Source organism: Streptomyces sp. NRRL F-525 (genome assembly GCF_000716605.1).
Classification (GTDB): Bacteria; Actinomycetota; Actinomycetes; order Streptomycetales; family Streptomycetaceae; genus Streptomyces.
In genome coordinates, this window is sequence record NZ_JNXE01000043.1 from 1 (window position 1) to 101,610 (window position 101,610).

Here is a 101,610-nt window from a genome sequence, read left to right on the forward strand (position 1 = left end):
CCCCAAGACCCCGCCCCGCACCGACAGCCCCCCGGCGCTGAAAACCCGCCCCGCACAGACAGCCCTCGGCACTGAAAACCCGCCCCGCACTAAGAACCGCCCCCGCGCCGAAAACCGCCATAGAGCACAAGCCCCCGCACCAAACACCCCACCCCCACCGTCGACAACACCGCCCGCACCACGTTCCACCCCACCCACGCGTCCTCGAACCGCTCCCGCGCAACAGCCACATCCGCGGTGTCCGCCAGGCCGTCATTCAGCGGGATGTTGAAGCCAACCGTCACCAGAAACGCCAACGCGTACGCCACCAGCCCCGCCCACACCCACCCCCGATACGACCTCCCGCGCGCCTGCCATCCAGCCACCCCCGCCAGCACCAACGCCCCCATGAAGCTCAGGAAGAACACCGGGTTCTGGATCACGTCGTTGATGTTCCGCATCACCTCGACGAACACCCGGTCATCGCTGCGCGCCAACGCCGGCATGATCGCGCAGGCGAACACGTAGAAGACCCCGGCGATCAACCCCATCGCGACGGTGGCCGCACCCAGTACCCAACCCGTGCCGCTCGTGCCCTGTTTCTCTGTCATGCCCTCCAGTCAACGGACAGGGCACCCCCACCGGACATCGCCGAGACGCGCGACCGCATACGCGACCGTCCACGCCGATGTCCACGCGCGTCCCGCACGAGGGGTTACGGCCACGCGAGCGGGCAGGCACTGTAGAGAGAACGGTTTCCCGCGCCCCCCACCTCTCCTCTCCTCCCCCCGCTCCTCCCTCCCTCACTGGCAGCCCACCGACTCCCGACGACCGACACGACCGACGACCGGGGTAATCCCAAGGCGGTGACAGGCACATGGCACTCGGTTCGACCATGGCCCCGTACGAGCTGCGTTTCGACGCCGGGCGGATCTGTCTGGATCTCCTCGCGACCACGCATCCCGACGAACGGCTCGACGCGCCGGAGCCGCTCCGCGCGTGGATCGTCCGCTCCGGGCTCGTCCCCGCGGCCACCCCGCTCGCGCACATCGACGCCTCCTGGCTTGTCGGGTTTCGTGAACTGCGGGGGCAGATCGGGCAGTTGGTGCGCAGCGGTAGCAGGTTGTCGAACGACACCCGGCCCTACGACCTCGCCCTCGCCCGCGTGAACGACCTCGCCCGCGCCGCGACCCCCGCACCCCGCGCCGTACGCGATGAAGAGGGCGCGCTGGTGCGGCAGTTGGACGGGCGGCCGGGGTGCGGTGCGTTGCTCTCGGTCATCGCGCGGGATGTCGTAGAACTGCTCACCGATCCCGTCGCCCGGGCCTCGCTCAGGGAGTGTGAAGGGGACAACTGCCCGATCGTTTATCTGGATTCGTCCCGGGGGCGGCGGAGGCGCTGGTGCTCCAGTGAGGTGTGCGGGAACCGGGAGAGAGTGGCTCGGCATCGGCGGCGCGCGGCGCTCGCGCGAGCCTGAGAATCCCTTATGCGGCTTCTGTGGAGTGACGGGACGTCAATTGTCGAAGTGATTTCGACAACAGTGCGTTTCACTCCGGCGCGGCCCGGGCAGCTCGCGTGATCTTGCTCGTGTGGTGGAAATGTAAAGATCGTACGGTGGGAATGTGCACTCATGTCCCGCTCGTCACGTCACTCCGAAGAAAACTGTCGCCTCACGTTGAACACTCGCCCACCCGCTCGCGTACCTCTCCATGAGCGACCGACTGGGGGAACCCCCGGACACCGGAGGTGGGCGTGCGCAAGGATTCCGTCGTGGCCAATGAACACGCACCGAGGGCCCGACATCGCATGTCCCAGTCCTCGGAACCTGATGAGGAGCTGATGCGTGCCCTGTACCGAGAGCACGCCGGACCCTTGCTCGCCTATGTGTTGCGGCTCGTCGCCGGGGACCGGCAGCGTGCCGAGGACGTGGTGCAGGAGACGCTCATCCGGGCCTGGAAGAACGCCGGCCAGCTCAACCGGGCGACCGGATCGGTACGACCCTGGCTTGTGACGGTGGCACGGCGCATCGTCATCGACGGTCACCGCAGCCGGCAGGCCCGGCCGCAGGAGGTGGACCCGTCGCCGCTGGAGGTCATCCCCGCGGAGGACGAGATCGACAAGGCGTTGTGGCTGATGACACTGTCGGACGCACTGGACGACCTGACCCCGGCCCACCGGGAGGTGCTCGTCGAGACGTACTTCAAGGGGCGTACCGTCAATGAGGCGGCCGAGACGCTTGGCATCCCCAGTGGCACGGTGCGCTCAAGGGTGTTCTACGCCCTTCGATCGATGAAGCTTGCTCTGGAGGAGCGGGGGGTGACGGCATGAGCATTTACGGGGGATACGGAACGGGTAGTCCTGGTTCCATGCAGGGATCTCAGGGCTCGAACGAACACGAGACCGTCGGCGCCTACGCCCTCGGGATTCTCGATGACGCCGAAGCAACCGCTTTCGAGGCCCATCTCGCCACCTGCGAATGGTGCGCCCAGCAGCTCGACGAGCTGGCCGGGATGGAACCGATGCTGGCGGCGCTCGCGGATCTGCCGGGCACCGGCACCCCGGCGATCGCCGAGTCCCTGGCCGCGAAACCCAGTCCACGGCTGGTGGAGCGACTGGTCGACGACGTCGGCGAACGGCGGGCCCTGAAGCGCCGGCGCAGCTTCTACATGATCGCCGCCGCGGCGGCCCTGATCATCGCCGGACCGCTGGCCGTCATCGCGGCCAACGGCGGCAACGACTCGGGCGGCAACAACAACGTGGCCGTGTCCCCCGCCAAGACCACCTTCGACACTTTGTCCGACAAGGTCACGGCGACGGACAAGACCACCAAGGTCACCGCGACCGTGGCGATGTCCAAGAAGGACTGGGGCACCCTCGGGGTCGTGGAGCTCAAGAACGTCAAGGGCCCGCTGAAGTGCTCCCTGATCGCCGTCGGCAAGAACGGCGAGCGCGAGACCATGAGCTCCTGGTCGGTCCCGGCCTGGGGTTACGGCATCGCGAACGCCACCAAGACGGAGGCCAAGAACCCGCTCTACGCCCAGGGCGGCGCGGCCTTCACGCCGAACGAGATCGACCACTTCGAGGTCATGACCTTCGACGGCAAGAAGCTCGTGGCAGTGGACGCGTAAGCACCTGTACAACCGACCGGTTGTGGTGTGTGGGGCCCGGAACGCGGAAGGCGCGCGTGCCGGGCCCCGCGTTTTTGTCAAGATCCACCGGGCAGGCCCCTCACTACCGAGGCCTTTTTTCGCGTACGGTTGACGGCTGCCCAGCACGTCAGAAGGGGGCCCGGTGGCCGCACAGGCTCAACAGGAGACCGCGCTCGACACGGTGTCCGACAAATCCGCCCAGGATTCGCTACGGGACCGGGAGATCAGCGTCGAACAGGCACACCTGGACCGGGTGTACCTGCGGCTCGAAGAGAAGATCCACGAGGCCGAGTTCCTCATGAACGACGCGGCCAAGCGCGGCCAGGTCGGCACGCCCGGCGCGCTCGCCGAACGGGACGCGCAGGTGTTCCGCGCCGGTATCCACCTCAACCGGCTCAACAACGAGTTCGAGGACTTTCTCTTCGGGCGGATCGACCTCCTGCTCGGGAAGGACGGCAAGAAGGGGCCCGACGGCGCCTACACCGCCGTAGAACCGGCTGAAGGTGCTGTCCGGGACGACAGCACCGCCGACATCGCCGAGACGCTGCACATCGGGCGGATCGGGGTCCTGGATTCCGAGTACGCGCCGCTCGTCATCGACTGGCGGGCGCCCGCCGCCGCGCCCTTCTACCGGTCGACGCCGGTCGACCCGGGGCGGGTCGTACGGCGCCGGGTCATCCGGTCCAAGGGGCGTCGGGTCCTCGGGGTCGAAGACGACCTGATGCGGCCCGAGTTGAGCGCTTTCCTCGACGGCGAGCAGCTGGCCGTCATCGGCGACGGCGCCCTGATGGCCGCGCTCGGCCAGGCCCGCAGCCACACCATGCGCGACATCGTGGCCTCCATCCAGGCCGAGCAGGACCTGGTGATCCGCGCCCCCGCCGCCTCGGTGACGTACGTCGAGGGCGGCCCGGGGACCGGCAAGACCGCCGTCGCCCTGCACCGCGCCGCCTACCTGCTCTACCAGGACCGGCGCCGGTACGCGGGCGGCATCCTCATCGTCTCGCCGACCCCGCTGCTCGTCGCGTACACCGAGGGCGTCCTGCCGTCCCTCGGCGAGGAGGGCCAGGTCGCGATCCGGGCGATCGGTTCGCTCGTCGACGGCGCCGAGGCCACCCTGTACGACTCCCCGGCCGTGGCCCGCGCGAAGGGCTCGTACCGCATGCTGCGTGTGCTGCGGAAGGCCGCGCGCGGCGCCCTGGAGCTGAACGATTCGCCGACCCGGCTCAGAGTGGTGGCGTTCGGCCGCCGGCTCGAACTGGAGGCCGCCGACCTGGAGCGCGTCCGGCAGAGCGCGCTCAGCGGCACGGCCCCGGTCAACATGCTGCGGCCGCGCGCCCGCAAGCTGCTCCTGGACGCCCTGTGGGAGCGCTCCGGTTCGGCGGGACGGCACACGGACCCCGAACTCGCCGCCGAACTGCGCTCGTCCTTCGACGAGGACATCGCGAGCGAGGACGACTTCATCGCGTTCCTCGACGCCTGGTGGCCCGAACTCACCCCGCGCTCAGTGCTGGAGTCCATGTCCGACGAGCGCAAGCTCGGCCGCTGGGCCCGGCGCATCCTCAACCCCGGCGAGGTCCGCCGGGTCGCCCGCGCCCTGAAGCGGGACGGCCTCTCCGTCCACGACGTCGCCGTCCTCGACGAACTCCAGGCGATCCTCGGCACCCCGGCCCGCCCCCGCAAGCGGCGCGACCTGGACCCGCTGGACCAGCTCACCGGTCTGGAGGAGCTGATGCCGACCCGCGAGGAGTCGCAGCGCGAACGGGCCGAGCGGCTCGCCCAGGAGCGCACCGAGTACGCGCACGTCATCGTCGACGAGGCCCAGGACCTCACCCCGATGCAGTGGCGCATGGTCGGCCGCCGCGGCCGGCACGCCACCTGGACGGTCGTAGGAGACCCGGCCCAGTCCTCCTGGTCCGACCCCGACGAGGCCGCCGAGGCCCGCGACGAGGCCCTCGGCTCCCGCCCCCGCCGCCGCTTCACCCTCACCGTCAACTACCGCAACCCCGCCGAGATCGCGGAACTGGCGGCGAAGGTCCTGGCCCTCGCGATGCCCGGCTCCGAGTCCCCGTCGGCGGTCCGTTCGACGGGCGTCAAGCCGCGTTTCGTGGCTACGAACAATCAGCACAGTGCCGTCGTACGGAACTCGCTGTCGGAGTCCGTCCGCGCGGAGGCCGCCCGACTGCTCGACCGGGTCGACGGCACGGTCGGCGTGGTCGTCGCCATGAACCGCCGTGAGGAGGCCCGCCGTTGGCTCACCGGCCTCGGGGACCGGGTCGTCGCGCTCGGCAGCCTGGAGGCCAAGGGCCTGGAGTACGACGCGACCGTCGTCGTATCGCCCGCCGAGATCGCCGACGAGTCGCCCGCCGGACTGCGGGTCCTCTACGTCGCCCTCACCCGCGCGACCCAGCAGCTGACGGTCGTCTCGGCCGAGCGGGACGAGCCGGACGCGAACGGGGTGCCGGATCTGCTCCGCGACTGAGGGGGCTGATCGAGGGCCGATCGAGAGGTGCTTTCGATGAACTCTCGGGATGGGAATGGTCTTACGGGATCTGTTTGTTAGCCTGGATGTGACACCGGCCCGATCCAAGCCCCCGGGCCCAACCTTCGTCGCTTAGAGCGACCACTTGCCGCGAGGCGAGCATGGCGGGTCGGTGTCATTGCTTGTCAGAGAGATCCCCGTCACGGGAAAAGTGACGGGGACCTCTTTTTCTTGCGAACAAAACGTTCGCAATAGGGGGTGGCTAACGCCTACCGGGCAGTAGGTGCGACGATCGGAACGCGTACTCAGCTCAACGGTGAAAGCAGAGGAAGTCGGCCATGGCTACGGCGCCCAGCGTCTCCTACTCGATCACGGTCCGTCTGGAGGTGCCCGCCAGCGGAACGGCGGTATCCCAGATCACCACGGCCGTGGAGTCCCACGGAGGCTCGGTGACCGGCCTCGACGTGACCGCCTCCGGCCACGAGAAGCTCCGGATCGACGTCACCATCGCGGCGTCCTCGACGGCCCACGCCGACGAGATCGTCCAGCAGCTGCGCGGCATCGAGGGTGTCACCCTGGGCAAGGTCTCGGACCGTACGTTCCTCATGCACCTCGGCGGCAAGATCGAGATGCAGTCCAAGCACCCGATCCGCAACCGTGACGACCTCTCCATGATCTACACCCCGGGTGTCGCCCGCGTGTGCATGGCGATCGCGGAGAACCCCGAGGACGCGCGCCGCCTCACCATCAAGCGCAACTCCGTCGCGGTCGTCACCGACGGCTCCGCCGTGCTGGGCCTCGGCAACATCGGCCCCAAGGCCGCGCTGCCGGTCATGGAGGGCAAGGCGGCCCTCTTCAAGCGGTTCGCCGGCATCGACGCCTGGCCGCTGTGCCTGGACACCCAGGACACCGACGAGATCGTCGCGATCGTCAAGGCGATCGCCCCGGGCTTCGCCGGCATCAACCTGGAGGACATCTCCGCGCCGCGCTGCTTCGAGATCGAGGCCCGGCTGCGCGAGGCCCTCGACATCCCCGTCTTCCACGACGACCAGCACGGCACCGCGATCGTCGTCCTCGCCGCGCTGACGAACGCGCTGCGGGTGGCCGGCAAGGGCATCGGTGACATCCGGGTCGTCATGTCCGGCGCGGGCGCGGCCGGTACGGCCATCCTGAAGCTGCTGCTCGCCGCGGGCGTAAAGAACGCTGTCGTCGCCGACATCCACGGTGTCGTGCACGCCGGCCGCGAGGACCTGGTCGACGCCAAGCCGGACTCGCCGCTGCGCTGGATCGCCGACAACACCAACCCGGACGGCCTCACGGGCACCCTGAAGGAGGCCGTGCGCGGCGCCGACGTCTTCGTCGGTGTCTCCGCCCCGAACGTCCTCGACGGCGACGACGTGGCCGCGATGGCCGAGGGCGCGATCGTGTTCGCGCTCGCGAACCCGGACCCCGAGGTCGACCCGACGATCGCCCGTCAGACGGCGGCCGTTGTGGCCACGGGGCGCTCGGACTTCCCGAACCAGATCAACAACGTGCTGGTCTTCCCGGGTGTCTTCCGCGGTCTGCTGGACGCGCAGTCCCGCACCGTCAACACGGAGATGATGCTCGCCGCGGCGACCGCACTCGCGAACGTGGTGACCGAGGACGAGCTGAACGCGAACTACATCATCCCCAGCGTCTTCAACGACAAGGTCGCCGGAGCGGTCGCGGGCGCGGTGCGTGACGCGGCGAAGGCGGCGGGAGTCGTGGTGGCCTCGACGGCGCCCTCCGCGTCGTAGAACCCCTCGAACGGCGGGTGTGCGGTGGCTGTGAGGATCGCCACGGCCGCCGACACACCGGCGCGTCGCGGAACCCGGGGCCTTCGGCGGCCGTTTATCGTGGCGGCCAGGTTTCGGGCCTTCCAGGCCCGGCCCTCGCTGCCGGGAGCCGACGGAGCGTCACCACGCAGAGGGCGTGGCGCTCTTCGTGTGACTCCCACGGGTGTTCTCGCGACTCCTACGGGTGCCGGATTGGCTTTCCCGCCGCAGGTAGGGGCAGGATGCGTCTTCGGGCGCGAGGGTCTGGACGACGGACCCGGGTCCGGGGACTCACCGAGGACCCTGGCAGCATCGGCTTCACCGTGCCCGATATGCGGCTCCGCCGCGTGGCACGCCTCAAACGGCAAGAAGAACACGGGAGTAACAACATGAACCGCAGTGAGCTGGTGGCCGCGCTGGCCGACCGTGCCGAGGTGACCCGCAAGGACGCCGACGCCGTTCTGGCCGCGTTCGCCGAGACCGTCGGCGAGATCGTCTCCAAGGGCGACGAGAAGGTCACCATCCCCGGCTTCCTGACCTTCGAGCGCACCCACCGTGCCGCTCGCACCGCGCGCAACCCGCAGACCGGCGACCCGATCAACATCCCCGCCGGTTACAGCGTCAAGGTGTCCGCGGGCTCGAAGCTCAAGGAAGCCGCCAAGGGCAAGTAAGCCTTCGCGTACGCGACGGGATTGCGTACGAGGCTCGAGTAACGCGAATGGGGCGGCCACCCGGTCAGGGTGGCCGCCCCATCGTCGTACAACCGACTGGTTACCCGAGCGCCTTGCCCGGCAGCTCCACCTTCGCGCCCAGCTCGACGAGCTTCTCCATGAAGTTCTCGTAGCCGCGGTTGATGAGGTCGATGCCGTGGACGCGGGACGTGCCCTGGGCCGCCAGGGCGGCGATGAGGTACGAGAAGCCGCCGCGGAGGTCGGGGATGACCAGGTCGGCGCCCTGGAGGCGGGTCGGGCCCGAGACGACCGCCGAGTGCAGGAAGTTGCGCTGGCCGAAGCGGCAGTGCGAGCCGCCGAGGCACTCGCGGTAGAGCTGGATGTGCGCGCCCATCTGGTTGAGCGCGGAGGTGAACCCCAGCCGGGACTCGTAGACCGTCTCGTGCACGATGGAGAGGCCCGTCGCCTGCGTGAGGGCGACGACCAGCGGCTGCTGCCAGTCCGTCTGGAAGCCGGGGTGCACGTCCGTCTCGAGCGCGATGGACTTCAACTGGCCGCCGGGGTGCCAGAAGCGGATGCCCTCGTCGTCGATCGCGAAGGCACCGCCCACCTTCCGGTAGGTGTTGAGGAACGTCATCATCGAGCGCTGCTGCGCGCCCTTGACGTAGATGTTGCCCTCGGTCGCCAGCGCTGCGGACGCCCAGGACGCGGCCTCCAGGCGGTCCGGGAGGGCCGCGTGGGTGTAGCCGCCGAGCGAGTCCACACCGGTGATGCGGATCGTGCGGTCGGTGTCCATGGCGATGATCGCGCCCATCTTCTGCAGTACGCAGATGAGGTCCTCGATCTCCGGCTCCACGGCCGCGTTGGCGAGTTCGGTGACGCCCTCCGCCAACACCGCCGTCAGCAGCACCTGTTCGGTCGCGCCGACCGACGGGTACGGGAGCTGGATCTTCGTGCCGCGCAGCCGCTGCGGGGCCTCCAGGTACTGGCCGTCCGCCCGCTTCTCGATCTTCGCGCCGAACTGCCGCAGCACCTCGAAGTGGAAGTCGATCGGCCGGCCGCCGATGTCACAGCCGCCGAGCCCCGGGATGAACGCGTGCCCGAGCCGGTGCAGCAGCGGACCGCAGAACAGGATCGGGATGCGCGAAGAACCCGCGTGGGCATCGATGTCGGCGACGTTGGCGCTCTCGACGTGCGACGGATCGAGCACCAGCTCGCCCGGCTCCTCACCCGGACGGACCGTCACCCCGTGCAGTTGCAGCAGGCCGCGTACGACACGAACGTCACGGATGTCCGGAACGTTGCGCAGTCGACTTGGCTCACTGCCCAGCAGGGCGGCGACCATGGCCTTGGGTACGAGGTTCTTCGCACCGCGGACACGGATCTCGCCCTCGAGCGGGGTTCCGCCGTGGACAAGCAGTACGTCGTCTGAGCCGTTGACGGTCATGAATCTCGCGTTCCGTGGAGTTGGGCAGGGGCCGAAGACGTAAGCGTAATGGCCGCCCACCCCCCTCCTGAAAGCCCAAGGAGTACCCAGCTACGTCATAGCTGTGTCACAACACGAACCGTTCCCAATCGGGCACATGGGGTCACGGGACGGGGGTGTGCGCGGAGGACGCTTCGGTGCGCCCTGAGCTGCACGCACTCTGGTACCCGCATTGCCTCCCCCATCACGCGGAAGATGCGGGATCATGTCAGGCATGACCGAGGTGTCCTCGCTCACAGGGCGGTTGCTCGTGGCAACACCCGCCCTGGCGGACCCGAACTTCGACCGCGCGGTGGTGCTCCTCCTCGACCACGACGAGGAGGGCTCCCTCGGTGTCGTCCTCAACCGCCCGACCCCCGTGGACGTCGGCGACATCCTGGAGGGCTGGGCGGAGCTCGCCGGCGAGCCGGGCGTCGTCTTCCAGGGCGGCCCGGTCCAGCTCGACTCGGCCCTCGGCGTCGCGGTCATCCCGGGCGGCGCGGCCGGCGAGCGCGCCCCGCTCGGCTGGCGGCGCGTGCACGGCGCGATCGGACTCGTCGACCTGGAGGCCCCGCCGGAGCTGCTGGCCTCGGCGCTCGGCTCGCTGCGGATCTTCGCCGGGTACGCCGGCTGGGGGCCCGGGCAGCTGGAGAACGAGCTGGTGGAGGGTGCCTGGTACGTCGTCGAGTCGGAGCCCGGTGACGTGTCCTCGCCGTCCCCGGAGAGACTCTGGCGCGAGGTGCTGCGCCGCCAGCGCAGTGAGCTGGCGATGGTGGCGACGTACCCGGACGACCCGTCCCTGAACTGATCCCCGAACTGAGCGACCCTTCGCGGAACTGATGCCGGTGGGCTTCAGTACCCTTGGCACTATGAGCACTCTTGAGCCCGAGCGCGGGACTGGTACGGGGACCCTCGTAGAGCCGACGCCCCAGGTGTCGCACGGCGACGGGGACCATGAGCGCTTCGCCCATTACGTCCAGAAGGACAAGATCATGGCGAGCGCCCTCGACGGCACTCCCGTGGTGGCGTTGTGCGGGAAGGTCTGGGTGCCGGGCCGCGACCCGAAGAAGTACCCGGTGTGTCCCATGTGCAAGGAGATCTACGAGTCCATGGGCTCGGGCGGGGACGGCGACAAGGGCAAGGGCGGCGGCGACAAGTAGCCGCTCTGCCGGTCCGACTTTCTGAGGCTCTCGGTTTCTGAGGCCCTCGGGGCGCGCTTCGGCGTGCCCTGGGGGCCTTTTGCGTGTTTCGACGACTTTTCGGTCGGCTTTCGCGTGTCACGAAGTGGTTGAGACCTCTTGTGGCCGCGTTCATCTACTCCTTAATCTCCGTGGTGTTGTGCAGAGCGAAACGCTCATTGCATATGTTGCAACGCACGCCCGGAATCCCGGAGGAACGCTCCATGAAGCTCGCCCCCCGATTCGCCGTACTCCTGGCGGCCGCCGCTGTCGTCGCCGGCTGCGCGCCCCAGACCTCCGACAACTCGTCCTCGGACAAGGACGACCAGAGCGGCACCCTGCGGGTGTGGCTCTTCCAGGAGGTCGGCAACGACCCGAAGGCGAAGGTCGTCGACTCCGTGGTCGCCGCCTTCGAGAAGGCCCACAAGGGCACCAAGGTCGACGTGGAGTACATCCCGATCGACACCCGCGCCCAGCGCGTGAAGGCCGCCTTCAACGACCCGAAGTCCGCGCCGGACGTCATGGAGTACGGCAACACCGACACGGCCGGCTACGTCCACGACGGCGGACTCCTCGACGTCACCAAGGACTTCGGCGCGTGGAGCGAGGCCAAGGACACCGACCCGACCGCGAAGCAGTCCGTCACGGTCGACGGCAGGATGTACGGCTCCCCGTTCTACGTCGGCGTCCGCGCCCTGTACTACCGCACCGACGTCTTCAAGGACCTGGGCCTCCAACCTCCCAAGTCCATGGCCGAGTTGGCCGCCACCGCCCGGAAGATCCACAAGGCGAAGTCCGATCTCTACGGCCTTGTCGTCGGCGGTGCGTACACGTACGGCGCGATGCCGTTCGTGTGGGCCAACGGGGGTGAACTCGCCACGGCCAAGGGGGGATCGGGGGGTTCTTACACCTCCGCGATCGACAGCGCCGCCGCGCAGAAGGGCATCAAGGCGTACACCTCGCTGTTCAGCAGCGACAACTGTCCCGCCGCCAAGTGCGCGGTGATGGGCGGCAATGACACGATCACGGCGTTCGCGGCGGGCAAGGCCGGGATGGCCATCGGGGGCGACTTCAGCCACACGGCTGTGGAAGCGGGCAAGGTCAAGGGCAAGTACGCGGTGGTTCCGCTGCCGGGTGTCGCGTCCGGGTCTGTTGCCCCTGCGTTCGCCGGCGGCAACAACATCGGTGTCCTGAAGAGCACTTCGCACCGGACGCTCGCGGTGGACCTGATGGAGCAGCTCACCTCGAAGGCGACGCAGGCGTCCATGTTCGACGCGATGGGGTTCCTGCCTACGTTCACCGACGTGCGGGACGCGGCTGCGGCGAAGGTGCCGTTCGAGAAACCGTTCGTTCAGACGTTGGCCGCGGGGACGAAGTTCGTGCCCGCGTCGCCTGGGTGGTCGGAGATCGACTCGTCGTTGGTATTGCCGACGATGCTGCAGGAGGTCATCAGCGGGAAGAAGAGTGTGGCTGCGGCTTCTGGGGACGCGGCGAAGAAGATGAACGCGGCCTTTAGTTCCGCGGGTTGAGCGGATGACGCCTAATAGCTCGGTTGTTGTGGAGCGTTCGCGGGTGCTGCGCCGTCGTGGCTTGTCGCGCCCACGCGGCGGTAGCCGCAAATCAAACACAGCCCCGCGCCCCCAGGGGGGTTGGGGTGTGCCCTGGTTGTATCTGGCCCCGGCTCTCGTTGTCCTTGGGGGGTTGCTGGTCTACCCCATCTATCAGCTTGGGTTGATCTCGTTCTTCCAGTACACGCAGGCTCAGGTCAGTGGTGGGGAGCCGACGACCTTTGAGGGGTTCGGGAACTACTCCGCGCTCTTCTCGGACAGTCAGTTCTGGCAAGTGCTGGTGGCCACCGTGTTGTTCGCGGGGGCGTGTGTGGTGTCGACGCTGGCTGTTGGGTGTGCGCTCGCCGTACTGCTCACCCGGGTGCGGGCCTTGCCTCGGTTGGTGTTGATGCTGGCCGCGTTGGGGGCCTGGGCCACGCCGGCCGTCACTGGGTCGACCGTGTGGTTGCTGCTCTTCGACCCTGACTTCGGGCCGGTGAACCGGATTCTCGGGCTCGGGGATCACTCCTGGACGTACGGGCGGTTGAGCGCGTTCTTCCTTGTGCTGCTCGAAGTGGTGTGGTGCTCCTTTCCGTTCGTGATGGTGACCGTCTACGCCGGGATCCGTGCCGTGCCTTCCGAGGTGCTGGAGGCCGCCGCTCTGGACGGGGCCTCGCAGTGGCGGATCTGGCGGTCGATCCTGACGCCGATGCTGCGGCCGATCCTGACCGTCGTCACCATTCAGTCCGTCATCTGGGACTTCAAGGTCTTCACCCAGATCTACGTCATGACCAACGGCGGCGGTATCGCGGGGCAGAACCTCGTGCTGAACGTGTACGCCTATCAACAGGCGTTCGCGTCCTCGAAGTACAGCCTCGGCTCGGCGATCGGTGTCGTCATGCTGCTGATGCTGCTCGCCGTCACGCTGGTCTATCTGCGGCTGCTGCGCAGGCAGGGGGAGGAACTGTGAGTCTGCTTAGCGGTCTTGGCGGCTTTGTACGACGACCCCGGCGGCCCTGGCGGCTCGCTGCCGAGGCCTCGGCGCTGCTGATCGCGGTCGTCGTCGCCTTCCCCCTCTATTGGATGGTGCTCAGCGCCTTCAAACCGGCCGGGGAGATCGAGTCGAGCGAGCCCCGGCCGTGGACGCTGGCGCCCTCTCTGGACTCGTTCCGGCGGGTGTTCGGGCAGCAGGAATTCGGCCGTTACTTCGTCAACAGCCTTGTCGTGGCGTGCTCGGTGGTCATCGTCTCGGCGTTGATCGCCTTTCTCGCCGCGACGGCGGTGACGCGATTCCGGTTCCGCTTCCGGACCACCCTCCTGATCATGTTCCTGGTGGCCCAGATGGTGCCCGTGGAAGCGCTGACGATCCCCCTGTTCTTCACCATGCGGGGGCTCGGGCTGCTGAACACGCTGGGGTCGCTGATCCTGCCTCAGATCGCGTTCTCGCTGCCGTTCGCGATCTGGATGCTGCGGGGGTTCGTGAAAGCCGTACCGGACGCGCTGGAGGAGGCCGCGTACATCGACGGGGCGAGCCGGACGCGATTCCTGTGGCAGATCCTTTTCCCGCTCGTCTTCCCGGGGTTGGTGGCCACGAGCGTGTTTTCCTTCATCTCGGCCTGGAACGACTTCCTCTTCGCCAAGTCCTTCATCATCAGCGACACTTCCCAGTCGACCCTGCCGATGGCCCTCCTCGTCTTCTACAAGCCGGACGATCCTGACTGGGGCGGGGTCATGGCGGCCTCCACGGTGATGACGATTCCGGTGCTGGTGTTCTTCGTACTCGTACAGCGACGTCTGGTCTCGGGGCTGGGCGGAGCGGTTAAGGACTGACGTGACCGATCTGATTCCGCTGCCCCGGTACACCCATACCTACCGGGGTCACTTCGAACTCGGCCCCGATACACGCCTGGTGGCGGGCGAGGGCGCCGGCGCGAGCGAGCGGTGGCTGCGCGGCGTGCTCGGGGCGGCCACCGGCTTTCCGCTGGCCCCGGGGGACTCGCCCGAGAACGCCATCCAGCTGTACATCCACCCCATGGTGACCAAGGACCTCGGCCCGGAGGGCTACCGCCTGATGGTCCTGTCCCACACCGTGCACGTGGTCGGCGGCGGCCCCGCGGGCCTCTTCTGGGGCGCCCAGACGCTACGTCAACTGCTGGGCCCGGACGCCTTTCGGCGTGCCCCGCTGCCCGGCCGGGAATGGCGGCTGCCCCTGACCCACGTCCAGGACTCCCCCCGTTTCCCCTGGCGCGGCCTCATGCTCGACGTCGCCCGGCACTTCATGCCCAAGGAGGGCGTCCTGCGCTACCTGGATCTCATGGCGGCGCACAAACTCAACGTCTTCCACTTCCACTTGACGGACGACCAGGGCTGGCGCGTACAGATCAAGCGGTACCCGAAGCTGACCGAGATCGGCTCCTGGCGGGCGCGCACGAAATTCGGCCACCGTGCCTCACCGCTCTGGGACGACAAGCCCCACGGCGGCTACTACACCCAGGACGACATCCGGGAGATCGTCGCCTACGCCGCCGAGCGGCATATCGCCGTGGTCCCGGAAATCGACGTACCGGGACACTCGCAGGCCGCCATCGCCGCGTATCCGGAACTCGGCAACACCGACGTCATCGACACCAACTCCCTCTCCGTCTGGGACAACTGGGGGATCAACCCCAACGTACTGGCCCCCACTGACAACACCCTGCGGTTCTACGAGGGGGTGTTCGAGGAACTCCTGGAGCTGTTCCCCTCGGAGTTCATTCACGTCGGCGGCGACGAATGCCTCAAGGACCAGTGGAAGCAGTCGGCGACCGCGCAGGCGCGCATCGCGGAACTCGGGCTCGCGGACGAGGACGAGTTGCAGTCGTGGTTCATCGGACACTTCGACAAGTGGCTCTCCGTGCGCGGGAGAAGGCTCGTCGGGTGGGACGAGATCCTGGAGGGCGGGCTCGCGGAGGGGGCGGTCGTGTCGTCCTGGCGCGGGTACGAGGGCGGGATCACCGCCGCCCGCGCGGGGCACGACGTGGTCATGTGCCCTGAACAGCACGTGTACTTGGACTGGCGGCAGGCCCCCGGAGAGGACGAGCCGGTGCCGATCGCCCACGTGCGCACCCTGGAGGACGTCTACCGCTTCGAGCCGGTTCCGGAGCAGCTCAGCGAGGCCGAGGCCCGTCATGTGCTGGGCACGCAGGCCAACGTGTGGACCGAGGTGATGGAGGATCACGCACGCGTGGACTACCAGACGTTCCCCCGGCTCGCGGCCTTCGCCGAGGTCGCCTGGAGTGCTCTCCCGGCGCCCGCGGAACGGGACTTCGCCGACTTCGAGCGCCGGATGACCGCCCACTACGCGCGACTCGACGCCCTGGGGGTCGCCTACCGTCCGCCCACGGGACCACTGCCGTGGCAGCGACGCCCCGGAGTGCTCGGCCGACCCAAGGACGGCCCGCCCCCGAACGCGTAGAACCCGTAAGGGAGAAAGCCCCCAGGAGTCACCGTTGAGTGGCAATCCGCGCGTACCGGTGATGCCGTACGAAAACGGACCATCTCCCTGATGAGACGGGCGAATGCCTCCTAGCGGACCCCCGCGCTCGGGTCTTGCGAAGATGTGCCAGAGTTGCCACGTCCGCCCTGTCAGCACGTACCGTACGGCAGCAACAGGTGGGACCAGGTGGGGCAGCGGGAAGGGGCAGCCGGTTTGACCACGCACGCACCGCAGGCGGGGCAGTCCGTCACGCTGCCCACAACGCTGGACGAGGCCGTGGCGGCGCTCACGGCCCTGCCCACCGCCGTCCCGGTGGCCGGTGGCACCGACCTCATGGCGGCCGTCAACTCGGGCCAGCTGAGGCCCAGCGCGCTGGTCGGTCTCGGCCGGATCAGCGAGATCCGCGGCTGGCAGTACCAGGACGGGCACGCGCTGCTCGGCGCGGGCCTCACGCACGCCCGCATGGGCCGCCCCGACTTCGCCGCGCTCATCCCGGCGCTCGCCGCCTCCGCGCGTGCCGCGGGCCCGCCGCAGATCCGCAACGCGGGCACCCTGGGCGGCAACATCGCCTCGGCCGCGCCCACCGGTGACGCGCTGCCCGTACTGGCCGCCCTTGAGGCCACGCTGATCATCGCGGGCCAGGACGGAGCCCGCCGGGAGATCCCGGTGTCGCACCTGTTGGCCGGTGTGGAGATGCTGCGCGGCGGCGAACTCATCGGCTTCGTGCGCGTGCCGCTGCTGCACGCCCCGCAGGTCTTCCTGAAGGCCACCGGCAGGACAGGACCCGGGCGCTCGGTCGCGTCCGTCGCGGTCGTCCTCGACCCCGCCAGGCGCGGGGTCAGGTGCGCCGTCGGAGCCATAGCGCCGATGCCGCTCAGACCGCTGGACGCCGAGCAGTGGGTGGCCCGGCTGATCGACTGGGACAACAGCCGCACGATCGTCCCCGAGGCGCTCGCCGCCTTCGGGGAGTACGTCGCCGCGGCCTGCATCCCCGACCCGGTACCGGCCGAGGACGGCTCCGTGGAACAGCTTCCGCCCGCGGTACTGCACCTGCGGCGCACCGTCGCCGCACTGGCCCGACGAGCACTCGGGAGGGCGCTGTCGTGACCGACGACCAGCACGGAGAGGGCACCCCTCAGGGCGGCGGACGCTGGGACCCGCTGCCCCAGGGCGACTACGACGACGGCGCCACGGCCTTCGTGAAACTCCCCGAAGGCGGCATCGACGCCCTCTTGGCCGCCCCGGGCCACGGCTATGTGCCGCCGCCCATAGAGGCCGCCCCGGACGCCGACCCGTCGTCGACCGGGTCCTGGGCGGTGCCCGCCGAGGGCGTCCAGTGGCCCGACCCGAACGCCGTACCGCACCAGGGCACGGCCGGCGGGGACCAGTTCTCGTACCGCCCCGGGTCCACCGGCCAGTGGACCTTCCAGGACACCAACGCGCCGGACGCGGGCGCCGCTCCCGGCCGCGACGTGACCGGGGAGTGGTCGATCCCCGTCGCCGGGGGTGATCTCCCGGACGAATCGGGCGAGTTCACCACCTCGGCCCTGGTCGAGCAGTGGGGCGGCACCCCGCCCGCGACCCTGCCCGGCGGCGCGCCCGCGCCTTGGGCGACGGACGGCGCGGGCCAGAACTGGGCGCAGCAGGCGGCGGACACCGGAGTGGTGGAGCGGCCCGGCGAGCGCACCGACGGACGCGGCCTGGAGCACCCGGCCGACCGGTCCGGCACGCACCCGACCGGCGAGGTGTCGGCGCAGGCCGCCACCCGCCCGCCCGCCGAGGCGACCCGGCAGCCGTACGGCGAGCCCGGCGACCCGTACGCGCACACCCGTTCCGAAGCCCCCGGCGACCCCTACGGCGACGCGCGCGCCGACCGCCACGACGACACCGCCGCCGAACTCGCCGTGGACGACGCACAGTCGGCTCATGGGAGCGAGGGTGCGGGCGACGACGGCGAAGGGGCCGCGGACGGCGCTGAGAGGCCCGCTGAGGCGTCCGCGGCGGTCGACGCGGCCGAGGGTGCCGACGACGCTCCGGAGGCCGCTGAGGCGCCCGTGACGGCCGTCGAAGCCGACGTGCCGGACGAGGCCGCCGAACCGGCCCCGAAGATCCCCGGCGAGGAACACCCGCTCGCCTCCTACGTGTTGCGCGTCAACGGCGCCGACCGGCCCGTCACCGACGCCTGGATCGGCGAGTCGCTGCTCTACGTGCTGCGCGAGCGCCTCGGCCTCGCCGGCGCCAAGGACGGCTGCTCGCAGGGCGAGTGCGGGGCCTGCAACGTCCAGGTCGACGGACGGCTCGTCGCCTCCTGCCTGGTGCCCGCGGTGACCGCCGCCGGCTCCGAGGTCCGTACGGTCGAGGGTCTCGCCGTCGAGGGGCAGCCCTCGGACGTGCAGCGGGCGCTCGCCAAGTGCGGTGCCGTGCAGTGCGGTTTCTGCGTGCCCGGCATGGCGATGACCGTGCACGACCTCCTGGAGGGCAACCCCGCGCCCACCGAACTGGAGGCGCGCCAGGCCCTGTGCGGCAACCTGTGCCGCTGCTCCGGCTACCGGGGTGTCCTGGACGCCGTACAGGAAGTCGTCGCCGAACGCGAGGCGCACGCCGCTGCCGCCGAACCTGAGTCGGACGGCGACGAGGCGCGTATTCCCCACCAGGCGGGACCCGGGGGCGGTGGCGTCCACCAGTCGGCGTTCGAGTCCCCGCGCACGCAGGACCAGGTGTACGGCCAGGACGGAGGTCAGGCGTGAGCAACGAAGCCGCCACCGCGACCACGGAGGCCGCGCCCGCCCCGGAACTGCCGGGCCACGGCCTGGGCGCCTCGCTCCCGGCCGCCGACGCCCGCGCGAAGACCGAGGGCACGTTCCCGTACGCGGCCGACCTGTGGGCCGAGGGCCTGCTCTGGGCGGCCGTACTGCGCTCGCCGCACCCGCACGCGCGCATCGTGTCCGTCGACACGTCCCACGCGCGGGACATGCCCGGCGTCCGGGCCGTCATCACCCACGAGGACGTGCCGGGCCGGGACCGCTACGGCCGGGGCACCGCCGACCGCCCGGTGTTCGCCTCCGAGGTCGTACGCCACCACGGGGAGCCCATCGCCGCCGTCGCCGCCGACCACCCCGACACCGCGCGGATGGCCGCCGCGGCCATCATGGTCGAGTACGAGGTACTCGACCCGGTGACCGACCCCGAGCAGGCCTTCGAGGCCGAGCCGCTGCACCCCGACGGCAACCTGATCCGGCACATCCCGCTGCGCCACGGCGACCCGGACGCCACCGCCGACATCGTGGTCGAGGGCCTGTACCGCATCGGCCGCCAGGACCCCGCCCCCATCGGCGCCGAGGCCGGTCTCGCCGTGCCCCGCCCCGACGGCGGCGTCGAGCTGTACATCGCCTCCACGGACCCGCACAACGACCGCGACACGGCCGCCGCCTGCTTCGGCCTGGAGTCCGACCGCGTGAAGGTCGTCGTCACCGGCGTCCCCGGGGCCACCGCCGACCGCGAGGACCAGGGCTTCCAACTCCCTCTCGGACTGCTGGCGTTGAAGACCGGCTGCCCGGTCAAACTCACCGCCACGCGCGAGGAGTCCTTCCTCGGCCACACCCACCGCCACCCCACGCTCCTGCGCTACCGCCACCACGCCGACGAGGACGGTCGGCTGGTCAAGGTCGAGGCCCAGGTGCTGCTCGACGCGGGCGCCTACGCCGACACCTCCTCGGAGGCCCTGGCCGCCGCCGTCTCCTTCGCCTGCGGCCCGTACGTCGTCCCGAACGCCTTCATCGAGGGCTGGGCCGTGCGCACCAACAACCCGCCCTCCGGGCACGTGCGCGGCGAGGGCGCGATGCAGGTCTGCGCCGCCTACGAGGCGCAGATGGACAAGCTCGCCAAGAAGCTCGCCATGGATCCGGCCGAGCTGCGCCTGCGCAACGCCATGGCCACTGGTGACGTCCTCCCGACCGGCCAGACGGTGACCTGCCCGGCGCCGGTCGCCGAACTCCTGCAGGCCGTACGGGACTTCCCGCTGCCGCAGCTCCCCAAGGACACCCCCGAGGACGAGTGGCTGCTGCCCGGCGGCCCCGAGGGCGCGGGCGAACCGGGCGCGGTGCGCCGGGGCGTCGGCTACGGCCTCGGCATGGTCCACATGCTCGGCGCCGAGGGCGCGGACGAGGTCTCCACGGCCACCGTGAAGGTCCACGACGGCATCGCGACCGTGCTCTGCGCGGCCGTCGAGACCGGCCAGGGCTTCACCACGCTGGCCCGGCAGATCGTCCAGGAGACCCTCGGCATCGACGAGGTGCACGTCGCCCCCGTGGACACCGATCAGCCGCCCGCCGGCCCTGGTTGCCGCGGACGTCATACCTGGGTATCGGGCGGCGCCGTGGAACGGGCCGCGAAAATGGTCCGCACCCAGCTTCTCCAGCCCCTGGCGCACAAGTTCGGGATGTCGACCGAGCTCCTCCAGATCACCGACGGCAAGATCACCTCCTACGACGGCGTCCTCTCGACGACCGTCACCGAGGCCCTGGACGGCAAGGAACTCTGGGCCACCGCCCAGTGCCGCCCGCACCCGACCGAGCCCCTGGACGAGGCGGGCCAGGGCGACGCCTTCGTAGGGCTCGCCTTCTGCGCGATCCGCGCGGTGGTCGACGTCGACATCGAACTCGGCTCGGTCCGGGTCGTCGAGCTGGCCCTCGCCCAGGACGTCGGCCGGATCCTGAACCCGACCCAGCTGGTCGCCCGGATCGAGGGCGGTGTCACCCAGGGCGTAGGCATCGCGCTGACGGAGAACCTGCGCACCGCGCGCGGGTTGATCCGTCACCCCGACCTCACGGGCTACGCCCTGCCCACCGCCCTGGACACCCCCGACATCCGCATCGTGAAACTCGTCGAGGAGCGTGACGTGGTCGCCCCCTTCGGGGCGAAGGCGGTCAGCGCGGTACCGGTGGTCACGTCACCGGCGGCGATCGCGTCGGCGGTGCGCGCTGCGACGGGCCGCCCGGTGAACCGGCTGCCGATCCGCCCCCAGGCGGCGGTGGTGACGGCGACGACCGATCAGTACGGCCAGTACGGACACTGAGCGGCCGGTGCGTGACGGTGTTCGAGGGGGTCGTCCTCATCACCGGTGTGATGGCCTCCGGCAAGTCGACGGTCGCGCAGGCGCTGGCGGAGCGGTTGCCGAGGGCGGCGCACGTCCGGGGTGACGTCTTCCGGCGGATGATCGTCTCGGGGCGCGAGGAGTACGTCCCCGGTGCGGGCGGCGAGGGGGAGTCCCAACTCCGGTTGCGGTACCGGCTGTCGGCGGCGACGGCGGACGCGTACGCGGAGGCCGGGTTCACGGCGGTCGTCCAGGACGTGGTGCTGGGCGAGGAACTGTCGGCGTACGTCGGCCTGATCCGCAGCCGCCCCCTGCACGTGATCGTCCTCGCACCGACCCGGGCGGCCGTGATGGCACGGGAGGCGGGCCGGGCGAAGACCGGATACGGCGCGTGGACGGTCGAGGAGCTGGACCGCGGGCTGCGGACGCGGACCCCGCACATCGGGCTGTGGCTGGACAACTCCGCGCTGACGGTGGGGGAGACGGTCGACGCGATCATCGAGGGACGGGAACGTTCCCGGGTGGTTTGAGCGTCTGATGAGGTGAGGACGTCTCGGACGTCGCGCGTCCTCCGGCCCTGTGAGGCGTTTTCGCTGGTCAGGGCGATTGTCAGTGGTGCCGCGTAGGGTTTTGGCAGTGGGGAGACAGCGGGGCACCGGTGGCACACGGGGAAGATTCACGCACGGGGGAACAATGAGCAGGACCTACGCCGGTTCTACGGCGACCATGATCACCTTGACCGAGGACGACCTCGATCCGTACATCACGCACGAGTCGACGCGCCGCTGGCTGACGGGTCCCGGACTGCCGGGCGACAGCGGCCTGTTGACGTTCGAGGAGCTGCGCAGGGAGGGCCTGCGGACGGTGGCGGACTCGTTGGGCGACCCCGCCCCGCTGGCGGAGGAGCTCCGGGACCAGCTGGTGATAGGCGCGCTCTGGGGACCCGACGGCGGCGAGGCGGAGTCGATCCTGCTGGACGGCGAGACGGGCGAGATCGCGACGACGTACTTCTTCCAGGACCGCCCGGACCTGATGGAGTCCGGCCCGCTGGCCCCGTCGATCGAAACGCTGACGCGCTTCACGGCGACGACGGACGAACTGACGTACCTCCGCGGCCAGTTCGCGTCCTACGAGGGCCGGCACGGCACGAAGACGGCGGCGGAGGCGTCACGCCAGCTGCTCGCGGTGTTCGAGTCGGCGACGGACGGCGAGGTGCCCCCGTTCTGGAAGGCGGCGGCACTGATCCGTCCGCTCGCCCTGGTGGCGGGCCCGGGCACGACGTCAGGGCTGACGCTGGACATCCCGGCCCGCCTGCTGGACCAGGAGTTCGGCCAGGGCGCGGTCGCCCGCTTCGAGGAGGTCGACTTCCCCGCCACGCTCACCCACGAACCGACCCGCCGCTTCCTGCGCGAGACCGGCCTGCCCGAGGACGCGTTCCTCTTCCAGCTCGACACGGACGTCCCGCTCCCCACCCTCACCGAGTTCTACGAGGACGAGCCCGCCGAGGAACTCCCGCCCCGCGCCGACCAGTTGATCCGCCTCGGCTACCTCATCGAGGACAACAGCCTGGTGGTGGACGGCGCGACGGGCGAGATCCTGACTTGGAGCGAGCCGGAGGCGACCCTGGCTCCTCTCAACACGGACGTCTCGACCCTGGCCTTCACCCTGTGGCTGCTCCACCGCGAGAAAGCGATAGACGCGGACCTGTCGGGCGAGCTGACGGCGGAGGCGTACGACCAGTTGGCGACGACGATGCTTCAGACACTGTCGAAGGTGGATCCGACCGGGGTGGCTCCGACGGGGACGGGCGCGCGGCCGGCCGGCCCGCACTACTGGACGGAGGCGTTCCAGGACGAGGCGGCCGGGGTGTTGTGACGCGCGCGGGCGGCCGTCGATGAACCGCGCCGGTGCCGTGACGCGCTTGCGAGCGGCCGGGGAATTCGTTCGTGCCGGGTGAGGTGAGCGGCTACCTTCCACCTGACCGGGGTGGGGTGCGCGTCGCGGGACGGCGCGCGGGCGAGGGGAACCAGACATGGACACCGGGACCACACGGACCGACCGCCTGAGCGTGCTCCTGGAGCAGTTCGACAAGGCCCGGGAGATGGCCCAGGTCCGGCTGAAGGGCCTCGGCGACGAGGAATACCTCTGGGAGCCGACGCCCGACTGCTGGTCACTCCGCCGCCGGAGCGAGGCGGTGACACCGAGGGCGTTCGGACCGGGGGAGTGGGTCCTCGACCTGGGCGCGGCGGACATCCCGGCGAGCGAGTACACGGAGGTCGCCCGCCAGGCCGCCGACGGCATGACCGTCGCCAAGATCGCCGACGACTGGAGCGTGAGCGTAGAGCGCGTCGAGCAGGTCCTCGCCCACGAGGGCGAACCGGAGCCCGACACAACCCCGATCACGACCATCGCGTGGCGCCTGGGGCACCTGCACTTCCAGTTCGCGGGGGCGTGGGAGTGGACGTTCGGTGAGCGCCGCCAGGACCCGAAGCGGATGGTCGACTTCAGCCCGTCGGCGGCCCTGACCCTGGACCACTTCTGGCCGGTGATCGACCGCTGGCGAGCGGCCGTGGCGACGGTCACGGAGGACCAGTTGGACGCGGTCGGCTTCTCCCAGTACCCGTACGGTTCGGATCCCGACGACCCGTACGTGGCCGTACTGGCGGGGGCGAACCTGGAGTTCATTCACCACATGGCGGAGATCGCGTTGTTGCGGGATCTGTGGCGGGCGCGGGGTGTGAGCGAGGGGTAAGTCCGGGTCGCCTTGGGGGAGTTCAGGCGCCTTGAGGGAGTTCAGCCGAGGGCAGGGAAGGGCTGCACGGGCGGCACCTCAGGCCTGGGCGAGGGGCTCGGCGGGAACGGTGGCACCGAGTGCGGCGTTCTGCAGGGCCGTGACGCGCTCGATCACGAGCCCCGCCAGTACGGCAGCCGCGATCATGAGCACCTCCTCCACCACCAGGAAGGCCATCGAGCCCGGGGCCACGCGGCTCGCGACCGTGAGCACCAGCGCGTGCCCGACCCAGGCGGCCCACCACGCGTTCACCAGGGCCGTGTCCCGCTTCTCCTCCCAGGACGCGGAGCTAGCGCGCCCGATGGCGAGGACGATCCCGCGAGGGACGACGAGGTTGACCAACGGAACGAACCACATGCCGATCGTCCGGCCCCGGCTCGGAACCGAGGCCCCGGGCGTCAACTCCTGGGCATTGCGCCGGGATTGGGTGAGCCACACGAGGAACAGCACGATCGTGAGAGTCATCAGATAGACGAAGACCATGGAGACGAAGCCGGACTCGGACGCGCCCGTGCGGTGCAGGTGGTCGTCTCGGACCGCCGCCGCACGGAACACGTCCGCCACAGCGGACACGGCTATCGCCACCTGTGCGGAACGGACAAGGATCCGGGGAGCTCTGCGGGCGGTACTCGTCATCGACTTCGGCCTGTCTCGGAGGCGGGTGCGGCTGCCGGCGGACGCCGGGGCTGAGTGATCATAGGGTGCGATCGCCGCACGCGCGTGCGATTTCCGGGTCTTTGACCTCTGCGGGTTCTCCCTTGCCGGCGAAGGTCCTCTGTCCGGGGATCTTCGTGGCACGCGGCACGCGGCACGTGGCACGCGGCACGGCAGCGCTGTCGGGGGCATCGGTCGGGGCCTTCCGGTCGGTGCCTTCGGCCGGTCGGCCTGCTGCCGGGCTCCGCGGATCCCGCGTCCGCACGAACCCGTGACTCCGCTCCACCTTCGCCGCATGCAGGGTGTAGCTCTCGTACCACTGAGCTTGCCCGCGCTTCTGCGCCAGACCTCCACCAGCTCCTCCATGCGCGCGTTGGTCTCGCCGTAGCCGCTCTCCGGCCCTGGGTTCGCACCGTGGTGAACACAGCTGCGTAGTACGGGGGTTCATAGGCCTCGACGGGTGTGATCCGGTTTTGGTCAGGGCAGTGGGGCCTGGGTGCTGACCCAGCTCACCTCGGGGCGAACGCTCGGGAGCCCCCATGGCTCCAGTACGCCGCTGACCAGATCGGCCAGGAACTGGACAGCCCCGCCCGCATAGTGCCACCACCCGCCGTTCCGGGAGGCGACGGTGCACGTCCACTCTCGGGGATCGGCCGGGCCCGTCTTCCAGAGGAAGATGTCGCCCTCGTTGGAAGTCGCCCAGGGCAGCAGCCCACCTGCGGCCGGATACGGCTGGAGCGGGACGGCCAGGTCGGCATCACCACACCACTCGGCGACCATCTCCAACTCCTCGCGCGTGCCCTGCACCCACGCCGCCTCCGTGCCGGGCCGAGGCCCGCCGAGAATCAGGAAGTCGCCCAACACGAACGCGGGGAAGAACTCGCAGAGCAGCCTGTAGTCGTCCGGCAGGCCTATGCCAAGATCCGCTTCGACCACCGCCCAGTCGATGCCCACAGGGACTGAGCGACGGTGGCCAACCAGTTCCGGCACGGCCCGTTCCAGTTCCTCCACCGCATCGACCGGCGCGTGCAGGCGACGGCGTGGTGTCTGGGTGCCGATGAGATCGTCCACGAGCACAGCCTGCCAGACCGACTTGCCGGGCTTGGCTGCTCCGCCCTACTCCGCCCTGCTCCACTCATCGCCGCTGGTCGCACCAGCTACAGAGGCCGTGGCGGGAATCGAACCCGCGTAACTCGCTTTGCAGGCGAGTCCCTGAACCACTCGGGCACACGGCCGTGTTTGGTGAGTTGACCGTATGGGTGGGGGGTGGGCCTCGACAAGGGGGCCTGTGGTGGTGCAACGGGACTGCCATACGCCGTTCATGAATGGGCGGGCGGTACCTGTGGTCGTACGACCAAGGTCTCAGCCCCCGGCCATCCTCCGACAGGGGTCAACCCGGCCGGCGGACCTTACGCTGGCGGGCATGACCGTTCTTGAGCCTCGTGACGCCGGTGTCACGAACACCGCCCCTGACCTGGCCGACGAGTGTCGTGACTCCGTGTTGGGGCGGTCGCATCGGGCGCTCAGTGTCGGGATCGTGTCCGTTGTTCTACTGATCGCCTTTGAGGCGACGGCGGTTGGGACGGCGATGCCGATTGCCGCTCGGGAACTGGGCGGGGTGTCGTTGTACGCGTTCGCGTTCTCCGGGTACTTCACGACCAGTCTCTTCGGGATGGTGTTCGCCGGGCAGTGGTCGGACCGGCGGGGGCCGCTCGGGGCGTTGACCAGTGGGATCGGGGCCTTTGCCGCCGGGCTGGTGGTGGCCGGGACCGCTCAGGTCATGTGGGTGTTCATTCTGGGGCGGGCCGTGCAGGGGCTGGGGGGTGGGCTGGTCATCGTCGCGCTGTATGTCGTCGTCGGGAGGGCTTACCCGGAGCGGTTGCGGCCCGCCATCGTGGCCGCGTTCGCGGCGAGTTGGGTCGTGCCGTCCATTGTCGGGCCGCTTGCCTCCGGGGCGGTGACCGAGCATCTGGGGTGGCGGTGGGTGTTCCTCGGGATTCCCGTGCTTGTGGTGTTTCCGCTTGCCCTCGCCCTTCCTCAGATACGGCGGCGGGCGGCCGGGCCGGTGAGCGATACCGGTGAGCCGTCCGCCTCCTTCGACCGGCGGCGTATCCGGCTTGCCCTCGGGATCTCTGTCGGCGCCGGGCTCTTCCAGTACGCCGCTCAGGATGTGCGGTGGTTCTCCCTGCTCCCCGCTGCCGCCGGCGTCGCGCTGCTCGTGCCCGCCGTGCTCGGGTTGTTGCCGCGCGGGACGTACCGGGCGGCGCGGGGGCTGCCCTCCGTCGTGCTGTTGCGCGGGGTGGCCGCCGGGTCGTTCATCTCGGCGGAGTCCTTCGTGCCGTTGATGCTCGTCACGCAACGGGGGCTGTCGCCGACCCTGGCCGGGTTCTCGCTCGCGGCGGGCGGTGGGACGTGGGCGCTCGGGTCATGGGTGCAGTCCCGGGGGTGGGCCGAGCCGTATCGCGAGCGGCTGATGACGGTCGGGATGGTGCTGGTGGCCGCCGCCATCGCCGGGGCGCCGAGCGTCCTCATCCATGCCGTGCCCGTGTGGATCGTCGCCGTCGCGTGGGCGTTCGGGTGTTTCGGGATGGGGCTGGTGATCGCCTCCACCAGCGTGCTGCTGCTTCAGCTGTCCGCTCCGGCGGAGGCCGGGTCCAACTCCGCCGCGCTGCAGATCTCTGATGGGTTGTCGAATGTCGTGCTGCTCTCCGTGGGCGGGGCCGCGTTCGGGGCGCTGGGCGGTGGCACGGTGGGGCATGTCGTCGGGTCAGCGGGTGGCGGGGGTCATCCGGCGGCGTTCGCCGCGGTGTTCCTGCCGATGGCGGGGGTGGCGTTGGCGGGGGCGTGGGTGAGCACGCGGGTGCGGACGGAATCGCGGTGACGTCGTGTGGCGTTGCGTCGCGTGACGTCGAGTGGTGTCGCTCGGTGTCGTTGAAGGATGGCTGGACTGAATCTGCGGTTCGCGGGCGAGGAACCCGACGCTCCTGCGTGACTGCTCGGTGGGCGGCGGGACCCATCCGGAGACGTGGGTGAGCACGCGGGTGCGGACGGAATCGCGGTGACGTCGGGTGGTGCGGCTCGGTGTCGTTGGGGGACGGCTGGACTGAATCTGCGGTTCACGGGCGAGGAGCTCGACGCCCCTGCGCGACGGCTCCCTCGACGGGCGGCGGCGCCCATCCGGGGGCCCTCGGTGATCACCCGGGTACGCGGGAACTACGAGGAGCGCTGAGCCGTAGAGCGGAACTCCGGCGATATTCCGTCGCCCGCCGGTGATCGCTCCCCTACCCTCACCCCATGCACCAGCCGACCTCCCAACCTCAACCTAAAACCCACCTCAACCTCGCCCCCACCCTCCACCAGGCCCTCGAAGACCTCGCCGACGCCACCGGCCGGTCGCCGGAGGACCTCGTGCGGGACGCCGTAGGCAGGTATCTGGATGAGGAGGGTGCGCCGGTGCGGGCGGCTGCTGAACGGCTTGCCGTCGCGCACGCCGGTCTGTTGAGGAGGCTCGGCGAATGACGCGCGGCTACGACTCCGGTGTCGCCGGCCGTCGGTACCTCACCGTCGGCGAGGTGACCGACATCGCGCGGATCGCCTTCGGGGGCCGGGCGCCCGAGGTGCGTGAGGCGGGGCTGTTCGCCTCGGCGGTGCATCGGCCGCGCGCTCGTATGTTCGGGACGGCGGCCTACGCGGACCTGTATGAACAGGCTGCCGCTCTGCTCCACGCCCTCGCCACGAACCACCCCCTCGTCGACGGCAACAAGCGCACCGCATGGCTCGCCGCCGCGGTCTTCCTCGCCGTGAACGGGGTCGATCTCGCCGACGTCGACCAGGACCGGGCGTACGACCTGGTCATCGACGTGGCCTCGGGGGCGGAGGGGGACGTAGGGGCGATCGCTGAGGCGCTGCGCGGCCTCGCCGGCCAACCCGTGTGACGTCAGTCCCATCCCCCGCCACCCCGGCGTCGTCCGCACGTTGACACCCCCGGCCCGCCGGTAGGGTGGCCCGGTTGTCATACGTAGCCGACGTACCGACGTAGCCCACGCAACCGAGCCGCCCTACTCCCGAACCCGGAGACCGTGACTACCACCGCCGCCTCCTCCGCCAGCTCCCACCACCTCTCTCCCGCCTTTCCCGGCCGCGCCCCCTGGGGCACCGCCGGCAAGCTGCGTGCCTGGCAGCAGGGGGCGATGGAGAGGTATGTCCAGGAGCAGCCGCGGGATTTCCTCGCGGTCGCGACCCCCGGTGCCGGCAAGACGACCTTCGCGCTCACCCTCGCCTCCTGGCTGCTGCACCACCATGTCGTGCAGCAGGTGACCGTGGTCGCGCCGACCGAGCACCTGAAGAAGCAGTGGGCGGAGGCGGCCGCGCGCATAGGGATCAAGCTGGACCCCGAGTACAGCGCCGGGCCGCTCGGCAAGGACTACCAGGGCGTCGCCGTCACGTACGCCGGTGTCGGCGTACGGCCGATGCTGCACCGCAACCGCGTCGAGCAGCGCAAGACCCTCGTCATTCTCGACGAGATCCACCACGCCGGTGACTCGAAGTCCTGGGGCGAGGCTTGCCTGGAGGCGTTCGAGCCTGCCACTCGGCGGCTCGCGCTGACCGGTACGCCGTTCCGGTCCGACACCAATCCCATTCCCTTCGTCACGTATGAGGAAGGGAACGACGGGATTCGGCGGTCCTCCGCCGACTACACCTACGGCTACGGGTCCGCGCTCAGCGACGGGGTCGTCCGGCCCGTCATCTTCCTCTCCTACAGCGGCAACATGCGCTGGCGGACCAAGGCCGGTGACGAGATCGCCGCGCGGCTCGGCGAGCCGATGACGAAGGACGCGATCAGTCAGGCCTGGCGTACGGCGCTGGACGCGCGCGGTGAGTGGATGCCGAGCGTGCTGCGCGCCGCCGACCAGCGGCTGACCGAGGTCAGGAAGGGCATCCCGGACGCCGGTGCCCTCGTCATCGCCACCGACCAGGACTCGGCGCGCGCCTACGCCAAGCTGATCCGCGAGATCACCGGCAGCAAGGCGACCGTCGTGCTGTCGGACGACACCGGTGCCTCCAAGCGCATCGACGACTTCGCGGCGAGCAACGACCGGTGGATGGTCGCGGTGCGGATGGTGTCCGAGGGTGTCGACGTGCCGCGGCTCGCCGTCGGGGTCTACGCCACCACCATCTCCACCCCTCTCTTCTTCGCCCAGGCCGTCGGGCGTTTCGTGCGGTCCCGGCGGCGCGGCGAGACCGCCTCCGTGTTCCTGCCGACCGTCCCCGACCTCCTCACCTTCGCCAACGAGATGGAGGTGGAGCGGGACCACGCCCTCGACAAGCCGAAGAAGGAGGGCGAGGAGGACCCGTACGCCGAGTCCGAGAAGGAGATGGAGGAGGCGAACAAGGAGCAGGACGAGGACACCGGCGAGCAGGAGCAGTTCTCCTTCGAGGCCCTGGAGTCCGAGGCCGTCTTCGACCGTGTCCTCTACGACGGCGCCGAGTTCGGCATGCAGGCGCACCCGGGGAGCGAGGAGGAGCAGGACTACCTCGGCATCCCCGGACTCCTCGAACCCGACCAGGTGCAGATGCTGCTCCAGAAGCGGCAGGCCCGGCAGATCGCGCACAGCCGCAAGAAGCCGGACGAGGAAGCCGACCTGCTGGAACTGCCCGCCGAGCGGCGGCCCGTCGTCTCCCACAAGGAGATGATGGAGCTGCGGAAGTCGCTCAACACCATGGTCTCCGCGTACGTCCACCAGACCGGCAAACCGCACGGGGTCATCCACACCGAGCTGCGCCGCACCTGCGGCGGCCCGCCGAGCGCCGAGGCCACGGCCGGGCAGCTGCGGCAGCGCATCGCCAAGGTCCAGGAGTGGGCCACGCGCATGAAGTGAGCCCCCAGCAGATCCGTTGAAGTGAGCCCCCAGCAGATCCGTACCGATTCCGTCGGTCGATCAGCACATCTGTGCGGAATCTGCGCAGGTGTGATCCACAGGTCAGGACATATCGACATGAAGGGAACCGGTCCGTACCAGTCGGTGCCCGGATTCTGGACGGAGACTTCCGCTCAGCGAACCGCCTTCGCTAGTGTCCCGCTACGCACACGCCCCGTGGCAGCGCCGCCGCGGAGCGCAGCCGTGAAGCGACTGGGCCCGGACACGCCGGGCCGCCTCGCCGATCGGCGGCCTCTGAAGCGCGTCACTGACGGGACTCGGTGACGCATCCGTCGCTAAGGAGCCGCCGACCTCACCACTTAAGGAGTGGGCGTCGTGACCGCGGAGACCTCCCAGACGCTCGACCGGGGACTGCGCGTCCTCAAACTGCTGGCCGATACGGACCACGGGCTGACCGTCACCGAACTGTCCAACAAACTGGGCGTCAACCGGACCGTCGTGTACCGGTTGCTGGCCACCCTCGAACAGCACGCACTCGTACGCCGTGATCTCGGCGGCCGGGCCCGCGTGGGGCTCGGGGTGCTGCGGCTCGGCCGCCAGGTGCATCCCCTGGTACGGGAGGCGGCGCTTCCCGCGCTGCGGTCCCTGGCCGAGGACATCGGGGCGACCGCTCACCTCACCCTGGTCGACGGGGCGGACGCCCTCGCCGTCGCGGTGGTCGAGCCGACCTGGACCGACTACCACGTGGCCTACCGCGCCGGCTTCCGCCACCCCCTGGACCGGGGCGCCGCGGGCCGCGCGATCCTCGCCGCCCGGCACCAGGCCGCGGACGAACCCGGATACACCCTGACGCACGGCGAGTTGGAGGCCGGCGCGAGTGGCGCCGCGGCTCCGCTGCTGGGCGTCACGGGGGTCGAGGGCAGCGTCGGCGTCGTGATGCTGGCCGACGCGGTGCCCGAGCGGGTCGGCCCGCGGGTCGTGGACGCGGCGCGCGAGGTCGCGGAAGCGCTGCGCTGAGGCCTGAGGTCGTTTACGGGCATGGGGTGACCGGCGCCCGGCCGGAAGTGGCCGTCGCGTTAGATTGATCCCGTGCTCCTCTCTCGCCTCACGCGCCCCCAGGCCGTAGCCGTCTGCGCTCTGCCCGTCGTCGCGCTGCTCGCCACGGCGGGCTTCGCGCCGTTGCCGTTCTCGCTGGCGCAGCCCGGTCTGACCGCGAACGTGCTCGGCGACAACAAGGGCACCCCGGTGATCACGATCTCCGGGGCGCCGGTGCGCACGACGAGCGGTCAGCTGCGCATGACGACGATCGAGGCGACCGGACCCGATCAGCATGTCTCGCTGAGCGATGTGATCGACAGCTGGTTCCGTACCGATCGGGCGGTCATGCCGCGTGACTCGGTCTACCCGAGCGGCAACAGCGTCAAGGAGATCGAGCAGCACAACACCGAGCAGATGCAGGAGTCGCAGGACGACGCGACCACCGCCGCGCTCAACTACCTGAAACTCAGCGACAAGAAGGTCAAGGTCACCCTCACGCTGGCGGACGTCGGCGGCCCCAGCGCGGGCCTGCTGTTCACCCTGGGCATCATCGACAAGCTGAACGGCGACGGCAGCGGCGGTGACCTGACGGGCGGCCGTACCATCGCCGGTACGGGGACGATCGGCACCGACGGCACGGTCGGCGCGGTCGGGGGAGTGGCCCTCAAGACCCAGGCCGCGCGCCGTGACGGTGCGACGGTCTTCCTGGTCCCGAAGGCGGAGTGCTCGGACGCCAAGTCGGAACTGCCCAAGGGGCTACGGCTGGTGTCGGTGACCACGCTGAAAGGCGCGGTGAGCGCGCTGCGGGCGCTGGAGACGGGTAAGGGGTCGGTGCCGGGCTGCTAGGCCATCGCCGGCTTCGTACCGGCGGGCGCCGAGGCGAGCCGCAGACCGAGTTCTACGAGGGTCCAGCCGAGGCGGGTACGGAGTTCGCGCGGCGGTTTGGCTTCGGCGGCGAGACGGTGGGCGTCGGCCTGGGCGTGGAGTTCGACGGCTCGGGTGTGGTGCAGCGCGAGGTGGGTGTCCGGGTGCATCGGGGTTGCCTCTTCTCACTCTGATTCGGTCGGGAAGGCGTGCAGGTGGAAGCGGACCTGTTCGGCGTCGGGCGCTTCCTCGTCCTCGTAGGTTTCGAGCAAATCGTGGATCTTTCCGACGAGTTCACGGGTGCGCTCGGGTGTCAGGCGTACGGTCCAGTCGCTCATGTCGGTCGAGTGGGACCACTTGGGCAGCCAGTCCTCGCGGGTGCCGACCCAGGTCGACAGTTCACGGGCGTGGGTGGTCGCCACCTCGTGCAGAAACAGGTCGGCCGCGCCGCGCACCGCCGGGTCGGCGTCGACGAGCAGGTTCTCGTCGAAGCCGATGCCCTGCTCGACCGCCTGCCACCAGCGCTCCCGTCCCTTGCCGCGCTCCGGGGCGTCCTCGACGAACCCGTGCGTGGCCAGTTGGCGCAGGTGGTAGCTGGTGGCTCCGCTGGACTCGCCCAGTCGCTCGGCGAGCATCGACGCGGTGGCCGGGCCGTACCGTCGCAGCGCGTTCAGCAGCTGCATCCGTAGCGGATGGGCGAGCCCGCGCAGTGAACGGGCGTCGAGATTGCGGTACTTGGACGGTTCGGGCTCCTGCATGCGTACAAAGGTAGCGTTGCAAAGAAGTCGTTGCAAGTACTTCTTTGCAAGTGGTCCTTTGTAACTCGCCCTCCTCCGGCCCTACTTGACCAACCCCTCCGCCTTCATCCAGTCCAGCGCCACCTGATGCGGGTCCTCCCCGTCGACGTCCACCTTCGCGTTCAGCGTCTGCGCCACCGTGTTGTTCAGCTTCTTGGTGACCGGGGCCAGGACCTTCGCGATCGCCGGCCACTTCTTCAGGGCCTTCGTGTTGATCTCGGGCGCCGCGTTGTAGTTGGGGAAGAACTTCTTGTCGTCGGCCATCACCGCGAGGTTCATCGACTTGATGCGGCCGTCGGTGGTGAAGACCTCGCCGTAGGTGCAACTCCCCTTCTTCACCTGGGTGTAGATGATCCCGGTGTCCATCTGCGTGATGTTCTTCGCGGGGAGGTTCATCCCGTACGCCTTCTCCATGCCCGGCAGTCCGTCCGCGCGGTTGGCGAACTCGCTCTCCACGCACACCGTCACCGCGCCCGGGTCCTTCTTCGCCAGCGCGGCCACCTCGGACAGCGTCTTCGTGCCGTACTTCTTGAAGTTGGCCTGGTTCATCGCGAGGGCGTAGGTGTTGTTGAGGGCGGAGGGAGGCAGCCAGGTGATGCCGTTCTTCAGGTCCGCGTCCCGTACCGCCTGCCACTGCTTCAGCGGGTCGGTGATCGGCTTGCTGTTGCTGAGGTAGGTGATCCACGCGGTGCCGGTGTACTCGTACATCCCGTCCGCGTCACCGGACTTGACGGCCTCGCGTGCTCCGATCGAACCCTGGATGCCGGTCCGGTCGAGGACGTCCGCGCCGGCCGCCTGGAAGGCGATGCCCATCATCGCGCCGAGGATCAGCTGCTCGGTGAACTCCTTTGACGTGACGGTGAGATGGGCGCCCTTGAGGGGCTCGCCCTTGCCGACGGTGCCGGGGCTGACGTCGTCGACCATGGGGGAGCCGCTGGTCAGTCCGCAGCCGGAGACCACGACCAGGGTTCCGGCGAGGAGGAGACACGTGCGTTTCATGAGCCCGCCTCCAATCCCCTTGGGCGCAACAGGAGTTCGGCGAGTGAGGCCAGCCAGTCCACCAGCAGGGCGAGGCTGACCGTGAGGATCGAGCCGAGGACCAGGACCGGCATCCGCTGGGTGGTGATGCCGGTGGTGATCAGGACGCCCAGGCCGCCGCCCCCGCCGAAGGTCGCCAGGGTCGCCGTACCGACGTTGAGGACCAGGGCGGTTCGGACTCCCGCCAGGATGAGCGGGACGGCGAGGGGCAGCTCCACCTTTGCCAGGACGCCGAGTTGGGACATGCCGATGCCTCGGGCCGCCTCCAGCAGGGTCGGGTCGTTGGCCTTCAGGCCCGCGATGGTGTTGGACAGGACCGGCAGGACGGCGTAGATGATGATGCCGATCAGGGCCGCCTTCTCGCCGGTGCCGAGCCAGATCACCAGGAGGGCCAACAGGCCGATGGCCGGGGTGGCTTGGCCCATGTTGGCGAAGGTCATCGCGACCGGGGCGGCCTTGCGGAACGCGCCCCGGGTCAGCAGGATGCCCAGCGGGATCGCGATGATCAGCACGAAGAACGTAGAGATCACGGTCAGCTGGACGTGCTGCCAAAGGGCCTTGCTCACCTGGCCGTTGGAGAGGGCGTTCTTCGAAATGGCGTCCAGGTGGGCCTGGTTGAACCACAGCCAGGTCGCCAGCAGGATCGCCACCAGGGCGGCGGGCAGGAAGGTCAGCTTCTGCCAGGTGATGCGCCGCTTCGGGGGAGTCGTGGGCGGCGGGGCCTCGACTTCTGTCTCTTCGTCCAGCTCGGGAGTGGTCACGCCTTCTCCTCCCCGCCGGCGCCTTCCTGCTCGGCGTGCGTCTGGAGGGCCCGGGCCTCCTCCAGCTCGTGCTGGGCCTCCATCGCCTCCAGCCGGTCGGCCTCCAGGAGTTCGTGCACGGAGTTCATCAGCGTCTCCATGTCGACGACGCCGGTGTACTCGCCGCGCCGCCCGGTGACCGCGACCCGCCCCGCGTTGTCCGTGAGCACCGCCTCCAGCGCGTCCCGGAGCGTCGCGTCCCGGGTCACCGTGTCGCTGACCAGCGTGCCCGCCCGGGCCAGCGAACCCTTGGCGCGCATCATGTCGCCGCGCCGCAGCCACTTGTAGGGCCGGCCGCGCTTGTCGAGGAGGAGGATCTCGTTGGTGCCGCTGTCCCGGAGCCGGTTGAAGATGTCCTGGAGGGGGTCGTCGACGGTGACCGTCGGGTAGTCGGTGATCTCCACGTCCCGTACGCGGGTCAGGTTCAGCCGCTTCAGGGCCGCGCCGGCGCCCACGAACCCGGACACGAAGTCGTCCGCCGGGTTGGTGAGGATCGCCTCCGGGGTGTCGAACTGCGCGATGTGCGAGCGTTCGCGCAGCACCGCGATCCGGTCGCCCAGTTTGATCGCCTCGTCGAAGTCGTGGGTGACGAAGACGATCGTCTTGTGCAGTTCGTGCTGGAGCCTGATCAGCTCGTCCTGGAGGTGATCGCGGGTGATCGGGTCGACCGCGCCGAACGGCTCGTCCATCAGCAGCACCGGCGGGTCGGCCGCCAACGCCCGTGCCACGCCCACGCGTTGCTGCTGCCCGCCGGAGAGCTGGCGCGGATAGCGGCCCTGGAACTCACCGGCGTCGAGGCCGACCAGGTCGAGCATCTCCTCCACCCGGTTCCTGATCCGGGACTTCGACCAGCCGATCATCTTCGGGACCAGCGCGATGTTCTGGGCGACGGTCATGTGCGGGAAGAGACCGCTCGACTGGATCGCGTAGCCGACCTTGCGGCGCAGCTTCACCGGGTCGATGTCGGTGACGTCCTCGCCGCCGATGCGGATGCGGCCGCCGGTCGGTTCGATCAGCCGGTTGATCATCTTGAGGGTGGTGGACTTGCCGCAGCCGGAGGGCCCGACGAAGACGACCAGCTCACCCGCCTTGATCTCCATGTTGACGCTCTCGACGGCCGGGTCGGCGCTGCCCGGATACCGCTTGGTCAGGTTCTCCAGCTCGATGGAGGCACCGGAGGTCGCGGTCTCTGCTGGCTCAGGCACGGATCCCCCTGGGAATGGTCAGCCGTCCGAGAAGGACGTACGCGGCGTCGAACAGCAGCGCCAGGACGATGATCCCGAGCGTGCCCGCGAGCACCTGGTTGAGGGCGTTCTTGCTGCCCAGCGACCCGATCCCGCGGAAGATCTCGTTGCCGAGGCCGGGCCCGGAGGCGTACGCCGCGATGGCCGCGATGCCCATCAGCATCTGGGTGGAGACCCGGATCCCGGTGAGGATCGGCGGCCAGGCCAGCGGCAGTTCGACCCGCAGCAGCCGCGCCAGCCGGGACATCCCGATGCCCTTCGCCGCGTCCACGAGCGACGGGTCGACCCCGCGCAGGCCCACGATCGAGTTACGGACGATCGGCAGCAGGCCGTACAGGGTCAGAGCGATCACCGTGGGCGGAACGCCGAGTCCGACGATCGGAATGAGCAGACCGATCATGGCGAGCGACGGAATGGTCAAAATGGTCGACGTGGCCGTGGTGGCGAGGTTGCCCGCCCACTCGCTCCGATAGGTGACGACCCCGATCACCACGCCGATCAGCGTGGCGACGACCATGCACTGGAAGACCGCGCTGGCGTGCTGGTAGGCGTCGGTGAGCAGCTGCTGGTGCCGGTTGCCCAAGTACTCCCAGAAGCTCACATGCCCACACCCCTACGTCGGCCAGGTCGTCCCTTCCGGGTCTTCCGCCGCCTGTTTCACCAGCGGGATGATCCGCAGCGGAACGGGGTTCTCCATGACGATGGCGGTGGCGGCCCGGACAATGCCATCAAAACCGACAACCCGGTCGATGACCCGCTGGAGATCGGCGTTCGAGCGGGCCACGAGCCGGCACAGCATGTCGCCGCTGCCGGTGGTGGTGTGCAGTTCGAGGACCTCGGGGACGGTCGCCAAGTGGGCCCGGACGTCCGGGCCTTGCCCCTGCCGGATCTCCAGCGTCGCGAACGCCGTGACCGGATACCCGAGCGCCGCCGGATCGACCTGCGGCCCGAATCCCCGGATGACTCCATTCGACTGAAGCCGGTCCAGCCGCGCCTGCACGGTCCCGCGGGCCACTCCCAGCCGCCGGGACATCTCCAGCACCCCGATCCGCGGCTCCTCGGCCAGCAGCACGATGATCCGGCCGTCGAGCTGATCGATCCCCATGCGCCCGCCTCCAACGATGGTCATCCTGTACAGAAAGCCCGCCGAAACGGTCGTACCACTGAACAGATTGCCCAGCCGATACGCAAACTATTGCGCACCTTGCCAGGGAGGGGGAGCCTTCGCCCATGACCCAGACCACTCACCACACCCCCGACACCGCCCGGCAGGCCGACCCCTTCCCGGTGAAGGGGATGGACGCGGTCGTCTTCGCCGTGGGCAACGCCAAGCAGGCGGCGCACTACTACTCCACGGCCTTCGGCATGACGCTGGTCGCCTACTCCGGACCGGAGAACGGCAGCCGCGAGACCGCCTCGTACGTGCTCACCAACGGCTCCGCCCGCTTCGTGTTCACCTCCGTCATCAAGCCCGCGACCCCCTGGGGCGAGTTCCTCACCCGGCATGTGGCCGAGCACGGCGACGGCGTCGTCGACCTCGCCATCGAGGTGCCGGACGCGCGTGCCGCGTACGCGTACGCCGTCGAGCACGGCGCCCGCTCGCTCGCCGAGCCGTACGAGCTGAAGGACGAGCACGGTTCGGTCGTCCTCGCCGCGATCGCCACCTACGGCGAGACCCGCCACACGCTGGTCGAGCGCACGGGCTACGACGGCCCGTACCTCCCCGGCTTCGCCCCCGCCGACCCCCTGGTCGCGGCCCCCGCGCACCGCACCTTCCAGGCGATCGACCACTGCGTCGGCAACGTCGAACTCGGCCACATGAACGAGTGGGTCGGCTTCTACAACAAGGTCATGGGCTTCACGAACATGAAGGAGTTCGTGGGCGACGACATCGCGACCGAGTACAGCGCGCTGATGTCGAAGGTCGTCGCCGACGGCACGCTCAAGGTCAAGTTCCCGATCAACGAGCCCGCCGTGGCGAAGAAGAAGTCGCAGATCGACGAGTACCTGGAGTTCTACGGCGGCGCGGGCGTCCAGCACATCGCGCTCAACACGAACGACATCGTGCAGACGGTGCGGACCATGCGCGCGGCCGGGGTGAAGTTCCTGGACACCCCCGACTCCTACTACGACACCCTCGGGGAGTGGGTCGGCGACACCCGTGTCCCCGTCGACACCCTGCGCGAGCTGAAGATCCTCGCCGACCGCGACGAGGACGGATACCTTCTCCAGATCTTCACCAAGCCGGTCCAGGACCGTCCTACGGTGTTCTTCGAACTCATCGAGCGACACGGCTCGATGGGCTTCGGCAAGGGCAACTTCAAGGCGCTGTTCGAGGCGATCGAGCGGGAGCAGGAGAAGCGGGGCAACCTGTAACGCACGGGTCCCGCAAGGGACTTGGGAGGACCGTGGCCGTCGCGCCGATCGACCTGTCCGCACCGGCGGCACGCTGGCTGTGGCAGAGGGGCACCCTGCACGAGCCCACGGTCCTCCAGTCGTTCGCCCTCGACGAGGTCCATCAGCGCCTGTACGTCCTCCAGTTGAGAACGGGCGGCGCCGACGCCGGCAACCTCTGCCTCAACCAGCTGGACTACGCAGGCAAGTCGCTCGGCCACATGCACCTCCAGGGCTTCGGGCACGGCGTCAGCATGGGCGTCCAGAACACCACCGACGGCGACGTCTGGATCTGGACCGAGGCCGCCGCGAAGGCCGGTTCGGGCGGTGCCTACGGCCAGGGGGTCACCCGCTTCCACTTCGCGAACGGCGCAACCCGCACCGCCGCCGACGTCGCGATCCGCAAGCCGATCGCGAACTCCACCAACAACCAGCCCACGGTCTGCATGACGTCGAAGCGCATAGCGATCCGCTACCGCCTGGCCAATCAACCCCGTTACCGGATCTGGGACTTGGACGCCTTCGTGGCCCGCGACTACTCCACTCCCGTCGCCGACATAGCCCAGACCGGCGCCCACCCAGACCCGTCGATCCCGTTCCAGGGCTACGCCCTCGACGGCGACTACCTCTACCAACTGGCGGGCTCCGCCTACGACTCCACGACCAACCCGCCCGCGAAACACGGCAACACCTACGTCTCCTGCCTCGACATCCGCACCGGCGCCCTGGTCCAGCGCTCCCGCACGGAGGCCGCCTACACCCTCACCCACCGCGAACCGGAGGGCCTCGCCGTCCGCACCAAGCCCCGCACCCGCCTGTGCGTCGGCTTCGCGTCCGGGGAGGCGGGGGCACGCAAGTTCTCCCTCTGCTACAAGCCGTAGCCGCGGGCGGCGCCGTACGCTGCCCTCATGGCCAGGATCAACGACGTGGGCGGCACCCAGGGTTTCGGCGCCATCGACACCACCGACGACCCCGAGCCCTTCCACGCCGACTGGGAGGCGCGGGTCGTCGGGCTGTTCAACGCCCTGCGCGCGCAAGGGATCTTCAACCTCAACGAGTTCCGGGACACGATCGAGGCGATCCCGCCCGCCGCGTACCTGACGATGTCGTACTACGAGCGCTGGTTCACCGCGATCACCGTGCTGCTGGAACGCAAGGGCGTGATCGAGCCGGGTGAGCTCGATGAGTGACCGCTTCCCACCCGGCACCCGCGTCCGGACCTTCCCGCACGACCCGCCGCACCACACCCGCCTGCCCCGGTACGCACGCGGCAAGTCCGGCGTCGTCGTAGAACCGGAGGGGTGGGCCGAGTTGGCCGACGTCAGTGCGCGGGGGAGTGGGGTCGCGCCGGTGGAGCAGGTGTACGCGGTGCGGTTCGCGGCCCGGGATCTTTGGGGCGAGGGCGATCATCACGTCGTACTGGACCTGTGGGAAAGCTACTTGGAAGCGTGCGAAGAGGAACGTGACGATGAGCGGTGACCACGAGGACGCCTCGATCTCCCGGCGGGTGCGGCGACTTGAGACCCTGCTGGAGGAGAAGGGGGTCGTCACGGCCGGGGCGGTCGACGAGGTGCTCGACGCGTTCCTCGCGCGCGCGTCACCGGCGAACGGGGCACGGGTCGTCGCCCGCGCCTGGACCGACGAGGCCTACAGGGAACGGCTGTTGACGGACGGCACCGCCGCCGTCCAGGAACTCGGCTTCATGGACGGCTCGTTCCAGCGGCTGCGGGTCGTCGCGAACACGGAGGCGACCCACAACGTCATCGTCTGCACCCTCTGCTCCTGCTACCCGCTCGCGCTCCTCGGCCCGTCCCCGGGCTGGTACAAGTCCGAGGCCTACCGCTCCCGGGTGGTCCGCGAACCCCGGTCCGTACTGGGGGAGTTCGGGCTCCAGTTGCCTACGGCCACCGACATCACCGTGTGGGACTCAAGCGCCGAGACCCGCTACATGGTGCTCCCGCTCAGGCCCGCCGGTACGGAGTCGCTGACGGAGGACGAACTGGCCGCGCTGGTCACCCGCAACGCGCTCATCGGCACGGCGGCGGTGTGAGGCGGAGGCTCAACTCGGCTTGTCCGTAGGCTCCTTGTCCGCAGGCAACCCCTCCTCCGGCGGTTCGCCCAGCGTCGCCAGTGCCGCCTGGGCCAGTGGTACCCGCAGGGGTGAGAAGTACGGGTTGATCTGCAGCGCCTCCTGGAGATGGCGGCGGGCGGACGCGTACTTCTCCAACTCCTTCTCGATCATGGCCCGGTGGAACGCGTACAGCGCGTCCCGCACTCCGCCCCCGTGCACCTTGTCCGTCGCCGCCGACGCGAACTTCAGTGCCTCCTCGTCCTGTCCGGCCTTGTGCAGGGCCCAGCCGAATGCGTCGGCCACCGGGATGCCCGGCTGGCGGGTCCACTCGGCGCGGAGTCGGTGGACGGCGTCTTGGGCGTCGCCGTGGTCCGCCTCGAAGACGCCGAGGATCAACTCGTCGTCGACGCCTGCCGCCGCGTCCTTGGCGGCGAGGGCGCGCAGGGTGTCGTACTGGACGCGGGCGGCCTGGGTGAGGCCCAGGGACTCGTACAACTCGCCCAGTTCCAGGGCGTATTGGGGGGTCGGCTGCTTGGCGAGGGCGACCTGGTAGGCATTCAGGGCCTCCGAGGTGCGGCCCAGGGCGGCCAGTGCGCGGCCCTCGCCGGCCAGGGCCTCCCGTTGGTCGGGGTCCAGTCGTACGGCCGCCTCGAAGTGGCGTAGCGCGACCTCGCGGTCGCCGCGTTCCCAGGCCAGCTCACCGGCGCGTTGCAGCCAGGCGGCCTGTTCGGCGGGGGCCGTGGCCTTCGCCGCCGCGTCGGCGAGCTGGGCGGCGGCGTCCTCGCGCCAGCCGCGGTCGCGGTAGACGGCGGCGGCGCGGGCCATCACGGCGGGGCCGGTGTGCAGGTCCAGCAGCTTCTCGAGGGTGCGTTGCGTCGCTTTGTAGTCGCCGAGCCCGGTGTACGCGTCGATCAGCAGCGGATACGTCGTCCAGCGCCTCGGCGCCAGCTTCACCGCGGCCTCGCCCCAGGTGCGCGCCGCGCGGAAGTCCCGGCGTTCGTTCGCGAGGGCCGCCAGGCCGTCCATCGCCACGGCGTTCGCGTCGTTGCCCCGCGCGCGGACCTTCAGCGCGGTGCGGAGGGCTTCCTCGCCCTTCGGGTAGTACAGCGTGTCCCCGGTCCGCCGCCCCTGCTCCACATAGGCCGAGCCGAGCACCGCCCAGGACCGCGCGTCCCTCGGATGGACCCGTACCCGCGTCTCCCGGTCGCCGATCAGCGCGGCCAGGTCCGGCAGCGCGGCCGGTACCCCCGCGGTGACCGCGGTCAGCGCCTGCGCCTTGGGTCCCGGCGCGGGCGGCGGCGCGGGGCGCGGCTCCTCGGGCAGCAGCCACAGCAGCCCGCCGAGCACCGCGCACCCGGCGACCGTGGTGATCAGCACCCGCCGCAGAACGGGGGAGCGGCGCCGGGGCGCCTCCGCCACCAGGGACGTACCGGGGCTCCGCTGTTCGTTCTCCATGGCGCTCACTGTGCGTCAGTACGACGACCACATCCCGGCACCCAAAGCCACGCGCGGACGGGGTTCACACCGATGGCCGCGAGTGCGACGCTGTGATCATGAGCCGTATCGAAGCGCCTCGCGACCAGGACACCGGGACCCTCGTCGACCGGCTGCTGGCCGGGCTGCCCGCCGAGGCCGTCCTCACCGACCCGGACGTCACGGCCTCGTACGCCAACGACATGGCGAGCTTCTGCCCCTCCGGCACGCCCGCCGTCGTCGTGCTGCCGCGCACGGTCGAACAGGTCCAGCACGTCATGCGCGTCGCCACCGAGCTGCGCCTCCCGGTCGTCCCGCAGGGCGCCCGCACGGGCCTGTCGGGCGCGGCCAACGCGTCCGAGGGCTGCGTCGTGCTGTCCCTCGTCAAGATGGACCGCATCCTGGAGATCAGCCCGGTCGACCGCATCGCGGTCGTCGAGCCGGGCGTCATCAACGCGACGCTCTCCCGCGCGGTCAACGAACACGGCCTCTACTACCCGCCGGATCCCTCCAGTTGGGAGATGTGCACGATCGGCGGCAACATCGGCACCGCGTCCGGCGGGCTGTGCTGTGTGAAGTACGGGGTGACGGCCGAGTACGTCCTCGGACTCGATGTCGTCCTCGCCGACGGGCGGTTGATGAGCACGGGTCGGCGTACGGCCAAGGGCGTCGCCGGGTACGACCTGACCCGGCTGTTCGTCGGCTCGGAGGGCTCGCTCGGGATCGTCGTCAAGGCGATCCTGGCGCTGAAGCCGCAGCCGCCCCAACAGCTCGTGCTGGCCGCAGAGTTCGGGTCCGCGGCGGCCGCGTGCGACGCCGTGTGCCGGATCATGGAGGGCGGGCACGTGCCGTCCCTCCTCGAACTGATGGACCGTACGACCGTCAAGGCCGTCAACGACCTGGCGCACATGGGACTGCCGGAGAGCACCGAGGCGCTGCTGCTTGCTGCCTTCGACACGCTGGACCCGGCCGTCGACCTGGCTGCCGTAGGAGCCCTGTGCGAGGCGGCCGGAGCCACCCAGGTGGTGCCCGCCGAGGACGCGGCCGAGTCCGAACTGCTGCTCCAGGCACGGCGGTTGTCGCTCACGGCGCTGGAGGCGGTCAAGGGCACGACGATGATCGACGACGTGTGCGTGCCCCGGTCGCGGCTCGGCGAGATGCTCGAAGGGGTGGAGCGGATCGGCGAGAAGTACCGCCTGACGATCGGCGTCTGCGCCCACGCCGGTGACGGCAACACGCACCCCACCGTCTGCTTCGACGCGCAGGACGCCGACGAGTCCCGGCGCGCCCGCGAGTCCTTCGACGAGATCATGGCGCTCGGGCTGGAGCTCGGCGGCACCATCACCGGCGAACACGGCGTGGGTGTGCTGAAGAAGGAGTGGCTGGCCCGCGAGATCGGCCCCGTGGGCGTCGAGATGCAGCGGGCGGTCAAGGCGACCTTCGACCCGCTGGGGATCCTCAACCCGGGCAAGCTGTTCTGAGGCGGGGGCGGGACACCTTGTCCGGAAAAGTGTGTCACTTTCGCCGGAAGTGACACACTTTCTGAACTCACTCCCCGTCCCGCGACTCGTCCGACGGCCACGGGTCGCGCAGCCACAGGTCGTCGGCCGGGGTCGGTGCGAGCAGCTCGGCCAGGCCGGCGTCGATGCCGAGCTGCTCGGCCTCAGAGCCCGGGGGTACCACCCGCAGGGTGCGCTCCAGCCACGCCGACACCTGCGCCGCCGGCGCCTCCAGCAGGGCGTCCCCGTCGGGTGAACTCAGCGCCATCAGGACGACGCTGCGCCGCTCCACCTTCGTCGGCCACACCCGCACGTCCCCGTGCCCGCACGGCCGGAACACCCCCTCGACGAGCAGTTCGCGGGCGAACGTCCAGTGCACGGGGTGCTCGGAGTTGATGTGGAAGGAGATGTGGACGGCGTACGGGTCGTCGGTGCGGTAGCTCAGCCGGGCCGGGACCGGAATGCTCCGCTCCGGCGACAGGATGAGTTTGAGCTCCAACTCCCGCTCTACGACTGTGTGCATGGCGTGTCTCCTCTCGCTGACCGGGCCCCGCGGTGGGCCCGTACGAGTGGAGAGGGCGTGCGGGCGGAAGCATTACGCGAGTTCGGGAAACTTTTTTTCCGCCCGGCGTCACGAAGGCTTCGCGGGGCTTCGGGGCGTGTGGACTCCGTGCACGAGCTTGCCCGGAAAGGGGTGGGTCCGGCGGGACGGGCAGTGGTGGTCGTGCGGGTCTGATAGATGTGGACACCCCCATTTGACCTCCGAGCAGATACGGGACGACGGACATGAGCGCCCCAACCCCGGCACCCGGTGACGACAGGCCCCGCGAGGGGTACTACCCGGACCCGTCCATTCCTGGCTATGTCCGGTACTGGAACGGCGCGTCCTGGGTGCCCGGCACCAGCCGCCCGGCACCGTCGGACGGCCTGCCGCCCGGCGCGCCGGGCACGTCCGTCGAGGAGACCGGCCCGCACTTCTTCGACGAGGACCCGGTGAGCCCGGCGGACGCCCAGCACGGCAGCCGCCCCGAACCGGCGGCCGCGTGGGGCGCGGACCGCGCCCACCAGAGCGGCTTCGGCGGCGACCAGGACCGCCGCGTCTCCTGGGGCTCCCCGGACCCGAGAACGGCCGCCGATCCGAGATCCGGCGCGGATCCGAGGGTGCCCGCGGACACCCCGGGCACGGACATCCCGTCCCCGTCGACCCCGGTCGCCGACGAGGGCACGACCACTTTCCGCCGCCCGACCCCGCGCACACCGCAACAGGGCGGGGGGCTGGGGGCGCAGGGCGGGAGCGCGGGTGCCGGTGGCTACGCCAACAACCCCGCTGGAAACACCCCCTCCACCGACCCCTCAGGCCCCGGCTTCGGTGCCGGCAAGGCGGCCGCCGCCCGGGCCGCGCAGGCTCAGGGGGGCGTCGGCACCGGGGTGCCCGCCTCCGCCGCTCCTGCCCCCTCCTCCGCCGCTTCCACGGCGCTCTCCGGTCCCCAGCAGGCCGCCCCCGGCGTCCCCCAGCAGTCCGGTCCGGCGCAGCCGCAGGGGGCCGTCGTAGGGACGCCGATGGCCGCTGGATCCGGGGGCGGGCAGCCGTCCTGGGCGCAGCAGGTGCATCGGCTGGCGGGGGACGAGGACGGGCCCGTGGCGCCCTGGAAGCCGCCCGTGGAGGACGTGTTCCAGGCGGCGGCCCGGCGGCAGTCGGCGGCGCGGCCCGCGGGGCTCGGGAAGCGGCTGGTCGCGCGGCTGATCGACACCGTCGTGCTCGGCGCCGTCACCGCCGCGGCCGCCGTACCGCTCGGGACCAAGGCCGTAGACCACCTCAACGAGAAGATCGACGCGGCCAAGCTCTCCGGCCGGACCGAGACCGTCTGGCTGCTGGACGGCACCACGTCCGCCTACCTGGGCATCGTCCTCGCCGTGCTCCTCCTCTTCGGCGTCCTCTACGAGGCGCTGCCCACCGGCAAGTGGGGCCGCACCCTCGGCAAGAAGCTCTGCGGGATCGAGGTCCGCGGCATCGAGAGCCACGAGCCGCCCGGCTTCGGCGGGGCGCTGCGCCGCTGGCTCGTCTACAGCGTCCCGGGGCTGCTCGGCATCGGGATCGTCGGCGTCGCCTGGTGCCTGTTCGACCGGCCCTGGCACCAGTGCTGGCACGACAAGGCGGCGCATACGTTCGTAGCGGCATAGGGACATACGGCATCCGGGGTACCTGATTCCGTACCCCGGACGGCCGCTCGCCGGATGCGGCGGCGGGCGGTTCGCGGTCGACTCGGCCCATGAGCACCGAACCGCCTCCGGGCTCCGGCCAGCAGCCGCCGGAAGACGACCCGTTCAGGAAGCAGCCTCCGCAGCCTCCTCCGTACGGCGGCGGCGACCCCTACGGCGGCGGCTCCTACCCCACCGACCCGCTCGCCGGCATGCCCCCGCTCGCCGACAGCGGCCGCCGCACGCTCGCCCGGATCATCGACCTGATCCTCGTCGGCATCATCGTCTGGCTGCTCACCTGGGCCTTCGGCGTCCACGAGTACGACGTCGGCTCGAACGGCGCGTCGTACGCCAAGTCGCTCGGCCAGTCGCTCATCGCGGCCGTGCTCTACATCGGCTACGACACCGTGATGATGGCCAAGTCCGGCCAGACGCTGGGCAAGAAGTGGCTGGGCCTGCGCGTGGCCAACCTCGACAACGGGTCGACGCCGTCCGTGCAGACCAACCTGATCCGCGCGGCGGTGCTGTGGATCCCGTTCGCGTTCTGCTGCGCCTGCATATGGACGGCGATCTGCGGCGGCTGGAGCTTCTTCGACAAGCCGTACAAGCAGGGCCTGCACGACAAGGCCGCCAAGACCGTGGTGGTCAGCACGCGTTGACGTGACCGGTGGCCCAACTCCGGGGTGTGCACAGCGAATCGGCGGGTCCGTGGTCAACGGACCCGCCGATTCGCGTAGTTGAGCCGGGGCTTGTGCTTGGTCTAGGGAGTGCTCCGCTCCCGTACCGGCTCCGCGGACGCGGACGACACGGCGGCGGACACCGTCTCCCGCCGTACCGGCACCGGCACCCGCTGCCGCTGCGGAACGGCCGGAGCCGCGGTCTGGGGGGCGGCCTGGGCGGCCGCGGCGGCACGGGACTTCGGCTGCGGCACCGTCAGGGAGACGAGCAGCCCGAGGGCGAGTGCGGCGCACGCGATGACCGCGATGCCCAGACCCGAGTTCGTCTGTGACAGCAGCAGCATGGCGAGCGTCGAGAAGATCACGGTGAACGAACCGTAGGCGAGCTGTGCGGCGGTCGGACGAGGCATGGCAATCGAGTCCTCGTTAGGCGATGGAGGGGAGCTGTGAAAGGGGGGTGCGACAAGGATGTCGGCCTGGTTTTCCGCCGGTTCCTGGCGTTCCGCCAAGCGACTCTATTCGCCTGCATGCCCGAGTGGAACGTGCAGTAAGCATGACCTAACACACAGCTCCGGAGCATGGGGGGCGCACGGAGTCATACCGTCCACCAAGTGGACGGATGCACGCGCCCGTTGAGCGATGGACAAGTCGGTCTTACGTGTCCGTAAAGCGGACCCCGGCTTCGCATAGTGCACTTGTCCTGCTCAAGTCAAGGTCTGTCTTTTCCCGTAAACCTCTAGTCAAATAACGTCACTTGACTATCACGCGTTCACCGCGCGCGGACCTTCCATGACTCCAGGACCCCCCCTTCCGCGCGGTCGAGTGTGCGCAGGGGAGGACCTCAAGTGACCAGCAGACCCTGGACGTTCAGAGCGGCCGCGGTGGGCGTGGCCCTCGCGGCGGCCACCGCCACGTTCTCGACGTTCGCCGTGGCGGAGGCCAACACCTCGGCCAAGGCCACCACTGTCGACCGGCACGACCCGGCACCGGTCGCACAGAAGGAGCACGACCTCGACGGCCCGCTGAGCAAGACGCAGGACGCGCAGCGCCAGGAGGCCCTGAACGAGGTCATCGCCGGCAAGGCCTCGGTCAAGGACCGCAACGGCTCGAAGGTCGTCCAGCTCAAGAGCAAGGGCGGCAAGAGCAAGTACGTCGAACTGAGCCGGGAGAAGACCGACAAGATCTTCACGATCCTGGTCGAGTTCGGCGACCAGGTCGACAGCCGCTACGGCGGCACCGTCGGCCCGCTGCACAACCAGATAGCCGCGCCCGACCGGGCGAAGGACAACTCGACGGCCTGGCAGGCGGATTACAACCAGGCGCACTTCCAGGACCTGTACTTCGGCACCGGCAAGAACACCGAGTCGCTCAAGAAGTACTACGAGAAGCAGTCCTCGGGCCGCTACTCGGTCGACGGCGAGGTCACCGACTGGGTCAAGGTCCCCTACAACGAGGCCCGTTACGGCTCCAACAAGGCCTCCACCGGCGCCTGGTACGCGGTGCAGGACGGCGTCAACGCCTGGGTCGCCCAGCGCGAGGCCGCCGGTGACACGGCCGCCGAGATCAAGACGGAGCTGGCCCAGTTCGACCAGTGGGACCGCTACGACTACGACGGCGACGGCAACTTCAACGAGCCCGACGGCTACATCGACCACTTCCAGATCGTGCACGCCGGTGAGGACGAGTCCGCGGGCGGCGGCGCGCAGGGCGAGGACGCGATCTGGGCCCACCGCTGGTACGCCTTCGGCACCGACGCCGGCTCCACCGGCCCGGACACCAACAAGCTCGGCGGCACCCAGGTCGGCGACACCGGCGTCTGGGTCGGCGACTACACCATCCAGCCGGAGAACGGCGGACTCGGCGTCTACGCCCACGAGTACGGCCACGACCTCGGCCTGCCCGACGAGTACGACACCGCGGGCGGCGAGAACTCCACCGGCTTCTGGACGCTGATGTCGTCCGGCTCCTGGCTCGGCACCGGCAAGGAGGCCATCGGCGACCTGCCCGGCGACATGAACGCCTGGGACAAGCTCCAACTGGGCTGGCTGGACTACGACATCGCCAAGGCCGGCACCAAGTCCAAGCACACGCTGGGCGTCGCGGAGTACAACACCAAGAACCCCCAGGCGCTTGTAGTGCAGTTGCCCGAGAAGGCGGTCACCACCGACGTCATCGCCCCGGCACAGGGCGCCACCCAGTGGTGGAGCGGCAGCGGCAACAGCCTGAGCAACACCCTTTCCCGGACAGTGGACTTGACGGGCAAGACGTCCGCCGCGCTCACCCTGGACGGCTGGTACGACGCCGAGGCCGACTACGACTACCTCTACACCGAGGTGTCCACGAACGGCGGCACGTCCTGGACCCCGATCGACGGCACCCTGGCCGACGGCTCCGCCATCCCGCGTGACGGCAGCGGCAACCCGGCCCTCACCGGCACGGCGGCCGCGTACCAGAAGCTGACGTACCCGCTGGACGCCTACGCGGGCCAGAAGATCGACGTCCGCTTCCGCTACCAGACCGACAGCGGTGTGGCGCAGAAGGGCTTCACGGCCGACGAGATCACCGTGACCGCCGACGGCACCGCCCTCTTCTCCGACAACGCCGAGAGCGCCGACCCCGCGTGGACGGCCAAGGGCTTCACCCGCATCGGCTCGTCCTTCACGGACGACTACGCGCAGTACTACATCGCCGAGAACCGTCAATACGTGTCCTACGACAAGGTGTTGAAGGTCGGCCCGTACAACTTCGGCTTCTCGACGACCCGTCCGGACTGGGTGGAGCACTACGCCTACCAGAACGGCCTGTTGATCTGGAAGTGGGACACTTCGCAGGCGGACGACAACACCAGCGAGCACGCCGGTGAGGGTCTGATCCTGCCGATCGACTCCCACCCGACGCAGCTGAAGTGGTCCGACGGCACGCTGATGCGCAACCGCGTCCAGGCGTACGACTCGCCGTTCGGCCTCGACCGTACGGACTCGATGACGCTGCACAGCGCGGACGTCGCGACCAAGATCAAGTCGCAGCCGGGCGTCCCGGTCTTCGACGACGGCAGGTCGACCTACTACGACACGTCGAACCCGACAGCCGGTGTCAAGATCACTGACACCAACACCCGGATCAAGATCACCAAGGAGTCGCACGACGGCTCGACGGTGAGCCTCCAGGTCGGCCCCTCGGCGAAGTAGTCGGTAAAAGCGCAGGTCAGAAACGTATCGGCGGTGACCCCCTGGCGGGTCGCCGCCGATCCGTGTTTAGGTGCGTCCTGTGCTCGGCTTATTGACACCGACCTCGACTACGACCCGCCAGGGGGTGTGACCGCATTGTCCGCAGGAGGTTTCTGCAGGCTGCCGACCGGCAGCGTGGTGGTGGCGTTGAACCTGCCCAGACCCAGCGCCCAGGGTGACGGCTGCGTCCGCGTTCTCGTCCACGCACGCAATCGCGCCCGGGCTCTGACCCGGCTCCGCAACCTCGGAATGCGGGCCGTCTACCTGCGCGGCAACGCGGAGCCGCCGACGCCGGACGAGATCACGGCCGTCCTGCACCACCCAGACGGCCTGATATGGCGCACGGCCCCGGCCCCTGACAACGCTGTCGTGATCCCGGGGCCGGAACTGCCGCAGGAGCTGTGGCATCCGATCAGGGCGCTGCTCCGGAGGCCTGCGGCCTCGGCGTAGCGGGGTCGTGTGTCGCCTGCGGGCCGGTGGGGGCTTGTCGCGCAGTTCCCCGCGCCCCTTGAAGACGGGGGTTCGTTTGAGGGGCGGTGCCTTGTCTGCGGGCCGGTGGGGGCTGAGCGCGCAGTTCCCCGCGCCCCTTAGAGGCAGCCCCTTCGGGGCGTGCCGTCGCTAGGCCGATGGTGCGATGCGGCTTCGGCGTAGCGCCCCTCGCGGTCAAGGCACACCGACGGTCCGTCTGCGGCACGCTCGCGGATACGCGCCCCTTCAGGGGCGCGGGGAACTGCGCGACCAGCCCCCACCGGGCCCGCGGACGACCGCACGACCCCCGACAGGCGAACCAGGCCGATCGCCCCCATCCTGGGATGGCTCGGGGCAGCCTAGACCGTAGCGGAGGCCCTCGTGGCAACCGTCCTGTATCGCCTGGGGCGCCTGGCCTTTCGCCGGCGCTGGTACGTGACCGTCCTCTGGATCGTGATCCTCGCGGCACTCGGCTTCGCCTCCAGCAAGGCGGCCGACGCCCCCGCCACCACCTTCTCCACCCCGGGCGTCGAGTCCCAGCGGGCCTTCGACCTGATCCAGCAGCGCTTCCCCGGAGTACAGGCGGACGGCGCCGTGGCCCGGGTCGTGTTCGTCGCTCCGGACGGCCAGAAGATCACCACCGGCAAGGACCGCGCGGCCGTCGTCCGGCTCGTCGACGAGGTCTCCGGCGGACCGCAGGTCGCGAGCGCGGTGAACCCCTTCCAGGCGGCCGCGGTCAGCAAGGACGCGACGACGGCGTACTCGACGATCACGTACACCGTGCAGGCCAACGACCTCACCGACGCCGCCAAGAACAACCTCAGAAACGCGGCGCAACAGGCCCGCACCTCCGGCCTCACCGTCGAGATCGGCGGCACCGCCCTGGCCGCACAGCCCGCGGCCGGCGGCGTCGGCGAGGTCATCGGCGTCGGCATCGCCGCCGTAGTGCTGCTGATCACCTTCGGATCGCTCGCCGCCGCCGGACTCCCGCTGCTGACCGCGCTCCTCGGCGTGGCCATCTCCATGACCGCGATCACCACCCTGGCCAGCACCCTCGGCCTCTCCGACACGACCGGCACCCTCGCCACGATGCTCGGCCTGGCCTGCGGCATCGACTACGCGGTCTTCGTCGTCTTCCGCTACCGCGAGGAACGCGCCAACGGCCACACCACCGAGGAAGCCGCGGGCCTCGCCGTCGGCACGGCGGGCTCGGCGGTCGTGTTCGCGGGCCTCACGGTCGTCATCGCCCTCGCCGGCCTCTCGGTCGTAGGCATCCCGCTCCTCACCAAGATGGGCCTGTGCGCGGCCGCCGCGGTCGCCCTCGCCGTCCTCATCGCGCTCACGCTCGTGCCCGCCCTGCTCGGCTTCTGGCCGCGCGCGGTCCTCTCCCGCCGCTACAAGACCACCGGCCGCCGTATCCAGGGCGTGGCCGGCAACATGGGCAGCCGCTGGGCCGGGTTCGTCCTGCGCCACCCCTGGCCGGTGCTGTTCGGCACGGTCGCCGGCCTGGTCGTCCTCGCGCTCCCCGTACTGGGCCTCCAACTCGGCCAGTCCGGCGACGAGGCCAAGTCCACCGCGACCACCGAACGCCGGGCCTACGACGACCTCGCCAAGGCGTTCGGCCCCGGCTTCAACGGCCCCCTGACGGTCGTAGTCGACGTAACCGACTCCACCCACCCGAAGGCGGCCGCAGCCACGGTGGAACGACGGATCGCGGCGGTACCGGGCGTGGTGTCAGTAACCCCCGTCCGCTTCAACTCCACTGGAAACACAGCCCTGTTCACCGCCGTACCGGCCGAGGCACCGACCAGCGAGAAGACCGTGGACCTCGTCCACACCATCCGTAACGACCGCTCCGCGATCGAGTCGGCGGCCCCCGGCGCGACCTTCGAGGTGACCGGCACCACCGCCCTCAACATCGACGTCGCCCAGAAGGTCAGCGGCGCCCTGGTCCCGTACCTGATCGTGGTCGTAGGCCTGGCGGTACTGCTCCTGCTCCTCGTCTTCCGCTCGATAGTCATCCCGATCAAGGCGGCGGTCGGCTTCCTGCTCTCGGTACTGGCCGCCCTCGGCTGCGTGGTCGCGGTCTTCCAATGGGGCTGGGGCGCAAGCCTGTTGGGCGTGGAGACCACCGGCCCGATCATGAGCCTGATGCCGATCTTCCTCGTGGGCATCGTCTTCGGCCTCGCCATGGACTACGAGGTCTTCCTCGTCTCCCGCATCCGCGAGGCCTACGTCCACGGCAGCGCGGCCCACGCCTCGATCGCCACCGGCTTCCGCTACAGCGCCCGCGTCGTCACCGCCGCCGCCCTCATCATGATCTCGGTCTTCGCGGGCTTCATCACCGCCGGCGACTCCATGATCAAAATGATCGGCTTCGGCCTGGCTATCGCCGTCCTCTTCGACGCCTTCATCGTCCGCATGGCCTTCGTACCGGCGGTCCTGGCAATCCTGGGCGACCGAATCTCTTGGCTACCGCCCTGGCTGGACCGCCTCCTCCCGAACGTGGACATCGAGGGCGAAAGCCTCAGCAAACAACACCCGGTGAGCACGAGCGCCCCTGAAGGGGCGCGGGGAACTGCGCGACCAGCCCCCACCGGCGCACAGACAAAGAACAACTAGACGACAGGTTTCCCGGTCAACTCCACCCCGGCCGAACGCAGTTCCTCCAGCGCCCGATCGGTGGTCTCCTTCGCCACCCCAGCCGTCAGATCAAGCAACACCTGCGTACGGAACCCCTCCCGCACCGCATCCAACGCCGTCGCCTTCACACAGTGATCGGTAGCGATCCCGACCACATCCACCTCATCGATCTCCCGAGCCCGCAACCACTCCCCAAGCGAAACCCCGTTCTCATCCCGCCCCTCGAACCCGCTGTACGCCGCCGCATACGCCCCCTTGTCGAAAACGGCGTCAATCGCCCCAGAGGCAACCGCAGGCGCGAAGTTCGGATGAAACCCAACCCCCTCCGTACCCGCGACACAGTGCGCGGGCCAGGAGTGCGCGTAATCGGGATTGTCGGCGAAGTGCCCACCGGGCGCGATGTGGTGATCGCGGGTGGCCACGACATGCCGATACCCGGCAGGCGCCTGCCCGATCAACTCGGTCACGGCGGCAGCCACATCCGCACCCCCGGCCACCGCGAGACTGCCCCCTTCGCAGAAGTCGTTCTGCACGTCAACGACGATCAAGGCGCGGCGCATGGTGGTGTCCTCCGACGGTGTGAGATTCGAGCCTAGAGACTTCGGCGCTGCTGCGGGAGGGCGCACCCCAGATTTTCGTGCGGGTCTTAACTACCCGACCGCAGATGCACGTACTCCGTAGGAATCACGGCCTCCCCGCGCGACAACTGGGTCGCCGACAACGGCAGGTTGCCCCGGGCGACCGCATGCCGATCCCGTACGACGTCCAGCGGCTCGCGCGCGACGACCTCACCGCCCTTGACCAGCTCCACCAGCAACTGCCGGTCGGCCAGCTCGGCGGGGACCGCCCCCGTGCCGATCACCTCGGCCTCCGCGACCCCGTCGCCGTCGACCCGCCGTGCCGCCCACTTGCGCCCGCCGATCGACGTCTTGCCCCCGCTGGACTTCTTCGCGACCGGCACCAGCGGCGCCTTCGGATCGGCGGACTCGGCACGGGCGACCAGCTTGTAGACCATCGAGCAGGTCGGATGCCCGGACCCGGTCACCAGCTGGGTGCCGACGCCGTACGCGTCCACCGGCGCCGCCGCCAGCGAGGCGATGGCGTACTCGTCGAGGTCGGAGGTCACCACGATCTTCGTGTTGACGGCGCCCAGCTCGTCCAACTGCTGTCGCACCCGGTGCGCGACGAGCAGCAGGTCGCCCGAGTCGATGCGGACGGCGCCGAGTTCGGGCCCGGCGACCTCAACTGCCGTACGGACGGCCTCGGTCACGTCGTACGTGTCGACGAGCAGGGTCGTGTTGCGGCCCAGCGAGTCCACCTGGGCCTGGAACGCGTCGCGTTCGTTGTCGTGGAGCAGGGTGAAGGCGTGCGCGGAGGTGCCGACGGTCGGGATGCCGTAGCGGAAACCGGCCGCGAGGTCGGACGTGGTGGCGAAACCGCCGACGTAGGCCGCGCGGGAGGCGGCGACGGCGGCGAGTTCGTGGGTGCGGCGGGCGCCCATCTCGATCAGCGGGCGGTCTCCCGCGGCGGAGGCCATGCGGGAGGCGGCGGCCGCGATCGCGGAGTCGTGGTTGAGGATGGAGAGGATCACCGTCTCCAGCAGCACGCACTCGGCGAACGAGCCCTCGACCCGCATGATCGGCGAGCCCGGGAAGTACACCTCGCCCTCCGGGTAGCCCCAGACGTCACCGCTGAAGCGGTACGCGGCGAGCCACTCCAGGGTCTCCTCGTTGACGACGTTCCGCTCGCGCAGGAAGCCGAGGACGTCCGCGTCGAACCGGAAGTTCTCCACCGCGTCCAGGACGCGTCCGGTGCCCGCGACGACGCCGTAGCGCCGCCCCTCGGGCAGCCGCCGGGTGAAGACCTCGAAGACCGAACGCCGGTCGGCCGTCCCCGCTTTGAGGGCGGCCTGCAGCATCGTCAGCTCGTAGTGGTCGGTGAAGAGCGCCGTCGAGGGAACGTCCACCGGCAGCCCAAGGTCCGCTGTGTTCATGACGAGTGATGGTACTCCCATCTCGTCACTCTGACGATTTGTGGGGTCCATTTGTGCGGGGGCCCCCTTGTGGTGGCAGCATGGGCCGTGTGACGTCACCCGCACCCCTGGAGATCGAACGCACCGAGTCGGCGGAGGAGGTCTTCGCCGTACCCGAGCCGGACGTCCCCTGGGTCACGATCGTGCACAACGACCCGGTCAACCTCATGAGCTACGTCGCGTACGTCTTCCAGACGTACTTCGGCTACTCCAAGGACAAGGCCCACAAGCTCATGCTCGACGTCCACCACAAGGGCCGCGCGGTCGTCTCCAGCGGAAGCCGCGAGGAGATGGAGCGCGACGTGCAGGCGATGCACGGCTACGGTCTGTGGGCCACCCTCCAGCAGGACCGGAAGTAGCGACCCATCCCGATGCCAGGACACTTCGAACCGCTCCCCGGCGGCGGCGCCGCCGTCGCGCTCGACGACGTCGAGATCTCCATCATCCGGTCGTTGGCCGTGCAGCTCCTGGAGCTGATCGGCCCAGGACCGGGCGAGGACGCCTCCGACGACCCCCTCGCCGAACTCTTCGCCGAGGGCCCGAGCGAGCCGCCCGCCGACCCGGTGCTCCGGCGCCTGTTCCCGGACGCGTACACCGACCCGGAGCAGGCCCCCGACTCCCCGCAGGACGCGGAGGAACGGATGGCGCACTCCGCCGAGTTCCGCCGCTTCACCGAGAACGACCTGCGCGCCGGCAAGCGCGAGAACGCCCTCGCGGTGGTCCGCACCCTCGACTCCCTCACCCCCGGCGGCGACGGCGGCGCGATCCTCAAGCTCACCGCCGAGGAGTCCCGGCAGTGGCTCGGCTCGCTCAACGACCTGCGCCTGGCGATCGGTTCACGCCTCGACATCACCGACGAGGACGACACCGACGACCTCTACCGGCTCCCGGACGAGGACCCGCGCAAGCCGATGGTGATGGCGTACCTCTGGCTGGGCGGCCTCCAGGAGACCCTGGTCAACACTCTGCTGCGCTGACCGGAGCAGCCGCTCTTCCGGTCCCTCGGAGTTCGATCGGAGTTCGCTCAGAGGACGCTCAAATCCGGATAACGATCACGTCACCGCGACGGCCGGGAATGCTGGCCGTCGCATCTTTTTGTCCGCTTCTTCCTGTGGTGTGCGCCACAGACATCCCCTTCGATCACCATTGCGACCGTGATAAATCTTCACGACGCCCGGCGGACGCCACCCATGTCCCGCCGGGTTCGCCGTACGGCCGACGGACCTCGGCCGGGCAGCTCCAGTCCATGGGGGGATTCGGAGAAAGGCGCACCACACACATGACCTCCGCTCAGGTCGACGAGACGGACAAGACCCCCGAGGAGGGGTACGAGCGCGGGCTCGGCAGCCGTCAGGTCCAGATGATCGCGATCGGCGGCGCCGTCGGCGTCGGACTGTTCCTGGGAGCCGGGGCGAACATCGCCAAGGCCGGTCCCAGCCTCATCTTCATGTACGCCCTCGCGGGCGTGATCATCTTCTTCATCATGCGGGCGCTGGGCGAACTGCTCCTGTACCGCCCGGTGTCGGGCTCCTTCGCGGAGTACTCGCGCGAGTTCCTCGGCCCGTTCTTCGGCTACTTCACCGCCTGGACGTACTGGCTGATGTGGGTGGTCACCGGCATGGCCGAACTCACGGCCGCCGCCATCTACGTCAACTACTGGTTCCCCGCCGTCTCCCAGTGGGTGACCGCGCTCGCCTTCCTGGTCATCCTCTTCGTGGCCAACCTGATCTCGGTGAAGCTGTTCGGCGAGATCGAGTTCTGGTTCTCGATGGTCAAGGTCACCGCGCTCATCGGCATGATCGTGATCGGCCTGGGCGTCCTCACCTTCGGCTTCAGCAGCGCCGGCGACACCGCGTCCGTAGCCAACCTCTGGCAGTTCGACGGCTTCTTCCCCAAGGGCATCGGCTCCTCCCTGATGACCCTCCAGGGCGTGATGTTCGCCTACCTCGCCGTCGAACTGGTCGGCGTCACCGCGGGCGAGTCCGAGAACCCGGAGAAGACCCTCCCCAAGGCGATCAACACCCTCCCGTGGCGCATCGCCCTCTTCTACGTCGGCGCGCTCACCGTCATCCTCTGCGTCGTCAAGTGGACCGAATTCGCCCCCGGCGTCAGCCCGTTCGTCGAGGCCTTCGCGAAGATCGGCATCCCGGCAGGCGCCGGAATCGTCAACTTCGTGGTCCTCACCGCGGCCCTGTCCTCCTGCAACTCGGGCATGTACTCCACGGGCCGCATGCTCCGCACCCTCGCGGACAACGGCGAGGCCCCCAAGGTCTTCAGCAAGCTCTCGGCGTCGAAGACCCCGGCGACCGGCATCACGATCTCCGTCGCCTTCATGGGCATCGGCGTGGTCCTCAACTACGTCGTCCCGGAGAAGGCGTTCGGCTACGTCACCTCGGTCGCCACCGCCGCCGGCATCTGGACCTGGCTGATGATCCTGATCAGCCACGTCCTCTACCGCCGCGCGGTCGACGCGGGCCGCCTCCCGGCCTCGTCCTTCCCGGCCCCGGGCGGTGCGAAGTTCTCCTACGTGGCCATCGCGTTCCTGCTCTTCGTCACGGGCCTCATCGCCTACGACCCCGACTCCCGCATCTGCCTCTACGTGATGGCCGGCTGGACCATCGCCCTGGCCGCCGGCTGGTTCGCCCTCAAGTCCCGCAACCCGCAGGTCACCGAGCGCCGCGACCCGCAGTTCGAGAAGGTCGGCTGACCCGTCCGATCCCGGCATATGGGCCGCCCCGTACCACCACTCGGTACGAGGCGGCCCTTCTGCTTATCCTGACGACCATGCCGACCCTGACCATCACCCAGGCCCTCTTCGACCAGATCGTCGCCCACGCGCGCGCGGACCACCCCGACGAGGCGTGCGGAGTCGTCGCGGGCCCGGTGGGCGAGGGCCGCCCCGAGCGCTTCGTCCCGATGCTGAACGCGGCCCGGTCGCCCACGTTCTACGAGTTCGACTCGCAGGACCTGCTGAAGCTCTACCGCGAGATGGACGACCGCGACGAGGAGCCGGTGATCATCTACCACTCCCACACCGCGACCGAGGCCTACCCCTCCCGCACCGACATCGCCTACGCCAACGAGCCCGGCGCCCACTACGTCCTCGTCTCCACCGCCGACTCCGACGAGGCGGGCCCCTTCCAGTTCCGCTCGTACCAGATCCTGGAAGGCGTGGTCACGGAGGAGGACGTCAAGGTGGTGGAGTCGTACTGACGGGGTCCTGATCCGGGCCTGATCTCGTACTCCGGATGAAATCCGTCCGAAGTGTGAGATCCCCTACCGAGGACCGGACAGGGAATCGATACGATGAGCCCATGGTTCTTCTCGACGTGAGCGACAAGGCGCCGGGCACACTGCTCGTGGCGCGGCTGCACGTCGACCTGTGCCGGCTCAGCAGCGCCATCTGTTGAACCGCGCGCAGTCGCCGTACGGCCGCGCGCCGAGGCGCGCCCACGATCGTGCCGCGCGCCCACCGAGACCAGACCCCTCCCGCTTCCGACAGGAGCCCCTTGCCATGGCCATCGAGGTCCGCATCCCCACCATCCTCCGCACCTACACCGGCGGCGAGAAGGCCGTCGAGGGTGCCGGTGAGAACCTCGCCGCGCTCTTCGCCGACCTCGAGACCCGGCACGCGGGCATCCAGGCCCGCATCGTGGACGGCGGCGAACTGCGCCGCTTCGTCAACGTGTACCTGAACGACGAGGACGTCCGCTTCCTCGACGGCATCAACACGAAGCTGTCGGACGGCGACAACGTCACGATCCTGCCGGCCGTCGCCGGCGGCATGCGCTAAGGCCCGCTGACCGCTGATGCGTTACGACTCCCCGCTGGCCGCGGTGGGCAACACCCCTCTGGTGCGCCTGCCGCGGCTCTCGCCGTCCACCGACGTCCGCATCTGGGCCAAGCTGGAGGACCGCAATCCGACCGGCTCGGTCAAGGACCGCCCGGCCCTGCACATGATCGAACAGGCGGAGAAGGACGGCCGCCTGACCCCCGGCTGCACGATCCTGGAGCCCACTTCGGGCAACACCGGCATCTCCCTCGCTATGGCCGCGAAGCTCAAGGGCTACCGCATGGTCTGCGTGATGCCCGAGAACACCTCCCAGGAACGCCGCGACCTGCTCAACATGTGGGGCGCGGAGATCATCCCCAGCCCCGCGGCCGGCGGCTCCAACACGGCGGTCCGCGTAGCGAAGGAACTCTCCGCCGAACACCCGGACTGGGTGATGCTCTACCAGTACGGCAACCCGGACAACGCGGGCGCCCACTACGCGACCACGGGCCCGGAGATCCTCACCGACCTCCCGTCGATCACCCACTTCGTAGCGGGCCTCGGCACCACAGGCACGCTCATGGGCGTAGGCCGCTACCTCCGCGAACACAAGCCGGACGTGAAGATCGTCGCCGCCGAGCCGCGCTACGACGACCTGGTCTACGGCCTCCGCAACCTCGACGAGGGCTTCGTCCCCGAGCTCTACGACGCCTCGGTCCTGACCACCCGCTTCTCGGTCGGCTCGGCCGACGCGGTCACCCGAACCCGAGAACTCCTCCAACAGGAGGGCATCTTCGCCGGAGTCTCCACGGGTGCCGCCCTCCACGCGGCGATCGGCGTAGGCAAGAAGGCCGTAGCGGCGGGCGAGCCCGCGGACATCGCCTTCGTAGTGGCAGACGGCGGCTGGAAGTACCTCTCGACAGGCGTCTACACGGCGGCAACAACAGAGGAAGCGATCGCAACCCTCCAGGGCCAACTCTGGGCATGATCAGCGCCCCGAAGGGGCGCGGGGAACTGCGCGACCAGCCACAACGCACCCGCACCCGAAAACGAAACCCTCAACCGCTGAGGTGACGGACCTGATCCCAAAGGACCGGGTCCACCACCCCAACCCTCCGCCGGAAGTCGGACACGGCTACCTTCCGCAACTCGCCGGTCTCCAGATAGCTGGCCCGCCCCCGAGAATCGCCAACAGCCCCCGGCGGCAACGGAATTACCCCACCCCGCCCATCGTGATACTTACTGGTGATCTTCGCGACGGTGACCTTCCGCCCCCGCACCGCCAGCACCAGACAAGGCCGATCCTTGGCCGCCCCGGGTTGATCCTCATAGGGCACATTCGCCCACCAGATCTCCGCGGGCCGAGGCCGATCCCCCCGAACCCGTCGGGACGACCCCCGCCCCCACCCGTCAACCAGCGTGGCGACCAACGCCAGCAACACCACCACCGCAAGCGCGAGCCACCAGTACGTGTTCATACGAACGACCGTACCGGCGCGCAAACAACGCCGCGCGCCCTCTTGCAGACCCCACGCGCCCCGGTTCCAGCCGAACCGGTGACACCACAGGTGAGTTCCCCCACAACAGCCCTTGGCGGAGGAGCGACCGGCCCTTTTGCGCCTTACGCTCGACGGACCGCACGACCCCCGTCACCCAACTCCAGAAGTTCCCGCCAGCGGAGGTTTCTGCTTTATGAAGCTCACCGTCGTCGGCTGCTCGGGGTCGTTCCCGTCCGCGGAATCGGCCTGTTCGAGCTACCTCGTAGAGGCCGACGGCTTCCGGCTGCTCCTCGACATGGGCAACGGCGCCCTTGGCGAGCTGCAGCGCCACTGCGGTCTCTACGACCTCGACGCGATCTTCCTCAGCCATCTGCACGCCGACCACTGCATCGACATGTGCGCGTACTTCGTCGCGCGCTACTACCGCCACGACGGCGGCCGCTGCGACCCCATCCCGGTCTACGGCCCCGAAGGCACCGAACACCGTCTGACCACGGCCTACGCAGACACCCCCACCGCCTCCTCGATGAGCGAGGTCTTCGACTTCCACACGGTGAAGCCGTCCACGTTCGACGTCGGCCCCTTCACCGTGCACACCGAGCGGGTCCGCCACCCCGTCGAGGCGTACGGCATCCGCGTCGAACACGGCGGCCGGTCCCTCACCTACTCCGGCGACACGGGAGTCAGCGAGTCGCTGGACGAACTCGCCCGGGACACCGACCTGTTCCTGTGCGAGGCCGCGTTCACGCACGGCAAGGAGAACATCCCGGACCTCCATCTCAACGGCCGCGAGGCCGGCGAGACGGCCACCCGCGCCGGCGTCCGCCGCCTGGTCCTCACCCACATCCCCCCGTGGACCGACCCCCAGGCCAACCTGGCCGACGCGCGCGAGGTCTATGCCGGGCCGGTGGAACTGGCGGCGCCGAGAGCGTCGTACGAGATCTAGTCCCGCGTACGCGAAGGCCCCCGGTACCGATCGGTACCGGGGGCCTTCGCGCGGGATGGGGCGCGGGCTACTTGGCCTCCGCCTTCTCCATCTCCGCCAGTTCCTCGTCGGACTCCCGGCCCGGGGTCGGGAGGTTGAACTTGGTGATGGCGAAGCGGAAGACGACGTAGTAGATCGCGGCGAAGGCGAGGCCGACCGGGATCAGCAGCCAGGGCTTGGTGGAGATGCCCCAGTTGATGAACACGTCGGTGAAGCCGGCCGAGAAGCTGAAGCCCATGTGCATGCCCAGCGCCCAGGTCACGGCCATCGACAGGGCGGTGAGCACCGCGTGGATCGCGTACAGCACCGGGGCGATGAACATGAACGAGAACTCGATCGGCTCCGTGACGCCGGTCAGGAACGAGGTCAGCGCGAGGGAGACCATCATGCCCGTCACGGCCTTGCGTCGCTCGGGGCGGGCCGAGTGCGCGATGGCCAGCGCGGCGGCCGGCAGGCCGAACATCATGATCGGGAAGAAGCCGGTCATGAACATGCCCGCGGTCGGGTCGCCCGCGAAGAAGCGCGGCAGGTCGCCGTGGAAGACGGTGCCGGCGGAGTTGGTGTAGTCGCCGATCTGGAACCAGGCGACCGAGTTCACGAACTGGTGCATGCCGATCGGGATCAGCGCGCGGTTGATGAGACCGAAGAGCGCCGCGCCGAAGGAACCGAGCCCGGTCATCCACTCGCCGAAGTTGGTGATGACATCACCGATGGGCTGCCAGCCGAGGACCACCAGGACACCGAGGAGGGCGCCGACGACGGACATGATGATCGGCACCAGGCGGCGGCCGTTGAAGAAGCCGAGCCAGTCCACCAGCTTCTTGCGGTGGTAGCGCTGCCACAGCACGGCGGTCAGCAGACCGATGATGATGCCGCCGAGCACACCCGGGTTCTGGAAGGTCGCGGCCGTCGCGGCCTCGGTGCCCTTCTGCCAGAAGCCGCCGAAGGGAGCGACCGACGTGTAGGTGGCGCCGTCGTGCCCGTCCTTGATCGGGAACTGGTGGATCACCGCGTAGTAGGTGAGGAAGCTGACCACCGCGGCGAGCGCCGTCGAGCCGTCGGCCTTCTTCGCGAAGCCGATGGCCACGCCTATGCAGAACAGCAGCGGCAGTCCGAACGAGCCGTCGAACAGGATGCCACCGGCACCGGCGAAGACCTTCGCGACATTGGTCGGGAGGTGCAACTTCGCCTGGACGTCGGGCTGGCCGAGGCGCATCAGCAGGCCCGCCGCCGGAAGCACGGCGATCGGGAGCTGTAGGCTGCGACCGATCTTCTGCAGGCCCTGGAACAGGCCGGATCCCCACTTCTTCGTGGGTGCCGCCGTTGGCGCGGTGGCAGTGCTCATGGACTTCCTCCATCGGGTGGTGGTCTACACCACTCAGTGGTGTAGACCTGTTGTAGCAGATGAAGTCCGCATAAAGGAACCCGCCGAATCTGCGACCGGATCGCTACGCCACGTACACGGCCGCCTGCATGCCAAAAGGCCCCCGGACCGATGGTCCGAGGGCCCAACTCCCTTACGCCGTCAGGCTTTTGTGACGTCCTCGCGCTCGTCCTCCGGCTCGCGCCCCGGCGTCTTCAGGTCGAACTTCGTGATCGCGAAACGGAAGACGACGTAGTACACCGCCGCGAAGCACAGCCCGATCGGAATGATCGCCCACGGTTTCGTCGCCAGGTTCCAGTTGATCGCGTAGTCGATCAGCCCCGCCGAGAAGCTGAAACCGTCGTGCACCCCCAGCCCCCAGGTCACCGCCATCGACACCCCGGTCAGCACCGCGTGGACCGCGTAGAGGAGGGGTGCGATGAACAGGAACGAGTACTCGATCGGCTCGGTGATGCCGGTCACGAAGGACGTCAGCGCGACCGAGAGCATCAGGCCGCTCACCTCCTTGCGTCGGCTCGGCTTCGCGCAGTGTGCGATCGCGAGCGCCGCCGCCGGCAGCGCGAACATCATGATCGGGAAGAACCCCGAGGTGAACTGCCCCGCGTGCGGGTCACCCGCCAGGAACATGTTGATGTCACCGTGCACCACCGTCCCGTCCGGCTTCGTGTAGCTCCCGAACTGGAACCAGATGGGCACGTTCAGGAACTGATGCAGCCCCACGACCAGCAGCGCCCGGTTGGCCAGACCGAACACCCCGGCGCCCAGCGCACCCCGCGCGCTCAGCCAGTCGCTGAAGTGCTCCAGGCCGGTGCCGATCGGCGGCCAGATCCACAGCGCCACCGCCGCGACCGCGATCGCCACGAACGACATGATGATCGGCACCAGGCGGCGGCCGTTGAAGAAGCCGAGCCAGTCCACCAGCTTCGTACGGTGGAACCGCACCCAGAAGAACGCGGTCAGCAGCCCCAGCACGATCCCGCCGAACACCCCGGGATTCTGGTACGTGAACGCCGAGACCGAGTGATCGAGGGCCTGGCAGCCGATGCCCGGCACCGCCGTCGTGGCGCCGGTGCAGTCCTTCGGGAACTGGCGCAGCACGTTGTAGTAGACGAGGAAGCCGACGAGTCCGGCCAGCGCCGTCGACCCGTCCGACTTCTTCGCCATCCCGATCGCGACACCCACGCAGAACAGCAGCGGCAGCCCCAGCTGCCCGTCGAGCAGCGCCCCGCCCGCGCCCGCCATCACCTTCGAGACATTGGTCCACCCCAGGCCGTCGTCCCCGAACACGTCCGGCTGCCCGAGCCGGTTGAGGATGCCGGCCGCCGGCAGTACGGCGATGGGGAGTTGGAGACTGCGGCCCATCTTCTGCAGCCCCTGGAACAGGCTGCCCCAAAGGGTCCGCCCAGGACGGGCGGCGGCACTGTCGGCACTCATGGACGCCCCTCGGTAATGTGGTGTAGACCAGTTGGCGACGTGATCGTCACCATCATTCGGCACGCACGACATGACCGCTCGCGAAGCTGGGCCAACTGTGGGTTACTGCGACAAAGCGGTTCGGATCAGGGAGAGAACAACATGGCCACCAAGGCTGAGAAGATCGTTGCCGGGCTGGGCGGGATCGACAACATCGAAGAGGTCGAGGGCTGCATCACCCGCCTGCGCACCGAGGTCAAGGACCCGGCCCTCGTCGACGACGCCGCCCTGAAGGCCGCCGGCGCCCACGGCGTCGTCAAGATGGGCACGGCCGTCCAGGTCGTCATCGGCACGGACGCGGACCCGATCGCGGCGGACATCGAAGACATGATGTGAAGCGCGGGGATCGTTCCCGGCTTTGACCCGAGCGTCGACTCCGGCTTCACCCACGGCGTCACGCGCTGAGGGGCTCTTCCCACCGCGGGAGGAGCCCCTTCCTCATGTACGACTACGCTCTTCGCCATGTCTCGAATCGACGGCCGCACCCCCGAACAGCTCCGCCCCGTCACCATCGAACGTGGCTGGAGCAAGCACGCCGAGGGCTCCGTCCTCGTCTCCTTCGGCGACACGAAGGTCTTCTGCACCGCCTCCGTCACCGAAGGCGTCCCCCGCTGGCGCAAGGGCAGCGGCGAGGGCTGGGTCACCGCGGAGTACTCCATGCTGCCCCGCGCCACCAACACCCGCGGCGACCGCGAGTCCGTCCGCGGCAAGATCGGCGGCCGCACCCACGAGATCAGCCGCCTCATCGGCCGCTCGCTGCGCGCGGTCATCGACTACAAGGCCCTGGGCGAGAACACGATCGTCCTCGACTGCGATGTGTTGCAGGCCGACGGCGGCACCCGTACGGCGGCCATCACCGGCGCGTACGTCGCGCTGGCGGACGCGGTCACCTGGGCCCAGGGCAAGAAGCTCATCAAGGCCGGCCGCCAGCCGCTCACCGGCACGGTGAGCGCCGTATCGGTCGGCATCGTCGGCGGAGTCCCCCTCCTGGACCTCTGCTACGAGGAGGACGTCCGCGCCGAGACCGACATGAACGTCGTCTGCACCGGCGACGGCCGCTTCGTCGAGGTCCAGGGCACCGCCGAGGCCGAGCCCTTCGCCCGCGACGAACTCAACGCCCTCCTCGACCTCGCCGTCGCCGGCTGCGACGAGCTGACCGCCGTACAGCGAAAGGCACTTGAGGCCGCGCTGGAGAAGTAAGAGGCTGGGACGGTCAAGTAAAGGGCGCACCAAGAGAGGCGGGCTGCGGGGTCAACCCGGCGGCCCGCCCCCGCGTCCCTAGGCATACGGAACGGAAACGGGGACGGCCGCCCAGGCCCACCCCAGGGGGAGGCACCGAACCATGGCCGCAAGCCGACGAAGCGGACGAAGCCGCAGCAGTCGACGCCGTATCGCCATAGCCGCCACCGTGGCGGCGATCGGCCTCACCGCCGGGCTCGCCACCGGCTGCGACGCCGTCGACAAGGCCATCGACTGCGTCCAGACCGCCGACACCATCGCCGACAGCGTCACCGGCCTCCAGCAGGCGGTGGAGAACGCGGCCAACGACCCCACCCAGACCGACGAGTCCCTCAACTCCATCGAGAAGGACCTCGACAAGATCGGCGACAAGACCGACAACGCGGACGTCAACAAGGCGGTGGACCACCTGAGTACGGCAGTCGACAACGTCCGTACGGCGGTCAAGAACGGCGACAACACGCCTGACATCAGCCCGGTGACGGACGCGGCGGGCGAGCTGACGAAGGTCTGCACGTCGTAGGGGTCCAGGCGAGCCCGGGATACTGATGGGCATGACACGCCTGATCCTCGCCACCCGCAACGCCGGCAAAATCACCGAACTGAGGTCCATCCTCACCGCCGCGGCCCTGCCCCACGACCTCGTCGGCGCGGAGTCGTACCCGGACATCCCCGACGTCAAGGAAACGGGCGTGACCTTCGCGGAGAACGCCCTCCTCAAGGCCCACGCCCTGGCCCAGGCAACGGGCCTCCCGGCGGTGGCGGACGACTCGGGCCTCTGCGTAGACGTCCTGAACGGCGCCCCCGGCATCTTCTCGGCCCGCTGGTCCGGCCAACACGGCGACGACCAGGCCAACTTGAACCTCCTCCTGGCCCAGCTCTCGGACATCGCGGACGAACACCGGGGCGCGCACTTCGCCTGCGCGGCGGCCCTGGCGTTGCCGGACGGCACGGAACGGGTGGTCGAGGGGCAGTTGCGGGGCGTGCTGCGCCACGTACCAGTCGGCACGAACGGCTTCGGCTACGACCCGATCCTCCAGCCGGAGGGGGAGACGCGGACCTGCGCGGAACTCACGGCGGACGAGAAGAACGCGATCAGTCATCGGGGGAAGGCGTTTCGGGCGTTGGTGCCGGTGGTTCGGGAGTTGTTGGGCTGAGCGAGACACGAAAACGGCCTGCGAACCAATCCTTTGATTCGCAGGCCGTTCATGTGCGGCGGAAGGGATTCGAACCCTCAAGCCCGATCAAGGGCCACAGATCCTAAGTCTGCTGTGTCGCCATTGCACCACCGCCGCTAGTGTCTGCCATCGTACCGGCAGCCGCTCGGCGTACGCTGCCTCCCCTGCACCAGGTGCTGGTGATCGCGTGACAGTTGGGGCACAGCAACCGCAGGTTCTCGCGCCGGTCGTCACTCCAGTCCCCGTTGATGTGATCGACCTCCAGAGTCATGGGCTTGCCGAGCCACTCTGGTCCCAGGCCGCAAAGGGCGCACTCCTCGGGCAGGCCGATTGCGCAGAGTGCCCGCCGTAGCAGGACGGTTCTCGTCCGCTGTCTGGCGTTGTGACGGACCAGAATGTCCTCGGGGTGCTTGGCCAGGTCTTGTCGCGGCTTCCCCCTCTGGTGGGCCTGTCCCAAGAAGTGTGTGGTGGGGAGGTGTTCGTCGGCGATCCACTGGCGCAGGAGTGCGCGTTGTCTCCCGTTGTCCGGGCGGCCGAGGCGGCGGAGTGTCTCTGCGATGGAGATCGACTCGGCGACTGTCGCTCGCAACTCGTCGAGGGTGGGGCGAGGTTGCCGACCAGGAGACCGGAAATGCGAGATGTCGATGTTGAAGTGAGCGAACCGCCTCGTGAGGTACCGACGGAGATGGTCGTACGGTGAGGTGCCGAAGAAGGCGACGACTTCGTCTATGTCGGAACAGCTTTCGGCGGCTTGTGTCAGTTGTTCGCGGGTGTACCGGACGCCACTGCTCATGGGGTGCCGAGCCTGGTCCGACGCTTGCCACGACCTCGATAACTATCTGTAGTGGAATGGCAGTTGGGGCAGAGGAGCCGTAGATTCTCGACCTGGTTGTTTCGCCAGTTACCGTCGATGTGGTCGACCTCGAGAGGCAAGGGCTCCCCGCGCCAGACCGCCTTGTTGCCGCACAGAGCGCAGTGGTTGCCGATGCCGAGTTCGCGCATCGCCCTCTTGAGGCGGTCTGGGGGTGTTCGCCTGGGGTGTGGCGAGGTGTCTTCGACAAGGATCTCTTCGGGGGTGCGGCGGCGCTGGTTGAATCTCATGTTCTCTGTGCGAACCCTCGCCGTGAAGTGAGACGTGTCGATCTCGTACGCCTTGATCCGCCGGGCGATGTTGGTCTGATGACCACCTACGGATTCGAGTCCGAGTCGCCGGACGACTTCGTTGACGCTCGTAGAGGCAGCGACTACAGGTTCAAGGATTTCCCTCGTCCACTTGGCCCCCTCCCGTTCGAAGTGCGACGTGTCCACCCCGAGCTTCTTCATCCGCGCCCGGATGTAGTCCCGCGTCGAACTCCTCGGATCCACCCCCAACCTCTCCAACGCCTCGGACAACGTCCGAGCCCCCTGAGCCGCTCCCTCAAGCCGCTCCCGCGAATACGCGCTGACCCCCATCGTTCCCCTCCGATCTCGACCACACGTTCGTGGCCTCGAATGGAGTAACGAGCTGCTCATCAGACAGTCACGCCCGAAACGTAAAGCAGTTGATAGCCTGTCGGTCGCTGAAGCCTTCCAGGCACGGACCCTTGTCCGGCCGGGAGGCTTTTTTCATGACCTCTTTTGTGGGAGCAGCAGAAGTAGCAGTCGATGTACGACCAGCCACCCCCGCCGACCGCCCCACCGTCGAGCGGCTCTGGCTGATGTTTCGGCATGACCTGTCCGAGTTCGCGACCGCGGGGCAACTTCAACTGCCCAACCCCGACGGCACGTTCCGCAGTGAGCGGGTGGACGCGGCGTTCGACGAGGGGGACGGGGACTGGGCGCCGTATCTCTTCTGGTGCGGCGAGCATCCCGTCGGGTTCGCGTTCGTGCGGGGGATCAGCTCAGCTACCCGGATCCTCAACAGCTTCTTCGTCGTGCGCGGAGCCCGGCGGGCCGGGGTCGGGATGGGAGCCGTGCGGGATGTCGTCGCGCGGTATCCGGGGGAGTGGGAGGTCGCGTTTCAGGATGCCAATCCGGGGGCCGTGGCGTTCTGGCGGCGGGTTGGCGAGGCGCTTGCCCGGGAGGGCTGGACCGAGGAGCGCAGGTCGGTGCCCGGACGGCCCGACCTGGCTCCCGATGTGTGGGTGTCGTTCAGGTACGGAGGTGCGTAGAGGACTGGTCGGCTAGACGCCCAGGTCCTTGATGATCTTCGCCACGTGGCCCGTCGCGCGGACGTTGTACAGCGAGTGCTCCACCTTGCCGGACTCGTCCACGATGATCGTGGAGCGGATCACGCCCATGTAGGTCTTGCCGTAGTTCTTCTTCTCGCCGAAGGCCGCGTACGCGTCGAGGGTCTTCTTGTCGGGGTCCGCGAGGAGGGTGACCTTGAGGTTCTCCTTCTCGCGGAACTTGGCGAGCTTCTCCGGCTGGTCGGGGGAGATGCCGATGACGTCGTAACCGGCGCCCGTCAGCAGCTCCAGGTTGTCCGTGAAGTCGCAGGCCTGCTTGGTGCAGCCGGGGGTCAGGGCCGCCGGGTAGAAGTAGACGATGACCTTGCGGCCCTTGTGGTCGGCGAGGGACACCTCGTTGCCGTCGGCGTCGGGGAGCGTGAAGGCGGGGGCAACGTCCCCGGGCTGGAGTCGTTCACTCATCGCGCTAGCGTAACCGGGGGTGCTGACAGTGCACTCCGCGCGAGAGCTGACAGACTGTCCGGCACAAGTACCAGCAGACTTCGGAGGCCGTACGGTGACGGACACGTCGAACACGCCGGACACCAGAACCCCGGCGCAGATCGAGGCGGACATCAAGCGTCGCCGCGATGTCCTGGCCGACACGCTCGACGAGATCGGGGTGCGGGTGCACCCGAAGACGATCGTGGGCGACGCGAAGGCCAAGGTCGCGTCCAGCATCGACCACACCCTCGGCAGGGCGTACGTCGGCGTCAACCGGGTCGTCGGTGACGTCAAGGGTCAGTTCGTGGACGAAGAGGGCGCGCCGCGCGTCGAGCGGATCGTTCCTGTCGCTCTCGTCGCCGTCGGTGTCGTGGGCCTGTTCGTCCTCGGCTCCCGGCGTCGCAGTGGCCGTAAGGGCTGAAACCGTGGGCCACCCGGCCGCGTACGGACGGGTCCTGGGCAGGTAGGTTCGTGGGCGTGAGCGCCAAGAGAGACGAGCAGAGCACCCAGCACGACAAGCTGCCCATCCGGATGCTGCACGACCGTGTGCTCGTGCGGCAGGACAAGAGCGAGGGCGAGCGGCGTTCGGGTGGCGGGATCCTGATCCCCGCGACGGCGGCCGTGGGGCGCCGACTGGCCTGGGCCGACGTGGTCGCCGTAGGCCAGAACGTGCGGACCGTGGAGCCCGGCGACCGGGTTCTCTACGACCCCGAGGACCGCGCCGAGGTCGAGGTGCGCGGGGTCGCCTACGTCCTCATGCGCGAGCGGGATCTGCACGCCGTCGCCGCCGACCGGTTCGAGGGGTCCGAGGACTCGACCGGCCTGTATTTGTAGGTCGTGTCCCTGTAAGCAGCAAGCCTCCAAGGGGCTGGTGACCATCGTCACCAGCCCCTTTTGCCGTTCCTTTGCTACGTTGGAAAGCAACCCGACGAGACGCGCCGTACCGGGACAGCGACACCGAAAGACGACGCACCCCCGTTCAGTACGTACGTCTCGGAGGTGCCTGTCATGGCCTGGGTTCTGCTCGTCGTCGCCGGTCTGCTCGAAGTGGGCTGGTCGATCGGGATGAAGTACACCGACGGGTTCACGCGGCTCGTGCCCAGCGTGTTCACCGGTGCCGGCATCGTCGCCAGCATGCTGCTGCTCTCGTACGCCGCGAAGTCGCTCCCCATCGGTACCGCCTACGGCGTCTGGGTCGGGATCGGCGCGGCCGGGGCGGCGGTGCTCGGCATGGTGGTGCTGGGGGAGCCTGCCACCGCCGCCCGGATCTTCTTCGTGTGTCTGCTGCTGGTCGCCGTCGTGGGGCTGAAGGCGACCTCCGGTCATTAGCCGGGTGAGTTGGTCACTCCTTCTTGCGGCCCGTGCTCTGCGGGCCCGCCGTCGTCCCTCCGGTCGTCGTGCCGCCGGTGGTGCCGTCGGTCGTCGTCCCTGTCGTGCCGCCTGTTGTCGTGGTCCCGCCGTCCGTGGTCGTGCCCGTGGTGCCGCCGGTGGTCGTGGTGCCGCCGTCGGTCGTCGTGCCGCCCGTGGTCGTGGTCCCGCCGTCCGTGGTCGTGCCCGTGGTGCCGCCGGTCGTCGTGGTGTCGCCGCCGGTGGTCGTCGTGCCGCCGTTCGTCTGGCCCTGCGTCTGACCCTGGTCGCCCTGGCCGCCGGTGGTGGTCGTACCGCCGTTGTCCTGGTTGCCCGTCGTCGCCGGCTGGCTGGGCTGGAGGCTCGGGGGTGCGACGGTCTCGGCGCCGTCCTGGAGCTGGAGGTCGAAGTCGCTCGCCTCGGTGCCCTTGAGGGCGGACTTGGTGTACTGGGCCCAGATCTCGGCGGGCGCGCCGCCGCCGTTGACACGTTCGAGGCCCATCGCGCCGTAGAGCGACTTGTGGGCGGCGGTCGTCGGGTCCTGGCCCATGACCGAGACGACCGTCGCCAGGTCCGGGGTGTAGCCCGCGAACCAGGCCGCCGTGTCCTCCTCCGCCGTGCCGGTCTTGCCGGCCGCGGGGCGGTCGGCGCCCTGGGCCGCGGTGGCCGTGCCGTTGTCGACGACGCTCTGCAGGACCGAGGTGGTGGTGTCGGCGGCCTCGCGGCTCACCGCGCGGGTCGTCTTGTTCACCGGCAGCTTGACGTCGTTCGTGCCGTCCTTGGTGATCTTCGAGATCATCGTGTACGTGTGCCGCTCACCGTGGTTGCCGATGGTGGCGTACGCCTCCGCCATGTCGAGGACGCTCGCGGTGGACGGGCCGAGCGCGATCGACGGGGTGGCGGTCAGGTCGGGGGTGTCGGACGGGATGCCGAGGTCGATGGCGGTCTGCTTGACCTTGGTGGGGCCTACGTCGACCGCCATCTGCGCGTACACCGAGTTGACGGACTTGTCGGTCGCCGTGCGGACGGTGATGTCGCCGTAGGAGACCTCGTCCTCGTTCTCCGGCGCGTACGAGCCGCCGCTCCAGCCTTCCACGGGGCGCTTGTTGGTGCCGTCGTAGTAGGTGTTGGGCGTGATGGTCTGGCCGTCCTGGGTCTGCGAGTCGTTCTGGATGGCCGAGGTGAGGACGAACGGCTTGAAGGTGGAGCCGACTTGGAAGTCGCCGCGGGTCGCGCCGTTCGTGTACTGCTTCACGTAGTCGATGCCGCCGTACATCGCGACGATGTTGCCGGTCTTGGGATCGACCGAAGCCCCGCCCGCGCGAACGTAGTTGTCGACCTTGCGGCTCTTCTTGTCGAGCTTGGACATGACCTGGTCGTCGACGGCCTTCACGAAGGCGTCCTGCTTGCTCTTCTGGAGCGTGGTGGTGATGCGGTAGCCGCCGGCTTCGAGGGTGTCCGCGTCGATGATCTTGTTGGTGGTGAGGTAGTCCTTGATCGCGCCGACGATGTAACCACGCTGTCCGGACATGCTCGTTGAGGCCGTCGCCTCCTTCGGCATCGGGAACTTCATGCCGGTCCGCGCGGACTGGGTGAGCCAGCCCTTCTTGACCATGCCGTCGAGGACGTAGTTCCAACGGGCCACCGCAGCGGCCTTGTTCTCCGGATGCGCTACGACGTCGTACTCGCTCGGCGCGTTCAGCAGTGCGGCGAGGTAGGCGCCGCGGCCGGCGTCGAGGTCGGCCGCGTCCTTGCCGTAGTAGGCCTGGGCGGCGGCCTGGATGCCGTACGCGTTGCGGCCGAAGTAGCTGGTGTTGAGGTAGCCCTCCAGGATCTCGGACTTGGACTCCTCGCGGTCCAGCTTGATCGAGATGAAGAACTCCTTCACCTTGCGGGTGACGGTCTGTTCCTGGCCCAAGTAGTAGTTCTTGACGTACTGCTGGGTGATCGTGGAGCCGGACTGGGTGCCCTTGCCGGTCGCGGTGTTCCAAGCGGCGCGGACCATCGCCTTGGGGTCGACGGCGGACTCGGAGTAGAAGTCCCGGTCCTCGGCGGCCAGTACGGCGTGCTGGGCGTTCGCCGAGACCTGGGCGAGGCTCACGTTCTCGCGGTTGACCTCGCCGTCGCGGGCGAGTTGGGAGCCGTCCGCGTAGAGGTACACGTTGGACTGCTTCATCGCGAGGGCGTTGGCGGGCGGGATCTTGACCAGCGAGTAGCCGAGGAAGAACGCGCCGATCAGCACTGCCACGAGCCCGATGAACCCGACGAGCGTCATCCGCCAGGTCGGGATCGCCCGCCGCCACCCGGTGCGCTTGGGCCGCTTGGCCTTCTTGGGCTTCTCGCCGCCGGGCGCGCCGGGCGCCTCGGGTGCGGCGGCCGCTTCCGGCTCTCTCGGTGCCCAGCCCTGGTTCGGCTGCTGCGGCTGCGGCTGGTCGCTCATGTCGTGCACGGACTCCTGTTTCGCGTCGTACCGTCCCGCACTGCCTCGTACGTTCCTGTACGGCCTTGTGCGCTTCTGCGCCCCCAGACGAAGACTCTCGCACCATGCGTTCCGTTCCCGCCCATCGGCACGCACTTGCCCGGAAAATGCGTGGCGTGCGTCACCACCTGCGGACTAGGCTCCTGCGCTTCGGTGTCAAGACAGGGTGGAGGTCGGTTTCTGTGGGCGCTGGGCGGTTGTACGCGGCCGTCGCGGCGGGGGGTTTCAGGCGGTACGCGACGTACCGGGCGGCGACGCTCGCCGGGGTGTTCACCAACACGGTCTTCGGTGTCGTCCTCGTCTACACGTACCTGGCGCTGTGGGACGAGCGCCCGCATCTCGGGGGGTACGACCAGGCGCAGGCGGTGACGTACGTGTGGCTGGGGCAGTGTCTGTACGCGACGCTGGCGATCCAGGGCGGCGGGTTCGAGAAGGACCTGATGGAGCGGATCCGCACGGGCGACATCGCCGTCGACCTGTACCGGCCGGCCGACCTCCAACTCTGGTGGCTGGCAAGCGACTTCGGGCGGGCCATGTTCCAGATGCTGGGGCGGGGCGTGATCCCGTTCGTGTTCGGCGCGCTGTTCTTCCCGATGGCGCTGCCCACGGACGTCATGTCCTGGGCGGCCCTCCTGGTGGCGCTGCTGCTGGCGATCCTCGTCAGCTTCGGCCTCCGCTATCTGGCGGCCCTGAGCGTGTTCTGGCTGATGGACGGCACGGGCGTCAACCAGGCCACGATGATCCTGGGGATCTTCTGCTCGGGCATGGTGCTCCCGCTGAACGCCTTCCCGGGCCCGCTCGGCGACATCGTCCGCGCGCTCCCGTGGGCGGCGCAGATCCAGATGCCCGCGGACGTGCTGATGGGGAAGACCGATCCGCTGCACGCGTACGCCTTCCAGGCGGCCTGGGCGGTGGCGCTGCTCACGGCGGGGCGGCTGATGCAGTCGGCGGCGACGCGGAGAGTGGTGGTGCAGGGTGGCTGAGACGACCCGAACGAGTGAGTACCCGGTGGGCGAACTCCCGCGCTGGCGTGAGGGGTTGCGTGCCTACGGGATGATCGCCGGGATGTGGATCCGGTCGAGCATGACCTACCGCGCGTCCTTCGTCATCACGGTGTTCGGCAACCTGCTGGTGACCGGCCTGGACTTCGTCACGATCCTGCTGATGTTCTCGCAGGTCCATTCGCTGGGCGGCTGGTCCCTGCCCGAAGTCGCGTTCCTCTACGGCCTGTCGGCGACCGCCTTCGGTATCTCCGACCTCGTGCTCGGCTCGATGGACGTACTCGGCGCCCGCATCCGCGACGGCTCCTTCGACACCCTCCTCGTACGCCCCGCGCCGGTGCTGGCCCAGATCGGCGCCGACCGGTTCGCGCTGCGCCGCCTGGGCCGGATCACCCAGGGCAGCATGGTGCTGGGGTACGCGCTGCTCCACATCGACGTCAACTGGACTGTCGGCAAGCTGGTGTTGGTGCCGGTGATGCTGGTCTGCGGCGCGGCGATCTTCGGGGCGCTGTTCGTGGCGGGCGCGGCCTTCCAGATCCTGGCGCAGGACGCGGCCGAGGTGCAGAACGCGTTCACCTACGGCGGCACCACGCTGCTGCAGTATCCGCCGGCCGTGTTCGGCAAGGACTTCGTGCGGGGTGTGACCTTCATGCTGCCGCTCGCCTTCGTCAACTGGGTGCCCGCGTCCTATGTGTTGGGGCGGCCGTACCCGCTGGACCTGCCGCCGGGCGCGGAGTTCGCCTCGCCGCTGGTGGCGCTCGCCTTCTGCGCGCTGGCCGGGCTGGCCTGGCGTGCTGGGCTCAAGTCGTACCGAAGCACTGGGAGTTGAGGGTGACAGAGCAGGCGTTCATCGAACTGGACCGCGTCGAGAAGGTCTTCGACGTGCGCAAGAAGACCGGGTTCATGAAGCGAGAACGGCGGCAGGTGCGGGCCGTCGACTCGATCTCCTTCACCGTGGCCCGCGGGGAGATGGTCGGCTACATCGGTCCCAACGGCGCCGGGAAGTCGACCACCATCAAGATGCTCACCGGCATCCTCACCCCGAGCGGGGGCCGGCTGCGGGTCGCCGGCATCGACCCGTCCCGCGAGCGCACCCGGCTCGCGCACCGCATCGGCGTGGTCTTCGGCCAGCGGACCACGCTCTGGTGGGACCTCCCGCTGATCGACTCGTACAACCTGATGCACCGCATGTACCGCATCCCGGACGCCCGTTACGCCGAGAACCTCGATCGCTGTGTCGAACTCCTGGAACTGGGCGCCCTGTTGGACGTCCCCGTCCGCCAGCTGTCCCTCGGCCAGCGGATGCGCGGCGACATCGCGGCGGCCCTGCTGCACGACCCCGAGGTGCTCTACCTCGACGAGCCGACCATCGGCCTGGACGTCATCTCCAAGGCCAAAGTCAGGGAGTTCCTGCGGGAGTTGAACGCCGAGCAGGGCACCACGGTCCTCCTCACCACCCACGACCTCCAGGACATCGAGCAGCTGTGCTCGCGCGTGATGGTCATCGACCACGGGCGCCTGATGTACGACGGCCCGCTCGCCGGGCTGCACGAGGCGGGGGAGAGCGAGCGGACCCTGGTGGTGGACCTGGAACGGGAGTTGCCCCCGATCGAGGTGCCGGACGCGCGGGTCGTGAAGGTGGAGGGCCCGAGGCAGTGGCTGGCGTTCCCGGCGTCGGAGTCGGCGGCTCCGCTGGTCGCCCGGATCGCGGCGGAGTACCCGATGGTGGACCTGTCGGTGCGGGAGCCGGACATCGAGGCGGTCATCGCGAAGATGTACGCCGAGCAGGCGGAGAAAGCGGTGTCGTAGCCCTTCAGGAAGTGACCTCGTAGGCTGCTCCGTATGACCGACGACGCAGTCCCGGAACTCCGCGCATCCGACGCCGACCGTGAGCGGGTCGCCGAGGTGCTGCGCGACGCCGTCGCGGAGGGCCGCCTCGACATGGAGGAGTTCGAGGAGCGTCTGGAGGCGACCTACAAGGCGCGCACGTACGGCGAACTGACCCCCATCACCCAGGACCTGCCGGTCGCCGGGGTCACCCCGCCGCCGGTGAACATGGTCAAGGAGCCGGTGGACAGCGGGAGTTGGGCCGGGCGGATCGTCGGCGGCGAGGGCTCCTCGACCGGCGCCGTGGCCATCCTGTCCGGGTTCCAGCGCAAGGGGCGGTGGACGGTCCCGAAGAAGTTCACCTGCTTCTCCTTCTTCGGCGGCGGCGAGATCGACCTGCGCGAGGCGAACTTCGCGGACCGCGAGGTCGAGATCAACTGCGTCGCGATCATGGGCGGCGCGCAGATCGTCGTGCCGCCGGGCGTCGAGGTCGTCGTCCGCGGCATCGGCATCATGGGCGCCTTCGACCACAGCCAGGAGGGCGTACCGGGCGACCCGGGCGCCCCCCGCGTGATCCTCACCGGCTTCGCCTTCTGGGGCGGGGTCGGCGTGGAACGCAAGGTGACCCGCGCGGAACGCCAGCGCCTCAAGGAGGAGCGCCGCCAGGAGAAGCTGGAGCGCGGCTCGTCCGCCAAGCAGCTCTACGGCTCCCACCGCGACGCCCTGTCCGGCCTGCACGACGCCCACCGCGAGGCCATGGAGGAGCACCGCGAGGCGATCCGGCGCCGCCACGAGGAGCGCAGGGAACGGCACGAGGAGCGCCGCGAGCGGCACCGGGACCGCCGCGAGCGCAGGCACCGGGACTGGGACTGAGGGTTTTTTTACGAGGGCGGCCGGGCTACAGCTGGGCCGGGACCGCGCCCTTGAGATCCGCCAGGTCGATCGTCGCGGCCATCCTCCGGTAGCCCCGGTCGCTGGGGTGGAGATGGTCGCCCGAGTCGTACTCCGAGGCGAAGCGGCGCGGGTCGTACGGGTCGCGGAGCGCCTTGTCGAAGTCGACGACGGCGTCGTAGACCGTGCCGCTCCTGATCGCCGCGTTGACCTGCTGGCGTACGGCGTTGCGGGCCGCCGAGTAGCGGGGGTGGCCGCCGAAGGGCATCAGGGTCGCGCCGATGACCTTGATGCCGCGCGCGTGGGCCTGGCGGACCAGGGTGCGCAGGCCGGTGAGGACCCGGTCGGCGGTGGCGCCGTGCAGGACGTCGTTGACGCCGAGGTCGATGACGACGGCCTTGACGTTCGGGCGGCCCAGCACGTCACGGCCGAAGCGGACGAGGCCGCTCTGGTTCTCGGCGGGCCGGCCGGCGAGGCTGGTGAGTATCTGGTTGCCGCTGATGCCCTCGTTGACGACGCTGTAGCGCGGCACGTCCTGCCCGGCGGCCACGGCCGCGCGCAGCCGCTGCGAAAAGGCGTCCGGCCAGCGGCGGTTGGCGCTCTCCGTCGAGGTGGACCCGTCGGTGATCGAGTCGCCGAACGCGACGACCGTGCCGTTCGCCTGCTCGCTCAGCACGTCCACCGCCGTCAAGTACCGCCAGATCGCGGTGCGTTCGCGGTACGGCGTGCCGGTCGCGTCCTCGGCGTGGTCGCCGTCGGCGAGATAGGAGACCTGCCGCGCGTACGGGTGGTAGGTGACCGGTCCCGACGCGGTGGGGGAGTAGGTGGTGACCAACAGGTCGGCGCCCGCCGGGACTTGGAGGCGCACGGCGTCGCTGAGTATCTGTCCCCCGGCCGGGATCGTGACCGAGGTCGCGCCGCCGCCGAAGGTCAGCCGCCGCATGGTGCCCGCGGCCGCGGCGGAGCTGTTGCGGGCGGCGGCGACGGCGATCGAGGCGTGCGTGATGCCGAGCGGGGCCCGGCCGTAGAGGTTGGAGAGGGTGATCCGGGCGCCCGCGCCGCCGGCGCTCGTGTGGACGACGTTGCGCACCGAGCGGCCCGCCATGCCGGTCTCCTCCGTGCCGGTCTCGGCACGCACCGGGGCGGCGGCCCAGGCGCCCACCCAGGTGCCGGCCGAGGCGGGGGCGGCGGAGTTGCCGCCGGAGCGCGAGCCGGCGGAGTTCTTCCCGTCGCCGCCCCGGCTTCCGTCGCCCGCGGCGGCCCCGACGTATATGCAGACCGAAAGGACCGCGATCAAGGTGATGATCGCGGACAGTAGGGCATAACCACGAGGCTTGGTCACGCGGTGGGTCTCCTCGGGTGAGTGGCAGGGCCCTGCCATTTTGCCCGATCGGGTGACTGCGGGAACTCCTGTTCCGTTCCGGGAGTCGGTCAGGAAGGGACAATATGCACGGTACCGGCGAACGGGTGGAGCGGATGGAACGGACAGAGGCGGGGCTGGGGGCGGCGACCGAGAGTGACGGGTCCCGCCGCACGATGACCACGTTCAGCGCGGCCGACCAGGAGCGGCAGCGCGGCGTCCGCCGGATGAAACTGACGGCGCTCGCCCTGTTGCTCTTCGTGGCCGTCGTCTACGTGCTCGCGAAATGGGCGTCGCACTCGGGCGCGGGACCCTGGGCGGGCTATGTCGCGGCGGCGGCCGAGGCGGGCATGGTCGGTGCGATGGCCGACTGGTTCGCGGTCACGGCCCTGTTCCGCCACCCGCTGGGCCTGCCCATCCCGCACACCGCGATCATCCCCACCAAGAAGGACCAACTGGGCGTCTCCCTGGGCGAGTTCGTCGGCGAGAACTTCCTCTCCGAGGAGGTTGTGCGGCAGCGCCTGCGCGCGGTCGGCATCGGCAGCCGCCTGGGCGCCTGGCTCGCCGTACCGGAACACGCGGACCGCGTGACGGCCGAACTGTCGGCGGCGCTCCGGGGCGCGCTCACGGTCCTGCGGGACTCGGACGTCCAGGCGATCGTCGGCGAGGCGATCACCCGCCGGGCCGACGCCCAGGAGATCGCGCCCGGCATAGGGAAGACGCTGGAGAAGATCGTCGCCGACGGCGGTCACAAGCGGGTCGTCGACCTGATCGTCGCCCGCGCGCACGACTGGCTGGTCCTGCACGACGAGCAGGTCATGGACGCGGTCGAGGGCGGCGCGCCCGGCTGGACCCCCAGATTCGTCGACAAGCGCATCGGCGAGCGCGTCTACAAGGAGCTGCTCCGCTTCGTCACCGAGATGCGCGACATGCCCTCCCACCCGGCCCGCGGCGCCCTGGACCGCTTCCTCGGCGACTTCGCGGCCGACCTCCAGTCCGACACGGAGACCCGGGCGCGCGTGGAGCGCCTCAAGGGCGAGGTCCTCGGCCGCGGCGAGGTCCAGGACCTGATCGCCAGCGCGTGGACGTCCGTCCGCTCGATGATCGTGTCGGCCGCGGAGGACGAGCGCAGTGAGCTACGGCTGCGGGTGCGGGCCTCGCTGCTGTCGCTGGGCGCGCGGATGGCCGTGGAGCCGAAGCTGCAGGCGAAGGTCGACGGGTGGGTCGAGGGCGCGGCGGTGTACGTCGTGACGACCTACCGCAAGGAGATCACCTCGCTGATCACGGACACGGTGGCCGGCTGGGACGCCGAGCACACGACGCGGAAGATCGAGGCGAATATCGGGCGTGACCTGCAGTTCATCCGGATCAATGGCACGGTGGTGGGGTCGTTGGTGGGGGTGTTGATCTATACGGTGACGCGGCTGGTGGGGGTGTAGGGGGCGATTCGCGGGGGCACCCGGAGGGGGTTCGCTCGACGAGGAGGGACCCCCATGGCCAGTGCGAGTGCGAGTGCGAGTGCCGAGACTCCGGGTGGGAGCGGTGGTGGCCGGACGATCACCTCGTCCATTCCCGCCCGGCTCGACCGCCTCCCGTGGTCCCGCTGGCACTGGACGGTCGTCATCGGCCTCGGCACGGTGTGGATCCTCGACGGCCTGGAGGTCACGGTCGTCGGCAACATCGCGGGGCGTCTCTCCGAGCCCGGCAGCGGGCTGCCGATCAGCTCCGGTCAGATCACCGGTATCGCGGCGGCGCTGTATGTGGCGGGGGCGTGCGTGGGTGCCCTGTTCTGGGGCCGTCTGACCGACCTCTACGGCCGTAAAAAGCTCTTCATGATCACGCTGGTGGTCTATCTGGCGGCGACTGCTCTTACTGCGGCCTCCTTCTCCACCTGGTGGTTCTTCACGTTCCGTTTCCTCACCGGCTTCGGGATCGGTGGCGAGTACGCGGCGATCAACTCGGCGATCGATGAGCTGATTCCGGCGTACTGCCGGGGCCGCGTGGATCTGATCATCAACGGCAGTTTCTGGGTGGGCGCGGTGGGTGGTTCGTTGTTGTCGATCGTCGCGCTGAACACGAGCATCTTCGCGGCGGATGTGGGGTGGCGGCTGACCTTCGCGCTGGGTGCCGTGCTCGCGCTGGTCATTCTTCTCGTACGGCGGCATGTGCCGGAGAGTCCGCGGTGGCTGCTCATTCATGGCAGGGACCGGGAGGCGGACGAGGTGGTGACCTCGATCGAGCGCCGGATCGAGGCGGAGCAGGGGCGCGAACTGCCGCCCGCCGAGGGTGAGATCACCATCCATCAGCGTAGGAGTGTCTCGTTCGCGGAGATCGCCCGCACGATCTTCTACGACTATCCCAAGCGGGCGACGCTCGGTTTCTCGCTGTTCATCGGGCAGGCATTCCTCTACAACGCGATCACCTTCGGCTTCGGCGCGATCCTGACGAAGTTCTTCAACGTGCCGACAGGGAACACCGGTTACTACTTCGCGGTCATCGCGGTCGGCAACTTCCTGGGTCCGCTGCTGCTGGGCAGGCTGTTCGACACGGTGGGGCGCCGGGTGATGATCTCGTCGACGTATCTGCTGTCGGGGCTGTTGCTGTTCGGCACGGCGTGGTTGTTCGACCGGGGTTCGCTGAGCGCGACCACGATGACGGCTTGCTGGTGCGCGGTGCTGTTCTTCGCGTCGGCGGGTGCGTCCAGTGCGTATCTGACGGTGTCGGAGATTTTCCCGATGGAGACGCGGGCGATGTCGATCGCGTTCTTCTACGCGTTGGGTACGGCGGCGGGGGGTATCAGCGGGCCGCTCTTGTTCGCGGATCTCACGGGGACGGGGAAGGTGGGGGACACGGTGCTCGCCTTCCAGATCGGGGCCGGGTTGATGTGTGCGGCGGGGCTGGTGGCGGCGGTGTTGGCGGTGCGGGCGGAGGGGCGGTCGCTGGAGGATGTGGCTACGCCGTTGACTGCGGTTGACGCGAAAGTCGCGCCGGCGTCTCCGTGACCCTGGGGATCTGAGTACTCGTACTCTGTCGCGGGCCTGGCGGTGGGGGAACCCTCGTACGTATGACCGAGAAGCTGCTGAGCCCCCTGCGGACGCGTCCCTGGCCGGAACGTTGGCTGACTCGGATGCTCGGTGCGGGGGGTGCGGCGGTGGCGTATGTCTTCTGCGTGCCGTCGGGAGCGGTGCCGGTGTCGGTGGCGGGTGAGGTGTCCGGTGGTGGGGTGGCGCTCGCGGTGATCCTGGTGTTTCTGGCGGGCTACTTCGGTCACCGGGACGACCTGGCCTGGCCGTTACTGGTGGTGGCGGTGCCGCCGGCTGTGCAGATGTATGTGTCGTTCGAGTCGGAACAGCCGTTGGCTTGGGCGTTCGCGACGCTGGTGGTCGCGGCGGGGGTGCTGGTCGCGGCGACGGTGGGACGCTGTTTCCGGCCGCGTGGCGTGGAGGAATCGACCGACGGTGTGCTGTGCGGTGCCGCCCATCGATCGTGAGGAGCCGTATCCGATGACCGTCCGCAGGATCGTCCCCGACTTCCAAGTGGCAGGAGAGGGCGAGGACTCGATGACGACGAACGCCGACTTCTACGGCTTGCTGGGATTCGAGGAAGTCATGAACCAGGGCTGGGTGATGACCCTGGCATCTCCTTCGAATCCCACTGCTCAGATCAGCTTTCTCACGGAGGAACGCACCGCCCCTGTTGTTCCCGACCTGAGTGTGGAGGTTGAGGACGTGGACGCGGTGTGGGCCGAGGTTGTCGCGTCGGGTGCGGAGGTCGTGCGGGAGTTGCGGGACGAGGAGTGGGGGGTGCGGCGGTTCTTTGTGCGGGATCCGGGTGGGCGGGTGGTGAATGTGCTGGGGCATCGGCGCTGAGGTGTCGTCTTCGGGGGCGGGCCGGTGGGGGCTGGTCGCGCCCACGCGGCGGTAGCCGCAAATGTCACAGCCCCGCGCCCCTGGGTTGTGGGGGTGCGGCTCCGTGTGTGGGTGCGGGTGCGCCCAGGATGCGAGGGCGGTCAGTACGACCCCGCCGAGGTGTCGCTTCCTGATAGCAGGCAATCCTATTCGGGCTATAAGAATAGCCTGGCAAATAGCTGAGTGAATTCTCTGAATTCATGCCGGGTTGCTGTGCAACCTGAAACTTATTTTACCTACGTGACCATCCATTGAGATTCAGGTAAGAACGTCGATAATCTTGCCAACGATCGCGCGAGCGGCCGACCGGCGCCGCCCCCTGCGTGTCTCACCCCTGCCTGCGACCGCTGACGAGCGGCGATGGGTGCTGCCCATGCGGCTGGGACATCTTTCTGGAATTGAAGGAGTGGTCCGTGAGTAGAGAAAGAACCCGTCTCGTGCGTACGAGACGGACCTGGCGTGGAATTGCCGGGGCTGTTACGGCGGTTGTGCTGGTCGGTGGTGGTTTCGCCGTGGCCAATGCCTCGACCGACAGTCAGACGGGTACATCGGCCGCCGGCGTCAAGCGGCCGGTCGACAAGAAGGCCACCGGTGTCGGTGCCGTGGTCAGCGCGGCCAACGCGTTTCTGAACACGCTGGACGCCGACCAGCAGGCGGAGGTGCTGCTGGACTTCTCACAGGCGAACGCCACCGCCTGGTCGAACCTTCCGTGCGGCTCGTCCTGCCGTCCCGGCATCCAGCTGGGTTCCCTGACGGACACTCAACTCGCCGCCGCCATGCAGGTGGTGAAGCTCGCCACGGGCACCGGCAAGGGCACCGGGTACGACCAGATCACGCAGATCATCAAGGCCGACGACGTGCTCAACGCCGCACAGAGCACCAGCTCCGCGGGTCCGGCGCCGTCGGACACCGCGTCGAGCACGGCCTCCGCCGACCCGTCCGCCAGCTCGACTGCCACGGATGCTCCGACCGACGTTCCGACCGGCACCCCGCCGTCCGGTGGCGCCGGCGGCGGTGGCATGGGCGGCTACGGAAGCGGCGTCTACTTCCTGGCGTTCCTTGGCACCCCCTCGGTTGACGGCACCTGGCAGTTGCACTTCGGCGGGCACCACCTCGCCGTCAACGAGACCTACAAGAAGGGGAAGGTGGCGGGCGCCAGTCCGTTCTTCGTCGGGGTCGAGCCCAGCAGCTGGACCGCCGACGACGGCACCACGTACTCGCCCCTTGAGGCGCAGCGCAACGGCATGCTCGCGCTGACCGGGAGCCTGAGCACGGAGCAGCTGGCCACCGCGAAGCTGACCGAGTCGTTCAGCGATGTGCTCCTCGGCCCGGGGCAGGACGGCCAGTTCCCGGCGACCAAGGAAGGCATCAAGGTCAGCTCGCTGTCACCGAAGCAGAAGCAGCTGGTCCTGAAGGCCATCCACCCCTGGATCGCCAACGTGGACGACGCCACCGCGAAGAAGCTCATGAAGACGTACGAGCATGAGCTGAACCAGACCTACGTCGGCTACTCCGGCGGCACCGCGCTGGACACCCAGGGCGACTACGTCCGCATCGACGGCCCCGGCGTGTGGATCGAGTTCGTCTGCCAGAACGGCCTTGTCTTCCAGGGCAAGGTCCACTACCACACGGTGTACCGCGACCACACCCGTGACTACGGCAGCGAGTTCACCTTCTCATGACCCGACCGCGAACTTGGCTGACCACAGCGCTACTTCGCCTGGTGGCCGGGATCGCGATCGCGGTACCGGCGGCGCTCCTGCTCGGAGCGTCGCCGGCCGCCGCGCACCCGATGCCGCACTCTGTGGTCCAACTCGACGTGTACCAGGCCTCGGTGACCGCGCGGCTGGCGCTGCCGGTCGACGACTTCTCCCGGGCGAGCGGCATCGATCTCAACACGGTCAAGTCAACCGCCCTGGCCAGTAAGGCCGTTGCGATCCGTGCCTATCTAGCCGGGCACATCCGCCCGACCACCCCCAAGGGTGAGGCGTGGCAGGTCACCATCGGCGCGCTGAGCCTCAGCCGCACCGAGCAGACCTCCACCGGCCCGTACCGCGAGCTGATCGCGAAGGCCGTACTCACCCCGCCGACGGGAGCGGATGTACGGCACTTCATCCTTGGCTACGACGTGATCGTGCACCAAGTGGTCACGCATATAACGCTGGTGTCGGTTCGTCAGGACTGGGCCGCGGGTCGGGTCGAGGGTGACGGTGCCACGCAGGTGGGCACCATCCGTCTCGATGTCCGGCACATGAAGGTTCCGCCGCTGGTCGTCGACCTCGGCGAGGGGAGTGCCTGGCGTGGTTTCGTCGCCATGCTCGAACTGGGCGGCAACCACATCCTCACCGGTACCGATCATCTGCTGTTCCTGCTCATCCTGCTGCTGCCCGCACCGTTGTTGGCGGCCGGTGGGCGGTGGAGGGGTCTGGCCGGACCCCGGGCGGCCCTCTCGCGCATCGGCCTCATCACGCTGGCCTTCACCGTCGGCCACTCGGTCGCCCTGGCGGCAACTGCCCTCACCCGCTTCGAGATTCCCGGCCGGCCGGTCGAGGCGTTCATCGCGGCCAGCATCCTTGTCGGCGCGGTCCACGCGATCCGCCCGTTGTTCCCGGGCAAGGAAGCGATCGTGGCGGGTGTGTTCGGCCTGGGGCATGGCATGGCGTTCTCGTTCGTCCTCGCCGAAATGCACCTGTCCACAGGCCAGTTGGCGACCAGCCTGCTGGCCTTCAACCTGGGCATCGAGCTCGTCCAACTCCTGTTGGTCTGCCTGGCGTTGCCGTCGCTGCTGGTCCTCGCGAGGTTGCGGGTGCAGCCCGTGCTGCGGGTGGGCGGTGCGCTGATCACGGCTACGGCGGCTGTCGGGTGGCTGGTGGATCGGGTGGGGCTGCCGAATCCGGTGGCCAGGGTGGCAGATAGTGCGGGGTCCCATACGACGGGGATGTTGACGGTGCTTGCGGTGGCGGCGGTCGGGGCGGGCGTGTGGACGCTGGTCGAACGCCAACGCAGGTGCAGGTCAGTGGAGTTGGAGGCAGACGCGGAGGCCGACGCGGAGTCCGTAGTCGGATCGGCGCTCTCCAGGGTGCCGTAGGGAGTGGGGGAGGGGGCGGGGCGGCCCGCGCGGGAAAACTTGCCGTCCCGGCATCTTTTCCACTCCGGCAAGTTCCAGTACGGTCCGGGGCGTGGCGGTGGAGGGCGGTCTACGGGAGCGCAAGAAGGCGCGGACGCGCGCCGCGTTGGCGAGCGCGGCGATGCGGCTGGCGTTGGAGCGCGGGCTGGAGAACGTCACCGCCGAGGCGATCGCCGAGGCGGCGGACGTGTCGCCGCGCACCTTCCGCAACTACTTCTCCGGCAAGGAGGAGGCGATCGTCGCCGAGTTGGTCGACGGCATGGGGTACATCGCCGAGGGACTGCGCGCCCGTCCGGCCGGTGAACCGCTGTGGGAATCGCTGCGGCACGCCCTGATGTTCTCGGCCTTCCTGCCGCCGGAGCAGCTTGAGCAACTGGCCGTCAAGGTACGGATGGTGATGGCGAGCAGGGCTCTGCTGGGTTCGCAACTGGCGATCTTCGAGCGGCTCGGCCAGGAGCTCGCCGTGGTCATCGCCGAGCGCACGGGTACGGACGCGCGCAGCGATCTGTACCCGCGCCTGACCGCCGTTGTGGCGGCCAACGCGTTGAGGTTGGCGGTCTTCATGTGGCTGGAGAGCGACGGCGGTCTGGACCTCGCCGAGGTGACGGCCGACGCGCTCGCGCGACTGCGGGCCGGGCTTCCCGAGCCGTAGGGACATCGATGAGGAGGCATCACTCATGAACACGAGACGTGCGGTGTTGGCCGTGGTGGCGAGCACCTGTCTGTTCTTAGGGTTGTTAGGGGTCTCGGCGCCAACTTCCGGCGCTGCGAGCGCAGTTGGCCCGGAGGTCACCGGTCCGGTCACCGGCGGCAACGGTGCCGTCGTACTACAAGGCACGTCGTTCGACCTGGGCAGCGTGGGATACACGCAGTCGGAGTTCTTCCTCTCCGGCACCGCCACCTCGTACACCTCGGCCAACCCGCTGGGCTCGGACGGCCGTTGGGACGTGACGCCGGCGAGCAGCGCGCCGTACACGACCAGGATTGTCATGAACAGGCCATCGAACCCGGCCCGTTTCAACGGGACGGTCGTGGTGGAGTGGCTCAACGTCTCCGCCGGTCTGGACACGGCCCCGGAGTGGATCTACACCCACAATGAACTGATCCGCGAGGGCTACGCCTGGATCGGCGTCTCCGCCCAGGCTGTCGGCGTGGCCGCGACGAAGGCCGTGGACCCGGTCCGTTACGCGGCCCTGTCCCACCCGGGTGACAGCTACTCCTACGACATCTTCACCCAGGCCGGACAGGCCGTACGGGACTCCGCGGCCAAGATCCTCGGCGGGCTCCGGCCCCGTACCGTGCTGGCCGAGGGCGAGTCCCAGTCCGCGTTCCGCCTCACGACGTACATCGATGCGGTCCAGCCCCTGGCGCGCGCGTACGACGGATTCCTCGTCCACAGCAGGGCCGGATTCGCTGCGGCCCTCTCGCAGGCGCCCCAGGCGGACGTGCCCACCCCTGCGGCCGTCGAGTTCCGTACCGACACGGACGTTCCGGTGCTCACCGTGCAGACCGAGACCGACCTGATGCTCCTGGGATATCTGACGGCTCGTCAACCCGACACTGGGCGGCTGCGGTTCTGGGAGGTGGCGGGGACCGCGCACGCGGACGACTACGTCGCGAACGTCGGCGCCGCGGACACGGGCAACGGGGCGGTGAGCGCTGGGGAGTTGGACGCCATGCTCGACCCGCCGACCGGGACCCCCGCCTTCTCCTGCGCCGACCCGATCAACACCGGCCCGGCACACTACGTCATGGACGGCGCCCAACACGCCCTGCGCAGCTGGGTGTTGACCGGGATCCCGCCGGCCAAGACCTCTCCGTTGCAGGTGACCACCAGTAGCGACGGCACACCCGCGTTCGTCCTGGACGCCAACGGCAACGCCACCGGCGGAATCCGCACGCCGGCCGTCGACGCGCCCGTCGCCGCCCTGTCCGGCCTCGGCCAGACCGGAACGGCGCAGTTCTGCTTCCTCTTCGGTACGACGACCCCGTTCACCGCCGCCAAGTTGGCCGCGCTGTACCCCACGCACGCGGAGTTCGTGAGGCAGTGGGCGGCTCGGACGGCGGCCGCGGTGGCCGCGGGGACGATCCGGCCCGCCGACGGGGCGGACCTTGTCGAGGCGGCGGTGAGGTCCGGCATCGGAGGGTGAGGGATTGGGGGGAGAGGGAGGAGGGAGGGAGGAGGTGAGCGGGTGCGGCCCGGGGTTGGACCCCCGGACCGCACCCGCTCACTACCAACTCAGTACTCGGGGCTCAGGAGGAGAGCCACTCCGTGGCGTTGAGGGCGAGGGCGGCGTTGGTGGCGCCGGTGTCGTTCCAGCCGTCGTAGAGCGTGTTGCCGGACTGGCCGGTGCCGTCGTCGATCGGTGAACTGTCGCCCCAGAACGCCACCTTGCCGCTGCCGAAGGTGCTGGTGGCGAAGAAGGCGCCGGTGTTGCCGGAGTAACCGGAGCGGTACAGCAGCCCCTTGGCGGCGGAGTTGTCGGCGGGCTTGATCGTGGCCGTGGTGCCGTTGGCGATGAGGCTCTTGGTGACGGTGCCGAAGGAGCCGTGCAGCACGGGGTTGGTGCTGTCGCTGATGGCGGCCGGGTAGCCGGAGGTGATGTTCAGCGAGTCGATGGAGAAACCGAACGGGTCGGTCGAGTCGACGCTGTTGTTCGTCATCAGGTCGTTGAGGATCTGGACCGCGTCGTAGCCGTCGTTGTTGCGGTCGGACCCGGTGTGGTCGGAGATCATGAACAGCCCGCCGCCGGCCTTCACGAAGTTCATGATGGCCGTCTTCTCGGCGGTCGTGAACTTGATGTTCGGCTCGGGCAGCACGAGCGTGTCGAAGTTCGAGAGGTCGGTGGCCGACGAGCCGCCGTAAGTCAGCGCGCTGGTCGCGGTCTTGAGGCTGTAGTCGCCGGTCTTCTGCAGGGCGATGCCCCACGAGGACAGCGCCCCGGTCCAGTCCTTGTCGGAGGAGGGGGAGGAGTCCTGGGACAGCGGGTCGGGCTTGCTGGTGGAGATGATCCAGTCCGCGTTGCCCGCCTCCTCGGCGTGGCCGTCGTCGAACAGCACGCGGTGCGTGGTGGCCGCGTGCGCGGGGGTGACGGTGGCCGCCTGGACGGCTGCGCCTGTGGCGAGCATGCCGAGGACGGTGAGAGCGGTGGTGAACCTGTGGCGTGACGTGAAGACGCTTGTGCGTGTCATGGACTTGCCAAAGCTGAGCATCCGGTGAACCTCCGTGAGTGGGGGGATTCCATCAGTGGGGGGTGGAATGAACAGGGGTGCGGGTGCGGGTGTGTTGGGCGTTGCGGGTGCTGCTGGTGTTGTCGAGTGGGGCGAATCTTCGCGCGTAGAACGGTAGTTGAGTGATCACCGATCGGCGCACGGGAGGACGGTACACAGAAGATCGGGGTCGCCGGGAGACTCTCTCGGCTGTTCACGTAGATCTCTTACTCGGCGATACCGGGGGTGGGGAAATGGCGCGGTGCCGGGCGCAATGACGCGTGGCGGCCCGGCACCGAAGTGCTGACGTAGTGGTGTTGAGGTGCTGCCGAACCGTTTACCGGACGTCGACGAAGTCGCCGGGCGCTGTGGCCGCGGCGGTGGTGGCGGTGCCCGCGAAGACGTAGCGGTAGTAACCGTCGACCGTGGCCTTCGTGGTGGTCTTCAGGACGCCGGTGCTGTTGGTCTTGATCGTCTTGAGGGTGGTGTAGGTGCTGCTGCTCTTCTTCCGGAACTGCAGCTTCACCGGCTGGGACACGTACCCCGCGTACTTGCCCGTCGACCAGTTCGCGCGGGCGAGCTTGCCCGTGACCGTGATGGTCTTGCCCTTCTTGACCGGCTCGGGCGTGGCGTCGGCGGTCAGCGTGGAGGCCTTCTTGATCGAGGCGGTGGCGACGTCGTCGTTGTAACTGGCGTTCGCGTACAGGTCCCAGGCCCCCAGGAACAGCTTCCAGGTCCCGGCCACGCCGTTGTCCTTCATGTCTGTGGCGGGGTGGATGTTGAAGACGGCCTTGCAGGTGTACGTGCCCTGGGTCGCCGTCTCCGTGCAGGCGGGGTCGTCGTCCGTCCCCAGGCCGCCGGTGATGCCGTCCTCGGTCGAACTGTCGGTCCCCTGCCACAGGAAGGCCTCGGTGAGCGCGATACCGCTCGCGTTCGTGGCGGTGTACGTGACGGTGACGGACTTCGTGCCGGTGGTACCGAGGACGATGTCCTTGCCGCCGTTGATGACGGCGTGCGAGAACTTGGTGCTGCCCGAGGAGTCTCTGGGCTGAACGGCTTTCGCGGCAAGGGAAGTTAGCCCCGCCGCCACACTCGGACGCTCCGCCGCCTGGGCGACGACCGGAAGCGCGAGCGCGGACAGGACGACGGCACCGGAAACAACGGCGGCAGCTGCAACACGTATACGCATGAAACCCCCACAGGAACCTGAGAGGCCCGCCCAAGTCTCCCCTTGGCCGGGCCTGTTGATCTCCGCATGATATGGACTCAGGTCGGAAATGGTGAAGATCTCTTGTGCAATAAGTGCGTAACGGACCAGTGGGGCTTGGGAGTTGGTATCGACCGGGTTTCGGCGATGAGGACCCCGCCGCCCAGGCATACGGTTACGGCTTCGACCGCGAACCGGGCGACGCCAAGGAGGCCTTGAAGTGACCACACCTGTGCGCTCGCAGGTACGGGAGCCCCGCGGCCCGCGCACCCGCATCGCGTCCGCGCTCTGCGCCCTCGTCCTCGCCCTGGGCCACCTGGTGACGGCGTATCTGACGCTTCTCGCCCACCTGGCGGACCCGGCGGGCCCCTGGGACAGCGAGTCGGTCTCCCACTCGAACTTCGCGGCGGGCTCCGCCCTGACGCTTGCCGCTGTGACCGCTGGGATGACCTGGGTGTTCGTCAAGGGGGGATGGGTCCGGAGGTGGTGGTACGTGATTCCTTCGGCGCTGGCTGTCGCTGCGCTGCTTCGGCTTACCGTGCTGGTTCCGGAACTCTGACCCTGGATTCACAAAGGGGCGGCGTTGGTGGTGCTCTCTGAGACTGGGGCGTAAGTCACGCATCACTGGAGGACATCGGCAGCGAAATTCGACCTGTGAGCAGGATGGCGTGGTTGGCGAAGAGCGCGTCGAGGTCGATTCGTCGGCGGATGTACGCCGTCCAGGTCGTGCGCGGCAGATCCGTGTACGCGGCGACGACGCGCGCCCGGTTTGCCTGGGTAAGGATCCAACGTGCCCGGTCTGCATCGTTGTTTCGGCCGCCAAGGCTCTGCGCGAGCCGCCACAACTCCTCACCCTCGCTGAGTACGTCGACGACGGCGACGAGGCCGATGTCGCCCAGACCGCGCTCGTCGCTGGACTGGGTGGTGTACGCGAGGGTGAGGGCTTCGAGGGGGAAGACGGTGACGCGGCTGGTTGCGGTCAGCTCGGTCAGGGACACGAGATGGTGGTCCGTTTCTGGCGGCGAGGGGGTTGGGTCGGCTCCGGGGGAGAGCGGACCAACCACCTTTGAGGGGTGGCTGGTTGTGCTGGTCAGCAGCAGGGGCCGTCGCCACAGCAGGCGGGTGCGTTGCATTCGGCGGCTGTGCCCCACAGTTCGTCGTCGACCTCGAAGCCGGCCGCCCGGATCTTGTTGACGACCGAGGTCATCAGGCCCCCGGTCCGCGTCTTGCTGTTCGGCTGGTGATGCAGGAAGTAACCGAACTGCTCCTGACACCAGTTGGCGTACCAGTCGGTGTGAAGGATGAGCGTGTGCCAGCCGGGGTCTACCTGTTGGGACGGGGCCATGGAGGCGCCTTCGCCCGTGGAGCCCATGACGAAGACCAGGGCGAGTGCCTGGTCGACGACACGGTCCGCCACAGCACGTTCGAGGCCGTACTCGTCGGCGCAGAACGCGGCGAGCTTGGCGAAGTCGATGTTGGTGACGAGGGAACGGCCGGTACGGGTCGTGGTGGCTACGGCAGTGGTCATCGCATGCCTTCTTTCGCGTTCGTGCCCAGGCTTGGCGGGGTCGGACCCGGCGGCCTTTCGGGTGCTGGTGGGGTTGTGTGGAGCACTGCTTCACCTCGTGGCTGAGGGACTTTCGGGCAGCCCACTTTCGGGAGCGACGCACGGGCGTCACGCATTCAGGAGAGGGATCTTCCAGACCGCCGTACGGCATGGCGAAGGCTCACATTCGTGTGCCGATGGCGATCCGGTCGTTGTCGGCGGCCAGCCGGATCATCGCCCGGAGCACGATTTCCAGGCGCCGCTCATCGAGGTATTCCACCGCGGCGAGGTAGCTCTGCTGCACGCCCACGATCGACAACACCAGCCCGAGGAAAGCGCGTTCGCCTTCGTCGAGTTCCAGCGTGTAGAGGCGTCCGGACATGCCTTCCCACCGGCAGGTCATGACACCGTCCTGCTGGGTCACGAGCGCTTTGCGGACCTGGTCCCGAGAGAGGAGCGATTCCTCTTCGACGAGGGCCTGCATCGCGATGCGGTCGCGCAGGCCGACCGCGGACCGTACGAGAAACTCGCCGAGTGGCGAGGCATCGAGCTTGTCGTCCGTTGTGCCTGGGGAGGGTGTGCTGGTCACCATCCAGGGGCCGTCGCAAGAGGCGGGCGTTGTGGTCATGACCGGGACGTTAGGCGCTGCAATTGCGCATGGAGATGTCGATTGCGCGCGATTGCGCATACAACGGCTGGGCTTGCGGTGGATTGCCTATGAGGGGTTCAAGGACGCTCGCGCCCGCCCGATCAGACGGCGTGCTGAAGCCCCGTACTCGGCGGACTCGGCGAGCCAGTCCCAAGCCCGCTCGTACAGTTGGATGTCTTCTTCGCCGGTGAGCCACAGTTCTTCGCTGATCGTCTCGACGATGACCAACCGACGGTCGTAGATCCAGAAGGCATGTGGAGCCGTACGGCGCAATTGCGCGCCGAAGGGCAGGATGCCGAGCTCGATTCGGCGCTGGCCCACCAGGTTGTACAGCCGGTCCAACTGCTCGGCCATCACGTCCGCGGGACATGAGCGGTGGTAGAGGGCGGCCTCACAGACGAGAAACCGGAAGGTCTTCGCTGGGTCGTACAGCGACTCCTGGCGCCGCATGCGGGCTTCGACGGCAGCCTCGGTGGTTGGCGGGATCCCACGGAACTCTGCGTTGGAGTCGAAGATGACGCGGGCGTACTCCGGGGTCTGGAACAACCCTGGTACGCGCGACACTTCAAGACCCCGGATCGCCTTCGTGGCATCGGTCTGGCGCACGGCGATCTCTTGGCGGCCGCGGTGTCCGCCGGCCAGCTGGCGTCGCCAGGAGCGGTGCCGTTGTTTCATCTCCAGCCCGGCTCGCAGCCCGTGGAGCTCAGCTTCGACTTCCGGCCGACCGCACGCCTGCGCCCACGCGGTGAGATCGGCGGCGGTCGGGGTCTGCTTGCCGTTCTGGAGCCGAGAGACCTTCGAAGGCTGGCAACCGAGCTTGCCGGCAAGGTTCTTGCCCTCCAGACCAGCCTCGGTGCGCAGCTCGCGCAGCCGTGCGCCAAGGGCCTCTCTGGCGGTCTGGTAATCCGTGCTCACACGGTGGAACGTACCCGCCTGGCGAACTCTTCGGTACGTACGGCGTGGTGCCAGGCGGCGTCCCGGGCCTGGCAGGCGGCGAGGACCTCGGCAGGTTCTTCGGTGACGTAGACCCCCAGTGTGGTGTCCTCGTCGTCGAACGCGAAGCGGGCGAGGACCTTGGAGTCGAAGAGCCAGAAGTCGTAGTCCGGCAGCCGTAGTTGCTGTGCTTGGGCGCGGGTCAGGTGTCGGATATCCTCTCCTGCGGCGACGTTGCTGGGCGCGCTCGCGAGGAGGAACTCCTGTCCCTGGGTGGGCGGTTGGTCAACCACGCGGACACGCTCGAACCGCTTGCCCAGCGCGGTCTGCGCGCGCACGTTCTCCCGCCAGACGTTGTCCGGCTCGCCGGCGATGTCCTCGCCCGCGAGGAACCGCGCCCACTTGGGGTTGGTGCGGTCCGAGGCGTAGCCAAGGCGCGTCTCCAGGCGCCAAGCGGTGTGCTTGAAGTCGCGAAAGAGACCGGAGACCGAGGCGAACGGCTGGAGTTCGGGCGTGTCACTCCTCGGCGCGTATCGACTGAGCAGGCTGCGCGGTACGCGGACGAAGGTCTCGGACTCCTTGACGTCCCGCAGTTGGGCGAGGTGCTCCGGGTCGGTCTCCCGCTCGCCCTGGACGAGGATCTCGTCCGTGCCCTCGATCTCGTACAGGGTGGGGCAGTCGCCGTCGTCGCTGGTCGTACCGAGGAACCTGAGCGTCATGTCACCCTCCGGATGCGGTTGTTGGGGATCCAGGATGCGGGGGCGGGACTCGGTCTCACCTCAGGATTGCAGCAGATTGCGCATCCCGTGCAGTGCGTTGGGATTGCGCGCAAGCAGGAGAACGCAATGCCGATGCGAAGTCGCTGCACGACACCTAACTCCTAGGCGTGCGGGGCACGATTGACTGATCAACAGCCCCCAACGGTCGGTGAGTTCGTGGCAGGCTCTGTTGGTATGGAGTTCTCCGAGGTGGTCCGTCGTAGGCGCATGATCCGCCACTACTCCGACAAGCCACTGACCCCAGAGGTGACCGAACGCATCCTCGCCTCCGCCCTACGAGCCCCCTCGGCCGGCTTCTCCCAGGGCTGGGCGTTCCTCGTCCTGACCGACCCGGCCGACCGCGCCCGCTTCTGGCCGTTCGTCCCCACCCGTGTCGAGAACACCCCGACCATGCAGGACGCCCCGCTGGTCGTAGTACCCCTGGCTCACAAGGCGGCGTACCTTGCGCGCTACGCCGAACCCGACAAGGGCTGGGAGGACCGCGCCGAGGCCCGCTGGCCCGCGCCGTACTGGTACATCGACACGGGAATGGCATCTCTGCTGATGCTCCTGACCGCGGTCGACGAAGGGCTTGGTGCTTGCTTCTTCGGGATCATGCCGGAGCATCTGGAGCCGTTCCGGGCGGAGTTCGGGGTGCCGGAGGAGTACGACCCGATCGGCGGGATCACGGTGGGGTACCGGGCTGAGGATGTTCCCGAGCAGAGCGGTCGGGTCGCGGAGCGGCGCCGGGGTGTGGAGGACGTCGTTCACCGGGGGCAGTGGGGGCGGCACGCCTGAGAGGGAACTGGCCGAGGGGCTGGGAGCGTTGCGCTGGCCTGAGCCAGGGCTACCGGTCGACCGTGTCTTCAGACTGGTTTGCGTCAGGTTCCTCAGAGCTGCGAAATCCGTCTGTCCTGCAAGGCGTTCGTGAATGCACGCCAAGCCTGTCTCCGGACAGTGAGCGAAGAGCCGCCCTGGTTCTTCGAGTCACGTATCAGAGCCCCATCTTGTGTACGCGCGCACTCGACACACTCCGTCCCACTGCCCCCGCTGTACGAGGACTTGAACCACTGGTGCGTCGAGGGCGCCGACATCAGGACTCCTTGCTTATGCGGTGGACGATCTCCGTGGAGGACTCAAGATCGAGTGCCTGTGCGCTGAGGTACTCGAACGCCAACCTATAACGCGCCAGTTCCTGAGGCTTCTCCATGAAGAGGCCGCCGCTGAGTAGGTCGACGTACGCCACGTCCAGCTCCGGAGTCGGGCCCCGGAGGATAGCGAAGCTGCCAACTGCCGCTGCGTGTGCGCCTTTTGAGAATGGGAGTACTTGAACGGTGACATGAGGGCGCTCGGTCAAGGCGAGTAGGTGGCCGAGTTGTTCTCGCATGACCTCACGGCCTCCGACCTCGCGACGGAGCGCCGCCTCATCGATCACGCACCAGATGCGTGGTGGGTCGTCGCGGTCGAGGAGTTCCTGGCGCTTCATGCGGATGTCGACCATGTGCTGCACCTCGCGCTCCGGGCACTGGACCTCCGAGGCTCGGTGAACTGCCTCGGCGTAGGCGCGAGTTTGGAGCAGCCCGGGGACGTACATGCATGCGTAGTGGTCTTCGCGTACGACCTCGTCCTCAAGCGTGAGCATGAGGTTCATGGACTCCGGGATGGGGTCGGCGAGTGATCGCCACCAGCCTTGGATCTTAGCGCCCTTGGCTAGCTCGACGAGGGCGATGCGTTCCGCGTCAGAGGCTCCGTATTCGCGGCAAAGGGCGTCAATGGCCGGCCACTTGACCGTTCCCTCCTTTGTCTCGTAGCGACTCAGTGTTGCCTTTGAGATGCCGACTCGTGCACCTGCTTCCTCCAGGGTCAAGCCTTTGGCTTCGCGGAGTCGGCGCAGGTCGGCGCCTAGCTGGCGCCTTCGTGTGGTGGGTCCAACTGGCATGGTTCCAGCCCCTCATGTCGATCTCTCAGATCGTGCTGGTTATTTGAGTCTGACGGCAAGACAGCGCGCGCCGGGGGCGCGCGATGCTGATGTGCGCTCCTTCCCGCACGAAATGAGAGTTCCATTTTGAGAGTTCCAGTGCAACCCTCGGTGTGAAGGTAGTTACGCATCGCAACCTGCTGTGCAGGTGGAGGGGTTGGGGCATGGACTGCACTACGTGCACGCCGAGGACGGCGTGGGAACTCCCGTTTCTTGCGGAACCCGAGGAAGTGGCAGCTCTGCGGCGGGTGTTACGCATCCACCTGAGAATCTGGGGACTGCAGGAACTGACCGTCGCGGTCCAGCTCTGCGTCAGCGAGCTCGTCTCCAACGTGATCACTCACGTGGGTGCAGGCACCCCGACCACCCTCGCCGTCTCTATGAACGGCACCCGCCTACGCATCGAAGTCCACGACCCCGACACCCGTGCTCTTCCGACACTCGTGGATGCGAGCGATCATGCCGAAACAGGACGTGGCATGGCGCTCGTCACCGCCACTTCTGACCGCTGGGGTGTGCAGCTCCTCGCCGATCGCAAGGTGACGTGGTGCGAGTTCGCCACTGCTCTGCACGCACCCGACGAGCACTGCGGTAACCGTCGGGCAAGTCGCCTTGGGGCAGCAACCACGGAGTTGGCGGCGATCGATGCCATCTCTGACCTTCTGCACTGGCTTCGAGTGCATGGCCATGACCCGGAGGAAGCCCTGGACCGAGCTCAGATGCGCTTCGAGGCTGAGCTCGGTCTCGTGGGCGACTAGCCGGGAGGTGTCACCCGGCAGCAATCGCCGAGTACGTCCAGACGTCCGCCGGGAGCGCGTGCTTCAACTTCCACTTGATCGCCATCGGCTTGCTCCCGGTGGAGCCGTCGAACTCGGCAGGGCCGAGCAGCATCCACGGCTGGGCTCCCCCGATGTCCGTGCTCTTGTAGCGGCGCACGAAGAGCAGCACATGGCTGCCCTCGGCTACGTGATTCTGGTAGCGCAGACCTGTGGGAGACGTTGCTGACGTCTGATTCTGGGACTCCCAGTGGAAGAGAGTCTCGCTCAACGCGTAATCGTGGTAACGAGTTTGAGGGGAGAAGTCCTTCTCGTCCTTCTCCAGAGTGATGAGGAGCGCGTCGGTCTTGATCGACTCACACCACTTCACGCCCTCGCGGAAATCGGCCGGCATGAAGCCACCGATGGAGGACTGGCCAAGGGCAGGAAGGATTTCTTCGCGGCTGTACGAGGCATGCACGGTCAGGGGAATGCCGCTCTGCCCGCCCACGCCCAGAAGTGGGATCGGTACGTGTTCCGTGTGGGCGAGGTTGTACTTCAGAACCTGACGCAGCTCACTGCGAACTGCGTGCTGCTCAAGCAGAGTTGAGAATCCGGCGTGGTAGTCCGCGAAGCCCTTGCGAGTGACGCCGCCAAGCGGCCACAGCTGGAAGAAGAGCATGCGGGCGTAGGCCTGACCCTGCTCGTCGAGTTCGCCGTAGGCAGGAGCGTCGTCCGTCAGCATCCGCGTGTATGCGGCTACCCGCAGCGGGTCGTCCACGTGGAGAAAGGCGGACACACGCTTGAGGAGGGCGGCTTCGCCTTCCGGCGGCTCACCCTGCAGAAGGCCGGAGCGGCGTAGCAAGCCTGTCCAGGAGTTGCCGTTGCCTCGGTAGAGCTCCTTCAACTCGCGGCCGCTCTCGTGCAGGTACCGACTGAGCCTCGGCTCGGCATAGTCGGCGACCTCACGTGCCAGCGCCGTGACGTTGACGCCGATCTGGTCCTTGATGTTGGCGATGATGGTTTTCTTCGCCTTCTCCTCAAGGATGATCTGGCAGCCGGACGGCAGCTGCGGGAAGTCGTGCTCGATGTTGTCCAGCAGCCGCTTGCGGGTGAGGTTCGTGAGCGCCCGGAACTGGTTCTCGAAACGGAACTCCTTGCGGTGCTGCCCAATGAAGTCCAGCACGGTGAGTACGGCCTTGTCCTCGGTGCGGCGGAGGCCGCGGCCGAGTTGCTGAAGGAAGACGGTGGCGCTGGAGGTAGGGCGCAGGAGAAGCAACGTATCCACGTCAGGGATGTCGAGCCCTTCGTTGAAGAGGTCGACCGAGAAGATGACTTGCACGGTCCCCGACCTGAGGTCTGCCAGGGCCTGCGCACGCTCTTCGCTGGATGACTCCCCGGATAGGGCAACGGCGTTGAGGCCGGCGGTTCGGAAGGACTCGGCCATGAAGTGCGCGTGCGCAACCGAGACGCAGAAACCCAGCGCCCGCATGGTCCCAGGGTCGGTGACCTTGTCCCTGACCGCCTTCACGACCAGCCGTGCCCGTGCCACGTTCCCCGTCAGCACGTTGCTCAATGCGCTTGCGTCATACGCCCCGCGCTTCCACTCCACCGTGCTCAAGTCGGTGGTGTCGGTGATACCGAAGTAGTGGAAGGGGCTGAGGAGTTCGTTCTCGAGCGCTTCCCACAGGCGCATCTCGGCGGCGATACGACCGTCGAAGAACTCGTCCTGGATGTTCTTGCCGTCCATGCGCTCGGGCGTTGCGGTAAGCCCGAGCAACTCGTCCGGCTGGAAGTGGTCAAGGATCTTGCGGTACGTCGGTGAGGTCCCATGGTGGAACTCGTCGATCACGATGACATCGAAGTGATCACGGGCGAGACGGTCGAGCGCTCGTGCGTTCAGCGACTGGACGCTGGCGAACACGTGATTCCAGCGCTCCGGGATCTCACCGCTGTGCAGCGACTCTCCGAAGTTCGCGTCCATCAAGACGTCTTGGTAGGTCCGCAGGGACTGCTGCAAGATCTCCTTGCGGTGCGCGACGAACAGCAGCCGCAAGTCGCGGCCGTGCTTCTTCCTCAGTTGCCTGTAGTCGAGTGCAGCCATCACCGTCTTGCCGGTGCCTGTCGCTGCGACCAGCAGGTTCCGGTGTACGTCATGCACGTACCGTTCGACGTTCAGCCGCTCCAGCATGTCGCGTTGATGCGGGTACGGACGTACTTCAAGGCCGGACAGAGTAATCGCGCGGTCTTTAGCGGCAGTTGAAGAGGTGCCTCCTGCGATGGCCAAGGCTTCCTGGAGTCGTTCCCCGTCGGCGTCGGGGTCGTACGTTTCGAAGGACAGGTCGTTCCAGTACGCCTCGAAGGTCGCCTCGAACTTACGCAGGACGTCTGGCGTGGCGATCGAAGACAGCCGGACGTTCCACTCCAAGCCGTCGAGGAGCGCGGCCTTGGAGAGGTTGGAACTGCCGACATACGCAGTGTCGTAGCCGCTCTCGCGACGGAACAGCCATGCCTTCGCGTGCAGTCGCGTCGATCGTGTCTCGTAGTTGACCTTGACCTCGGCGTTGAACTCTCGCACCAACCGGTCCAGCGCTCGCCGTTCGGTGGCGCCGATGTAGGTCGTCGTGATGACTCGTATCGGCACGCCACGCTTGTGGGCCGCTTGCAGGGACTGTTCGATGATGCGCAGCCCGTGCCACTTCACGAAGGCGCAGAGCAGGTCGACGTGGTCGGCGGTGGCGAGCTCGGCGCGTAGTTCGAAGCCGAGGCTCGGGTCCTCCGGCGAGTTGGTGATGAGGGCAGTGTCGGAGAGGGGGATGCCGGGGCGCACGGCAAAGACGCCGGGTGCCTCTTGCCGTGTCAGCGCGAGAAGTTGACGAGGGCCATCAGCCACTAGGTCCACCCACTCTTGGGCGCCTTCTAGAGTGCTGATGGACTCCAGGATGTGGTTGGCGGCGTGTACCCGTTCCTCGGCTGGAAGATTTTGTAGTACGCGTCGCACGGTCCCCGAAACGTGCCGAGTCAGCACGTGAGCCACGGACTCTGGCCCCACCTGGTCACTAACGGGGTGCCATCCGAGGCTGGCGAGTGCCGTCAACTGCTGCTCAAAGCGCAGGGTGATGAGCTGCTCATACAACCCAGCGGATGGTGTGGACGCGTCGCTGTGGCGTTGAGACATAGGCGTGTTCCCCCGGCTGAACAGATGGCTGGACGATGCAGATGTTCTACCAGCCGGCGCTGACAGCGCTCGGATTCGATCACTAGTGATCGTTATGACGCTTGTAGCGGTCATATTGAGAAGCACAGCTGATCAAATCCGGGTACGTTTCATGCGTGCCGCTACACGACCTGCTCATACGCATCGCAGAGACCTACGACCCTCAGGACGGCACGTCCAAAGAGGTGCCAGCTCAGGCTCTCCTCCGAGGGGTGAAGGAGAGGACTGATCTCCCACTGCCCCACGGTTTCATTGCATCGGGGCACGGTGGGCAAGGGTCCGCGAGCATCACGCCGTGGATTGGGGTGTTCGACAAGGCGATCAACACCGAGCCCCAGGAGGGGTTGTACCTTGCCTACATCTTCGATGCGAGGCTTACGTCCGTCACGCTCACGCTGCAGCAGGGAGTCACGAACCTCTCCAAGGAGTATCCCAAGCAAGGTGATCTACGGCGCGAGTTGAAGCGGCGCGCGAAGCATCTTCGAGCAGGAATGCAACCGCAACTGGCCGTGCGGTGGACACATACGCCAGCTTTCGGGACGAAGGCAGAGCGGCCTCGCGCCTACGAGGCTGGGAGCATCGTGGCGAAGCGCTACGAGATTGCCCAACTGCCTGCCGAGGACGTCCTCAAAGAGGATCTCCACACAGCTTCCCTGCTCCTTCGGGACGCTGCGGCCAGCCAGCGCATCTGGCTCCAGGCGCCGGCACCGAATGAGCCCTTTGAGTACGTACCTGAGGAGCACGCTCCAGCGGGCGACCCCCTAGATGGCTTCCACCCCAACAGCAGCAGCGACTACTACGTGCGCACAAAGGGAGGCACGCACCGCAGGGAGCGTCGGCATGAAGAGCTCATTCACGGCTTTGGCCTCCATGCTGTGACGTGCGGATATACCCCGATTACGCGGCGTATGCACCCGAGGGACTTGGTTCTGCGTCGCTCTGCCGGAGACCTTCAGCGCGATTGGTTGATCGAGGGTAAGGCGGTGAAGAAGGGCAACGCCACGCAGGCAGTTCGCGAAGCTGTCGGCCAGCTTCTGGAGTACAGCTACTACTGGTACGAGAAGCGCGACGAGCCGAAGCCGCATCTCGTAGCCCTCTTCACCGAAGACATTGGCCAATACGCCGAGTATCTAGAGGATCACGGCATTGCCTCTGTCTGGCGTGCTCCTGATGGAGAGTGGGCAGGCTCACCCATAGCAATTTCCTGGGAGCTAGTTGCCGCGACCTGATGTGGGGCATCGACGAACCGTCGGTGCCCCATCAACTCATGTGCAGCAAGCGTGTGTTGTTCGGCCGCCGCTGTCGCCCCTCAACCCCCGTGACACTCCCCATAAGCCCGCCCCGACCCACACCAGCAACTAGCCCCCCGCTGAGGCGGCCAAACCACAGCCCGCCCCCGCGCAGCGAGAGTCGTCGCATACTGCGGCAACAGGTCGGCATCCCCAGGCGAAGCCCCCTCGGACGCCGCGAACGCCTCATAAGAAGGCACCGTCCCCGTGACGATCCCAAGGTTCGGCGTCCCGCTAGCCGCCAGCTCCCGCAACGACCCCTCTATTGTCGCAAGGTGCTCCTCGTGCGACGGGTACTCCACCGCAAGGGACTCGTACGCCCCCACCAGCTCGGCCAACTCCCCCTCGGGCCAATGCAGTACGGCCACCGGGAACGGACGCGACAACGCCTCCCGGAACGCGCCCAGTTCCGCCCGCAGCCGCGAGATCTCGGCCTCAAGCTCCGCCGGGTTGTCCGACCCCAGTGACCACACCCGCTTCGGATCATGCAACTCGTCCAGGGAAACCGGCGACGAGGAAGATGAGGAAGACGAAGAGGGCGAGGAGGACAACGAGGACGCGTGGGCCGAATGCAACGTGTCCGCCAGCGTGTCCCACTCGTCGTGCGACACGCCCAGCATCCGCCGCACCCGGTGCCGGCCGTACAGCAACGGGTGGGTGGAGTAAGGCGGTTCGGGGACATCGGTCAGGAGCAGCGTCACGCCCTCCGTGAACGTCTCCTGCGCCGCCTCCAACTCGTCGTGGGACTCCAGGGACTCCGCGACGATCACCCAGGGTGCGGGATCGCGGGGGGACGCGGTCCGTACCCCGTCGATGATGGCCCTGGCCTCGGCCTCGTGGCCGTACTCCCAGAGGTTCGAGGCCTTGAGGGCCCGTACCAGATGCGGGGTTTCCAGGGCGTCCGCCGAAGACAGCAGGCGGTCGTAGAGCGCGGTGGCGGCGGGGCGGTCGCCGGCCAGTTCCAGGTGGGCCGCGGCCTGGAGGAGCAGGGCTTCGGCGTCCTCGGGGTAACGGGCGGCGGTCCGCTCCAGGCGGGCCGCTTCGGCGGAGTGGTCGACGTTCTCGGCGGGCGTGTCGGGGCGCATGAACGACACGGTACTGCCGATGCCTGCACAGATGGAGGCAAGGGCAGAGATATGCCCAGGTCGGCCGGTGAGGGTGGCGTGGGGGAGCGGTGAGGGCGCCGGCCGGGGGCCGCCCCACGGGGAACACCGGGTGGCTTCCCGGTTTCCGCCAGTTTTACGGCTGCTTCGTTTCTACGACCCCTGCGCTTCTACGACCTTCACCTCCCGTTGCCCCGCCCGCCCCCGCCCCCGCCCCTCTCCCGC

The 101,610-nt window shown here is 68.7% G+C and carries 101 protein-coding genes, 2 tRNA genes, 2 pseudogenes and 1 riboswitch; of the genes and pseudogenes, 67 read left to right on the forward strand and 38 right to left on the reverse strand.

Annotated elements, in window-relative coordinates:
* Window positions 1-89: 89 nt before the first annotated feature.
* The gene (locus OO69_RS40735; RefSeq protein WP_033286003.1) at window positions 90-590 is read right to left on the reverse strand and encodes a DUF1772 domain-containing protein; all 501 of its coding nucleotides are present in this window, start codon (window positions 588-590) and stop codon (window positions 90-92) included.
* Window positions 591-856: 266 nt separating this feature from the next.
* Here OO69_RS40735 and OO69_RS40740 point away from each other — a divergent pair, with 266 nt between their 5' ends.
* The 6 genes from OO69_RS40740 to OO69_RS40765 all read left to right on the forward strand — a co-directional run bounded on the left by OO69_RS40740 (window position 857) and on the right by OO69_RS40765 (window position 8,074).
* Window positions 857-1,456 (forward strand): CGNR zinc finger domain-containing protein, encoded by a 600-nt coding sequence (locus OO69_RS40740; RefSeq protein ID WP_033286004.1) that lies wholly within the window; start codon window positions 857-859, stop codon window positions 1,454-1,456.
* A gap of 329 nt (window positions 1,457-1,785) precedes the next feature.
* Window positions 1,786-2,307 carry a sigma-70 family RNA polymerase sigma factor gene (locus OO69_RS40745; protein WP_019056398.1) on the forward strand — a complete coding sequence of 174 codons (522 nt, stop codon included), beginning with the start codon at window positions 1,786-1,788 and terminating at the stop codon, window positions 2,305-2,307.
* A gap of 38 nt (window positions 2,308-2,345) precedes the next feature.
* Window positions 2,346-3,107: an anti-sigma factor family protein gene (locus OO69_RS40750; protein WP_033286005.1), complete on the forward strand. Its 762-nt coding sequence runs from the start codon at window positions 2,346-2,348 to the stop codon at window positions 3,105-3,107.
* Window positions 3,108-3,270: 163 nt separating this feature from the next.
* Entirely contained in the window at window positions 3,271-5,607 is a 2,337-nt protein-coding gene (locus OO69_RS40755; RefSeq protein ID WP_033286006.1) for a HelD family protein, read from the forward strand.
* Between the two features lie 338 nt (window positions 5,608-5,945).
* Window positions 5,946-7,385 (forward strand): NAD-dependent malic enzyme, encoded by a 1,440-nt coding sequence (locus OO69_RS40760; protein ID WP_033286007.1) that lies wholly within the window; start codon window positions 5,946-5,948, stop codon window positions 7,383-7,385.
* Window positions 7,386-7,792: 407 nt separating this feature from the next.
* Window positions 7,793-8,074, forward strand: coding sequence for an HU family DNA-binding protein (locus tag OO69_RS40765; RefSeq protein WP_019056394.1), 282 nt, complete (start codon window positions 7,793-7,795; stop codon window positions 8,072-8,074).
* 100 nt (window positions 8,075-8,174) lie between these two features.
* On the opposite strand, the gene murA is transcribed toward OO69_RS40765, so the two are convergent.
* Complete coding sequence (gene murA, locus OO69_RS40770; protein ID WP_033286008.1) at window positions 8,175-9,521, reverse strand: UDP-N-acetylglucosamine 1-carboxyvinyltransferase; 1,347 nt, start codon at window positions 9,519-9,521, stop codon at window positions 8,175-8,177.
* Window positions 9,522-9,774: 253 nt separating this feature from the next.
* Here murA and OO69_RS40775 point away from each other — a divergent pair, with 253 nt between their 5' ends.
* The 12 genes from OO69_RS40775 (at window position 9,775) to OO69_RS40830 (ending at window position 23,583) form a co-directional block, all read left to right on the forward strand.
* Entirely contained in the window at window positions 9,775-10,347 is a 573-nt protein-coding gene (locus OO69_RS40775) for a YqgE/AlgH family protein (protein WP_033286009.1), read from the forward strand.
* 61 nt (window positions 10,348-10,408) lie between these two features.
* Window positions 10,409-10,699 carry a DUF3039 domain-containing protein gene (locus tag OO69_RS40780; RefSeq protein WP_026150330.1) on the forward strand — a complete coding sequence of 97 codons (291 nt, stop codon included), beginning with the start codon at window positions 10,409-10,411 and terminating at the stop codon, window positions 10,697-10,699.
* Between the two features lie 242 nt (window positions 10,700-10,941).
* A complete protein-coding gene (locus tag OO69_RS40785; RefSeq protein WP_033286010.1) occupies window positions 10,942-12,246 on the forward strand; it encodes an extracellular solute-binding protein in 1,305 nt (434 codons plus the stop codon).
* Window positions 12,247-12,250: 4 nt separating this feature from the next.
* Window positions 12,251-13,234, forward strand: a complete 984-nt coding sequence (locus OO69_RS40790) for a carbohydrate ABC transporter permease (RefSeq protein ID WP_106971198.1) — start codon at window positions 12,251-12,253, stop codon at window positions 13,232-13,234.
* Window positions 13,231-14,094 carry a carbohydrate ABC transporter permease gene (locus tag OO69_RS40795; RefSeq protein WP_051801590.1) on the forward strand — a complete coding sequence of 288 codons (864 nt, stop codon included), beginning with the start codon at window positions 13,231-13,233 and terminating at the stop codon, window positions 14,092-14,094. Before OO69_RS40790 ends, OO69_RS40795 begins: the two co-directional genes overlap by 4 nt.
* A 1-nt stretch (window position 14,095) precedes the next feature.
* Window positions 14,096-15,718, forward strand: coding sequence for a beta-N-acetylhexosaminidase (locus tag OO69_RS40800; RefSeq protein WP_051801592.1), 1,623 nt, complete (start codon window positions 14,096-14,098; stop codon window positions 15,716-15,718).
* 234 nt (window positions 15,719-15,952) lie between these two features.
* Complete coding sequence (locus OO69_RS40805; RefSeq protein ID WP_033286011.1) at window positions 15,953-16,846, forward strand: FAD binding domain-containing protein; 894 nt, start codon at window positions 15,953-15,955, stop codon at window positions 16,844-16,846.
* On the forward strand, window positions 16,843-18,486 hold the full coding sequence (locus OO69_RS40810) for a 2Fe-2S iron-sulfur cluster-binding protein (protein ID WP_033286012.1): 1,644 nt from the start codon (window positions 16,843-16,845) through the stop codon (window positions 18,484-18,486). Before OO69_RS40805 ends, OO69_RS40810 begins: the two co-directional genes overlap by 4 nt.
* A complete protein-coding gene (locus OO69_RS40815) occupies window positions 18,483-20,813 on the forward strand; it encodes a xanthine dehydrogenase family protein molybdopterin-binding subunit (protein WP_033286013.1) in 2,331 nt (776 codons plus the stop codon). The genes OO69_RS40810 and OO69_RS40815 overlap by 4 nt, the downstream gene beginning before the upstream one ends.
* 17 nt (window positions 20,814-20,830) lie before the next feature.
* On the forward strand, window positions 20,831-21,361 hold the full coding sequence (locus OO69_RS40820; RefSeq protein WP_078652797.1) for an AAA family ATPase: 531 nt from the start codon (window positions 20,831-20,833) through the stop codon (window positions 21,359-21,361).
* A gap of 163 nt (window positions 21,362-21,524) precedes the next feature.
* Window positions 21,525-22,706, forward strand: coding sequence for an SUKH-4 family immunity protein (locus OO69_RS40825; RefSeq protein ID WP_033286014.1), 1,182 nt, complete (start codon window positions 21,525-21,527; stop codon window positions 22,704-22,706).
* 157 nt (window positions 22,707-22,863) lie between these two features.
* Window positions 22,864-23,583, forward strand: a complete 720-nt coding sequence (locus OO69_RS40830; RefSeq protein WP_033286015.1) for a DinB family protein — start codon at window positions 22,864-22,866, stop codon at window positions 23,581-23,583.
* A gap of 78 nt (window positions 23,584-23,661) precedes the next feature.
* On the opposite strand, the gene OO69_RS40835 is transcribed toward OO69_RS40830, so the two are convergent.
* The 4 genes and pseudogenes from OO69_RS40835 to OO69_RS40845 form a co-directional block, all read right to left on the reverse strand.
* Window positions 23,662-24,195, reverse strand: a complete 534-nt coding sequence (locus OO69_RS40835) for a DUF4328 domain-containing protein (protein WP_078652791.1) — start codon at window positions 24,193-24,195, stop codon at window positions 23,662-23,664.
* A gap of 340 nt (window positions 24,196-24,535) precedes the next feature.
* A pseudogene (locus OO69_RS53255) lies at window positions 24,536-24,743 on the reverse strand (antibiotic biosynthesis monooxygenase); the annotation flags it as partial.
* Between the two features lie 10 nt (window positions 24,744-24,753).
* Window positions 24,754-25,347 carry a hypothetical protein gene (locus tag OO69_RS40840; RefSeq protein WP_033286085.1) on the reverse strand — a complete coding sequence of 198 codons (594 nt, stop codon included), beginning with the start codon at window positions 25,345-25,347 and terminating at the stop codon, window positions 24,754-24,756.
* A 92-nt stretch (window positions 25,348-25,439) separates the two neighbouring features.
* Window positions 25,440-25,511, reverse strand: a tRNA-Cys gene (locus OO69_RS40845).
* Between the two features lie 188 nt (window positions 25,512-25,699).
* On the opposite strand from OO69_RS40845, the gene OO69_RS40850 reads away from it, so the two are divergent.
* The 6 genes from OO69_RS40850 to OO69_RS40875 all read left to right on the forward strand — a co-directional run bounded on the left by OO69_RS40850 (window position 25,700) and on the right by OO69_RS40875 (window position 32,039).
* Window positions 25,700-27,157 (forward strand): MFS transporter, encoded by a 1,458-nt coding sequence (locus tag OO69_RS40850; RefSeq protein WP_033286017.1) that lies wholly within the window; start codon window positions 25,700-25,702, stop codon window positions 27,155-27,157.
* Window positions 27,158-27,570: 413 nt separating this feature from the next.
* Window positions 27,571-27,795, forward strand: coding sequence for a hypothetical protein (locus OO69_RS40855; RefSeq protein ID WP_033286018.1), 225 nt, complete (start codon window positions 27,571-27,573; stop codon window positions 27,793-27,795).
* Window positions 27,792-28,211 (forward strand): type II toxin-antitoxin system death-on-curing family toxin, encoded by a 420-nt coding sequence (locus OO69_RS40860; protein ID WP_051801593.1) that lies wholly within the window; start codon window positions 27,792-27,794, stop codon window positions 28,209-28,211. The genes OO69_RS40855 and OO69_RS40860 overlap by 4 nt, the downstream gene beginning before the upstream one ends.
* Before the next feature lie 144 nt (window positions 28,212-28,355).
* Window positions 28,356-30,155, forward strand: coding sequence for a DEAD/DEAH box helicase (locus OO69_RS40865; protein WP_033286019.1), 1,800 nt, complete (start codon window positions 28,356-28,358; stop codon window positions 30,153-30,155).
* Between the two features lie 375 nt (window positions 30,156-30,530).
* Window positions 30,531-31,172: an IclR family transcriptional regulator gene (locus OO69_RS40870; RefSeq protein WP_033286087.1), complete on the forward strand. Its 642-nt coding sequence runs from the start codon at window positions 30,531-30,533 to the stop codon at window positions 31,170-31,172.
* 72 nt (window positions 31,173-31,244) lie between these two features.
* On the forward strand, window positions 31,245-32,039 hold the full coding sequence (locus OO69_RS40875; protein ID WP_033286020.1) for a S16 family serine protease: 795 nt from the start codon (window positions 31,245-31,247) through the stop codon (window positions 32,037-32,039).
* Here OO69_RS40875 and OO69_RS40880 read toward each other — a convergent pair.
* From OO69_RS40880 to OO69_RS40910, 7 genes are all read right to left on the reverse strand, one after another.
* Window positions 32,036-32,227, reverse strand: coding sequence for a hypothetical protein (locus OO69_RS40880; protein WP_033286021.1), 192 nt, complete (start codon window positions 32,225-32,227; stop codon window positions 32,036-32,038). The two genes, OO69_RS40875 and OO69_RS40880, sit on opposite strands and share 4 nt — an antisense overlap.
* Before the next feature lie 15 nt (window positions 32,228-32,242).
* Window positions 32,243-32,815 carry an ArsR/SmtB family transcription factor gene (locus OO69_RS40885; RefSeq protein ID WP_033286022.1) on the reverse strand — a complete coding sequence of 191 codons (573 nt, stop codon included), beginning with the start codon at window positions 32,813-32,815 and terminating at the stop codon, window positions 32,243-32,245.
* Between the two features lie 81 nt (window positions 32,816-32,896).
* Complete coding sequence (locus tag OO69_RS40890) at window positions 32,897-33,853, reverse strand: glycine betaine ABC transporter substrate-binding protein (RefSeq protein ID WP_033286023.1); 957 nt, start codon at window positions 33,851-33,853, stop codon at window positions 32,897-32,899.
* The gene (locus tag OO69_RS40895) at window positions 33,850-34,653 is read right to left on the reverse strand and encodes an ABC transporter permease (protein ID WP_033286024.1); all 804 of its coding nucleotides are present in this window, start codon (window positions 34,651-34,653) and stop codon (window positions 33,850-33,852) included. The genes OO69_RS40890 and OO69_RS40895 overlap by 4 nt, the downstream gene beginning before the upstream one ends.
* Window positions 34,650-35,897: a betaine/proline/choline family ABC transporter ATP-binding protein gene (locus OO69_RS40900; RefSeq protein ID WP_033286025.1), complete on the reverse strand. Its 1,248-nt coding sequence runs from the start codon at window positions 35,895-35,897 to the stop codon at window positions 34,650-34,652. Before OO69_RS40900 ends, OO69_RS40895 begins: the two co-directional genes overlap by 4 nt.
* Window positions 35,890-36,537 (reverse strand): ABC transporter permease, encoded by a 648-nt coding sequence (locus tag OO69_RS40905; protein ID WP_033286026.1) that lies wholly within the window; start codon window positions 36,535-36,537, stop codon window positions 35,890-35,892. The genes OO69_RS40900 and OO69_RS40905 overlap by 8 nt, the downstream gene beginning before the upstream one ends.
* Before the next feature lie 12 nt (window positions 36,538-36,549).
* A complete protein-coding gene (locus OO69_RS40910; RefSeq protein WP_033286027.1) occupies window positions 36,550-37,041 on the reverse strand; it encodes an Lrp/AsnC family transcriptional regulator in 492 nt (163 codons plus the stop codon).
* 125 nt (window positions 37,042-37,166) lie between these two features.
* Here OO69_RS40910 and hppD point away from each other — a divergent pair, with 125 nt between their 5' ends.
* From hppD to nthA, 5 genes are read left to right on the forward strand one after another with little or no spacing between them, the layout of a single operon-like run.
* Window positions 37,167-38,312 (forward strand): 4-hydroxyphenylpyruvate dioxygenase, encoded by a 1,146-nt coding sequence (hppD, locus tag OO69_RS40915; protein ID WP_033286028.1) that lies wholly within the window; start codon window positions 37,167-37,169, stop codon window positions 38,310-38,312.
* Window positions 38,313-38,344: 32 nt separating this feature from the next.
* The gene (locus OO69_RS40920; RefSeq protein ID WP_033286029.1) at window positions 38,345-39,211 is read left to right on the forward strand and encodes a hypothetical protein; all 867 of its coding nucleotides are present in this window, start codon (window positions 38,345-38,347) and stop codon (window positions 39,209-39,211) included.
* Window positions 39,212-39,238: 27 nt separating this feature from the next.
* A complete protein-coding gene (locus tag OO69_RS53770) occupies window positions 39,239-39,520 on the forward strand; it encodes an SH3-like domain-containing protein (RefSeq protein ID WP_033286030.1) in 282 nt (93 codons plus the stop codon).
* Window positions 39,513-39,809: an SH3-like domain-containing protein gene (locus OO69_RS53775; RefSeq protein WP_033286031.1), complete on the forward strand. Its 297-nt coding sequence runs from the start codon at window positions 39,513-39,515 to the stop codon at window positions 39,807-39,809. The genes OO69_RS53770 and OO69_RS53775 overlap by 8 nt, the downstream gene beginning before the upstream one ends.
* Window positions 39,799-40,380, forward strand: coding sequence for a nitrile hydratase subunit alpha (gene nthA, locus OO69_RS40935; RefSeq protein WP_033286032.1), 582 nt, complete (start codon window positions 39,799-39,801; stop codon window positions 40,378-40,380). The genes OO69_RS53775 and nthA overlap by 11 nt, the downstream gene beginning before the upstream one ends.
* A gap of 9 nt (window positions 40,381-40,389) precedes the next feature.
* Here nthA and OO69_RS40940 read toward each other — a convergent pair whose 3' ends face one another.
* Window positions 40,390-41,856, reverse strand: a complete 1,467-nt coding sequence (locus tag OO69_RS40940; protein WP_033286033.1) for a tetratricopeptide repeat protein — start codon at window positions 41,854-41,856, stop codon at window positions 40,390-40,392.
* 92 nt (window positions 41,857-41,948) lie between these two features.
* On the opposite strand from OO69_RS40940, the gene OO69_RS40945 reads away from it, so the two are divergent.
* Window positions 41,949-43,355 (forward strand): FAD-binding oxidoreductase, encoded by a 1,407-nt coding sequence (locus OO69_RS40945; protein ID WP_033286034.1) that lies wholly within the window; start codon window positions 41,949-41,951, stop codon window positions 43,353-43,355.
* A gap of 67 nt (window positions 43,356-43,422) precedes the next feature.
* Here the strand turns inward: OO69_RS40945 and OO69_RS40950 are convergent, their stop codons facing one another.
* Window positions 43,423-43,896 carry an SsgA family sporulation/cell division regulator gene (locus OO69_RS40950; RefSeq protein WP_033286035.1) on the reverse strand — a complete coding sequence of 158 codons (474 nt, stop codon included), beginning with the start codon at window positions 43,894-43,896 and terminating at the stop codon, window positions 43,423-43,425.
* 263 nt (window positions 43,897-44,159) lie between these two features.
* On the opposite strand from OO69_RS40950, the gene OO69_RS40955 reads away from it, so the two are divergent.
* Both OO69_RS40955 and OO69_RS40960 read left to right on the forward strand, forming a co-directional pair.
* A complete protein-coding gene (locus OO69_RS40955; protein WP_033286036.1) occupies window positions 44,160-45,554 on the forward strand; it encodes an RDD family protein in 1,395 nt (464 codons plus the stop codon).
* A gap of 89 nt (window positions 45,555-45,643) precedes the next feature.
* Window positions 45,644-46,231, forward strand: coding sequence for an RDD family protein (locus OO69_RS40960; RefSeq protein ID WP_033286037.1), 588 nt, complete (start codon window positions 45,644-45,646; stop codon window positions 46,229-46,231).
* A gap of 101 nt (window positions 46,232-46,332) precedes the next feature.
* Here the strand turns inward: OO69_RS40960 and OO69_RS40965 are convergent, their stop codons facing one another.
* A complete protein-coding gene (locus tag OO69_RS40965) occupies window positions 46,333-46,659 on the reverse strand; it encodes a hypothetical protein (RefSeq protein ID WP_033286038.1) in 327 nt (108 codons plus the stop codon).
* A gap of 435 nt (window positions 46,660-47,094) precedes the next feature.
* On the opposite strand from OO69_RS40965, the gene OO69_RS40970 reads away from it, so the two are divergent.
* The 3 genes from OO69_RS40970 (at window position 47,095) to OO69_RS40980 (ending at window position 52,566) form a co-directional block, all read left to right on the forward strand.
* Window positions 47,095-49,437 (forward strand): immune inhibitor A domain-containing protein, encoded by a 2,343-nt coding sequence (locus tag OO69_RS40970; RefSeq protein ID WP_033286039.1) that lies wholly within the window; start codon window positions 47,095-47,097, stop codon window positions 49,435-49,437.
* A gap of 135 nt (window positions 49,438-49,572) precedes the next feature.
* Entirely contained in the window at window positions 49,573-49,926 is a 354-nt protein-coding gene (locus OO69_RS40975; RefSeq protein ID WP_033286088.1) for a hypothetical protein, read from the forward strand.
* A gap of 399 nt (window positions 49,927-50,325) precedes the next feature.
* The gene (locus OO69_RS40980) at window positions 50,326-52,566 is read left to right on the forward strand and encodes an MMPL family transporter (RefSeq protein WP_033286040.1); all 2,241 of its coding nucleotides are present in this window, start codon (window positions 50,326-50,328) and stop codon (window positions 52,564-52,566) included.
* Here the strand turns inward: OO69_RS40980 and OO69_RS40985 are convergent.
* Together OO69_RS40985 and OO69_RS40990 are read right to left on the reverse strand one after the other, a co-directional pair.
* Window positions 52,563-53,147, reverse strand: a complete 585-nt coding sequence (locus OO69_RS40985) for an isochorismatase family protein (RefSeq protein WP_033286041.1) — start codon at window positions 53,145-53,147, stop codon at window positions 52,563-52,565. The genes OO69_RS40980 and OO69_RS40985 overlap by 4 nt on opposite strands.
* An 86-nt stretch (window positions 53,148-53,233) precedes the next feature.
* On the reverse strand, window positions 53,234-54,580 hold the full coding sequence (locus OO69_RS40990; RefSeq protein ID WP_033286042.1) for a nicotinate phosphoribosyltransferase: 1,347 nt from the start codon (window positions 54,578-54,580) through the stop codon (window positions 53,234-53,236).
* A gap of 80 nt (window positions 54,581-54,660) precedes the next feature.
* Between OO69_RS40990 and clpS the strand changes: the two genes are divergently transcribed.
* The 7 genes from clpS (at window position 54,661) to OO69_RS41020 (ending at window position 59,379) form a co-directional block, all read left to right on the forward strand.
* Entirely contained in the window at window positions 54,661-54,978 is a 318-nt protein-coding gene (gene clpS / locus OO69_RS40995; RefSeq protein ID WP_019056726.1) for an ATP-dependent Clp protease adapter ClpS, read from the forward strand.
* 12 nt (window positions 54,979-54,990) lie between these two features.
* Complete coding sequence (locus OO69_RS41000; protein ID WP_033286043.1) at window positions 54,991-55,596, forward strand: DUF2017 domain-containing protein; 606 nt, start codon at window positions 54,991-54,993, stop codon at window positions 55,594-55,596.
* A 302-nt stretch (window positions 55,597-55,898) separates the two neighbouring features.
* On the forward strand, window positions 55,899-57,326 hold the full coding sequence (locus OO69_RS41005) for an amino acid permease (protein ID WP_033286044.1): 1,428 nt from the start codon (window positions 55,899-55,901) through the stop codon (window positions 57,324-57,326).
* A 77-nt stretch (window positions 57,327-57,403) separates the two neighbouring features.
* Window positions 57,404-57,832 (forward strand): Mov34/MPN/PAD-1 family protein, encoded by a 429-nt coding sequence (locus tag OO69_RS41010; protein ID WP_033286045.1) that lies wholly within the window; start codon window positions 57,404-57,406, stop codon window positions 57,830-57,832.
* Window positions 57,833-57,933: 101 nt separating this feature from the next.
* Complete coding sequence (locus tag OO69_RS53780) at window positions 57,934-58,029, forward strand: putative leader peptide (RefSeq protein WP_019056721.1); 96 nt, start codon at window positions 57,934-57,936, stop codon at window positions 58,027-58,029.
* A 104-nt stretch (window positions 58,030-58,133) separates the two neighbouring features.
* Window positions 58,134-58,412 carry a MoaD/ThiS family protein gene (locus OO69_RS41015; RefSeq protein WP_033286046.1) on the forward strand — a complete coding sequence of 93 codons (279 nt, stop codon included), beginning with the start codon at window positions 58,134-58,136 and terminating at the stop codon, window positions 58,410-58,412.
* A 16-nt stretch (window positions 58,413-58,428) separates the two neighbouring features.
* Window positions 58,429-59,379: a PLP-dependent cysteine synthase family protein gene (locus OO69_RS41020; protein ID WP_033286047.1), complete on the forward strand. Its 951-nt coding sequence runs from the start codon at window positions 58,429-58,431 to the stop codon at window positions 59,377-59,379.
* 70 nt (window positions 59,380-59,449) lie between these two features.
* Here the strand turns inward: OO69_RS41020 and OO69_RS41025 are convergent, their stop codons facing one another.
* Window positions 59,450-59,869, reverse strand: coding sequence for a type II toxin-antitoxin system PemK/MazF family toxin (locus OO69_RS41025; RefSeq protein ID WP_033286048.1), 420 nt, complete (start codon window positions 59,867-59,869; stop codon window positions 59,450-59,452).
* Between the two features lie 214 nt (window positions 59,870-60,083).
* Between OO69_RS41025 and OO69_RS41030 the strand changes: the two genes are divergently transcribed.
* The gene (locus tag OO69_RS41030; protein WP_033286049.1) at window positions 60,084-60,836 is read left to right on the forward strand and encodes an MBL fold metallo-hydrolase; all 753 of its coding nucleotides are present in this window, start codon (window positions 60,084-60,086) and stop codon (window positions 60,834-60,836) included.
* A 67-nt stretch (window positions 60,837-60,903) separates the two neighbouring features.
* On the opposite strand, the gene OO69_RS41035 is transcribed toward OO69_RS41030, so the two are convergent.
* Window positions 60,904-62,220: a PTS transporter subunit EIIC gene (locus tag OO69_RS41035; protein WP_033286050.1), complete on the reverse strand. Its 1,317-nt coding sequence runs from the start codon at window positions 62,218-62,220 to the stop codon at window positions 60,904-60,906.
* A gap of 180 nt (window positions 62,221-62,400) precedes the next feature.
* Window positions 62,401-63,693: a PTS transporter subunit EIIC gene (locus OO69_RS41040; protein WP_033286051.1), complete on the reverse strand. Its 1,293-nt coding sequence runs from the start codon at window positions 63,691-63,693 to the stop codon at window positions 62,401-62,403.
* A gap of 15 nt (window positions 63,694-63,708) precedes the next feature.
* On the opposite strand from OO69_RS41040, the gene OO69_RS41045 reads away from it, so the two are divergent.
* The 4 genes from OO69_RS41045 (at window position 63,709) to rdgB (ending at window position 66,128) form a co-directional block, all read left to right on the forward strand.
* Window positions 63,709-64,068, forward strand: coding sequence for a PTS glucose/sucrose transporter subunit IIB (locus tag OO69_RS41045; protein ID WP_318016591.1), 360 nt, complete (start codon window positions 63,709-63,711; stop codon window positions 64,066-64,068).
* A 126-nt stretch (window positions 64,069-64,194) separates the two neighbouring features.
* Entirely contained in the window at window positions 64,195-64,932 is a 738-nt protein-coding gene (gene rph / locus OO69_RS41050; RefSeq protein WP_019056710.1) for a ribonuclease PH, read from the forward strand.
* A gap of 142 nt (window positions 64,933-65,074) precedes the next feature.
* Entirely contained in the window at window positions 65,075-65,494 is a 420-nt protein-coding gene (locus OO69_RS41055; RefSeq protein WP_033286053.1) for a hypothetical protein, read from the forward strand.
* 31 nt (window positions 65,495-65,525) lie between these two features.
* Window positions 65,526-66,128 carry an RdgB/HAM1 family non-canonical purine NTP pyrophosphatase gene (rdgB, locus tag OO69_RS41060; RefSeq protein ID WP_033286089.1) on the forward strand — a complete coding sequence of 201 codons (603 nt, stop codon included), beginning with the start codon at window positions 65,526-65,528 and terminating at the stop codon, window positions 66,126-66,128.
* Between the two features lie 54 nt (window positions 66,129-66,182).
* On the opposite strand, the gene OO69_RS41065 is transcribed toward rdgB, so the two are convergent.
* The 3 genes from OO69_RS41065 to OO69_RS50865 form a co-directional block, all read right to left on the reverse strand.
* Window positions 66,183-66,266: transfer RNA gene (locus OO69_RS41065), tRNA-Leu, on the reverse strand.
* A complete protein-coding gene (locus OO69_RS49605) occupies window positions 66,232-66,942 on the reverse strand; it encodes an HNH endonuclease signature motif containing protein (protein ID WP_051801600.1) in 711 nt (236 codons plus the stop codon). Before OO69_RS49605 ends, OO69_RS41065 begins: the two co-directional genes overlap by 35 nt.
* Complete coding sequence (locus OO69_RS50865; protein ID WP_078652792.1) at window positions 66,939-67,601, reverse strand: HNH endonuclease; 663 nt, start codon at window positions 67,599-67,601, stop codon at window positions 66,939-66,941. The genes OO69_RS49605 and OO69_RS50865 overlap by 4 nt, the downstream gene beginning before the upstream one ends.
* A gap of 155 nt (window positions 67,602-67,756) precedes the next feature.
* On the opposite strand from OO69_RS50865, the gene OO69_RS41070 reads away from it, so the two are divergent.
* A complete protein-coding gene (locus tag OO69_RS41070; RefSeq protein WP_033286054.1) occupies window positions 67,757-68,299 on the forward strand; it encodes a GNAT family N-acetyltransferase in 543 nt (180 codons plus the stop codon).
* Between the two features lie 12 nt (window positions 68,300-68,311).
* Here OO69_RS41070 and bcp read toward each other — a convergent pair whose 3' ends face one another.
* Window positions 68,312-68,779: a thioredoxin-dependent thiol peroxidase gene (gene bcp, locus OO69_RS41075; RefSeq protein ID WP_033286055.1), complete on the reverse strand. Its 468-nt coding sequence runs from the start codon at window positions 68,777-68,779 to the stop codon at window positions 68,312-68,314.
* Between the two features lie 94 nt (window positions 68,780-68,873).
* Here bcp and OO69_RS41080 point away from each other — a divergent pair, with 94 nt between their 5' ends.
* The 3 genes from OO69_RS41080 to sugE all read left to right on the forward strand — a co-directional run bounded on the left by OO69_RS41080 (window position 68,874) and on the right by sugE (window position 70,129).
* Entirely contained in the window at window positions 68,874-69,221 is a 348-nt protein-coding gene (locus OO69_RS41080) for a DUF3618 domain-containing protein (RefSeq protein WP_033286056.1), read from the forward strand.
* A gap of 56 nt (window positions 69,222-69,277) precedes the next feature.
* A complete protein-coding gene (locus OO69_RS41085; protein WP_026150372.1) occupies window positions 69,278-69,634 on the forward strand; it encodes a GroES family chaperonin in 357 nt (118 codons plus the stop codon).
* A 68-nt stretch (window positions 69,635-69,702) separates the two neighbouring features.
* Window positions 69,703-69,774: riboswitch (guanidine-III (ykkC-III) riboswitch) on the forward strand.
* A 34-nt stretch (window positions 69,775-69,808) separates the two neighbouring features.
* Window positions 69,809-70,129, forward strand: a complete 321-nt coding sequence (gene sugE / locus OO69_RS41090) for a quaternary ammonium compound efflux SMR transporter SugE (protein ID WP_033286057.1) — start codon at window positions 69,809-69,811, stop codon at window positions 70,127-70,129.
* Window positions 70,130-70,142: 13 nt separating this feature from the next.
* Here the strand turns inward: sugE and OO69_RS49070 are convergent, their stop codons facing one another.
* The gene (locus OO69_RS49070) at window positions 70,143-72,587 is read right to left on the reverse strand and encodes a transglycosylase domain-containing protein (RefSeq protein ID WP_051801595.1); all 2,445 of its coding nucleotides are present in this window, start codon (window positions 72,585-72,587) and stop codon (window positions 70,143-70,145) included.
* Between the two features lie 221 nt (window positions 72,588-72,808).
* On the opposite strand from OO69_RS49070, the gene OO69_RS41100 reads away from it, so the two are divergent.
* The 4 genes from OO69_RS41100 to OO69_RS41115 all read left to right on the forward strand — a co-directional run bounded on the left by OO69_RS41100 (window position 72,809) and on the right by OO69_RS41115 (window position 76,327).
* The gene (locus OO69_RS41100) at window positions 72,809-73,609 is read left to right on the forward strand and encodes an ABC transporter permease (RefSeq protein ID WP_033286058.1); all 801 of its coding nucleotides are present in this window, start codon (window positions 72,809-72,811) and stop codon (window positions 73,607-73,609) included.
* 70 nt (window positions 73,610-73,679) lie between these two features.
* On the forward strand, window positions 73,680-74,456 hold the full coding sequence (locus OO69_RS41105) for an ABC transporter permease (protein ID WP_051801602.1): 777 nt from the start codon (window positions 73,680-73,682) through the stop codon (window positions 74,454-74,456).
* Between the two features lie 2 nt (window positions 74,457-74,458).
* Window positions 74,459-75,436, forward strand: coding sequence for an ABC transporter ATP-binding protein (locus OO69_RS41110; RefSeq protein ID WP_033286060.1), 978 nt, complete (start codon window positions 74,459-74,461; stop codon window positions 75,434-75,436).
* 33 nt (window positions 75,437-75,469) lie between these two features.
* Window positions 75,470-76,327 (forward strand): DUF1707 SHOCT-like domain-containing protein, encoded by an 858-nt coding sequence (locus tag OO69_RS41115; protein WP_033286061.1) that lies wholly within the window; start codon window positions 75,470-75,472, stop codon window positions 76,325-76,327.
* A gap of 25 nt (window positions 76,328-76,352) precedes the next feature.
* Here OO69_RS41115 and OO69_RS41120 read toward each other — a convergent pair whose 3' ends face one another.
* Window positions 76,353-77,687, reverse strand: coding sequence for an SGNH/GDSL hydrolase family protein (locus tag OO69_RS41120; protein WP_033286062.1), 1,335 nt, complete (start codon window positions 77,685-77,687; stop codon window positions 76,353-76,355).
* A 104-nt stretch (window positions 77,688-77,791) separates the two neighbouring features.
* Between OO69_RS41120 and OO69_RS41125 the strand changes: the two genes are divergently transcribed.
* The 8 genes from OO69_RS41125 (at window position 77,792) to OO69_RS41160 (ending at window position 86,890) form a co-directional block, all read left to right on the forward strand.
* Window positions 77,792-79,144 carry a DUF445 domain-containing protein gene (locus OO69_RS41125; RefSeq protein WP_033286063.1) on the forward strand — a complete coding sequence of 451 codons (1,353 nt, stop codon included), beginning with the start codon at window positions 77,792-77,794 and terminating at the stop codon, window positions 79,142-79,144.
* A 54-nt stretch (window positions 79,145-79,198) separates the two neighbouring features.
* On the forward strand, window positions 79,199-80,707 hold the full coding sequence (locus tag OO69_RS41130) for an MFS transporter (protein WP_033286064.1): 1,509 nt from the start codon (window positions 79,199-79,201) through the stop codon (window positions 80,705-80,707).
* A 62-nt stretch (window positions 80,708-80,769) separates the two neighbouring features.
* A complete protein-coding gene (locus tag OO69_RS41135) occupies window positions 80,770-81,195 on the forward strand; it encodes a hypothetical protein (RefSeq protein ID WP_033286065.1) in 426 nt (141 codons plus the stop codon).
* Between the two features lie 13 nt (window positions 81,196-81,208).
* The gene (locus OO69_RS41140) at window positions 81,209-81,574 is read left to right on the forward strand and encodes a VOC family protein (RefSeq protein ID WP_033286066.1); all 366 of its coding nucleotides are present in this window, start codon (window positions 81,209-81,211) and stop codon (window positions 81,572-81,574) included.
* A 551-nt stretch (window positions 81,575-82,125) separates the two neighbouring features.
* Complete coding sequence (locus OO69_RS41145) at window positions 82,126-83,295, forward strand: DUF3500 domain-containing protein (RefSeq protein WP_234444663.1); 1,170 nt, start codon at window positions 82,126-82,128, stop codon at window positions 83,293-83,295.
* Window positions 83,292-84,701 (forward strand): HupE/UreJ family protein, encoded by a 1,410-nt coding sequence (locus OO69_RS41150; RefSeq protein ID WP_078652794.1) that lies wholly within the window; start codon window positions 83,292-83,294, stop codon window positions 84,699-84,701. Before OO69_RS41145 ends, OO69_RS41150 begins: the two co-directional genes overlap by 4 nt.
* 91 nt (window positions 84,702-84,792) lie before the next feature.
* Window positions 84,793-85,392, forward strand: coding sequence for a TetR/AcrR family transcriptional regulator (locus OO69_RS41155; protein ID WP_033286068.1), 600 nt, complete (start codon window positions 84,793-84,795; stop codon window positions 85,390-85,392).
* A 25-nt stretch (window positions 85,393-85,417) separates the two neighbouring features.
* A complete protein-coding gene (locus OO69_RS41160; RefSeq protein WP_234444664.1) occupies window positions 85,418-86,890 on the forward strand; it encodes an alpha/beta hydrolase domain-containing protein in 1,473 nt (490 codons plus the stop codon).
* Between the two features lie 109 nt (window positions 86,891-86,999).
* Here OO69_RS41160 and OO69_RS41165 read toward each other — a convergent pair.
* A pseudogene (locus OO69_RS41165) lies at window positions 87,000-87,932 on the reverse strand (hydrolase); the annotation flags it as partial.
* Window positions 87,933-88,287: 355 nt separating this feature from the next.
* Window positions 88,288-89,139, reverse strand: coding sequence for a hypothetical protein (locus tag OO69_RS41170; protein WP_033286069.1), 852 nt, complete (start codon window positions 89,137-89,139; stop codon window positions 88,288-88,290).
* Window positions 89,140-89,377: 238 nt separating this feature from the next.
* Between OO69_RS41170 and OO69_RS41175 the strand changes: the two genes are divergently transcribed.
* The gene (locus OO69_RS41175) at window positions 89,378-89,716 is read left to right on the forward strand and encodes a hypothetical protein (protein WP_158713481.1); all 339 of its coding nucleotides are present in this window, start codon (window positions 89,378-89,380) and stop codon (window positions 89,714-89,716) included.
* 55 nt (window positions 89,717-89,771) lie between these two features.
* On the opposite strand, the gene OO69_RS41180 is transcribed toward OO69_RS41175, so the two are convergent.
* The 5 genes from OO69_RS41180 to OO69_RS41200 form a co-directional block, all read right to left on the reverse strand.
* Window positions 89,772-90,155, reverse strand: a complete 384-nt coding sequence (locus tag OO69_RS41180) for a hypothetical protein (protein ID WP_033286071.1) — start codon at window positions 90,153-90,155, stop codon at window positions 89,772-89,774.
* Window positions 90,156-90,247: 92 nt separating this feature from the next.
* Window positions 90,248-90,685 (reverse strand): hypothetical protein, encoded by a 438-nt coding sequence (locus tag OO69_RS41185; protein ID WP_033286072.1) that lies wholly within the window; start codon window positions 90,683-90,685, stop codon window positions 90,248-90,250.
* 199 nt (window positions 90,686-90,884) lie between these two features.
* Window positions 90,885-91,331, reverse strand: coding sequence for a hypothetical protein (locus OO69_RS41190; protein ID WP_158713482.1), 447 nt, complete (start codon window positions 91,329-91,331; stop codon window positions 90,885-90,887).
* An 87-nt stretch (window positions 91,332-91,418) separates the two neighbouring features.
* Window positions 91,419-92,267 carry a helix-turn-helix domain-containing protein gene (locus tag OO69_RS41195; RefSeq protein ID WP_033286074.1) on the reverse strand — a complete coding sequence of 283 codons (849 nt, stop codon included), beginning with the start codon at window positions 92,265-92,267 and terminating at the stop codon, window positions 91,419-91,421.
* A complete protein-coding gene (locus tag OO69_RS41200; protein WP_033286075.1) occupies window positions 92,264-93,004 on the reverse strand; it encodes a DUF6879 family protein in 741 nt (246 codons plus the stop codon). Before OO69_RS41200 ends, OO69_RS41195 begins: the two co-directional genes overlap by 4 nt.
* Before the next feature lie 234 nt (window positions 93,005-93,238).
* On the opposite strand from OO69_RS41200, the gene OO69_RS41205 reads away from it, so the two are divergent.
* Window positions 93,239-93,841 (forward strand): nitroreductase family protein, encoded by a 603-nt coding sequence (locus OO69_RS41205; protein ID WP_033286076.1) that lies wholly within the window; start codon window positions 93,239-93,241, stop codon window positions 93,839-93,841.
* A gap of 92 nt (window positions 93,842-93,933) precedes the next feature.
* Here the strand turns inward: OO69_RS41205 and OO69_RS50870 are convergent, their stop codons facing one another.
* The gene (locus OO69_RS50870) at window positions 93,934-94,137 is read right to left on the reverse strand and encodes a DUF397 domain-containing protein (protein WP_078652795.1); all 204 of its coding nucleotides are present in this window, start codon (window positions 94,135-94,137) and stop codon (window positions 93,934-93,936) included.
* Window positions 94,137-94,982, reverse strand: coding sequence for a helix-turn-helix domain-containing protein (locus OO69_RS41210; protein WP_033286077.1), 846 nt, complete (start codon window positions 94,980-94,982; stop codon window positions 94,137-94,139). The genes OO69_RS50870 and OO69_RS41210 overlap by 1 nt, the downstream gene beginning before the upstream one ends.
* Before the next feature lie 203 nt (window positions 94,983-95,185).
* Here OO69_RS41210 and OO69_RS41215 point away from each other — a divergent pair, with 203 nt between their 5' ends.
* A complete protein-coding gene (locus tag OO69_RS41215) occupies window positions 95,186-95,779 on the forward strand; it encodes an ATP-binding protein (RefSeq protein WP_033286078.1) in 594 nt (197 codons plus the stop codon).
* A 10-nt stretch (window positions 95,780-95,789) separates the two neighbouring features.
* Here the strand turns inward: OO69_RS41215 and OO69_RS41220 are convergent, their stop codons facing one another.
* On the reverse strand, window positions 95,790-98,954 hold the full coding sequence (locus OO69_RS41220) for a DUF3427 domain-containing protein (RefSeq protein ID WP_033286079.1): 3,165 nt from the start codon (window positions 98,952-98,954) through the stop codon (window positions 95,790-95,792).
* Window positions 98,955-99,109: 155 nt separating this feature from the next.
* On the opposite strand from OO69_RS41220, the gene OO69_RS41225 reads away from it, so the two are divergent.
* Window positions 99,110-100,222, forward strand: a complete 1,113-nt coding sequence (locus tag OO69_RS41225; protein ID WP_158713483.1) for an MrcB family domain-containing protein — start codon at window positions 99,110-99,112, stop codon at window positions 100,220-100,222.
* Window positions 100,223-100,302: 80 nt separating this feature from the next.
* Here the strand turns inward: OO69_RS41225 and OO69_RS41230 are convergent, their stop codons facing one another.
* Window positions 100,303-101,367 carry an SEC-C domain-containing protein gene (locus OO69_RS41230; RefSeq protein ID WP_033286093.1) on the reverse strand — a complete coding sequence of 355 codons (1,065 nt, stop codon included), beginning with the start codon at window positions 101,365-101,367 and terminating at the stop codon, window positions 100,303-100,305.
* Between the last annotated feature and the right edge of the window lie 243 nt (window positions 101,368-101,610).

Bases quoted from the DNA above. Each gene is read 5' to 3' on its own strand.
- murA (WP_033286008.1), bottom strand. From the start codon at position 9,521: ATGACCGTCAACGGCTCAGACGACGTACTGCTTGTCCACGGCGGAACC.
- OO69_RS41220 (WP_033286079.1), bottom strand. From the start codon at position 98,954: ATGTCTCAACGCCACAGCGACGCGTCCACACCATCCGCTGGGTTGTAT.
- OO69_RS40850 (WP_033286017.1), top strand. From the start codon at position 25,700: ATGACCGTTCTTGAGCCTCGTGACGCCGGTGTCACGAACACCGCCCCT.
- OO69_RS40860 (WP_051801593.1), top strand. From the start codon at position 27,792: ATGACGCGCGGCTACGACTCCGGTGTCGCCGGCCGTCGGTACCTCACC.
- OO69_RS41025 (WP_033286048.1), bottom strand. From the start codon at position 59,869: ATGAACACGTACTGGTGGCTCGCGCTTGCGGTGGTGGTGTTGCTGGCG.
- rph (WP_019056710.1), top strand. From the start codon at position 64,195: ATGTCTCGAATCGACGGCCGCACCCCCGAACAGCTCCGCCCCGTCACC.
- OO69_RS41200 (WP_033286075.1), bottom strand. From the start codon at position 93,004: ATGACGCTCAGGTTCCTCGGTACGACCAGCGACGACGGCGACTGCCCC.
- OO69_RS41170 (WP_033286069.1), bottom strand. From the start codon at position 89,139: ATGCGTATACGTGTTGCAGCTGCCGCCGTTGTTTCCGGTGCCGTCGTC.
- OO69_RS41045 (WP_318016591.1), top strand. From the start codon at position 63,709: ATGTGGTGTAGACCAGTTGGCGACGTGATCGTCACCATCATTCGGCAC.
- OO69_RS40855 (WP_033286018.1), top strand. From the start codon at position 27,571: ATGCACCAGCCGACCTCCCAACCTCAACCTAAAACCCACCTCAACCTC.
- OO69_RS40785 (WP_033286010.1), top strand. From the start codon at position 10,942: ATGAAGCTCGCCCCCCGATTCGCCGTACTCCTGGCGGCCGCCGCTGTC.
- OO69_RS40960 (WP_033286037.1), top strand. From the start codon at position 45,644: ATGAGCACCGAACCGCCTCCGGGCTCCGGCCAGCAGCCGCCGGAAGAC.
- OO69_RS40830 (WP_033286015.1), top strand. From the start codon at position 22,864: ATGGACACCGGGACCACACGGACCGACCGCCTGAGCGTGCTCCTGGAG.
- OO69_RS40760 (WP_033286007.1), top strand. From the start codon at position 5,946: ATGGCTACGGCGCCCAGCGTCTCCTACTCGATCACGGTCCGTCTGGAG.
- OO69_RS41015 (WP_033286046.1), top strand. From the start codon at position 58,134: ATGGCCATCGAGGTCCGCATCCCCACCATCCTCCGCACCTACACCGGC.
- OO69_RS41130 (WP_033286064.1), top strand. From the start codon at position 79,199: ATGGCCAGTGCGAGTGCGAGTGCGAGTGCCGAGACTCCGGGTGGGAGC.
- OO69_RS41125 (WP_033286063.1), top strand. From the start codon at position 77,792: ATGCACGGTACCGGCGAACGGGTGGAGCGGATGGAACGGACAGAGGCG.
- OO69_RS40990 (WP_033286042.1), bottom strand. From the start codon at position 54,580: ATGAACACAGCGGACCTTGGGCTGCCGGTGGACGTTCCCTCGACGGCG.
- OO69_RS40955 (WP_033286036.1), top strand. From the start codon at position 44,160: ATGAGCGCCCCAACCCCGGCACCCGGTGACGACAGGCCCCGCGAGGGG.
- OO69_RS53775 (WP_033286031.1), top strand. From the start codon at position 39,513: ATGAGTGACCGCTTCCCACCCGGCACCCGCGTCCGGACCTTCCCGCAC.
- OO69_RS50865 (WP_078652792.1), bottom strand. From the start codon at position 67,601: ATGGGGGTCAGCGCGTATTCGCGGGAGCGGCTTGAGGGAGCGGCTCAG.
- hppD (WP_033286028.1), top strand. From the start codon at position 37,167: ATGACCCAGACCACTCACCACACCCCCGACACCGCCCGGCAGGCCGAC.
- OO69_RS41005 (WP_033286044.1), top strand. From the start codon at position 55,899: ATGACCTCCGCTCAGGTCGACGAGACGGACAAGACCCCCGAGGAGGGG.
- OO69_RS40940 (WP_033286033.1), bottom strand. From the start codon at position 41,856: ATGGAGAACGAACAGCGGAGCCCCGGTACGTCCCTGGTGGCGGAGGCG.
- OO69_RS41030 (WP_033286049.1), top strand. From the start codon at position 60,084: ATGAAGCTCACCGTCGTCGGCTGCTCGGGGTCGTTCCCGTCCGCGGAA.
- OO69_RS40985 (WP_033286041.1), bottom strand. From the start codon at position 53,147: ATGCGCCGCGCCTTGATCGTCGTTGACGTGCAGAACGACTTCTGCGAA.
- OO69_RS41010 (WP_033286045.1), top strand. From the start codon at position 57,404: ATGCCGACCCTGACCATCACCCAGGCCCTCTTCGACCAGATCGTCGCC.
- OO69_RS41185 (WP_033286072.1), bottom strand. From the start codon at position 90,685: ATGACCACTGCCGTAGCCACCACGACCCGTACCGGCCGTTCCCTCGTC.
- OO69_RS40965 (WP_033286038.1), bottom strand. From the start codon at position 46,659: ATGCCTCGTCCGACCGCCGCACAGCTCGCCTACGGTTCGTTCACCGTG.
- OO69_RS40890 (WP_033286023.1), bottom strand. From the start codon at position 33,853: ATGAAACGCACGTGTCTCCTCCTCGCCGGAACCCTGGTCGTGGTCTCC.
- OO69_RS40765 (WP_019056394.1), top strand. From the start codon at position 7,793: ATGAACCGCAGTGAGCTGGTGGCCGCGCTGGCCGACCGTGCCGAGGTG.
- clpS (WP_019056726.1), top strand. From the start codon at position 54,661: ATGGGCCGTGTGACGTCACCCGCACCCCTGGAGATCGAACGCACCGAG.
- OO69_RS40910 (WP_033286027.1), bottom strand. From the start codon at position 37,041: ATGGGGATCGATCAGCTCGACGGCCGGATCATCGTGCTGCTGGCCGAG.
- OO69_RS40825 (WP_033286014.1), top strand. From the start codon at position 21,525: ATGAGCAGGACCTACGCCGGTTCTACGGCGACCATGATCACCTTGACC.
- nthA (WP_033286032.1), top strand. From the start codon at position 39,799: ATGAGCGGTGACCACGAGGACGCCTCGATCTCCCGGCGGGTGCGGCGA.
- OO69_RS41160 (WP_234444664.1), top strand. From the start codon at position 85,418: ATGAACACGAGACGTGCGGTGTTGGCCGTGGTGGCGAGCACCTGTCTG.
- OO69_RS41105 (WP_051801602.1), top strand. From the start codon at position 73,680: ATGATCGCCGGGATGTGGATCCGGTCGAGCATGACCTACCGCGCGTCC.
- OO69_RS53770 (WP_033286030.1), top strand. From the start codon at position 39,239: ATGGCCAGGATCAACGACGTGGGCGGCACCCAGGGTTTCGGCGCCATC.
- OO69_RS40885 (WP_033286022.1), bottom strand. From the start codon at position 32,815: ATGCAGGAGCCCGAACCGTCCAAGTACCGCAATCTCGACGCCCGTTCA.
- OO69_RS41000 (WP_033286043.1), top strand. From the start codon at position 54,991: ATGCCAGGACACTTCGAACCGCTCCCCGGCGGCGGCGCCGCCGTCGCG.
- OO69_RS41020 (WP_033286047.1), top strand. From the start codon at position 58,429: ATGCGTTACGACTCCCCGCTGGCCGCGGTGGGCAACACCCCTCTGGTG.
- OO69_RS49070 (WP_051801595.1), bottom strand. From the start codon at position 72,587: ATGAGCGACCAGCCGCAGCCGCAGCAGCCGAACCAGGGCTGGGCACCG.
- rdgB (WP_033286089.1), top strand. From the start codon at position 65,526: ATGACACGCCTGATCCTCGCCACCCGCAACGCCGGCAAAATCACCGAA.
- OO69_RS41140 (WP_033286066.1), top strand. From the start codon at position 81,209: ATGACCGTCCGCAGGATCGTCCCCGACTTCCAAGTGGCAGGAGAGGGC.
- OO69_RS41070 (WP_033286054.1), top strand. From the start codon at position 67,757: ATGACCTCTTTTGTGGGAGCAGCAGAAGTAGCAGTCGATGTACGACCA.
- OO69_RS40745 (WP_019056398.1), top strand. From the start codon at position 1,786: ATGTCCCAGTCCTCGGAACCTGATGAGGAGCTGATGCGTGCCCTGTAC.
- OO69_RS41055 (WP_033286053.1), top strand. From the start codon at position 65,075: ATGGCCGCAAGCCGACGAAGCGGACGAAGCCGCAGCAGTCGACGCCGT.
- sugE (WP_033286057.1), top strand. From the start codon at position 69,809: ATGGCCTGGGTTCTGCTCGTCGTCGCCGGTCTGCTCGAAGTGGGCTGG.
- OO69_RS40950 (WP_033286035.1), bottom strand. From the start codon at position 43,896: ATGCACACAGTCGTAGAGCGGGAGTTGGAGCTCAAACTCATCCTGTCG.
- bcp (WP_033286055.1), bottom strand. From the start codon at position 68,779: ATGAGTGAACGACTCCAGCCCGGGGACGTTGCCCCCGCCTTCACGCTC.
- OO69_RS41210 (WP_033286077.1), bottom strand. From the start codon at position 94,982: ATGCCAGTTGGACCCACCACACGAAGGCGCCAGCTAGGCGCCGACCTG.
- OO69_RS41150 (WP_078652794.1), top strand. From the start codon at position 83,292: ATGACCCGACCGCGAACTTGGCTGACCACAGCGCTACTTCGCCTGGTG.
- OO69_RS53780 (WP_019056721.1), top strand. From the start codon at position 57,934: ATGGTTCTTCTCGACGTGAGCGACAAGGCGCCGGGCACACTGCTCGTG.
- OO69_RS40880 (WP_033286021.1), bottom strand. From the start codon at position 32,227: ATGCACCCGGACACCCACCTCGCGCTGCACCACACCCGAGCCGTCGAA.
- OO69_RS41040 (WP_033286051.1), bottom strand. From the start codon at position 63,693: ATGAGTGCCGACAGTGCCGCCGCCCGTCCTGGGCGGACCCTTTGGGGC.
- OO69_RS41035 (WP_033286050.1), bottom strand. From the start codon at position 62,220: ATGAGCACTGCCACCGCGCCAACGGCGGCACCCACGAAGAAGTGGGGA.
- OO69_RS40735 (WP_033286003.1), bottom strand. From the start codon at position 590: ATGACAGAGAAACAGGGCACGAGCGGCACGGGTTGGGTACTGGGTGCG.
- OO69_RS41190 (WP_158713482.1), bottom strand. From the start codon at position 91,331: ATGACCACAACGCCCGCCTCTTGCGACGGCCCCTGGATGGTGACCAGC.
- OO69_RS41205 (WP_033286076.1), top strand. From the start codon at position 93,239: ATGGAGTTCTCCGAGGTGGTCCGTCGTAGGCGCATGATCCGCCACTAC.
- OO69_RS41115 (WP_033286061.1), top strand. From the start codon at position 75,470: ATGACCGACGACGCAGTCCCGGAACTCCGCGCATCCGACGCCGACCGT.
- OO69_RS41230 (WP_033286093.1), bottom strand. From the start codon at position 101,367: ATGCGCCCCGACACGCCCGCCGAGAACGTCGACCACTCCGCCGAAGCG.
- OO69_RS40775 (WP_033286009.1), top strand. From the start codon at position 9,775: ATGACCGAGGTGTCCTCGCTCACAGGGCGGTTGCTCGTGGCAACACCC.
- OO69_RS40750 (WP_033286005.1), top strand. From the start codon at position 2,346: ATGCAGGGATCTCAGGGCTCGAACGAACACGAGACCGTCGGCGCCTAC.
- OO69_RS40780 (WP_026150330.1), top strand. From the start codon at position 10,409: ATGAGCACTCTTGAGCCCGAGCGCGGGACTGGTACGGGGACCCTCGTA.
- OO69_RS40740 (WP_033286004.1), top strand. From the start codon at position 857: ATGGCACTCGGTTCGACCATGGCCCCGTACGAGCTGCGTTTCGACGCC.
- OO69_RS40790 (WP_106971198.1), top strand. From the start codon at position 12,251: ATGACGCCTAATAGCTCGGTTGTTGTGGAGCGTTCGCGGGTGCTGCGC.
- OO69_RS49605 (WP_051801600.1), bottom strand. From the start codon at position 66,942: ATGAGCAGTGGCGTCCGGTACACCCGCGAACAACTGACACAAGCCGCC.
- OO69_RS41135 (WP_033286065.1), top strand. From the start codon at position 80,770: ATGACCGAGAAGCTGCTGAGCCCCCTGCGGACGCGTCCCTGGCCGGAA.
- OO69_RS41215 (WP_033286078.1), top strand. From the start codon at position 95,186: ATGGACTGCACTACGTGCACGCCGAGGACGGCGTGGGAACTCCCGTTT.
- OO69_RS50870 (WP_078652795.1), bottom strand. From the start codon at position 94,137: ATGTCGGCGCCCTCGACGCACCAGTGGTTCAAGTCCTCGTACAGCGGG.